100 protein-coding genes and 1 riboswitch (2 of these 101 only partly in view) are annotated in these 115,343 nt (G+C 68.1%); of the genes, 56 read left to right on the top strand and 44 right to left on the bottom strand.

The annotated features are described in order from the left end of the window. On the bottom strand, positions 1–1,389 hold the 5' portion of the coding sequence (locus ACLJOO_RS21335) for a cellulose binding domain-containing protein (protein WP_410788997.1). 153 nt of this gene lie to the left of the window's left edge; the window shows 1,389 of its 1,542 coding nt (coding positions 1–1,389); it begins with the start codon at positions 1,387–1,389; its stop codon lies beyond the left edge, outside the window. A 28-nt stretch (positions 1,390–1,417) separates the two neighbouring features. Further along, entirely contained in the window at positions 1,418–3,157 is a 1,740-nt protein-coding gene (locus tag ACLJOO_RS21340; protein WP_410788998.1) for a glycosyl hydrolase family 18 protein, read from the bottom strand. 202 nt (positions 3,158–3,359) lie between these two features. Between ACLJOO_RS21340 and ssd the strand changes: the two genes are divergently transcribed. The 9 genes from ssd (at position 3,360) to ACLJOO_RS21385 (ending at position 10,972) form a co-directional block, all read left to right on the top strand. Further along, positions 3,360–4,451 (top strand): septum site-determining protein Ssd, encoded by a 1,092-nt coding sequence (gene ssd / locus ACLJOO_RS21345; RefSeq protein WP_410788999.1) that lies wholly within the window; start codon positions 3,360–3,362, stop codon positions 4,449–4,451. Continuing rightward, on the top strand, positions 4,448–5,626 hold the full coding sequence (locus ACLJOO_RS21350) for a TadA family conjugal transfer-associated ATPase (protein WP_410789000.1): 1,179 nt from the start codon (positions 4,448–4,450) through the stop codon (positions 5,624–5,626). The genes ssd and ACLJOO_RS21350 overlap by 4 nt, the downstream gene beginning before the upstream one ends. Continuing rightward, the gene (locus ACLJOO_RS21355; protein ID WP_410789001.1) at positions 5,623–6,426 is read left to right on the top strand and encodes a type II secretion system F family protein; all 804 of its coding nucleotides are present in this window, start codon (positions 5,623–5,625) and stop codon (positions 6,424–6,426) included. The genes ACLJOO_RS21350 and ACLJOO_RS21355 overlap by 4 nt, the downstream gene beginning before the upstream one ends. 38 nt (positions 6,427–6,464) lie before the next feature. Beyond that, entirely contained in the window at positions 6,465–7,181 is a 717-nt protein-coding gene (locus ACLJOO_RS21360; protein ID WP_410789002.1) for a type II secretion system F family protein, read from the top strand. A gap of 575 nt (positions 7,182–7,756) precedes the next feature. Then, positions 7,757–8,128: a DUF4244 domain-containing protein gene (locus ACLJOO_RS21365; RefSeq protein WP_410789003.1), complete on the top strand. Its 372-nt coding sequence runs from the start codon at positions 7,757–7,759 to the stop codon at positions 8,126–8,128. A 111-nt stretch (positions 8,129–8,239) separates the two neighbouring features. Next, the gene (locus ACLJOO_RS21370; RefSeq protein WP_410789004.1) at positions 8,240–8,761 is read left to right on the top strand and encodes a TadE family type IV pilus minor pilin; all 522 of its coding nucleotides are present in this window, start codon (positions 8,240–8,242) and stop codon (positions 8,759–8,761) included. Continuing rightward, positions 8,758–9,144, top strand: coding sequence for a pilus assembly protein TadG-related protein (locus ACLJOO_RS21375; protein WP_410789005.1), 387 nt, complete (start codon positions 8,758–8,760; stop codon positions 9,142–9,144). Before ACLJOO_RS21370 ends, ACLJOO_RS21375 begins: the two co-directional genes overlap by 4 nt. A 186-nt stretch (positions 9,145–9,330) precedes the next feature. After that, positions 9,331–9,951 (top strand): response regulator, encoded by a 621-nt coding sequence (locus tag ACLJOO_RS21380; protein WP_410789006.1) that lies wholly within the window; start codon positions 9,331–9,333, stop codon positions 9,949–9,951. A gap of 544 nt (positions 9,952–10,495) precedes the next feature. Next, entirely contained in the window at positions 10,496–10,972 is a 477-nt protein-coding gene (locus tag ACLJOO_RS21385) for a cupin domain-containing protein (RefSeq protein WP_410789007.1), read from the top strand. A gap of 43 nt (positions 10,973–11,015) precedes the next feature. Here ACLJOO_RS21385 and ACLJOO_RS21390 read toward each other — a convergent pair whose 3' ends face one another. The 8 genes from ACLJOO_RS21390 to ACLJOO_RS21425 all read right to left on the bottom strand — a co-directional run bounded on the left by ACLJOO_RS21390 (position 11,016) and on the right by ACLJOO_RS21425 (position 20,871). After that, the gene (locus ACLJOO_RS21390) at positions 11,016–12,263 is read right to left on the bottom strand and encodes a CehA/McbA family metallohydrolase (RefSeq protein WP_410789008.1); all 1,248 of its coding nucleotides are present in this window, start codon (positions 12,261–12,263) and stop codon (positions 11,016–11,018) included. A 16-nt stretch (positions 12,264–12,279) separates the two neighbouring features. Continuing rightward, on the bottom strand, positions 12,280–13,380 hold the full coding sequence (locus ACLJOO_RS21395; RefSeq protein ID WP_410789009.1) for an ABC transporter ATP-binding protein: 1,101 nt from the start codon (positions 13,378–13,380) through the stop codon (positions 12,280–12,282). Further along, positions 13,380–14,201, bottom strand: a complete 822-nt coding sequence (locus tag ACLJOO_RS21400) for a carbohydrate ABC transporter permease (protein ID WP_410789010.1) — start codon at positions 14,199–14,201, stop codon at positions 13,380–13,382. The genes ACLJOO_RS21395 and ACLJOO_RS21400 overlap by 1 nt, the downstream gene beginning before the upstream one ends. Then, complete coding sequence (locus ACLJOO_RS21405) at positions 14,198–15,103, bottom strand: carbohydrate ABC transporter permease (RefSeq protein ID WP_410789011.1); 906 nt, start codon at positions 15,101–15,103, stop codon at positions 14,198–14,200. The genes ACLJOO_RS21400 and ACLJOO_RS21405 overlap by 4 nt, the downstream gene beginning before the upstream one ends. Further along, on the bottom strand, positions 15,103–16,530 hold the full coding sequence (locus tag ACLJOO_RS21410) for an extracellular solute-binding protein (protein WP_410789012.1): 1,428 nt from the start codon (positions 16,528–16,530) through the stop codon (positions 15,103–15,105). The genes ACLJOO_RS21405 and ACLJOO_RS21410 overlap by 1 nt, the downstream gene beginning before the upstream one ends. 531 nt (positions 16,531–17,061) lie before the next feature. Then, the gene (locus tag ACLJOO_RS21415; RefSeq protein ID WP_410789013.1) at positions 17,062–17,829 is read right to left on the bottom strand and encodes a hypothetical protein; all 768 of its coding nucleotides are present in this window, start codon (positions 17,827–17,829) and stop codon (positions 17,062–17,064) included. A gap of 322 nt (positions 17,830–18,151) precedes the next feature. Next, entirely contained in the window at positions 18,152–18,526 is a 375-nt protein-coding gene (locus ACLJOO_RS21420; protein ID WP_410789014.1) for a hypothetical protein, read from the bottom strand. A 35-nt stretch (positions 18,527–18,561) separates the two neighbouring features. Continuing rightward, positions 18,562–20,871 carry a DEAD/DEAH box helicase gene (locus tag ACLJOO_RS21425; protein ID WP_410789015.1) on the bottom strand — a complete coding sequence of 770 codons (2,310 nt, stop codon included), beginning with the start codon at positions 20,869–20,871 and terminating at the stop codon, positions 18,562–18,564. A gap of 191 nt (positions 20,872–21,062) precedes the next feature. Between ACLJOO_RS21425 and ACLJOO_RS21430 the strand changes: the two genes are divergently transcribed. The 7 genes from ACLJOO_RS21430 to ACLJOO_RS21460 all read left to right on the top strand — a co-directional run bounded on the left by ACLJOO_RS21430 (position 21,063) and on the right by ACLJOO_RS21460 (position 29,855). Continuing rightward, on the top strand, positions 21,063–21,392 hold the full coding sequence (locus ACLJOO_RS21430) for an STAS domain-containing protein (RefSeq protein ID WP_130387202.1): 330 nt from the start codon (positions 21,063–21,065) through the stop codon (positions 21,390–21,392). A 237-nt stretch (positions 21,393–21,629) separates the two neighbouring features. Beyond that, positions 21,630–23,933 carry a sodium-translocating pyrophosphatase gene (locus tag ACLJOO_RS21435; RefSeq protein ID WP_410789016.1) on the top strand — a complete coding sequence of 768 codons (2,304 nt, stop codon included), beginning with the start codon at positions 21,630–21,632 and terminating at the stop codon, positions 23,931–23,933. Between the two features lie 93 nt (positions 23,934–24,026). After that, positions 24,027–25,232 carry a DUF4142 domain-containing protein gene (locus tag ACLJOO_RS21440; protein ID WP_410789017.1) on the top strand — a complete coding sequence of 402 codons (1,206 nt, stop codon included), beginning with the start codon at positions 24,027–24,029 and terminating at the stop codon, positions 25,230–25,232. 280 nt (positions 25,233–25,512) lie between these two features. After that, a complete protein-coding gene (locus ACLJOO_RS21445) occupies positions 25,513–26,505 on the top strand; it encodes an ABC transporter ATP-binding protein (RefSeq protein ID WP_410789018.1) in 993 nt (330 codons plus the stop codon). A 1-nt stretch (position 26,506) separates the two neighbouring features. Continuing rightward, the gene (locus tag ACLJOO_RS21450) at positions 26,507–27,271 is read left to right on the top strand and encodes a hypothetical protein (RefSeq protein ID WP_410789020.1); all 765 of its coding nucleotides are present in this window, start codon (positions 26,507–26,509) and stop codon (positions 27,269–27,271) included. Between the two features lie 176 nt (positions 27,272–27,447). After that, on the top strand, positions 27,448–28,242 hold the full coding sequence (locus tag ACLJOO_RS21455; protein ID WP_410789022.1) for a DUF2785 domain-containing protein: 795 nt from the start codon (positions 27,448–27,450) through the stop codon (positions 28,240–28,242). 308 nt (positions 28,243–28,550) lie between these two features. Beyond that, the gene (locus ACLJOO_RS21460; RefSeq protein WP_410789946.1) at positions 28,551–29,855 is read left to right on the top strand and encodes a cytochrome P450; all 1,305 of its coding nucleotides are present in this window, start codon (positions 28,551–28,553) and stop codon (positions 29,853–29,855) included. A 9-nt stretch (positions 29,856–29,864) separates the two neighbouring features. Here the strand turns inward: ACLJOO_RS21460 and ACLJOO_RS21465 are convergent, their stop codons facing one another. Then, positions 29,865–30,668: a TIGR03619 family F420-dependent LLM class oxidoreductase gene (locus tag ACLJOO_RS21465; RefSeq protein WP_410789023.1), complete on the bottom strand. Its 804-nt coding sequence runs from the start codon at positions 30,666–30,668 to the stop codon at positions 29,865–29,867. A 205-nt stretch (positions 30,669–30,873) separates the two neighbouring features. On the opposite strand from ACLJOO_RS21465, the gene ACLJOO_RS21470 reads away from it, so the two are divergent. Continuing rightward, a complete protein-coding gene (locus ACLJOO_RS21470; RefSeq protein ID WP_410789024.1) occupies positions 30,874–32,430 on the top strand; it encodes a diguanylate cyclase domain-containing protein in 1,557 nt (518 codons plus the stop codon). 18 nt (positions 32,431–32,448) lie between these two features. Beyond that, positions 32,449–34,017, top strand: coding sequence for a diguanylate cyclase (locus ACLJOO_RS21475; protein WP_410789025.1), 1,569 nt, complete (start codon positions 32,449–32,451; stop codon positions 34,015–34,017). A 7-nt stretch (positions 34,018–34,024) separates the two neighbouring features. Here the strand turns inward: ACLJOO_RS21475 and ACLJOO_RS21480 are convergent, their stop codons facing one another. Together ACLJOO_RS21480 and ACLJOO_RS21485 are read right to left on the bottom strand one after the other, a co-directional pair. Next, entirely contained in the window at positions 34,025–35,467 is a 1,443-nt protein-coding gene (locus ACLJOO_RS21480) for a methyltransferase (protein ID WP_410789026.1), read from the bottom strand. A gap of 165 nt (positions 35,468–35,632) precedes the next feature. After that, positions 35,633–39,109 (bottom strand): NPCBM/NEW2 domain-containing protein, encoded by a 3,477-nt coding sequence (locus ACLJOO_RS21485; RefSeq protein ID WP_410789027.1) that lies wholly within the window; start codon positions 39,107–39,109, stop codon positions 35,633–35,635. Positions 39,110–39,424: 315 nt separating this feature from the next. Here ACLJOO_RS21485 and ACLJOO_RS21490 point away from each other — a divergent pair, with 315 nt between their 5' ends. The 4 genes from ACLJOO_RS21490 to ACLJOO_RS21505 all read left to right on the top strand — a co-directional run bounded on the left by ACLJOO_RS21490 (position 39,425) and on the right by ACLJOO_RS21505 (position 47,038). Continuing rightward, complete coding sequence (locus tag ACLJOO_RS21490) at positions 39,425–40,765, top strand: alpha/beta hydrolase family protein (protein WP_410789028.1); 1,341 nt, start codon at positions 39,425–39,427, stop codon at positions 40,763–40,765. Between the two features lie 305 nt (positions 40,766–41,070). Then, positions 41,071–43,755, top strand: a complete 2,685-nt coding sequence (gene topA / locus ACLJOO_RS21495; protein ID WP_410789030.1) for a type I DNA topoisomerase — start codon at positions 41,071–41,073, stop codon at positions 43,753–43,755. Position 43,756: 1 nt separating this feature from the next. Beyond that, a complete protein-coding gene (locus tag ACLJOO_RS21500) occupies positions 43,757–44,185 on the top strand; it encodes a Fur family transcriptional regulator (protein WP_410789032.1) in 429 nt (142 codons plus the stop codon). 84 nt (positions 44,186–44,269) lie between these two features. After that, positions 44,270–47,038: a glycoside hydrolase family 2 TIM barrel-domain containing protein gene (locus ACLJOO_RS21505; RefSeq protein WP_410789034.1), complete on the top strand. Its 2,769-nt coding sequence runs from the start codon at positions 44,270–44,272 to the stop codon at positions 47,036–47,038. Here ACLJOO_RS21505 and ACLJOO_RS21510 read toward each other — a convergent pair. Both ACLJOO_RS21510 and ACLJOO_RS21515 read right to left on the bottom strand, forming a co-directional pair. Then, the gene (locus ACLJOO_RS21510; protein WP_410789035.1) at positions 47,035–47,898 is read right to left on the bottom strand and encodes an LLM class F420-dependent oxidoreductase; all 864 of its coding nucleotides are present in this window, start codon (positions 47,896–47,898) and stop codon (positions 47,035–47,037) included. The genes ACLJOO_RS21505 and ACLJOO_RS21510 overlap by 4 nt on opposite strands. Before the next feature lie 69 nt (positions 47,899–47,967). Continuing rightward, the gene (locus ACLJOO_RS21515) at positions 47,968–49,380 is read right to left on the bottom strand and encodes a PLP-dependent aminotransferase family protein (protein WP_410789036.1); all 1,413 of its coding nucleotides are present in this window, start codon (positions 49,378–49,380) and stop codon (positions 47,968–47,970) included. 63 nt (positions 49,381–49,443) lie between these two features. Between ACLJOO_RS21515 and ACLJOO_RS21520 the strand changes: the two genes are divergently transcribed. The 7 genes from ACLJOO_RS21520 to ACLJOO_RS21550 all read left to right on the top strand — a co-directional run bounded on the left by ACLJOO_RS21520 (position 49,444) and on the right by ACLJOO_RS21550 (position 58,143). Continuing rightward, positions 49,444–50,535 carry a pyridoxal phosphate-dependent aminotransferase gene (locus ACLJOO_RS21520; RefSeq protein WP_410789037.1) on the top strand — a complete coding sequence of 364 codons (1,092 nt, stop codon included), beginning with the start codon at positions 49,444–49,446 and terminating at the stop codon, positions 50,533–50,535. Between the two features lie 9 nt (positions 50,536–50,544). Continuing rightward, positions 50,545–52,530, top strand: a complete 1,986-nt coding sequence (gene tmk, locus ACLJOO_RS21525; protein WP_410789038.1) for a dTMP kinase — start codon at positions 50,545–50,547, stop codon at positions 52,528–52,530. After that, positions 52,527–53,735 carry a DNA polymerase III subunit delta' gene (locus ACLJOO_RS21530; RefSeq protein WP_410789040.1) on the top strand — a complete coding sequence of 403 codons (1,209 nt, stop codon included), beginning with the start codon at positions 52,527–52,529 and terminating at the stop codon, positions 53,733–53,735. The genes tmk and ACLJOO_RS21530 overlap by 4 nt, the downstream gene beginning before the upstream one ends. Positions 53,736–53,873: 138 nt before the next feature. Further along, entirely contained in the window at positions 53,874–54,539 is a 666-nt protein-coding gene (locus ACLJOO_RS21535; RefSeq protein ID WP_410789042.1) for a DUF4190 domain-containing protein, read from the top strand. 28 nt (positions 54,540–54,567) lie between these two features. After that, positions 54,568–55,533, top strand: a complete 966-nt coding sequence (locus ACLJOO_RS21540) for a DUF4190 domain-containing protein (RefSeq protein ID WP_410789043.1) — start codon at positions 54,568–54,570, stop codon at positions 55,531–55,533. Positions 55,534–55,627: 94 nt separating this feature from the next. Further along, complete coding sequence (locus ACLJOO_RS21545) at positions 55,628–56,608, top strand: stage 0 sporulation family protein (protein ID WP_410789947.1); 981 nt, start codon at positions 55,628–55,630, stop codon at positions 56,606–56,608. Further along, positions 56,605–58,143, top strand: coding sequence for an alpha/beta hydrolase (locus tag ACLJOO_RS21550; RefSeq protein ID WP_410789044.1), 1,539 nt, complete (start codon positions 56,605–56,607; stop codon positions 58,141–58,143). Before ACLJOO_RS21545 ends, ACLJOO_RS21550 begins: the two co-directional genes overlap by 4 nt. Here ACLJOO_RS21550 and ACLJOO_RS21555 read toward each other — a convergent pair. Then, entirely contained in the window at positions 58,140–58,769 is a 630-nt protein-coding gene (locus ACLJOO_RS21555) for a hypothetical protein (protein ID WP_410789045.1), read from the bottom strand. The two genes, ACLJOO_RS21550 and ACLJOO_RS21555, sit on opposite strands and share 4 nt — an antisense overlap. A gap of 89 nt (positions 58,770–58,858) precedes the next feature. Here ACLJOO_RS21555 and ACLJOO_RS21560 point away from each other — a divergent pair, with 89 nt between their 5' ends. From ACLJOO_RS21560 to ACLJOO_RS21570, 3 genes are read left to right on the top strand one after another with little or no spacing between them, the layout of a single operon-like run. After that, positions 58,859–59,197, top strand: coding sequence for a sterol carrier family protein (locus ACLJOO_RS21560; RefSeq protein WP_410789948.1), 339 nt, complete (start codon positions 58,859–58,861; stop codon positions 59,195–59,197). 43 nt (positions 59,198–59,240) lie between these two features. Further along, entirely contained in the window at positions 59,241–60,527 is a 1,287-nt protein-coding gene (locus tag ACLJOO_RS21565; protein WP_410789046.1) for an MFS transporter, read from the top strand. Between the two features lie 13 nt (positions 60,528–60,540). Next, positions 60,541–61,515, top strand: a complete 975-nt coding sequence (locus ACLJOO_RS21570) for a hypothetical protein (protein WP_410789047.1) — start codon at positions 60,541–60,543, stop codon at positions 61,513–61,515. Here ACLJOO_RS21570 and ACLJOO_RS21575 read toward each other — a convergent pair. Then, complete coding sequence (locus tag ACLJOO_RS21575) at positions 61,503–62,111, bottom strand: TetR/AcrR family transcriptional regulator (RefSeq protein WP_410789049.1); 609 nt, start codon at positions 62,109–62,111, stop codon at positions 61,503–61,505. The two genes, ACLJOO_RS21570 and ACLJOO_RS21575, sit on opposite strands and share 13 nt — an antisense overlap. A 176-nt stretch (positions 62,112–62,287) precedes the next feature. On the opposite strand from ACLJOO_RS21575, the gene ACLJOO_RS21580 reads away from it, so the two are divergent. Next, the gene (locus tag ACLJOO_RS21580) at positions 62,288–64,315 is read left to right on the top strand and encodes an MMPL family transporter (RefSeq protein ID WP_410789050.1); all 2,028 of its coding nucleotides are present in this window, start codon (positions 62,288–62,290) and stop codon (positions 64,313–64,315) included. On the opposite strand, the gene ACLJOO_RS21585 is transcribed toward ACLJOO_RS21580, so the two are convergent. Next, positions 64,308–65,816, bottom strand: coding sequence for a PLP-dependent aminotransferase family protein (locus ACLJOO_RS21585; RefSeq protein ID WP_410789051.1), 1,509 nt, complete (start codon positions 65,814–65,816; stop codon positions 64,308–64,310). The two genes, ACLJOO_RS21580 and ACLJOO_RS21585, sit on opposite strands and share 8 nt — an antisense overlap. Before the next feature lie 28 nt (positions 65,817–65,844). Here ACLJOO_RS21585 and ACLJOO_RS21590 point away from each other — a divergent pair, with 28 nt between their 5' ends. Together ACLJOO_RS21590 and ACLJOO_RS21595 are read left to right on the top strand one after the other, a co-directional pair. Further along, positions 65,845–66,645 carry a methyltransferase gene (locus ACLJOO_RS21590; protein ID WP_410789052.1) on the top strand — a complete coding sequence of 267 codons (801 nt, stop codon included), beginning with the start codon at positions 65,845–65,847 and terminating at the stop codon, positions 66,643–66,645. Between the two features lie 50 nt (positions 66,646–66,695). After that, positions 66,696–68,189, top strand: a complete 1,494-nt coding sequence (locus ACLJOO_RS21595; RefSeq protein ID WP_410789053.1) for a CHAD domain-containing protein — start codon at positions 66,696–66,698, stop codon at positions 68,187–68,189. 114 nt (positions 68,190–68,303) lie between these two features. Here the strand turns inward: ACLJOO_RS21595 and ACLJOO_RS21600 are convergent, their stop codons facing one another. The 11 genes from ACLJOO_RS21600 to ACLJOO_RS21650 all read right to left on the bottom strand — a co-directional run bounded on the left by ACLJOO_RS21600 (position 68,304) and on the right by ACLJOO_RS21650 (position 79,260). Continuing rightward, positions 68,304–69,935: a cation acetate symporter gene (locus ACLJOO_RS21600; protein WP_410789949.1), complete on the bottom strand. Its 1,632-nt coding sequence runs from the start codon at positions 69,933–69,935 to the stop codon at positions 68,304–68,306. A gap of 11 nt (positions 69,936–69,946) precedes the next feature. Next, on the bottom strand, positions 69,947–70,279 hold the full coding sequence (locus tag ACLJOO_RS21605) for a DUF485 domain-containing protein (protein WP_410789054.1): 333 nt from the start codon (positions 70,277–70,279) through the stop codon (positions 69,947–69,949). Positions 70,280–70,466: 187 nt separating this feature from the next. Then, the gene (locus tag ACLJOO_RS21610; protein WP_410789055.1) at positions 70,467–71,969 is read right to left on the bottom strand and encodes a cation acetate symporter; all 1,503 of its coding nucleotides are present in this window, start codon (positions 71,967–71,969) and stop codon (positions 70,467–70,469) included. A gap of 37 nt (positions 71,970–72,006) precedes the next feature. After that, the gene (locus tag ACLJOO_RS21615) at positions 72,007–72,387 is read right to left on the bottom strand and encodes a hypothetical protein (protein WP_410789056.1); all 381 of its coding nucleotides are present in this window, start codon (positions 72,385–72,387) and stop codon (positions 72,007–72,009) included. Between the two features lies 1 nt (position 72,388). Next, entirely contained in the window at positions 72,389–73,132 is a 744-nt protein-coding gene (locus tag ACLJOO_RS21620; protein WP_410789057.1) for a LytR/AlgR family response regulator transcription factor, read from the bottom strand. 27 nt (positions 73,133–73,159) lie between these two features. Further along, positions 73,160–73,351 (bottom strand): hypothetical protein, encoded by a 192-nt coding sequence (locus ACLJOO_RS21625; RefSeq protein WP_410789058.1) that lies wholly within the window; start codon positions 73,349–73,351, stop codon positions 73,160–73,162. Positions 73,352–73,493: 142 nt separating this feature from the next. Continuing rightward, a complete protein-coding gene (gene fdhA / locus ACLJOO_RS21630) occupies positions 73,494–74,708 on the bottom strand; it encodes a formaldehyde dehydrogenase, glutathione-independent (RefSeq protein WP_410789059.1) in 1,215 nt (404 codons plus the stop codon). A gap of 210 nt (positions 74,709–74,918) precedes the next feature. Beyond that, positions 74,919–76,052, bottom strand: coding sequence for a histidine kinase (locus ACLJOO_RS21635; protein WP_410789060.1), 1,134 nt, complete (start codon positions 76,050–76,052; stop codon positions 74,919–74,921). 17 nt (positions 76,053–76,069) lie between these two features. After that, entirely contained in the window at positions 76,070–76,801 is a 732-nt protein-coding gene (locus ACLJOO_RS21640; RefSeq protein WP_410789061.1) for a metallophosphoesterase family protein, read from the bottom strand. A 55-nt stretch (positions 76,802–76,856) separates the two neighbouring features. Next, a complete protein-coding gene (locus ACLJOO_RS21645; RefSeq protein WP_410789062.1) occupies positions 76,857–78,065 on the bottom strand; it encodes a hypothetical protein in 1,209 nt (402 codons plus the stop codon). A 16-nt stretch (positions 78,066–78,081) separates the two neighbouring features. After that, positions 78,082–79,260: a hypothetical protein gene (locus ACLJOO_RS21650; RefSeq protein ID WP_410789063.1), complete on the bottom strand. Its 1,179-nt coding sequence runs from the start codon at positions 79,258–79,260 to the stop codon at positions 78,082–78,084. Positions 79,261–79,438: 178 nt separating this feature from the next. On the opposite strand from ACLJOO_RS21650, the gene ACLJOO_RS21655 reads away from it, so the two are divergent. Then, positions 79,439–80,848 (top strand): serine/threonine-protein kinase, encoded by a 1,410-nt coding sequence (locus ACLJOO_RS21655; RefSeq protein WP_410789064.1) that lies wholly within the window; start codon positions 79,439–79,441, stop codon positions 80,846–80,848. Here the strand turns inward: ACLJOO_RS21655 and ACLJOO_RS21660 are convergent. Then, positions 80,845–81,780 (bottom strand): hypothetical protein, encoded by a 936-nt coding sequence (locus ACLJOO_RS21660; protein ID WP_410789066.1) that lies wholly within the window; start codon positions 81,778–81,780, stop codon positions 80,845–80,847. The two genes, ACLJOO_RS21655 and ACLJOO_RS21660, sit on opposite strands and share 4 nt — an antisense overlap. 117 nt (positions 81,781–81,897) lie before the next feature. Here ACLJOO_RS21660 and ACLJOO_RS21665 point away from each other — a divergent pair, with 117 nt between their 5' ends. From ACLJOO_RS21665 to ACLJOO_RS21680, 4 genes are read left to right on the top strand one after another with little or no spacing between them, the layout of a single operon-like run. Continuing rightward, positions 81,898–83,232: a dipeptidase gene (locus tag ACLJOO_RS21665; RefSeq protein WP_410789067.1), complete on the top strand. Its 1,335-nt coding sequence runs from the start codon at positions 81,898–81,900 to the stop codon at positions 83,230–83,232. A 43-nt stretch (positions 83,233–83,275) separates the two neighbouring features. Continuing rightward, complete coding sequence (locus ACLJOO_RS21670; RefSeq protein WP_131293104.1) at positions 83,276–84,397, top strand: NAD(P) transhydrogenase subunit alpha; 1,122 nt, start codon at positions 83,276–83,278, stop codon at positions 84,395–84,397. Next, entirely contained in the window at positions 84,394–84,699 is a 306-nt protein-coding gene (locus ACLJOO_RS21675) for an NAD(P) transhydrogenase subunit alpha (protein ID WP_131293106.1), read from the top strand. Before ACLJOO_RS21670 ends, ACLJOO_RS21675 begins: the two co-directional genes overlap by 4 nt. Next, entirely contained in the window at positions 84,696–86,066 is a 1,371-nt protein-coding gene (locus ACLJOO_RS21680; RefSeq protein WP_410789068.1) for an NAD(P)(+) transhydrogenase (Re/Si-specific) subunit beta, read from the top strand. The genes ACLJOO_RS21675 and ACLJOO_RS21680 overlap by 4 nt, the downstream gene beginning before the upstream one ends. Positions 86,067–86,391: 325 nt before the next feature. Here ACLJOO_RS21680 and ACLJOO_RS21685 read toward each other — a convergent pair whose 3' ends face one another. Beyond that, entirely contained in the window at positions 86,392–87,378 is a 987-nt protein-coding gene (locus ACLJOO_RS21685; RefSeq protein WP_410789069.1) for a LuxR C-terminal-related transcriptional regulator, read from the bottom strand. 5 nt (positions 87,379–87,383) lie between these two features. Continuing rightward, positions 87,384–88,544: a helix-turn-helix transcriptional regulator gene (locus ACLJOO_RS21690; RefSeq protein ID WP_410789070.1), complete on the bottom strand. Its 1,161-nt coding sequence runs from the start codon at positions 88,542–88,544 to the stop codon at positions 87,384–87,386. A gap of 85 nt (positions 88,545–88,629) precedes the next feature. On the opposite strand from ACLJOO_RS21690, the gene purF reads away from it, so the two are divergent. Both purF and purM read left to right on the top strand, forming a co-directional pair. Beyond that, a complete protein-coding gene (purF, locus tag ACLJOO_RS21695) occupies positions 88,630–90,192 on the top strand; it encodes an amidophosphoribosyltransferase (RefSeq protein WP_133787636.1) in 1,563 nt (520 codons plus the stop codon). Between the two features lie 21 nt (positions 90,193–90,213). Next, positions 90,214–91,287: a phosphoribosylformylglycinamidine cyclo-ligase gene (gene purM / locus ACLJOO_RS21700; protein WP_410789072.1), complete on the top strand. Its 1,074-nt coding sequence runs from the start codon at positions 90,214–90,216 to the stop codon at positions 91,285–91,287. Between the two features lie 168 nt (positions 91,288–91,455). Here the strand turns inward: purM and ACLJOO_RS21705 are convergent, their stop codons facing one another. The 3 genes from ACLJOO_RS21705 to ACLJOO_RS21715 form a co-directional block, all read right to left on the bottom strand. Continuing rightward, a complete protein-coding gene (locus ACLJOO_RS21705; RefSeq protein WP_131293116.1) occupies positions 91,456–91,641 on the bottom strand; it encodes a DUF3073 domain-containing protein in 186 nt (61 codons plus the stop codon). 204 nt (positions 91,642–91,845) lie between these two features. Further along, the gene (locus ACLJOO_RS21710; protein ID WP_410789073.1) at positions 91,846–92,652 is read right to left on the bottom strand and encodes an ABC transporter permease; all 807 of its coding nucleotides are present in this window, start codon (positions 92,650–92,652) and stop codon (positions 91,846–91,848) included. Positions 92,653–92,679: 27 nt separating this feature from the next. Continuing rightward, a complete protein-coding gene (locus ACLJOO_RS21715; protein ID WP_410789074.1) occupies positions 92,680–93,579 on the bottom strand; it encodes an ABC transporter ATP-binding protein in 900 nt (299 codons plus the stop codon). 142 nt (positions 93,580–93,721) lie between these two features. On the opposite strand from ACLJOO_RS21715, the gene ACLJOO_RS21720 reads away from it, so the two are divergent. Beyond that, positions 93,722–94,957, top strand: coding sequence for a sensor histidine kinase (locus ACLJOO_RS21720; RefSeq protein ID WP_410789075.1), 1,236 nt, complete (start codon positions 93,722–93,724; stop codon positions 94,955–94,957). Then, the gene (locus ACLJOO_RS21725; RefSeq protein ID WP_410789076.1) at positions 94,954–95,610 is read left to right on the top strand and encodes a response regulator; all 657 of its coding nucleotides are present in this window, start codon (positions 94,954–94,956) and stop codon (positions 95,608–95,610) included. Before ACLJOO_RS21720 ends, ACLJOO_RS21725 begins: the two co-directional genes overlap by 4 nt. Positions 95,611–95,762: 152 nt before the next feature. Here ACLJOO_RS21725 and ACLJOO_RS21730 read toward each other — a convergent pair whose 3' ends face one another. Next, entirely contained in the window at positions 95,763–96,623 is an 861-nt protein-coding gene (locus tag ACLJOO_RS21730; protein ID WP_410789077.1) for a C40 family peptidase, read from the bottom strand. Continuing rightward, a riboswitch (cyclic di-AMP (ydaO/yuaA leader) is annotated at positions 96,623–96,814 on the bottom strand. Its footprint overlaps the gene before it by 1 nt. Positions 96,815–97,085: 271 nt before the next feature. Continuing rightward, a complete protein-coding gene (locus tag ACLJOO_RS21735) occupies positions 97,086–98,042 on the bottom strand; it encodes a pyridoxal-phosphate dependent enzyme (protein WP_410789078.1) in 957 nt (318 codons plus the stop codon). A gap of 101 nt (positions 98,043–98,143) precedes the next feature. Between ACLJOO_RS21735 and ACLJOO_RS21740 the strand changes: the two genes are divergently transcribed. Further along, entirely contained in the window at positions 98,144–98,506 is a 363-nt protein-coding gene (locus tag ACLJOO_RS21740) for a YciI family protein (protein ID WP_410789079.1), read from the top strand. Positions 98,507–98,587: 81 nt separating this feature from the next. Here the strand turns inward: ACLJOO_RS21740 and ACLJOO_RS21745 are convergent, their stop codons facing one another. Beyond that, a complete protein-coding gene (locus tag ACLJOO_RS21745; protein ID WP_130387097.1) occupies positions 98,588–98,773 on the bottom strand; it encodes a YegP family protein in 186 nt (61 codons plus the stop codon). 87 nt (positions 98,774–98,860) lie between these two features. Then, positions 98,861–99,526: a TetR/AcrR family transcriptional regulator gene (locus ACLJOO_RS21750; protein WP_410789080.1), complete on the bottom strand. Its 666-nt coding sequence runs from the start codon at positions 99,524–99,526 to the stop codon at positions 98,861–98,863. A 97-nt stretch (positions 99,527–99,623) separates the two neighbouring features. Here ACLJOO_RS21750 and ACLJOO_RS21755 point away from each other — a divergent pair, with 97 nt between their 5' ends. The 3 genes from ACLJOO_RS21755 (at position 99,624) to ACLJOO_RS21765 (ending at position 102,821) form a co-directional block, all read left to right on the top strand. Further along, positions 99,624–101,048, top strand: coding sequence for a DHA2 family efflux MFS transporter permease subunit (locus ACLJOO_RS21755; protein WP_410789081.1), 1,425 nt, complete (start codon positions 99,624–99,626; stop codon positions 101,046–101,048). Positions 101,049–101,175: 127 nt separating this feature from the next. Further along, complete coding sequence (locus tag ACLJOO_RS21760) at positions 101,176–102,225, top strand: serine hydrolase domain-containing protein (protein WP_410789082.1); 1,050 nt, start codon at positions 101,176–101,178, stop codon at positions 102,223–102,225. A 122-nt stretch (positions 102,226–102,347) separates the two neighbouring features. After that, entirely contained in the window at positions 102,348–102,821 is a 474-nt protein-coding gene (locus ACLJOO_RS21765; protein ID WP_410789083.1) for a GNAT family N-acetyltransferase, read from the top strand. Here ACLJOO_RS21765 and ACLJOO_RS21770 read toward each other — a convergent pair. Next, positions 102,774–103,964: a hypothetical protein gene (locus tag ACLJOO_RS21770; RefSeq protein WP_410789084.1), complete on the bottom strand. Its 1,191-nt coding sequence runs from the start codon at positions 103,962–103,964 to the stop codon at positions 102,774–102,776. The two genes, ACLJOO_RS21765 and ACLJOO_RS21770, sit on opposite strands and share 48 nt — an antisense overlap. Then, positions 103,961–105,088: a hypothetical protein gene (locus ACLJOO_RS21775; protein WP_410789085.1), complete on the bottom strand. Its 1,128-nt coding sequence runs from the start codon at positions 105,086–105,088 to the stop codon at positions 103,961–103,963. The genes ACLJOO_RS21770 and ACLJOO_RS21775 overlap by 4 nt, the downstream gene beginning before the upstream one ends. Before the next feature lie 324 nt (positions 105,089–105,412). Here ACLJOO_RS21775 and ACLJOO_RS21780 point away from each other — a divergent pair, with 324 nt between their 5' ends. The 6 genes from ACLJOO_RS21780 to ACLJOO_RS21805 all read left to right on the top strand — a co-directional run bounded on the left by ACLJOO_RS21780 (position 105,413) and on the right by ACLJOO_RS21805 (position 110,093). Then, complete coding sequence (locus ACLJOO_RS21780) at positions 105,413–106,186, top strand: hypothetical protein (protein WP_410789086.1); 774 nt, start codon at positions 105,413–105,415, stop codon at positions 106,184–106,186. 149 nt (positions 106,187–106,335) lie between these two features. Further along, the gene (locus ACLJOO_RS21785; RefSeq protein ID WP_410789087.1) at positions 106,336–107,616 is read left to right on the top strand and encodes a hypothetical protein; all 1,281 of its coding nucleotides are present in this window, start codon (positions 106,336–106,338) and stop codon (positions 107,614–107,616) included. Between the two features lie 95 nt (positions 107,617–107,711). Beyond that, positions 107,712–108,233 carry a hypothetical protein gene (locus ACLJOO_RS21790; protein ID WP_410789088.1) on the top strand — a complete coding sequence of 174 codons (522 nt, stop codon included), beginning with the start codon at positions 107,712–107,714 and terminating at the stop codon, positions 108,231–108,233. A 337-nt stretch (positions 108,234–108,570) separates the two neighbouring features. After that, positions 108,571–109,221, top strand: coding sequence for a hypothetical protein (locus ACLJOO_RS21795; protein WP_410789089.1), 651 nt, complete (start codon positions 108,571–108,573; stop codon positions 109,219–109,221). A gap of 27 nt (positions 109,222–109,248) precedes the next feature. Beyond that, the gene (locus tag ACLJOO_RS21800) at positions 109,249–109,554 is read left to right on the top strand and encodes a hypothetical protein (protein ID WP_410789090.1); all 306 of its coding nucleotides are present in this window, start codon (positions 109,249–109,251) and stop codon (positions 109,552–109,554) included. Between the two features lie 26 nt (positions 109,555–109,580). After that, the gene (locus ACLJOO_RS21805) at positions 109,581–110,093 is read left to right on the top strand and encodes a DinB family protein (protein WP_410789091.1); all 513 of its coding nucleotides are present in this window, start codon (positions 109,581–109,583) and stop codon (positions 110,091–110,093) included. 7 nt (positions 110,094–110,100) lie between these two features. On the opposite strand, the gene ACLJOO_RS21810 is transcribed toward ACLJOO_RS21805, so the two are convergent. Further along, positions 110,101–112,227: an MMPL family transporter gene (locus tag ACLJOO_RS21810; protein ID WP_410789092.1), complete on the bottom strand. Its 2,127-nt coding sequence runs from the start codon at positions 112,225–112,227 to the stop codon at positions 110,101–110,103. A 156-nt stretch (positions 112,228–112,383) separates the two neighbouring features. Between ACLJOO_RS21810 and ACLJOO_RS21815 the strand changes: the two genes are divergently transcribed. Together ACLJOO_RS21815 and ACLJOO_RS21820 are read left to right on the top strand one after the other, a co-directional pair. Further along, positions 112,384–113,532, top strand: a complete 1,149-nt coding sequence (locus tag ACLJOO_RS21815) for a sensor histidine kinase (RefSeq protein ID WP_410789093.1) — start codon at positions 112,384–112,386, stop codon at positions 113,530–113,532. Continuing rightward, complete coding sequence (locus tag ACLJOO_RS21820; protein ID WP_410789095.1) at positions 113,529–114,185, top strand: response regulator; 657 nt, start codon at positions 113,529–113,531, stop codon at positions 114,183–114,185. Before ACLJOO_RS21815 ends, ACLJOO_RS21820 begins: the two co-directional genes overlap by 4 nt. On the opposite strand, the gene ACLJOO_RS21825 is transcribed toward ACLJOO_RS21820, so the two are convergent. After that, positions 114,175–114,642, bottom strand: a complete 468-nt coding sequence (locus ACLJOO_RS21825; RefSeq protein WP_410789096.1) for a hypothetical protein — start codon at positions 114,640–114,642, stop codon at positions 114,175–114,177. The genes ACLJOO_RS21820 and ACLJOO_RS21825 overlap by 11 nt on opposite strands. A gap of 366 nt (positions 114,643–115,008) precedes the next feature. After that, on the bottom strand, positions 115,009–115,343 hold the 3' end of the coding sequence (locus ACLJOO_RS21830) for a VOC family protein (RefSeq protein ID WP_410789097.1). Its footprint extends 646 nt past the window's final position; only the last 335 of its 981 coding nucleotides appear in the window; its start codon lies beyond the right edge, outside the window; it ends in the stop codon at positions 115,009–115,011.

Raw genomic sequence — 115,343 nt, forward strand, 5'->3', positions numbered from 1 at the left:
GTTCTGCCAGGTCGCGGTCGTGGTCATCTCCTGCTGGTCGGACAGACCGTTCATACCGGAGATGCCCTGGTGCGCGTACGCCTCCGCGGTGGACCAGCCGAAGGTGGCCTTCAGCTTGTTGTTCAGGCCCTGGGACGCGCCGACCGTGTCGTTGTAGATGTTCGAGCTGCCGAAGTCGAACGGCATCAGCGTGAAGATGTCGATGTTCGCGCCGAGTTCCTTCGACCGGTCGATCAGCCGGTTGCCGTAGTACGTCGGACCCGTCGTCGACGTACCGAACGTGAGAATGGTCTGGATCCCCGGGTTGTTCTGCTTGACGATCTTCAGCGCGTTCAGGATCCGGTCCTGGACAGCCTCGTTCTCGAACTCGTCGGAGTTCTCGATGTCGATGTCGATCGCCTTCAGGCCGTAGGCGTTGATCACCTGCTGGTACGCACCGGCCAGCGCCTCGGGCGTGCTGCAGTTCGGTCCGAGCTTGTTACCGCTCCACCCGCCGATCGACGGCACGATGTCGCCGCCGGCCGCACGGATCTGGGCGATCGCGGTGGCGTCGGCGCTGCCCTGGAGCGGACGGCTGCCGTCCCAGGCCGGGTTGCAGCCACCGGACGACAGGATGAACGCCATGGTGAACCACTTGATACCGGTCGCGTTCATCACGGCCGTGGGGCTCGGCGGGTCACCCCAGCCCATGTAGAGGTACGGCGCGGCCTGCTTGGTGCCTGTGTTCCCGCCACCGGTGCCGGTCTTGACGGAGATGCTGCTGCTCTTGGCGCCCTCTCCGGCGCTGTTCGACCCACTCACCTGGTAGCTGTACGTCGTGTTGGCGGCGAGTCCGGAGTCCGTGTACGACGTACCGGTCGGGCTGCCGACCTTCGCGCCGTTCCGGTAGACGTTGTAGCTGGTCGCGCCGGACGCGGCCGACCACGTGAGGCTCACCGACGACGCGGACGACGTACCGGAGAGACCTGTGGGTGCACCGGGGACGGTGCCGCCACCGCCACCTGCGCACGAGCCGCCGTTCAAGCGGCACGCGGCGAGACCGGGGAAGTTGCCCGGGCTGCCGTTGAAGCCGAACGTGACAGTCGCGCCAGGAGCCAGCGGACCGGCCCAGCTCGGCGGTGTGAATGTGTGCGTCTGTCCGCTGCCGGTGTGGGTGGCGTCCCAGGTAGTGCTGACGGTGTAGCCGGACGGGAAGTCCAGCGCGACCGACCAGGTGCTCAGAGAGCTGGTGGTGCCGTTGGTGACGGTCACCTTGCCCTCGAAGCCGCTGCCCCAGTCGGACACTTTGGTGAAGCTGGCAGTGACACCTGCCGCGTTGGCTGCCTGTGCGGTCAACAGGGCGACAACCACGGCCGTGACGGCCGCTATCGCCAAGGTGATGCGTTTCATGATGCTCCGATCAGTGGGCGGTACGTGATCAGACCCGGCCCCAGAGTGCGGGGACGTTCGGCGGCTCCCAGCCGACCAGGGACGTGTGGCCCTGGATGCACTTGTAGGTGACGCCGTCGTAGCTCACGAGCGCACCGGTCGCGTACGCCGTGTTCGGGGCCCACGGGGTGGCCGTGCCGGGCGGAGTGGTCGGCGGCGTCGTCGGGGGAGTCGTGGGTGGTGTGGTGGGTGGTGTGGTGGGTGGTGTGGTCGGCGGCGTCGTGGGAGGCGTCGTCGGCGGAGTAGTGGGCGGGCCGCTGCAGCCGGCCGTGTCGGCGTTGACGGAGTCGACCACGTTGTTGAAGAGGGTGACTCCCGGGTCCAGCGCCTCGAGCGAGTACATCATCGCGCCGGCCAGCCCGTTGCAGTGCTGGTAGTCGGCCTTCGCCTTGATCGACTGGGCGTTGTCACCGGACCAGAACGTGCCCTTGCTGTAGAACCAGGACGACTTGGTGGCGTCGTCGAAGTGTGTGGCGGAAGGGTTGTCCACGAAGCCCGTGAGCTCCTTGTAGAACGAGACACCCGGCACGTTGCCGCTCAGCGCGTGTCCGTCGGCCGGTCCGGTCGCGGTCTGGTACTTACCGTTGTCGGTGGCCGGAACACCCTTCCATCCCCTGTAGTAGAAGGGATATCCAATCGTCAGCTTGTTCGCCGGGAACCCGCCCGGGATGCCGTACGCCGAGTCGCCGGTGGTCCACGCCTTCACCGCGGAGTCGACCGAGTACTTGCCCTGACCCGGCGGGATCGGGTTGCTCGGATCGTTCGGCGCCGTGTAGAGCGGGTCCTGGAAGTTCGTCGGCCCGGTGGCCTCCCAGCCGCCGTGCATGTCGTACGTCATCACGTTGTTGTAGTCGAGGTACTGCCCGATCTTGTCGGTCTCGATCGTGGCGATCTTGTCCTGGCCGGCCGGGGTCGCGGCGGTCAGGTAGTACTTCTTGCCGGTCTGGCCGCCGTACGCGTCCAGCTGGGCGCGGAACTCGGCCAGCAGCAACGTGAAGTTCTGCTTGTCGGCGGCGCTGTAGTGGTTGCCGACGTGACCGTTGGGCGAGCCCGGGTACTCCCAGTCGATGTCGACGCCGTCGAAGATGCCGGCCGCCGTACCGGGGCCGCCGAAGCCGTCGATCACCGGCAGGTCGCCCTTGAGGAACATGTTCACGCAGGAGCTGACGAAGGCCTTGCGCTTGGCGTCGGTCGAGGCGGCGTCGGAGAAGTACTTCGAGTACGTCCAGCCGCCGATCGAGATCAGGATCTTCAGGTTCGGCAGCTTCGCCTTCAGCTTCTTGAGCTGGTTGAAGTTGCCCTGGATCGGCTGGTTCCAGACATCGCCGACCCCGTCGACGCTGATGTCCGCGCCGTACGACTTGCCGTAGTCGGCGAACGCGTCCCCGGCGCCGTCACCGGCGTTCGGGTTGTTCTCGTCCTGCGACGCGGCCTTGTTGGCCATGAAGCAGGTGTGGTTGACCGGATCGATGTTGGCGAACGCGTAGTTCAGGAAGTCCAGCTTCGCGCCGGCTCCGGTGGTGATCAGGTTCTTGGGATAGAAGGCGTTGGCGTAGATCCCCCACTGGGTGAAGTACGCCGTCTTGACGCCGCCGCTGGTCGCCTGTGGCGCCGCGACGGCTGCGTTGGCCGTGGTGGCGTCCGAGCTCGCGAGAGAGACGCCGGCGGCGGTGATCAGGGCGGTGGCCGCGACGGTTGCCGTGGCGGCGAGCATGCGCAATCGACTCATCTGTTCCTCCGGAGCGATGGGGCGGAAGCGGTCCGGTGAAATTTAGTTAAAGACGCTTCGAAAGGAACCGTAACCGTTCCCGGCGGGTTGGTCGCGGGCTCGTCGTGGCGGGTTCCCGCTGCTGACGGAAACCCGACAACCCTTTGTCCACAGGGCTCCGGTCGCGTTCCCGGAAGCGGCCCGGCAACGGCATGTTCTTGGTATGGACACGAACTCACCAACCCCGTCGGTGCTGATGGCAACTACCAACGAAGCCCTGCTCGACGACCTGCTCCGGCTGGCCGCGGCCGCATCCGTCACGCCTCGCGTCGAGCACAGTTTGCTCAACCTGCGGCGCAACTGGCATGCCTGTTCACTGGTCGTCATCGGCCGCGACCTGGCCGAGCGGCTGGCGCGCGTTCAGCCCGCGCACCGGCCAGGAGTGGTCGTGGTCGGCTCGACCTCGGACGGCGACGATCTCTACCGGTGCGCCTTCGACGTCGGCGCCGACGCCGTCTGCCGACTGCCCGACGACGAGCCGCTGCTTGCCGGCAAGCTCGCGGATGCCCTGGACGGTGTCGACCGCTCCGCCGTCACGCTGGCGTTCGTCGGCGGCTGCGGGGGAGCGGGTTCGACCACGCTCGCCGCCGCGGTGGCCGTCCTCGGCAACCGGCGCGGGTTCCGCACGATGCTGATCGACGGCGACCCGCTCGGCGGCGGCATCGAGCTTGCCCTCGGCATCGAGCACGACCCCGGCGACCGCTGGCCCAAGCTGCTGAACGCGTCCGGCCGGGTCAGCGCCGCCGCCCTCCGCTCCGCACTACCTTCCGTCGACGGACTGTCCGTTCTGTCCTGGGACCAGTCCGACGTCACCGTCCTGCCGCCGGACACGATGAGCTCGGTGATCGGCGCCGCCCAACGCAGCACCGACCTGGTTGTCCTCGACCTACCGCGCCGCGCAGACCCTGCCGTCGAAGAGGGCTTCATCCGCTCCACGGCAACGCTCCTGGTCGTCCCTTGCGACGTCCGCTCCGTCGCAGCCGCCAAACGCCTCTCCGGCCCTCTCCGAGCAGTCGCCGGCGACCTCCGCGTGGTGGCCCGAGACTCCCGCCCCGGCCTGGCGCCCACCGACGTAGCCACCCACCTCTCCTTGCCCCTAGCAACAAAACTCGGCCACGACCGAACGCTCTCCACCGCCATGGACCAAGGTCACTTCCCCCTCAATGCCCGAAGCCCTGTAACCCGAACCGCCACCGCCCTCCTGGACCTCTTCCCTCCACCTCAGTTGAACCGCAGAACAGAGGCGCCCGCATGACCAACACCGTCGTACCTGCTGGTCTTCTCGACCGCGTCCGCGGCACCCTCGCTCTCACCGGCGCCGAGCCAACTCCAGTGCACGTAGCAGCAGCCCTCCGCGCCGATGGCACCATCTGCGGCGATGCCATGGTCCTCGCGGTCGTCACCGCCCTGCGCAGAGAAGCCCTAGGAGCCGGCCCACTCGACAGCCTGCTCGCCGAGCCCGGCGTCACCGACATCCTGGTCAACGGCCCCGACGAGGTCTACATCGACCGTGGCCGCGGCCTCGAGTTCGTCGCCATCCGCACCGGAGACGAACCGGCCATCCGCCGCCTGGCCACCCGCCTCGCCGCCGCAGCAGGCCGCCGCCTCGACGACTCCACCCCGTACGTCGACGTCCGCCTCTCCGACGGCACCCGCTTCCACGCCGTCCTGTCCCCGATCGCCGCCCCAGGAACCTGCCTGTCCCTCCGCGTCCCGTCCCGCAAGGTCTTCACCCTCGACGACCTGGTGTCCGCTGGCGCCCTCCCGCAAGCAGGAGCCGCGATTCTCCAAGACCTCCTGGACTCCCGCCTGGCGTTCCTCATCAGCGGCGGTACCGGCACCGGCAAGACAACCCTGCTCAATTCCCTGCTCTCATTGGCCAATCCCGCCGAACGCCTCGTCCTGGTGGAAGATGCCAACGAGCTCCGCCCCGATCACCCACACGTGGTCCGCCTGGAGGCCCGCCCACCCAACATCGAAGGCACCGGCGAGATCTCCCTCCGAGACCTGGTCCGCCAAGCCCTCCGCATGCGCCCCGACCGCCTGGTCGTAGGCGAAGTCCGAGGGCCAGAAGTAGTAGATCTCCTGACCGCTTTGAACACCGGTCACGAAGGCGGCTGCGGCACCATCCACGCCAACTCCGCCTCGGACGTACCCGCCCGCCTGGAAGCCCTGGGCGCCCTCGCAGGCCTGTCCCAAACCGCCGTCCACAGCCAAGCAGCCTCCGCCCTACACGCCGTCATCCACCTGACCCGAACCCCCACCGGCCACCGCCGAATCACCGAGATCCACACCCTCACCAAACCCCCGAACGGCCCTCTGATCACCCACCCCGCAGTCACCTTCCATCCCAACAACACCCTCACCCTCCACCCGCCATCCCGCCTCTTCACCGCCCCCGCTCAGGCAACCCCCGCAGGTGCCGCATGAACCCAGCCGTCCTCGCCGCCTTCCTAACTCTCCTCACCTGCACCTTCGCCCTCCCGCCCCGATCTGCAGGCCTCCACCGCCTGACTCCTGCCGCCCGCGCACAACGAACTCGCCACCACCTCAAATCCCCCCGCTCCCGAATCTGGCTCCTAGTCCCGCCAACCGCAGTAGCCACGGCCGTCCTCGGCACCCCAGCGCTCGTCACCGCCCTGGCAACAGCCGCCGTCCTGGCCCTGATCGCCCACCAACGAGCCCACCACCGACAACAGAAATCCATCGCAACCCGCCGCGCCAACATCATCGAAGCGCTCGACGTACTCTCCGCCGACCTCACCGCCGGCCGCCCGCCCATCACTGCCCTGGAAGGCGCCGCCTCGATCAGCCCCGACTTCGAACTACCCCACGCCGCAGCCAAACTCGGCGCCGACGTCCCCGCCGCGCTGACCCGAGCCGCCACCAAGCCCGGCGCAACCAGTCTCCGAGCCCTGGCCGCAGCCTGGCGCGTCACCGAAGAATCCGGAGCCGCCTTCGCCACCCTCACCGAACGCCTGGCGGACTACCTCCGAGCCAACGAAGCAATCCACCGCCAAACCGAATCCAGCCTCGCCGGCGCCCGCTCCACCGCCCGAATCCTCGCGATCCTCCCGGCCTTCGGCATAGCCCTCGGCTACCTCCTAGGAGCCCACCCCCTCACCTTCCTAACCACCACCCCACCCGGCTGGCTCTGCCTAGCCACAGGCCTAGCCCTAACCGCCACAGGCCTCCACTGGACCACCCAAATAGCCACCCCCCAAACCTGACCCCTCACCGCACGCGCCCGCACCCGACGAGACTTCGCATGCTCCACGCACTGACCGCAGCCATAGCGGTTGCCCTAAGCACCTACTTCCTCATCCCACCTCATCCCAACCTCCGCCGCCTCACCCCACCGCAACCTCGCGTCCGTAACCGGACCCCGCGCTCCCACCGTCTAGCCGCAACTGCCGCGACACTCGCCGCGCTCATCCTCATCGGCCTCCCCTGGGGCCTGATCCCAGCCGCGATCGCGTACTACTTCATCCCCCGAGCCCTCTCCCGCCTAGAACCAACCACCACCAAACAGCGCAACGCCCACATAGCCCGCGACCTCCCCCTGGCGATCGACCTCCTCACCGCATGCCTCCGAGCCGGCCGCCCACCCCAACACGCCCTGACCCTCGTAGCCGAAGCCCTCCCAGGACCACTAGCCGACGTCTTCACCAAGATCGCCCACCACCTGGCGTTAGGAGCCGACCCGACCACCGCCTGGGCCCACCTACACACCGAACCATCCTGCGCCCCAATGGCCCGAGCCATCACCCGCTCACTCCGCTCCGGAGCCCCACTCTCCAAAACCCTCGAACACCTCGCCGACGAAACCCGCCGAGCCCACCATCACACGGCCGACCAACAAGCCCGAGCCGCAGAATCCCGAGCCACCCTGCCACTAGGCCTGTGCTTCCTCCCCGCGTTCGTACTCCTCTCAATCGTCCCAACAATCGCCGACGCCCTAATCCCCTACCTCTTCCACCCCTAACCGCTCGAGGCCCGGCGGTGGAACTGGGTGGTGAACGCGTCGGCCGGCACGACCACTGGCTGCTTGTGTCACCAATCGCGGGTTGTGCAACCCGTGAGCGGTGCAACAACCCGCCGTCCGCACGAGACACGCCCCACGCGCCCCCAAACCGGCTCTTGTGACGTATGTGTGGGTCGGCTGGGTTGAATTGGGCGTCGCTGGGTGGCCGGTCTTCGGGCATTGGGCTGGATAACCCCTCGCGTACAGGGTTCTCCCGTCGCGTATCAGTAGAGAACCCACCTTTCGAGGGGATAACCGTTCTATGCCAGGCACGTGGTGGGGCGGGGCAAGAAGTCGTCGCTATATGCAACTTTGTTTCCCCACTCTTGGGGTTGGCGCGGATCGGGCAGGAGTTCTCCCCACTGACCTCCGTCCCGGGTCCCTGGCTGGGGCGGACGGTCACCCACACATCGGACAGAAGAGCTCCCAAAACCCTTATCCACAATCCAGAACTCCTTTGAAAAAAGGCGATCCAACAACGGCATGTTTACCGACAACCGCTCGCAGCGTCGCACCCCATCCCGCAGGAGGCCCAAATGCCCAAGGCAGCAGTAGCCACCAGCAACCATCTACTCCCCACCGAAGCCAAGGCCTCGTCGCACCCGGTCCCATACCCCAATAACCAACTGGAGGCTCACACCCCCGACACCAACCGCCCCCGCCGTACAGAAATCCGCCTCCTCCGCAGTACGGGGATCCGTCGCCTTTGTGGCAAGGGCATCGACCGCCTCCGCCACCGCGCAGAACGCGGAGCCGTAACCGCCGAGTACGCCATCATGATCGTCGGCGCCTGCGCGATAGGCGGCGTTCTGGTCGCCCTCCTCAGATCTCCTGCGATGCAGAACGCCCTCAAAGCGATCATCAACTACGGCCTCAAGATCGCCGGCGTAGAAGGCGTACACATCTGACGCCAACCCCCGAGGCCAGCAGATCAATCGACCCTCTCGAGCTGGCGACCCCCTCGATCCGGCGGCCGGTCGATGCCCCCTCCACGACCGGCCGCCACCCAAAGGACCCCCATGCCCCACCGCCCGAACTCGTCCGCCCCGCACACTCCAGCCACACAACCAACCACCGCAACCGGACCCGACCACGCAACCGGACCCAACCACTCGACCCGAGGCCATCACGCGACCCGACCCGACCATGCGACCCGACCTGACCATGCGACCCGAGGCGATCATGCGACCCGGGGTGAGCGGGGGGCTGTTACGGCTGAGATGGCTCTGGCGCTTCCGGTGTTGGTTTCTGTTTTGCTGTTGGGGATTTGGTCCATCGGTCTCGTCGTGTTGAACATCCGGTGCATCGATGCCGCCCGCGATGTAGCTCGGGCAGTTGCGCGTGGTGAGTCGCTGGATCAGGCGAAAGCGATCGGTCGCCGAACCGTTCCCACGGGCACGATCGTCATCAACCGCGAGGCATCAGACATCCAAGTGACAGTCACTGCCATTCCTGCCCACAAGCCACCCCTCCTCGCCTTCCTATCTCCCACAAGCCTCACAGCAACCGCCACCCTCCAAGCGGAACCGGACACGCCATGACCCGTACCGAACGAGGCAGCGCCACCCTCCACACCCTGTTCGCAGCCGTACTCCTCTTCACAGCCCTCACCGCAGCAATCCTCTGGTCAGCGATCTCCACCACCCGCCACAAACTCGCCGCAGCAGCAGACCTAACCGCACTAAGCGCCGCCCAATCCCTCAACACCATCCAGTCCCCAACCACCGCGCAGCCCTCAGATATCGCGCAGCCCTCAGGCACCGCGCCCTGTGTGACAGCCGCGCGGGTTGCTGTGGTTAACAAGGTGCGGCTCGCTGCGTGTGTTGTTGCTTCCGGCGCAGTGACTGTTGAGGTCTCGCTTGAGCTTGATCTGCGCGTGGCGCGGCCAACTCTGACCGCGGCGGCGCGGGCCGGACCGCTATGACGTCGCCTCGTCAACCACTCGTCGCGCGCTCGGTTCTGGTGTGATCGCGATCTGGTCGCAATCTGGTAGAGATGCCGCGTTGATGTGGACGACGTACGGGAGGGCGCTCCATGATCGGGAACCGAGTACAGCTCATCTTCCCGGACGTACTTCCCCGGCGCCCGGACGGTTACCTCGGAGGCTCGTTTGCCCAACCGGATTCGGCTGCTGCTGGTCGACGACCAGATCCTCAGCCGAGGCTTGCTTCGCAGCGGTCTGGAGCGTGAGCGCGATCTGGAGATCGTTGCCGAGCTCAACCGATCTGACGATGTCGTCGGTGCAGCCAAACGGCACCGTGCGAATGTCGCGCTGGTCGATGCGGGCGGCCCGGGCAGCGACAGCATCACCGTCACGACGAGGTTGCGTACGTCGATGCCGGAGTGCCGGGTCGTGATGCTCACGACGTACGGGCGGCCGGTGCACATGCGTCGCGGGCTCGATGCCGGAGCGAAAGGGTTCGCGTTGAAGGGCAGTCCGGCGCCGCAGTTGGCGGACGCGGTGCGGCGGGTGCATCTCGGTCTGCGCGTGGTCGACGCGAATCTCGCGGCCGAGAATCTCAGGTACTCCGAGACTCCGTTGAACGCGGACGAGACCGACACACTGCGCGCGGCGCGTGATGGTGGATCGGTTGCGGTGATGGCACAGGAGCTCGATGTGTCCGAGCGCGTCGTCCGTACCCGGCTGTGGTCGGCTATCGGTAAGACCGGTGCGCATACCCGTTCCGACGCCGTCGAGATTGCGGAGCGAAACGGCTGGCTTCTCGACTAGGTGCCGTCGCTGGTCTGCGGGGAGGGGCAGACTGGGGTGGTGGATGGTGGGCGGAGTCAGGTCGTCGTTGTCGATGCTGCGAACGTGGTTGGGTCACGGCCGGATGGGTGGTGGCGGGATCGGGTTGGCGCGGCTCGGCGATTGCTGACCAGGCTTGCGGCGTTGCAGGAGCGATTGCCTGACACGGATGTGGTCGTGGTGCTGGAGGGTGCTGCTTGCCGGGCGGTGTCGGGGGATGGTGCGCCTGAGACCGGTCGTGTTCGGGTGGTGCTGGCGCCGGGGTCCGGTGACGACACCATCGTGAGCGTGACTGCGGAGGTTGTTGCGCAGCCGCAGCATCCTGTCGTCACTGTGGTCACCGCAGATCGCGGGCTCCGGCAACGAGTAGAACCCGCCGGGGCCATCACGACCGGACCTCGCTGGCTCTTGGATCAACTCGACGCACTACCTGGCTAGCCGACGCACGACGCCGACGGTTCCTGGGCGCAAGCGAGCTTCCGGGTAGGGGGCGATCGGCCTACTCTGGTTCGGTAGGGGAGGCGCGATGTCCAAGTTCATGGGGGCCTTTGCCGTGCAGGCCGGTGAGGGTGCGAAGTACACGACGCCCACTTCCGGCTCGGTCATCGTCAAGGCTGATACCGGCCAGACGAACGGCTCGTTGACTGTGCTCGAGTTGTTGATACCGCCGAACGACGGTCCGCCGGCGCACACTCACCTGCGTGAGGACGAGGTGTGGTACGTCGTCGACGGGAAGTTCCGGTTCAAGGCGGGGGACGCGATGCTCCGGGCGTCGACTGGAGGTCTGGTGTTCGGGCCGCGTGGGGTACCGCATGCTTTCCAGAACGTCGGCGACGAGGTAGGGCGGTTGCTGGTGATCACTACGCCGTCGGGGCTCGAGCGGTTCTTCGAGCAATCCGATGAGCTGTCGCGGCCGGTGGATCCAGAGGAGCTCGCGGCCATCGGGCGCGCTACCTGGATCGAGTTCTCCGGCCCGCCACTCGCAATCTCCAACCCCCTCTAACATTCCCACTCACGCTGCCCCCAGGTTGCGGGGCGGATGCTGGTTAGGTGCAGGTGGATAGGAGCTCGCCGGTGTGGGTTATGAGGAGGTGGGGGCCAGGGGCGGCGGGGAGGTGAGCTCTGTCGGTGCGGACGGGGTGGCGAGTGCCGTCGGGAGAGATGACCAGCGTGTTGGGGGCGTCGAGGGCGATGAGTTCGTCGTCGGCTCGAACCAGGACTGGGGCGGTGTAGGACCAGGAGAGGGCGGTTCGGCCGGCGGCTAAGGCTTCGAGGGTGGCGGCGGGGAGTTCGGCGGGGCCTTCGGCGGACGCGTCTACGGCGATCCAGGTGGTGGGTGAGCCGGGCGGCGTGATGGAGGTTGGGTTGTGCCAGTCGCTGCCGCCGATCGGGGTGGTGCCTTCGAGACCCCAGGCCTCCCACCAGGCGATCGGCCCGCCCCACGTGTGGTCCAGCCAGGAGGAGTGCCAGATCTCGGCGAGCGGTGGGTGTTCAGGGAGCGGGTGGCGCCAGGAGCAGTCGCCGCCGAGCGGGTGGTTGATCGAGAGGAGACCACCGCGGCGAGCGACCTCCGTGACCCACGTGGCGGCGGGTTGGCGGAAGTCGATCGGGCCGATGGCGCCGAACGCGTTGGCGTGGCCGGTGTCGGTGGTGACTTCCTGGCCGGGGATGAGGCCGAGGCCGAAGCGTTTGCTGAGTAAGGGGAGCTCGGCGTGGTGGGAGACGGTGTTGTGGTCGGTGACGGCTAGTACGTCGAGGCCGGCCGACACACCGAGTGCGGCGAGGTTGGCGATCGGGGTCGAGCCGTCGGAGTGGAGCGAGTGGGCGTGGAAGTCGCCGGCGATCCACTTCAAGCCGGAGGATGCGGGGAGGGTACGGCGCGGTGGTCGCTGGGGTACTGCGATTGCGGCCGAGGCATCGGCGTACTCGGTGAGGCCGGGGATGGTGTCGACCGGGCCGGTGACTGCTTCGACGAGGAGCTCTACGCCTTCGACCGGTACTCGATGCAGGCCGAGGACGACCCACCAGGTGCCTGGCTCGAGTTCGCCGGGGACATAGCCGGGGGTGGCTGCGTCGGGCGTGATCGCGAAGGTTTGGCGGGCGCCGCCCGACCACCCGCGCCAACCCGCGGCGCCTTCGCAGCCGATGTCGATGACGGCGCCTTCGACCGGCGGGACGGTGAGGGTGACGAGCAGGCCGGGGCAGTCGGCCGGGATGTCGACGGGCAGTGCATGCCAGACCGACTCGGCGCGATCGTCGAGTGTCCAGCGCCGACGGTACGACGTGACAGCCATCAGGCGATCTCCCTGCTCACGAACGAGCTCCGGTGGTGCGGTCTGCGGACGTGAGGAGTTCGCCGGTGTCCTGGGTGTAGAGGAGGACTCGAGTGGCAGGGGCGGTCAGGACTACCGGGGTGCCGGGGGCGGGTTCGGTTTCCTCGGGGACGGTGACGCCGATGAGGGTGCCCCCGCAGTCGACGCTGACGAGGGACTGGGTGCCGAGGTTCTCGGCGACGACGACCTCGCCGCGGAGGGCGGGGCCGGCGACGTCTCCGGTCGACAAGGTCAGGTACTCGGGCCGGATGCCGACCGTGATCTCGGCGTCGGCCGGCGTCGAGACGGTTGTCGCAGGCAACGAACCGCCGGCTACGGATACAGTGCCGTCGCCCAAGACCTTGCCCGGGAGAAGGTTCATCGGGGTCGACCCGATGAAGTTCGCCACGAAGGTGTTGGCGGGACGCGCGAAGACCTCACGTGGGGAACCGAGCTGCCGGAGCTTGCCCGAGTCCATGACGGCGATGCGGTCGGCGAGCGCGAGGGCCTCGGCCTGGTCGTGGGTGACGAAGACCGTGGTGATGCCCAGGTCGCGCTGGAGCTTCTTCAGGAAGGTACGGGCCTCGAGGCGGAGCCGTGCGTCGAGGTTCGACAGCGGCTCGTCGAGCAGCAGGACCTTGCCTTCGGAGGCGATCGCGCGGGCGAGGGCGACACGTTGCTGCTGGCCGCCGGACAGTTGCCCGGGCTTGCGTTCCAGGAGTCCGTCCAAGGACAGTTCGCCGGCGGTACGAGAGGCGACGTCGGCGCGGGTGGCGGCAGCGACCCGGCGTACCTTCAAGGGATAGGTGATGTTCTCGGAGACGCTCATGTGGGGGAAGAGCGCGTAGTCCTGGAAGACCATGGCGACGCCGCGCTTGCCCGGCTCGGTGCGGGTCACGTCCGCCGCGTCGATGCGGACGGTGCCCTCGCTCGCGGTCTCCAGGCCGGCGATCGTCCGGAGCAGCGTCGTCTTGCCGCAGCCCGACGGGCCGAGGAGGGCGAAGAACTCGCCGTCGGCCACGTGCAGGTCCAGCCCGTCGACGGCGCGGACGCCGTTCGGGTAGACGGTTGCGAGGCCTTCGATGTCGATGCCCGCCATCAGCTCTTGATCCCTCCGTGGAAGCGGAACCCGTATCGCGAGTTCACCAGCAGGTACAGCACGACGACCGGGATCGAGAACAGCAGCGAGAACACCGGCAGCACCTGCAGGTTCACGCTGCCGCCTTCGTCGGTGAGGGTCTGCATCAGCACCGCACCGGGCTGCTTGTCGATCGACCGGATGAGCAGGAAGGGCACCAGGAAGTTGCCCCAGGAGTTGACGAACGCCCAGACCATGATGGTCGCCAGTCCGGGTCGTGCGACCGGGAGCACGACGTCGCGCAGGATCTGGCCGGTGGACGCGCCGAAGACCCGCGCCGACTCCTCGTAGGACTTGGGGACCGCGTCGACGAAGTCCTTCAGGATGAAGATCGCCGCCGGCAACAGCCCGCCGGTCATCACCAGCGCGACGCCGAACCGGGAGTCGATCAGCCCGAGCTGGAACATCATCACGAAGATCGGCACCATCGCCGCGGTTCCGGTGACGACCGAGGACAGCAGGAGCAACCCGTACAGCAGCGCGTCCCGGCCCGGGATCCGCACTCGCGACAACGCATAGGAAGCGAGCGCGGCAAAGGCAGTCACAGCGACCGCGGTCGTCACGCAGATCAGCAGCGAGTTGACCATCGAGTGCATCGCATACGGATGGTCGAGCGTTTTGCGGATGTTCTCCAGCGTCCAGTCCGGCCAGTGCACGCCGAGTCCAGGATTCCGATCGAACGGGGCCGATGCGATCCACAGCATGGGTACGGCGAAGAACAGCGTGACCGCGCAGATCAGGACGTAGAACCCGATCCGGCGGACGACGTACGCGGGCCTCATGAGCGCCTCCGGAGCAGCCGCAGGTACACGAGCGAGACCAGTAGGTTCGCGATCAGCAGCAGGAACGAGATCGCCGACGAGTACCCGAGCTCACCGCCCTGCAGCGCCACGTTGTAGATGTAGACCGGCACCGTCTCGGACTCGTGGTTCGGCCCGCCCTTGGTGAGCAGGAACGGCGAGAAGTCGTTCGCCGTCCACAGCGAGATCAGCAGCGTGTTGGTCAGCACATGCCCGCGGATGTGCGGGAACACGATGTCCCGCAGCGTCTGCCACCCCGACGCGCCGACCATCCGCGCCGACTCGAGCTGTGACGGCGGGACGGCCTGCAGCGCGGACGAGTAGAGCATCATCGAGAACGCCGTACCGCGCCACGTGTTGAACACCACGAGACACGCCATCGGGTAGTCGATGAGCCACGCGGTTCCCGGCGTACCCAGCAAAGCATTCAAAGTGCCGCCGTCGCGGTCGTAGAACGCGACCCACAGGTACGCGACCACGGTCGACGGCAGGATCCAGGCCAGCAGCGTGAAGGCCTCGACCGTACGGCGGACCACCGGGCGGGTACGGCGCAGAACCCACGCCAGCGTGAACCCGAGGACGTTCTGCCCGATGATCGCGGAGCCGAGCACGAACAGCAGCGTCAGCCACAACGCGTTGTGGAAGAGCGCGTCGTTCAGCGCCTTCGTGTAGTTCGACAACCCCACCATCGACGGCGACACGGCCTCGACGCCGGTCAACCGGTAGTTGGTGATGCCGATGTAGATGGTCCAGAGCGCGGGGAAGATCAGGAACGCGCCGATCAGCAGCATCGCGGGTGCGACGAAGCCGAGTGCGCGGCCGACCCCGAGGCCCGCGACGTCCCGCGCGGGGGCACGCCGCGCGGGTGCGGTAGCAGAAGTCATCAGTTACTGGTGACCTTGTCCTTGCCGCCGGCCGCGGTCTCGACGACCTTCTGGTACGCCGTGGCGGCGGCGTCGGTGCTCTTACCGCCGACCACGTCCGCGGTCGCCTGCTGCAGTGCCGCAGAGATCTTCGGGTACTCGGCGCGGCCCGGACGGTACTGCGTGATCGGCAGCACCTTCTCGGCGACGAAGCTCAGCATCGGGTCGCTCTTCAGCACCTCGCTGTTGACGTCCGACCGCTGCGTGATCTTGGCGGCGCCGGCCAGCGACTCCTTCACCATCTCCGCGGAGTTCATGAACTGCATGAACTCCCAGGCCTGCTGCGGGAACTTGGTGTTCGGGTTGATCACGGTCGCGCCGCCGCCGGACATCGAGACGAAGTCCTGACCCTTCACGCCCGCGCCCGGCTGCCGTGCCGGGATCAGTGCCCAGCCCACCGCGCTGTCCCGGTCGGCCATCTTCGCGACGCCGGCCTTGGGCTCGACGACACTGCGCCAGAAGTAGTCGCTCTCGAGCAGGATGCCGATCTTGTTCGCGGCGAACTCGGCGAACGACTTGTCCCGGCCCTTGGCCTCGCGCTGCAGCACCGGGTCACCGAGACCGGTCGAGTAGACCTGGTGGTAGAAGTCCAGGACTTGGCGCAGTTGCGCGGTGTTGCCCAGCCACTTGCCGTCGGAGTTCACCGTGGCGCCGGTGCCGACCAGCAGCGGCAGCACGCCCTGCATGGTGGTCGCCTCGCCCATCGCGGTGCCGGCGTTGATCTGGATCGGGGTCACGCCGGAGATCTTCTTGAGCGCCTGACCTGCGGAGATGATGTCGTCCCAGGACTTCGGCTGCCAGTCGGCGGGCAGTCCGGCCTGCTGGAACAGCTTCTTGTTGAAGTACAGGACCCGGCCGTCGGTGCCACCGGGTACGCCGTACCGCTGGCCGTTGTAGCTGCCGAGCGCCTGGACCGATTCCGGGATCTGCTTCCAGCCGTCCCAGCCGTCCACCTTCGCGGCGTCGCCGACGGTGTCGGTGAGCGGCTTGATGTAGTTGGCCTGGGCGAACTCGCCGACCCAGATGCCGTCGATCTGGAACAGGTCCGGTCCGGACTTGTTCGACAGGTCGAGGGAGAGCTTCTGCTTGTAGACCTCGTCGTCGGAGCCGTCGCCCTGGAACTTGACCGTGACGTCGACGCCCTTGCCCTTCTGCTCGGCGACGAACTTCGGGATCAGCACGTCCTCGATGAAGGTTGCCCCGGCGCTGCTCTTGCCGCCCTTGACCGAGTTCGACCCGAAGGTCAGCTCGACCTTCTTGGCGTCGGCGTTCCGGTTCGCGTCCTGGTCGCCGCTGCCGGAGTCGGACGAACCGAGGCATCCGGTGAGCAGGGCGAGGGCCGCGGCGCCGAGTACGCCGGCGGTGGTCAACCGCGAGAGTGATCGCATCAGGGCTCCTTGCAGAAGTGGTCCAGCAACAGTGCCGGTCAAACATTGGCACTCATCCGCGACTATGTGAAGACTTTTTTCCAACACCGAGGCGAACGTTGTCAGGTGCTGTAGGCAACCAACCGTGAACTGTCAAGTTCGGATCCCGCGTGATGCGTTGCGGAAGAGTTAAAGGATGCTCAAGGTTCTGCGACAACAGGTAATGGAGTAGATACAGAGGGTGATCAGCCGAGCTACTGTCTAGCCGTTCGGTTCAGCGGATCGGAGGTGAAAGACGTGACACTGCTCCATGGAGTCGCTTGCCTTGTCGACGACCTGCTCGGGCATTGCTGGTGCTGGTGGTGACCGTGGCCGCGCGGTGACGACACCGGGCTCCCGCTGACGCGCAAGCAGCGGGGCATCCCGGAACTCATCCCCGAGCACCGCCAGGCCCCACCACCAGAGACAACGCGAGAGACAAGGAGTGAAAAACGGCCGGCCCCGACGATGTCGGGGCCGGCCGTCCTCTCGTTGGCCAGTGTTCGAATCGACTCAGCTCTGCGCCAGCTGCATCATCTGCTTCGGCAGCGTCGTCATCTGCGCCGGGATCGGGAGCAGGCTGCCGATAGCTGACAACAGGCCGGCGGCCGCGCCCGCGATCGGCAGCGGCAGGGCCAGGCCCAGCGATGCCAGCAGCGCGTTCACGAGGGCCAGCACCGCGCCCAGGATGTCCAGGCTCGGCACCGGAAGACCGGCCCAGGCCTGGATCGGCGTGCCGGCAGCGCTCATCGTGCCGGTCGGTTGTGCCTGCTTGGCCTTCCCCTTGCCAAGCAGCGACGTCAGGGCGAGCCCACTGGCTTCGTTCACGAACGTGCCGGTGTCCTCGTCGTAGTTCCACTTCTGCCCGTCGCCGCTACGGCACGGCAGGACCAGCAGTGGAGCGGAAGCCGGCACCTTGGCCAGGTCCGCGCCGCTGTCCAGGCAGGCTCCGGTCGTCGCAAGGGCGCCACCGACGCTCTTGCTCATCGCGACCTGCAGCTGGCCGGACTCGGTGTAGATCCACTCCTGGGTCTTGCCTTCCTTGCCCGGGGCGCACGCCATCATGACCGCCATCGGGACCTTGTCGGCCGCGACGAACGTCAGGCAGTAGCGCGTGTCGGAGCGAGTGGCGATCTGTTGTGCCACACCCACCGATACGCCCGGGGTCTTCGAACCACTGGGTGCCGGGTTCGCGGCTTGGGCCGGTATCGCGGTGGCGATGGCCACGCTGACCGCGAGCACCACCACGCCGGTGCGGCTGAACAGCTTTCGGATGATCAAGACAACCTCCAGAGGTCGTGCCATCTCGTGGCGTCAGGTCGTCGGGACCCCGTGGCGCGAGCCGGGTATGCCGGCAGTGACTCAGCGCGACGTTGACGCCACAACCAGTAAGGCACAGGTGTGACCGAGGGGGTTATGCCGATCTCGTGAAACTTGATGCCAATGGCAACTAACTGCCACCCGAATGTCGTTGCGCAAGGCATCGATATCCGGTTGCCGGGTCGCCGTGCGACCACCGTGCGGAGGCTGTGAGATTTCTGAGATATTACAGCAATCCAAGGGATTTCGGATAGCTACTGATGCCGAGGGCAACGGTGTTTGATCAGTGGGGCTGGTGGGTTTCTTTGGGGTCCTCGACGGCCCGTTCCTCGATCTCCGGACGGTCGTCAGAGGTGGTGTCGGAAGTCACGGCCTCGTCGCGCTCAGCGGATACCTCTGGGACACCCTCGGTGACCTTGGCGCGCAGCTGGCGCATCTCCTTGCGGCGGCGCAGGTCGCGCCCGAGGCCCTTCTTCATCAGCCACAGCCCGACGACGAGGGCGGCGCCGGTGACCGCTCCGAGGAAGTAGATGGTCGGCACCGAGACGCCGAAGTCGACGCCGAAGACCTCCAGCTTGGTGGACGCGGTCGACGAGACCGAGACGCCCAGCCCGAACAACACGGCCAGCACGATCAGGACGATTCCGAGAACGGCCATGGCGACCCGCCTATCTGCCGGCGTACACCGGCCCTTCAGGCCTCACTGCTCAGTAGTGCGGAGAGCAGCGCCACCGCGCCGCTCTTGTCGAGTGGGTTGTTCTGGTTCCCACACTTGGGCGACTGTACGCACGACGGGCATCCGTCCGTGCATTCACAGTGTGCAATCGCCTCGCGTGTCGCCGTCAACCACTCGCGCGCTGCGGCGTACCCGTGTTCGGCGAAGCCGGCGCCACCGGGATGGCCGTCGTACACGAAAACCGTCAGTTGGCCGGTGTCGGCGTGGCGGGCGGTGGAGACGCCGCCGATGTCCCAGCGGTCGCAGGTGGCGAAGAGCGGGAGCAGGCCGATCGACGCGTGTTCGGCGGCGTGGGCCGCTCCCGGTACGTCGGCCAGCCCGAGCGCCTCGACAGCGGTGTCAGGCATGGTCCACCACACGGCCTTGGTCCGCAGGGTGCGCTCCGGCAGGTCGAGCGGCTGTTCGTCGAGTACGTCGCCGGTCGCGATCAGCTTGCGCTGGTACGAGATGACCTGGCTCGTCACCTGGACCCAGCCGCGCGACAATTCCGCCGTACCCCACGAGCACGTCTCCTCGGTCGCGAGGATGCTGATCTCGGTGACGTCCCGCGCGAAGGTCGTGTAGTCCGGAGAGGCCGGCTCGACGACCGCGGCGTGCTCCTCGAGGTCGAGCGAACGCACGAGATACGACTCGCCTGCATGGACGTAGACAGCACCCTCGTGGACCGACGCGTGGGCCGAGCCGCCGTCGACCGTGCCGAGCAATCGACCGGTCTGGTCCTCCACAATCTGCACTGTCTTCCCACCGGCCGACCGGATGTCGATGGCGTCGACGGCCCGCTCGCGGCGCGTCCAGAACCACCCGTGCGGCCGTTCGCGCAGCGCGCCTTGCCGCACCAGCTGTGCGATCACAGAAGACGTCGTCTCCCCGAAGACCTCGAAGTCGTCGGGAGTCAGCGGCAGCTCTTGGGCCGCGGCACACAGCTGAGGCCCGAGCACGTACGGGTTCTCCGGGTTGAACACAGTCGCCTCGACCGGGCGCCCGAAGATCGCAGCCGGATGCCGCACCAGGTAGGTGTCCAGCGGGTCGTCCCGTGCGATCAGCAGCGCCACCGCGTCCCCACCGGCTCGGCCTGCGCGCCCAGCCTGTTGCCAGAGCGACGCGCGCGTACCTGGCCAGCCAGAGAGCAGTACGGCGTCCAGCCCGGCAATGTCGATGCCCAGCTCGAGAGCGTTCGTTGCCGCGACGCCAGTGAGCTCACCGCTCTGCAGCATTCCCTCGAGCCGCCGACGCTCCTCCGGCAGGTAGCCGGCCCGGTACGCCGACACCTGGTCGATCAGCGTTGGGTCGACCTCAGCCAGGTTCTCCCGGGCCGTCATCGCGACTGACTCGGCTCCACGCCGCGATCGGACGAAGGCGACCGTACGGACACCTGTCACGACCAGATCGGTCAGGAGGTCCGCCACCTCGGCTGTCGCGGACCGACGTACCGGTGCGCCGTTCTCGCCGTGTAGAGAGGTCAGGGGCGGCTCCCACAGACCGAAAGCGATGCCCCCGCGTGGAGAGCCGTCCTCGACCACCTCCACCATCGGCAGCCCGGTCAAACGCTCGCCTGACACCGCTGGCTCGGCCACAGTCGCCGAGGCGCAGACGAAGATCGGATGGGCGCCGTACTGCGCGCACACCCGACGCAGGCGCCGCAGTACGCCGGCCACGTGCGCACCGAAGACGCCGCGGTAGTGGTGGCACTCATCAACCACGACGTACTGCAGGCAGCCCAGGAAGCGCGCCCAGCGTTGGTGGTTCGGCAGGACCGACCGGTGCAGCATGTCCGGGTTGCTGAGCACGTACGTCGCGTGGTCGCGCGCCCAGTCGCGCTCGGTCCGCTCCGAGTCGCCGTCCAGCGTCGTGGCCCGCAGACCGGGCACGGTGTACGCCGAGACCGCGCGGAGCTGATCGTGAGCGAGTGCCTTGGTCGGAGACAGGTACAAAACAGAGGCGGTACGGCGGTGTGGTGACGCTGCCTGGGCGGTGCTCAAGGTGGCAAAGGCCGGCAGCAGGTACCCGAGCGACTTGCCGGAGGCTGTCCCGGTCGCGACGACCACGTGTTTCCCGCCGTACGCCGCCTCGGCCGTCGCCACCTGATGAGTCCACGGCGCCGTGATGCCGGCGTCGCGCAGCTGGTCGAGGACCTCGGACGGGACCCAGCGCGGCCAAGCACATGTTTGTCCTACTCGCGGCGGCACCGACTCGACATGCGTCAGCCGGTCGTCACGACCGGCGGCCAGGCGCTTCAGGACGGCAGCCGCCTCACCACCTGCACGCATACCGGCACCCTAGGCCCTGCCACGGACAGTTGCTTGCTGAGGACCAGCTGAGAGATGCACGTTCGGATGCACGGCCTTTTTCCGGAGGGGAATCGACTTCGGGTGGGCGAGATGAAAGAGTTTTCGGCAACGGGTCTCACTCACGGTCCGTACATGGTTGAATGCAGCAGTTCACGGGATCGGAGGCCGAAGTGGATCTGTCGCTGACCGCGCGCGCCGAGGGCGGGCGCACCGTCATCGAGGTGGCGGGGGAGATCGACGTCTACACCGCACCGAAGCTCCGCGAGAAGATCGCCGCGCTCGTCGACGAAGGGGTCTACGACCTGGTCATCGACCTGGAACGCGTGGAGTTCCTGGACTCCACCGGCCTCGGCGTTCTCGTCGGCGGACTGAAACGGGTGCGCACCCACGACGGATCCCTGTCCCTGGTCTGTACCCAGGAACGGCTGCTCAAGATCTTCCGGATCACCGGCCTGACCAAGGTCTTCGACATCCACCCGGACGTCGCCTCGGCGATCTGACCAAGCGAAACGGTGTCCACATCACTACGTTCGGTGATCGTTCCGCCCAGGTTCCGGCACGGGACTTGCCGGGCCGGCCAGTTATGACGTAGACCACCCTGTCGTCAGGTCTGGTCGGGAACCCGTTAGAGTAACCCACCGCGCCAGGCCACTGGCGCTGTGTCGTATTTCCCCAACCCTTCGGTTGCGGCAGACGGGGGCCGTCAAGCCTGGATGGGTTGCCTACAAGGAGGACGGATGTCCGCGCTGCTTGCTGCACAAGCGGTGGATCTTTCGTCGAGCAACACCACACTGGTGATCGTCGTCGGGGTGATCGCGATTCTCGCGGTCGTCATCGCGATGGTCTTCCGGGGCCAGGTGCTTGCCGCGAACGATGGCACCGAGAACATGAAGACGATCGCCGCGGCGGTTCAGGAAGGCGCTTCGGCGTACCTGAACCGGCAGTTCCGGACATTGTCGATCTTCGCCGTGGTCGCGTTCCTGTTGCTGTTCCTGCTGCCGGCGCACACCGACGGCGGCAACGAGACCACGCTGAAGATCTTCCGCTCCGTGTTCTTCCTGGTCGGTGCGGGCTTCTCCGCCGCGATCGGCTACCTGGGGATGTGGCTCGCGACCCGCGCCAACGTCCGGGTCGCCGCCGCCGCGCGGGACGAGGGCCGCGAGCCGGCCATGCGGGTCGCGTTCCGCACCGGCGGCACCGTCGGCATGGCGACCGTGGGCTTCGGCCTGTTCGGCGCCGCGCTGGTCGTGCTGCTGTTCAAGGGTGACGCCCCGACGGTGCTCGAGGGCTTCGGCTTCGGCGCCGCGATGCTCGCGATGTTCATGCGGGTCGGCGGCGGTATCTTCACCAAGGCCGCCGACGTCGGCGCCGACCTGGTCGGCAAGGTCGAGCAGAACATCCCCGAGGACGACCCCCGCAACGCGGCGACCATCGCCGACAACGTGGGCGACAACGTCGGTGACTGCGCCGGTATGGCGGCCGACCTGTTCGAGTCGTACGCCGTGATGCTGGTGGCCTCGCTGATCCTGGGCAAGGCCGCGTTCGGCGAGCAGGGCCTGATCTTCCCGCTGATCGTGCCGGCCATCGGCGCGCTCACCGCGGTCCTCGGTGTCTTCCTGACCCGCCCGCGGACCGGCGAGAACGGTCTGCGCACCATCAACCGCGCGTTCTACATCTCCGCGGTCGTCTCCGGTGTGCTCTGTGCGGTGGCGGCGTTCGTCTATCTGCCGAGCAGCTTCAAGGACCTCACGGACGCGAGCGAGTCGATCGCCGCGACCGACGGCGACCCGCGGCTGATCGCGACGATCTCGGTGATCATCGGCATCGTGCTGGCGGCCGTCATCCTGGCGCTGACCGGTTACTTCACCGGCACCGAGGACAAGCCGGTCAAGGACGTCGGCAAGTCGTCGCTGACCGGTGCCGCGACCGTGATCCTGTCCGGTATCTCGGTCGGCTTCGAGTCCGCCGTCTACACCGCCGTGGTGATCGCGGCGGCCGTGTACGGCGCGTTCCTGGTGGGCGGGTCCGGTGTGGTCGCACTGTTCGCGATCGCGCTGGCCGGTTGCGGTCTGCTGACCACCGTCGGCGTCATCGTCGCGATGGACACCTTCGGCCCGGTCTCCGACAACGCGCAGGGCATCGCCGAGATGTCCGGTGACGTGGACGGCGAGGCGGCCCAGATCCTGACCGAGCTGGACGCCGTCGGCAACACCACGAAGGCCATCACCAAGGGCATCGCGATCGCGACCGCCGTACTGGCCGCGACCGCACTGTTCGGTTCGTACACCGACGCGATCCGCACCTCGCTGGCCGAGAACTACGCCAAGTTCGAGGCGGACTCCCTGGTGTTCAACCCGGGCACGCTGGTCGGTCTGATCCTCGGTTGCGCGGTCGTGTTCATGTTCTCCGGTCTCGCGATCAACGCCGTCGGCCGCGCCGCCGGTGCGGTCGTCTACGAGGTACGTCGCCAGTTCCGCGACATCCCCGGGATCATGGAGGGTACGGGCAAGCCGGAGTACGGCAAGGTGGTGGACATCTGCACCCGCGACTCGCTGCGGGAGCTGGCCACCCCGGGTCTGCTCGCGCTGACCGCTCCGATCGCCGTCGGCTTCGGTCTCGGCGCCCCGGCGCTGGCCGGCTACCTGGCCGGTGCGATCGGCTCCGGCACGCTGATGGCGGTCTTCCTGGCCAACTCCGGTGGTGCCTGGGACAACGCCAAGAAGCTGGTCGAGGACGGCAACCACGGCGGCAAGGGTTCGCCCGCGCACGAGGCCACCGTCATCGGTGACACCGTCGGCGACCCGTTCAAGGACACCGCCGGTCCGGCCATCAACCCGCTGATCAAGGTGATGAACCTGGTCTCGGTGCTGATCGCGCCGGCCGTCGTCGGGATGTCGTCGATCGGCGACGACACCAACACGCCGCTGCGGATCGTCATCGCGGTCGTCGCCGTGGTGATCCTGGCCGCGGCCGTGTACGTCTCGAAGCGCCGGGAGTCGGTCATCTCCGACACTCCGGCCGAGGTGAACGCCGCAGCCTGATCGCAGGAGCTGCCCGAAACGGCTCGCCGGTTCCGACCGGCGGGCCGTTTCGTTTGCCTGGACCCCGACGTCCCGCTCACTTACTGTCATCATGTGAGGATTGCCCGAGTGCCCGCGCTGCTGCTTCTCGTTGTGGCAGGCGTTCTGGCCATCGTGCAGCCGGCGAACGCGGCGACACCGCAACCGGATGTCGCCTATCTCAACACCGCTCACCAGCTCAACCTGACCATCATCGAGGCCGCCCAGACGGCGACGGCCAAGGGCCGAACCTCCTGCGTACGGCGGGTCGCCGCCCAGCTGGAACGGGACAACCGCAAGCTGTCCGCGCAGGAGCTCGACGTCGCCACACGACTCAGCATTCTGCTGCCGACGGCACCTTCGACGGCCCAGCGCCGCCAGCTCGACGTACTCGCGGCCAAGGCCGGGACAACGGCGTACGACGGCGCGTGGCTGGCCTTCCAGCGCCAGCTGCATCAGCAGTACCTGGCACTCGTAGAAGGTGAGCTGCCGATCAGCGCGTCGCCTGCGGTCGAGGCAGTGGCTGACGGCGCCAAGCCCGTGATCCAGATGCACCAGCGTGCGGTCACAGGTACCTGTCGCGTCGAAACCACCACTCCGGTGGTGCCTACGGGAGAGGGTGGCCAGCAGGCAGAGGCCAACCTGGCCCGCACCCGGGCCGCACTGATCCTGATGGGCATCGGTGCGGTGCTGATTCTGGTCGGCAAGTCGATCCCGCTGAAGCGGCGCCTCCTGGGGATCGCAGCCCTCGCAGCGGGTCTCGTGATGCTGTTCGGCGGACAGCCCAACAACACCGGGAAGGTCCCGGACGCGGGCAAGACGACCGCGGACCGCGAGGCCGCCGTACCGCCTGTCCGTTTGAAATTGCCCGGCGTACTGGAAGCGTCTGTGCAGCCGGTTGCGACCGGCGGCAACGGTCAGCTGCAGGTGCCGAAGTCGGCAGCGGACGTGGGCTGGTGGGCCGCGGGCGCGGCGCCAGGCTCCGATGGTGGCACCGTACTGCTTGCGGGGCATGTGGACACCGCCAAAGGGCGCGGAGTGTTCGCAGCGCTGTCCGGCGTACCGGTCGGCACCAGTGTCGCGGTGACAGGTGGGGACGGCGGCGAGCACTGGTACCGCATCGTTGCGCGCCGTACCTATAAGCAGGAGGCTTTGCCCGCCGACCTGTTCCACGGTGCGGTGAAGCCCCGGCTGGCGTTGGTGACCTGCACGGGTTCCTATGACCGTACGGCGCACCGCTACAGCGAGAACCTCGTGCTCTACGGCGTTCCGCTCGACTGAGTTTTGGTAGTTACTTCCACCAACGGCCGACCGAAGTACGTCGTACGTCGACTTTCGGCTGATGTGCTGAGCCGCGGCATGGGGGATCGTCGGGGTTGTGGTCAGGGGCATAACCGATAGCAGCCGCCCGCGCACCGGCGGCAGAATCAACCCACGGGTGGACACACCGGATCCGCCCGCGGTCCGATGCCCGGCCCCCCTCAGACCTCGATACTGATCTCATCACGACACAACCCGCCCGACTGGGGACAATTCACGCCACCGAACGAGGAGCACGGCGATGATCGAGGCAAAAGGCCTCACCAAGCGATACGGCGCAACAGTTGCCGTTGACAACCTGTCTTTCGAGGTGAAACCCGGCAGGGTGACCGGCTTCCTCGGCCCGAACGGGGCCGGCAAGTCCACCACCATGCGGATGATCCTCGGACTCGACACCCCGACGTCCGGCGAGGTCACCATCGACGGCCAGCGGTACCGCGACCTGCACCGGCCGCTGACCAAGGTCGGCGCGCTGCTGGACGCCAAGTGGGTGCACCCGAACCGCTCGGCGCGAGCCCATCTGATGTGGATGGCCGCGTCGAACAAGTTGCCGAAGTCATCGGTCGACAAGGCGCTCGACATGGTCGGCCTGACGTCGGTCGCGAACAAGCGGGCCGGCGCCTTCTCGCTGGGTATGTCGCAGCGGCTCGGCATCGCCGGCGCGTTGCTCGGCGACCCGGAGGTGCTGCTGTTCGACGAGCCGGTGAACGGTCTCGACCCGGAGGGCATCGTCTGGATCCGGACCTTCATGCACCGGCTGGCCGACGAGGGCCGCACCGTGCTGGTCTCCAGCCACCTGCTGTCCGAGATGGCGCTGACCGCCGAGGACCTGGTCGTCATCGGCCGCGGCAAGCTGATCGCGCAGAGCACCACGCAGGAGTTCGTCGACCGCGCCAGCGGTACGACGGTGAAGGTGCGGACCCCGCAGCTCGACCAGTTCGCCGGTGTGCTGAACGAGCAGCACCTCGCGACCCGGATCGAGGACGTCGAGGACCAGGGCAAGGTGCTGTTCGTCGAGGGCGACCTGACCACCGACCAGATCGGTGAGACGGCCGCCGCGCACGGCATCGTGCTGCACGAGCTGACGCTGCAGCGCGGTTCGCTGGAGCAGGCATTCATGCAGATGACCGGTGACTCGGTCGAGTACCACGCGCACGAGGAGATCGCCGCTGTGACCTCGCTCGACGCACCCGACGCCGCCGAGGTGGCCGCGGGTCCGAAGGAGGACAACTGACATGTCGGTGATCGCTGTCGAGCGGATCAAACTCTTCTCCACCCGGTCGCCGTGGTGGTGCATGATCGTCGCGGCCGTGCTGACCGTCGGGCTCGCGGCCTTGACGACCGGCTTCCTCAAGGGCGCCGAGGAGCAGCAGGCGACCATCTTCATCACCCAGCCCGGCGCGCAGCTCAGCCAGATGGTGATGATGGTGATGGCCGCGCTGGCCGTCACCACCGAGTACCGGTTCGGCACCATCCGGACCAGCTTCCAGGCCGTTCCGCAGCGCGCCGCGCTGCTGCTCGGCAAGACCGCCGTGGTCGCGTTCCTGGCCGGCATCATCGGCCTGATCGCGTCCTTCGGCGCCTGGGGGATCGGCAGCCTGTTCGCGAGCAACGCGGACCTGGCGATCAACACCGGTGCCGAGTGGCGGCTGCTAGCCGGCCAAGGCCTGGTGTTCTCGATCTCCGCGGTGTTCGCGGTGGCGGTCGGCATCCTGATCCGGCAGAGCGCCGGTGCGATCGCGATCCTGATTCTCTGGCCGCTGCTGGTCGAGAACCTGGTCAACCTGATCCCGAAGGTCGGCGACGACCTGGCCCGGTGGGCGCCGTTCGCGAACGGTAGTTCGTTCCTCAACCAGGGTCAGGACTTCGGTCTGGCCGGGGCGGGCGCCGGCGGTAGCGACTTCGCGCTCAGCCCGTGGTGGGCACTGCTGTACTTCGCCGGCTGGGCGGCCGCGCTGATGACCATCGCTCTGGTGTCGGCGAGCAAGCGCGACGCATAACAAGTCCACCCCGGTCGAGGTTGAGGGGCCCTGACCGGGGCGCGGGGCTCGGCCAGGCTGAGGGGTCCTGGTCGCGACGGCCCGTGGTGCATCCGGTCTCCGGATGGGCCACGGGCCGTTTCCCATGCTGATTCGGGGCTGGCCGGGTGGCCCGTCGACGGATTACGGTGCCGCGCATGACGGACTGGGCGCAGGTGCGTGAGGCAGGTTTCGCGGTTCCCGAAGGGCGGCCGCTGGGTGAGCTGGTGGCCGAGCTGGTCGGGATGCTGCGGTCCCCCGATCCCGTCGTACGGGACCGGCAGGCGTACTCCGTGCTCGCGACCTGGATCAGCCGCGGCGTGCTGTCGACGGACGAGCTGCGGGCGCTCGGCGACGAGATGGTGCCGCGGTTCACGGACCCGGAGATCCAGGCGCGGACGTTCGCGCCGTTGATCCTGGACGTGATCGTGACGAGCGGGGTCTTCGAACCCAGCTGGGTGGCGCCGTTCGAGCGCTGGTACGTCGCGGAGGAGGACCTCCGGGGGTACGACGAGAAGCTCGGCTGGCTGCATGCGGTGGCGCATGGCGGGGATCTGCTCGGGACGCTCGGGCAGCACACGGCGGTGGAGCCGGTACAAATGCTGCAGCTCGGGATCGGGCGGTTGCTGACGCCGACCCCGTACGTGCTGCGGGACATGGAGGACGACCGGCTCGGGTACGCGCTCGCGGCGACGCTGACGCGCGACGAGCTGACCGGCAGCGACGCGACCGACTGGCTGGACCCGGCGATCCGGCAGCTGGCGAACCCGCCGGCCGAAGGGATCACGCCCGAGGTGACGAACACGATCCGTACGCTGCGGGCGCTGTACGTGTTCGCCGACCACGGTCTGCGGGTCGGGGATGCGAAGAAACTCACACGGATTCCGCAGGCCGACCAGGTCAAGACCAAGCTCGCGGACGTGCTCCGGATCGTCACGCCGTACTATCTCTGAGCCTGAAGTGGTCGGCGGCAACTACCTGGTGGGGTAGGACGCATCCGACTTTCGTCTGGACTTTCCCTGAATCCTCCCCGAGGAACGGCATGTCGTAGTCCAGGGCGGAGTACAGGTGGTTTCAGGTGGCAGTGGAGGCTCGGTCCGTGACAAGGTCTCTGCTGGCACGCCATGGCCCCCTCCCATGGTGGTGTCAACGCCACTACCGAAGTAGTGCCAACACCATCAGATCTGGTCCCCGGCGAGGTTAGCTTTGAGTTACACAGCCGTTTGGGGGCAGCGGGTTTTAGAGAGGGCGCGTGGAAGTCATGGTTGCGACATACCTGAAGAGATGGGTCGGCAACCGCATTCTCAACAGGACCACCCGCAAGGGTGGCCTCGACCTGTCGAAAATGCGGATGTTCCCGCGCCAGGTCTCGATGCCGTTGCGCCGCGAGGGGCTCGATCCGGTCCCGGAGCTGGCCCAGGTGCGCGAGACCGAGCCGGTGCACAAACTGGCTCATCTGTTCGGGCTGAACGTCTTCGTCGTGAGCGGTCACGCCGAGGCGAAGGCCGTGCTCGCCGACAGCACGAACTTCAGCAACGACATCCGGCCGCTGGTCGGCTCGGACCCGAACAAGCCGTCGGAGGGCATCGGGGGTCTCGGGTTCACCGATCCGCCGGACCACACGCGGCTGCGGAAGCTGCTGACGCCCGAGTTCACCAAGCGCAAGCTGGCCCGGCTGGAGCCGGCGATCGAGAAGATCGTCAACGACCAGCTGGACCTGATGGAGGCCAAGGGCCCGGTCGCCGACATCGTCGCCGATTTCGCCTTCAACGTGCCGTTCCTGCTGATCGCGGACCTGCTCGGCGTCGAGGAGTCCGACCGTGATCGGTTCCGTGCGCTCGGACCGGCGCGGTTCGACCTGTCCGGTGGCGGCATCGGGGTGTTCGGGTCGGCGTCGGAGTCGCGGGACTTCCTGTTCGAGATCGTCCGGAAGCAGCGGGAGAACCCCGGCGACGGGCTGATCGGGTCGATCATCCGCGAGCAGGGTGACGACCTCGACGACATCGAGCTCGGCGGGCTGGCGGACGGGGTGTTCCTGGGCGGGTACGAGACGTCCGCGAGCATGCTGGCGCTCGGCACGCTGGTGCTGCTGCGCGACCCTTCGAACTTCGAGCGGATCCGCAACGAGCCCGGTGCGGTCGACGTGATCGTCGAGGAGCTCCTGCGGTACCTGACCGTGGTGCAGGTCGCGTTCCCGCGGTTCGCCCGGCACGACCAGGAGCTGTTCGGTCAGCAGGTGAAGAAGGGCGACCTCGTCGCGGTGTCGCTGTCCGGCGCGGATCGGGACAAGAAGGTCTTCGGCGCGGACGCCGAGGACTTCTACCCACGTCGTACGGTGTCGTCCGCGCACCTGGCATTCGGCCACGGCATGCACCGCTGCGTCGGCGCCGAGCTGGCCCGGATGGAGCTCCGCGCGGCCTTCACCGCCCTCGCGCACCGCTTCCCGGACCTGTCCCTCGCCGTTCCCGAGGAGCAACTCCGCTTCCGCGACTTCTCGATCGTGTACGGCGTCGAGACCCTTCCCGTCCGCCTACACGCAGCCGCCGCCGAACAGGTCGCCGGCTGAGCGGGTGGGTTAGGTCAGTTGGAAGCGTTTGGCGAACTGGGTTAGTTCGTCCAGGTCTGGCGTGGTGACGACCAGGCGGGTGACGCCTTGGGACTCGTAGGAGGCTGCGGCGTCTGGGGTCAGGTCGATGGAGGCCCAGCGGGTGTATTCGAGGTCGTCACGGGTTGACGTGGCCAGCTTCCACTGGGTTGCGCGTTCGGCTGGGGTTAGCGCACCGCCTGGGAAGTAGCCGTCGCCGCGGGTGCCTGCGCGGCGGGCTGCGGCGCGGCTGGAGCCGCCGATGTGGATCGGCAGTGGCGCCAGTGGATGCGGGAAGCTGCTCAGGTCCTCGAACTCGAAGAACTCGCCGGAGAAGCTGACGCGATCACCCGACCACAGCAGCCGCAGTACGTCGATCGCCTCGTCCGTACGTCGCCCGCGCGACGCGAAGTCCACACCCACTGCCCGAGCCTCGCCCGGCAAACTGCCCACGCCGACGGTCAGCAACCGCATCCGCCCCTTCGACAGCACGTCAAGCGTCGCCAACCGCTTCGCCAGCACCACCGGATGGTGGTACGGCAGCAACAGCACAGCTGTCCCGAGCAGGAGCCGTTCCGTAGACGCCGCCACGAACCCGAGCAGCTCGAGCGGATCGCCGTACGGCAGGTCGGTCGGCATCTCGTACCCGCCGAAACTGGCGCCGCGATACAGCGCCACGTGCTCCGGCACGTACAACCCCTCGAACCCGCACTCCTCGGCTCGCCGCGCGAACCTGACCAGGCGCTCCGGATCCATCCCGTACGCCGGCGTGCTGTAACTCACCGCGAATCTCACCACCGAACCGTAAAACCTTGTCCCTGGGGTCAACGCAAACGATTGAGTCATCCGTACGCCGAGTAGGTTTCTTGTGGCACTAGGTGGCCGATGGCCGGATCGGGTCGTGACAGAACCGGGGGCAGGTGGTCACAATGGGCGGTCCGGCCCGAGGTGCGGGTTGACGGAACAGGGAAGGGCCGTCGGCGGTATGGGGAATGGCGAGATGGCGGCGGACGATGCGCTGACCGTACGGATCGCCGCCGCGATGACCGCGGCGCAGTCGGGTGGGCATGCGACGGCGGCGGCGGAGATCGAGGCGATCCGGACCGAGCTCGGCGGCGTGCCGAGCTACCGGCTGGCGGCCGCGGAGTACGTCCGGGGCGTGACGGCGCACCATGCCAGCGATGCCGACGAGGCGTTGCGCGCGGTCGACGCGTGTATCGAGATCGCCCGCGCGATCGACGAACCGGGTTGGGAAGCGAACGCCCTGCCGATCCGCATCATCAACCTCGCCCGCAGCGGCCGCGGCGGTGACACGGTCAACGACCTGGTCGCCGCTGAAGCAGCCTTGAACCGCACCAGGGACGCCGGCCTGACCGCCTGGGCGCACACCGGCCTCGGCTACGCGTACGACGTCCTACGGCTTTTCGAACTGTGCATTCCGCATTACGAGCTCGCCACCCAGCTGGACGTCGATGTCTTCGAGTTGGCGGAGTCGCAGGCGATCGACCGGTTGAACCTCGCCGAGACGTACCTGCGCTGGGCGCACGAACTCGAACGCCTCGGCGATCCTTTGTATACAAGGGAGATCGAGGAGCGTCTGGCCTCCGCGGCGTACTGGGCACGCGAGGCTGAGCGGGTGGTGGTCGACGACGAGACCCAGGAGTTCTGGAAACTCAGCGCCCGGCTGTGGATCGCCGCCGCCGCGACCGCCGAGGACCCGGACCGGGCGGTCGCCGACCTGACCGAGATCCGTGACGAGATCAGCAAGCTGGGCGAGACCGAGCGGCTCGCGATCGCCGGTGCCTACCTGGCCAGAGCCCTGCAGGCGCAGGGGAAGTCCGAGGAGGCGAAAGCCGCGGCGGACCGGGCGGCCGACGACCTGCTTCCGTTGGCCGACCCATCGACCCACGTCCTGGTGCTGCAGACCCGTTCGGAGGTCGAGGCGGCCGACGGTACGGCGGGTGCCCAGGCGGGGCTGGCCTACGCGCGATCGGTCGCGCGGGGCTGGTGGAAGGAACGGCAGCGCGCGCTGAACGCCGTACGGCATGCGCTTGCCGCGCACGACCTGCCGGCCCGGCACGACGCCGAGTGGCACGCGGCGCGGCAGGATCCGCTGACCGGCGTGGGAAATCGCCGCGCTCTCGACGAGCGGCTGACCGCGGCCCGGGACTCCGGCCGGGCGGTGACGTTGCTGGCGATCGACGTGGACGACCTGAAACTCGTCAACGACACGTTCGGGCACGCCTGCGGGGACGAATTGCTGCAGGTTGTTGCAAATCTCCTGGTAGAACAGGCGCGAGCAACCGATGCCGTGATTCGATCGGGTGGCGACGAGTTCTTCGTGGTGCTCGATCAGCCCGACGCCAAGGGCGGCGCCCAGCTGGCCGAGCGGATCCGGATCGCCGTCGAGGCGATCGCTGCGACGACGGAGAAACCGTGGCTGCGCCGGCTCGGATTGAGCCTCGGGTACGCCGCGACCGCCGAAGGAATCGCCGTCGAGCAGTTGATCTCACAGGCGGATCGGCGCCTCTACAAGGAGAAACGCCGCAAGAAGTGACGAAAGTGGGGAGGTGTGGTGCGGGAGACGTCCGGGGTGACGACGCGGATCGCGGCGGCGATGACGCAGGCGCAGTCGGGCAGTCCGGCCGAGGCGGCGCTCGAGCTGAACGCGCTGCTCGCCGAGCTGGGCCAGGAGCCCACGCACGAACGGGCCGCTGCGGAGTACGTGCGAGCCGTCGCGGCGCATCACGCCACCGACTCGGTCGAAGCGCTCGACGCCGTCGACAGCTGTATCCGGGTCGCCCGCGCGATCGACGAGCCGGGCTGGGAGGCGAACGCGATCGCGCTCCGGATCGTCACCCTGATCCGGACCGGCGAGGGCGGTGACTCGGTCGCCGACCTGGTCGCCGCGGAGAACGCACTGTCTCGGACCCGCGACCTCGGGCTGGCCGGCTGGGCGCACACCGGCCTTGGCTACGCCTACGACCTGCTCCGGCTGTACGAACTGTGCATCCCGCACTTCGAGCTCGCCGCCGAGGGTGACCACGATCCGCTCGGCCTGCCCGAGGCGCCCGCGATCAACCGGCTGAACCTGGCCGAGTCGAACCTGCGCTGGGCCCACGAACTCGAGCGCCTCGGCGACACGTCGTACGACGAGGAGATCAAGGAACGCCGGCGCGCCGCGCACCGTTGGGCGGGCGAGGCGGTCGAGGTGATCCTCGCCGCCGACCTGCTCGGGTACTGGCCGATGGCCGGGCGGATGTGGCTCGCGGCGAGCAACGACGCCGCTGACGCGGGCGAGGCGGCCGTGGTCCTGAAAGACTGCCGGGATCAGCTGGCCAAGCTCGGTGATCTCGAGCTGGCGGCGATCGCGGGCGCTTATCTGGCCAAGGCGTACCTGGCGCGCGCCCGGATCGGTGAGGCGATGGACGCCGCGGACCGGGCGGCGAGTGACCTGCCGCCGACGTCGGATCCGCCCGTGGAGGCGCTGATCCGGCACACCGCCGTACAGATCAGTGCGGAGTCCGGGGACACTGGTGCGTCCTCCGGGCTGCAGTACGCGCGGGCGATCAGCCGCGGCTGGTGGGCGGAGCGGTTGCGCGGGCTGTACGCCGTACGCAGCGCGCTGGCCAACCACGAGCTCTCGATCCGGCACGATGCCGAGTGGCGGGCTGCGCGTGAGGATCCGCTGACCGGTGTGGGGAATCGGCGTGCGCTCGACGAGCGGATGTCGGTGGCGCAGGACTCCGGCCGCTCGATCGCGGTGGTCGCGATCGATGTGGACAACCTCAAGGTGATCAACGACAGCTACGGGCACGCCAGCGGCGACGAGGTGCTGCGGCGGGTCGGGACGCTGCTGACCGAGCAGTGCCGCGCGGAGGATGTCGTGGCGCGCGCGGGCGGGGACGAGTTCGTCGTCGTACTCGACAACCCGGACGAGCGCGGTGCGCCTGAGCTGGTCGAGCGGATCAAGTCCGCTGCGGATCGTGAGGCGGAGCGGGCAGAGGAGCCGTGGTTCGCGCTGCTGCGGTTGAGTGTGGGGCAGGCGAGCAGCACGGACGGTACGGCGGTTGCTGAGCTGCTGACTGAGGCGGATCGGCGCATGTACGCCGAGAAACGCCGACGCCGGCGCGATGCTCAGTAGTTGCTGATCAGTAGTCCAGGAAGCCTTCTACTACGAGGTTTCTGATCTGTGGGAGGTAGTCGGCGAGTACGTCGACCACTGGGCGGTCCATGAGGTCGGCCAGCGCGGCGAGGATCTGGCCGGTGCTCAGGTCGCCGTCGCACGCGCCGACGAAGCCTGCCATGACAGTGTCGACCTGCTCGGCTCTCCGCATGCCACGCTGCCGTCGGAGCACGATCGTGGCCGGGTCCTCGGCTCCTGGCTGTCCGGTGGCCTCCTGGATGACGTCGTCGGCCACGTGCAGGTGGAGCGCGGTGAGGTCGGCCGGGAGGCCTTCCAGGCGTTCGAAGCGGTGCAGGACGTGTGGGCCGATCGGGCGCTCGATCTCGTACGGCCAGGCCTCCGCGGTGAGGGAGCCTTCGACATTGTGCAGCGTGATCCAGCCCATGCCGATCGCCTCGACATTGTGCTCGTCGAGATAGCGCATCCATTCGTCGTACCTGGTGGTGTACTGCGGCGAGCCGTGCAGGCCGGCGTCACGGAGCCAGAGCTCGACGTACTCGGACGGGTCGAGTTGCTCGCGCTGCACTGCCCAGGCGGAGCGGTCGCCCGTCCAGGCGGCGATGCGGTCCTGCCAGTTCTCGCCGCGGACACAGGTCCAGTTGGCGAGCAGCTGACACCAGCCACCGTCGGTCAGGTGATCCGGCGCTTGCCTTATGAGCTGCTCGACGACACCGTCACCGACGTACTCCGTCTCGCGGTAGGTGAGATCGCCGCCGGGCGGAGAGATCACGTACGGCGGGTTGCTGACGATCAGGTCGAAACGCTCGCCACGGACGGGTTCGTACAGGCTGCCGTCGCGGAGATCGAGCTCGATGTGGTTGAGCGCCGCCGTCGCCTTGGCGAGCTGAAGGGCGCGCGGGTTGACGTCGGTCGCCGTCAGCTGGTTGACCCGATCCGTGAGATGGAGCGACTGGATACCGCACCCGGTGCCGATATCGAGCGCCCGCTCAGCCTTGATCGGGACGGTCAGGTGAATGAGGCTGAGGCTGGCCGGCGCGATGCCGAGCACATAATCGGATCGCATCGCCTCCCGCCGCCCGTCAAGCCCCGGCGTGAGGTCCGCCACCACCCACCAGTCCCGCTCATCCTCCGCAAACGGCCGGACATCGACCACCGCCCGAACCTCGCCCCCACTACGCTCAACGATGCCCAGAGCAACCAGATCAACCCCCGGAAACGCCTTGTTTACAGCGTTTTCCGGAACGTTCTGCTGGAGGAGGAACAACCGGATCATCGTGTCGAGCGCATCCCCCGACGCCGTACGACGGGCCGCCGCCGAGGTCTCGTTCCGCGCCAACGCCGCATTCGCCTGTACACCGAGCCGCTCGGCCACTCCGTCCGTGGTGTACCCCGCCCCGGCAAACGCCGTACGCAACCCCTCCACCACATGCCCCGTCAGTTCCCGCATGCGCACATCCTCCCACCCCGGGGCCCACTGAGCTGGAGGGTTGCCCCCTGAGATTCTCAATGGGCAACCCTCCAACTGGGGGGATGTCCCCTCAGTTGGAGGGTTGTGCCACCCGAGGGCGGGCGGGTGGCCGCGGCTCGGGTGGTGGGGTGGGTGGGCGGGTGGTTAGGGGTTGCAGGTGAGTTTGGGTTCGGCCCAGTCGGCGTGGTCGCTGGTGTTGCCGTCGCCGCCGTCGGTTACTTGGAGGGTCAGGGTTTGGGCGCCGGTGACGTCGACCGTGGTGGTGGCGGTTGGGGAAGTGCCGGTCAGCTGGTCTGATGTGTAGCGGGCGGTGCCGTCGGTGAGGACCTTGAAGGTGACCTTGCCGCGGTCTTCCATTTCGTCGTCGATGCCCAGTTTGCTGGTGAAGCTCGTGCAGTTGCCGCCGAGGCGGACGCTGACCGACGAGGGGGCGTGAGCGCCGAGCCCCTTCGCGTAGTGGACGCCGTCGAGCGTGATCGGTCCGCCGTCGCCGGCCGCGTCCTCGCCGTTGCTGTGGTCGCGTTCGACCGGGCCCCAACCGTTGGTGGAGTCAAGGAACTCGAGGTCGCTGACCCAGTTCTCCCCGGTAGGTGCCGGTGGCAACGGTTTGTCGGCGATCGTGGCCGCGAAGAAGCCCAGTCCGCCGCCCGGCAGCTTGATCGCCTTCACGGTCTTCCCGGGATCAAGCGGTACGGCGGTGTAGAACACCCGGTAGTCCGTCGTCGTATTGCTCAACCCGGCCGCCGTATACCGGCCCTTGACCGACATGGCCAGCTTGGCGCCACCCGTCGTCGGATCCTGACAGCACCAGTTCGGCAACTGGAACGTGCCCTCCGACGTCGATCCGTCGGTGTAGATGACCGTCACCGTCCCACGGGCGTTCAGACTCGCGCCGGCGCCTAGCAGTGCTAGATGCGATCCGGTCCCGGACACGAGGATCGGAGCCGACTGGTTCTTCACGAGGTTCGGCGTACCGGGCGCCCCGCTCGGCCACGTGAAGTCGGCGCCCTGCACGTTCACGGTCGCACCAGGCGTGTACCCGGCCGCCGCCAGCGCCTCACCGTTGAAGCTGTTGCCCGACCCGTCGAAGTTCCCTTGCTTGTACGTCGATGCGTCGCTGACCCCGACCACGTTCGCGGCCTGCGACACCGAGGCGTACGGCAACTGCGCCGTCCCCGTCGAGGTGTTCGTATAACTGTTGCCCTGAGCAACGTACGACGCCTTCAACGTCAACGTGAAGCTCGCGGGTTTCACGTCCGCGCCGGGCGTGACCTGCAGCTTGGTCGTCACGGTTCGGCCGGGATCCACCGACGCGAAGGTGTTTGCGCCGCTGACGCTCCACCCGGCCGGCACCTGGACATCGAGCCGTACGTTGCGCACCGTCGTAGTGGTGCCGTTGCGGAACGACGCGGTCACCTCGGTCGCCTGGCCCGGAGCGTTCCACAGCGAGGGCGTGGTGAGCTCAGGCGTCCCGAAGGTGTTCGTGACATCCGGTCCACCCACTGCGGATGTTCCGGACAGGACAACCACAGCGCTCCGGGAGGTCGGGATCGATGCGGTCTGCACACGGACGATGCCGTTGGCGTAGGTGAATGCAGCCGGGCGCCCGTCGATCGTGACGTTGCGCGGGGCGGAGCCGGTGTGGACGGTCAGCTCGTACGGGCGGGTCGCCGGCTTGCCGTCGTACGACCCGATGCTCGCGCCGATCTTGACGGTCACGTCGCCGCGGCCCTGCGTCGGTGCGTCGACCGCGAACGTCTGCGTCGCGGACTTCCCGGACCGGGTCACACGATCGTCCTCGTACATCGAGAACGACGACTTCCCGGACGGGTAGATGTCGACGGTCACCTGGTCGCCGAATCCTTGTTCGGCGGCGGTGTTGATCCCGGGCTTCCACATCGGCACGACCGCGCCTGCCTTTACGAACAGCGGCAGCGTGTCGAGCGGAGCGTGGTACCCGTTCACGGTCGTCGGGCCCTGGTACACACGGCCCGTCCAGTAGTCGATCCACCGGCCCGCGGGCAGGTAGATCCCGTTCTTCACCTCGTCCGCGCCGTACATCGGGGCGACCAGGAACTCCTTGCCGGCGAGGAATTCGTACTTGGTCGTGTCGTCCCACGTCTTCGGGTCGGTCGGGTACTCCAGCACCAGCGACCGGTTCAGCGGAGCGCCGGTCCGGTGGGCTTCGGCGGCGTACGTGTAGAAGTACGGCAGCAACCGCTCCCGCAGCTTCAGGTACTTGCGGTTGATCGAGGTGTACGGATCGCCGTACGCCCACGGCTGCTTGTACGCCGGCGTCGACCAGCCGGACATCGTCATGAACGCCGGGTTGAACACCTTCCACTGCATGTCCCGCACGTACGACGTCGCGGAGCCACCGAAGATCCCGTCCACATCGCCCGCGCTGTAGGCGATGCCGGAGTTGCCGGACCCGGTGATCGCCGGGATCTGCCACTTGATGGCGTCCAGCGAACCGCTGTGGTCACCGGTCCACTGCACTGCGCACCGCTGCGCGCCGGCCCAGCCCTCGACCATCCACGCGAACCCGCGGGCGTTGCTGTACTGCTCGATCCCGTCGTGCGCGGTGTCGCAGGCCGTCAGTGCGTACCGGTACCCCGGACCGACCCAGGCCACGTCGAGCTTTCGGACGCGGACACCGGCCTCGCCGACCTCGGCCGGCTGCCGGTCCAGGTTCGACTGCGTCCAGAGACCCATCTGGATGTTCCGCGCCCGCAGGTCGTCACCGGCCTGCTTCAGCGCCGGGATGTCCCGCTTGCCCCACCAGGTGCCGTCGACCTGCTCGGACTCGGTGTTGGCGGAGTAGCCGCAGCCGTAGTCGTCGTTGACGAGCATCCAGCCGCCTGGCATGTCCTCGTCCTTGAAGCGCTGCGCGACCTTGACCGCGTCCAGCGTCGTCACCTTGTCCGGGTTGACCTTCCAGTCGTTGCTGGGGTCCGGATCGGTCGCGTAGTGACCGCGGTTGTAGCAGTCCGAGTCGCCGTACTCGAGTCCGTAGATCGGCGGCATGAACGGCCGGCCGGTGAGCTCGGTGTAGCGGTCGAGCGAGGTCTTCAGGTCGCCGATGAAGTAGTACGCGTCGAACCGCGTTTCGTCGTGAGTAGTTGCAACGGGACTAGTGAAGTTGTAACTACCCGGGCTGAACGTGTTGCGGAGTACGCCGTACCCCGCGGTGCTCATGTAGTACGGCGAGGCGTTCGGGTTGCCGCCGTCCTCCCAGTTGAAGTCCCGCGAGATCTTGATCGTCTGGTCGCGGTGCGAGAAGCGGCCGTTCTGCATGCCGCCGCCGAAGAACTGCTCGTTCGCGCCGCGGCCGAGGGTCTGCGTGGTCGACGCGTCGGTCCAGGACAGCGGCGCTGCCTCGGACCACACCAGTTGGCCGTTCGAGCGGTAGACCGAGAACTTCAGCGGCTTCTTCTGCGCGCGGACCTCGATCTTGCCGGTCGTGAGCGAGTAGTAGGTGCCGCGGTCACGCCAGGTCGTCGACGGCGTCCCGTAGTCGGTCTTGGTGACGATGTTCGAGCCTTCACCGGTGTCGGCGGGGTCGGTGAAGTTCCCGTCCGGCGCCATCCACAGCCGGAAGACGTCGTCCTTCAGGAACACCACTCGCACCTTCGCCGCGCCGGCGCTGAGGGTGTACGCCGCTTCGTCGGCCGCGAACCCGGTGACGTCACCGAGCGTAGTGGCGGCGGCCTGCGCGGGAGCCGCGGTCTACACGAGTGCGCCCGCTAACAGAGCTAGGGCGACTACTGAACGTTTCATGCGGACAAAGATGCTCACGACTGCCTCACTTCACGCATCAATGAACAAGATGCGCACATTGAAGCTCACCGGCCGTGGATTGTCATCAGGTCAGCTTCATCAAGTTGAGACGGTGTCGCTATCACGGAGTGAAACTCCGCGATGACGATGAGTCGCATGACGAACAGGCGTCCCAGCAGCCCCAGCAGTCACGTCTTCACCAGGCGTCACGTCCTGTCGGCCGGTCTGCTGGCCGGACTGGCGGCGGCCACACCGGGACTGGCGCACGCCTCGCCGTTCGACCCTGACCGCCTTGGTGGGATCCGCCCGGCGGGTGATCCTGATTTCCACCCGGTGCGGTTCCGGCTGCCTCAGCCGACCGGGCGGAAGGCGCTCGGGACGACCGCGATCCATCTGATCGACCGGTCCCGCCCGGATCCGAGCATGCCGAGCGGGCAGCGGGAGCTGATGATCAGCCTCTGGTACCCGGCGGGCATGTTCGGAGCGGCGCCGTTCGCGAAATACATGCCGCCAAAGACGGCAGTCGAGGTGGACGACACGTGGACGGGTGAGTACGGACTCGCCCTGCCGAGCGGATCGTTCGACTTCGCGAACACCGAGACACATTCGCGCGTCGACGTACCTATGCAGCGGCTGCGGCATCCCGTCGTACTGTTCTCACCCGGCTACCAGTACAGCCGGTTCGTGAACACCGCGCAGGCGGAGGATCTGGCGAGCCGCGGGTACGTCGTGGTGACGATGGACCACTCGCACGAGACGCCCGTGGAGTTCCCCGGCGGGCGATTCCTACCGGGCCTGCCGGCCGCGGAGCCGGCTGATCCGGCGGAGATCCGGAAGGCGGTCGAGACCCGGACTGCGGACGCGCGGTTCGTCCTGGATCAGTTGGAACGGCTCGCCCGCGGCGAGAATGTCGATGCCGAGGGCAAGGATCTCCCCGGCGGGCTGGCGGAGGGGCTGGATCTGCGCAAGGTCGGCATGTTCGGGTTCGCGCTCGGTGGGTACACGACCGCGAACACGATGCTCGAGGACGAGCGGGTGCTGGCCGGGCTCGACCTGGACGGCACGTTGCAGGACGACCGGCTCAAGGGGCCGCTCGGTGAGGTCGCGGAGAAAGGGCTGGACCGGCCGTTCCTGCTGTTCGGCTCGGCCGAGACGCAACGGACCGATCCGGGCAAGGAGTACTACGACAAGTCATGGGCGAGTTTCTGGGAGGCGCAGCGCGGCGGGAAGCTGAACCTGACGCTGGCGAGCACCAAGCAGCGGGCCTTCACCGACTACCAGTTCATCTTTTCCCAGCTGTTCCACGAGATCTACGGCGAGGACCCGATCATCACGTCGGTGATGAAGGCGCTGGTGGGCAGCGCCAAGCCGGCGCGCAGCGTGCTCGCCCAGCGCGAGTACGTCGCTGCGTTCTTCGACCAGACGCTGCGCCGGCGCCCGTCTCTTCTGCTGCGCGGAGACTCGTCCAAATTCCCGGAGGTCCGGTTCGCACGCTGAGACGGCGTACTCTCGTTAGACGCCCCAGGGCAGTCTGTGGCAGTGTCGCGACTCGCGGTGACGGTGGGTTGTTCGCCACTTTCTGACAGCCTAAGGGGTGTGGAGGGGGCGGGACCGGTTACCGTGCGTTGAGAAAACGCGTTGCCGTCGGCCGTACCCTGTCCTCGGTGGGGTCGGTCTGTGCCCGGGGGAACAGACGACGGAGTAGGGGCGTTGTCGGCAGGACGAGAGTAGGGAGCGCAGTGGCAGGGGCAGCAGGGACGAAGACAGCCGCAGGCTCTACTGAATCGGTTGGTAGGCGTCTGGTGATCGTCGAGTCGCCGAAGAAGGCGCGGATGATCGCCGGTTTCTTGGGGTCCGGGTACGTGGTGGAGTCCAGCTTCGGCCACATCCGCGACCTGCCGAGCGGGGCGGACGAGATCCCCGCCAAGTACAAAGGCCTTCCGTGGGCCCGGCTCGGCGTGAACGTCGAGGACCACTTCGACCCGCTGTACGTCGTGCCCGCCGACAAGAAGGCCCAGATCCGCAAGCTCAAGGACCTGCTCAAGGGCGCCGACGAGCTCTTCCTGGCGACAGATGAGGACCGCGAGGGCGAGGCGATCGCCTGGCACCTGCTCGAGGAGCTGAAGCCGAAGGTCCCGGTCAAGCGGATGGTCTTCCACGAGATCACCCCGAAGGCGATCCAGGACGCGGTCGGTAACGCCCGGGACATCGACGAGGCGCTCGTCGACGCCCAGGAGGCGCGCCGGATCCTGGACCGGCTGTACGGGTACGAGGTCTCCCCGGTGCTGTGGAAGAAGGTCATGCCGAAGCTGTCGGCGGGCCGGGTGCAGTCGGTCGCGATCCGGATGGTGGTGGACCGCGAGCGCGAGCGGATCGCCTTCCGCAGCGCGTCGTACTGGGACCTCGACGCGACCCTCGACGCCGGTGAGAGCCGGACGCCGCGGCAGTTCGGTTCCCGCCTGGTCTCGGTGGACAGCAAGCGGGTGGCGCAGGGCCGCGACTTCAGTTCGATCGGTGAGCTCAAGGGCGCGAACACAGTTCATCTGAACGAGCAGACCGCGACCGCGCTGGCCGCCGCGCTGCGCGACTCGCAGTTCACCGTCCGGTCGATCGAGTCCAAGCCGTACACCCGCAAGCCGTACGCGCCGTTCCGGACCACCACGCTGCAGCAGGAGGCCGGCCGCAAGCTCGGCATGTCCGCGTCGCAGACCATGCAGGTCGCCCAGCGGCTCTACGAGAACGGCAACATCACCTATATGCGTACCGACAGCGTCACGCTGTCGGACACCGCGATCACCGCGGCCCGGGCCCAGGTCCGGGAGCTGTACGGCGCGTCGTACCTGCCGGACAAGCCGCGCGTCTACACCTCCAAGGTGAAGAACGCCCAGGAGGCGCACGAGGCGATCCGGCCGGCCGGTGAGGTCTTCCAGACTCCGGCTCAGACCGGTCTGAGCGGCGCCGAGTTCCGGCTCTACGAGCTGATCTGGATGCGGACGATCGCGTCCCAGATGAAGGACGCCGCCGGGAACAGCGTGTCGATCAAGATCGACGCGACCGCTTCCACCGGTGAGAAGTGCGAGTTCACGTCGTCCGGCCGGGTGATCACGTTCCACGGGTTCCTCAAGGCGTACGTCGAGGGTGCGGACGACCCGTCCGCGGGGACCGACGACCAGGAGACCCGGCTGCCGAACGTCGAGGAGGGCGACGTCCTGCCCGCCATCGAGGTGCTCGCCTCGGGGCACGAGACGAAGCCGCCGGCGCGGTTCACGGAAGCGACGCTGATCCGGGAGCTGGAAGAGCGTGAGATCGGGCGGCCGTCGACGTACGCCTCGATCATCGGCACGATCCAGGCCCGCAAGTACATCTACAAGAAGGGCCAGGCGCTGGTTCCGGCCTGGCTGGCGTTCGCGGTCGTCCGGCTGCTCGAGGAGCACTTCACCCGGCTGGTGGACTACGCGTTCACCGCGACGATGGAGGACGTGCTCGACGAGGTCGCGGCCGGCGACCTGCAGCGTGAGGGCGTGCTGTCCCGGTTCTACTTCGGCGACGACGACCTCGAGGGCCTGAAGTCGATGGTCACCGACCTGGGCGATATCGACGCCCGGGAGATGTCGACCTTCCCGGTCGGCGGGGACGACAGCGGGATCGTCGTCCGCGTCGGGCGGTACGGGCCGTACGTCGAGGACAAGGACGAGCGGCGCGCGAACGTGCCCGAGGACCTGCCGCCGGACGAGCTGACTGTCGACAAGGCCAAGGAACTGCTGGAGCAGCCGTCGGGTGTCGAGCACGAGCTCGGCAACGCACCGGACACCGGCCTGAAGGTGGTCGCGAAGGCCGGGCGGTTCGGGCCGTACGTGACGGAGGTGCTGCCGGAGGACGCGCCGAAGAGCGCGAAGCCGCGGACCGGGTCGCTGCTGAAGTCGATGACGCTGGAGTCGATCGGGCTCGACGACGCGATGAAGCTGCTGTCGCTGCCGCGCGTGGTCGGGAAGGACCCGGAGTCCGGTGACGAGATCACCGCGCAGAACGGGCGCTACGGGCCGTACCTGAAGAAGGGCACGGACTCGCGCTCGCTGTCGTCCGAGGAGCAGATGTTCGACATCACGCTCGAGGAGGCGCTGGCGATCTACGCCGAGCCGAAGCAGCGGGGCCGGCGGGCCGCCGCGCCGCCGCTGAAGGAGCTGGGCGAGGACCCGGAGTCCAAGAAGCCCGTGGTGGTTAAGGAGGGCCGCTTCGGTCCTTACGTCACCGATGGGGAGACGAACGCGACGCTCCGCAAGGACGACTCGGTGGATACCATCTCGCTGCTCCGGGCGGCCGAGCTGCTGGCGGAGAAGCGCGCCCGCGGCCCGGTGAAGCGTCCGGCGAAGAAGACGGCCGCCAAGAAGACCGCTGCGAAGAAGACGACTGCGGCGAAGAAGACGGCGGCCAAGAAGACCGCCGCCAAGAAGACGACAGCGAAGAAGTCGACGGCAAAGAAGTCCTGACATGACGAGTCCAGTCGAGGTCAGTGCGCAGCGGTTGCGGGAGCGGGGCGAGCGGGTCACGCCGGCGCGGCTCGCGGTGGTCGAGGTGCTGGCCGGCACCGAGGAGCACCTGAGCGCCGAGCAGATCGGTGAACGCGCCGAGCAGCTCCGCCCGGGCATCCACCGCGCCACCGTCTACCGGGCGCTCGACGCGCTGGGTGAGTTCGGTCTCGTCACGCATGTGCACCTGGGCCGGGCCGGTACGACGTACCACCTGGCCGGGGACCTCGCGCCGCGGCACCTGCATCTGCGCTGCTCCGAGTGCGGCACCGTGTACGACGCTCCTGGCGACGTCCTCGAGTCCGCCCGCAAGAAGCTCGCCCGCGAACTCGGCTTCCATCTCGCCCCCGAGCAGGTGGCCCTCGTCGGAGTCTGTAAGGACTGCCAGTAGCCGATCGGCCCGCTCCGGTCACGACTGTCCATATCTGTTCATCGGTGTGGATCCATGAAGTGAGTTGGCTTAGGGTCGACTCCTGTGACGGACTATGTCGAGGACTTTGCGTCGGGTTTGAACGTACTGGCGCCGCGGGCGTGGCTGGATGACGACTCCGGGCGGGTCGCGCTCAGCGGGGACTGGAGCTTCCGGCTGTCCCCGACCGTGGCGGACGCGCCGGACGACCTGAAGGACCCGGACACCTCCGGCTGGGACACCATCGCGGTGCCGGGCCACTGGCAGCTGAACGGGTACGGCGCGCCGGCGTACACGAACGTGGTCTACCCGTTCCCGCTCGAGCCGCCGTACGTGCCGACCGACAACCCGACCGGCGACTACGTCCGGACCGTGACGGTCCCGGCCGACTTCGAAGGCGCCCGGATCGTGCTCCGGTTCGAGGGCGTGGACTCGCGGTTCGCGGTCTACGTGAACGGCGAGCGGGTCGGCTGGTCGTCCGGCTCCCGGCTGGCGTCGGAGTTCGACGTCACCTCGTTGGTTGCTCCGGGCAAGGAAGCGCGGATCGCGGTGCGGGTGCATCAGTGGTCGACCGGTTCGTACGTCGAGGACCAGGACATGTGGTGGCTGTCCGGGATCTTCCGTGAGGTCAACCTGCTGGCGCTGCGTCCGGACGCGCCGACCGATGTCTTCGTCAAGGCCGCGTGGGACCACATCGACGGTGCGGGCACGCTGCTGGTCGAGTCCGACGTACCGGGCACGGTGTCGGTGCCTGAACTGGGCCTCGAGGTCGCGACGGGCGAGCATGTGCGCGTCGAGGGTGTGCAGCCCTGGAGCGCCGAGGTGCCGCGGCTGTACGACGCCGTACTGCGGAGTGCCGGCGGTGACGTGCGGCTGCGGATCGGGTTCCGGACTGTCGCGATCGTCGACGGGATCTTCACCGTCAACGGCAACCGGGTGCTGTTCAACGGCGTCAACCGGCACGAGTTCCACCCGGACCGGGGCCGCTCGCTGACCGAGCAGGACATGCTGGACGACGTACTGATCATGAAGCGGGCCGGGATCAACGCGGTCCGCACCAGCCACTACCCGCCGCACCCGCACTTCCTGGCGTTGTGCGATGCCTATGGCCTCTATGTGATCGACGAGTGCGATCTCGAGACGCACGGGTTCGGGTACGAGCCGCAGCCGCCGAAGCTGCCGAACCCGGTGATGGACGAGCGGTTCCGCGACGACATGGTGCTTCGGATGCGCCGGACCGTCGAGCGGGACAAGAACCACCCGTCGATCGTGCTCTGGTCGCTCGGCAACGAGTGCGGGATGGGCGACAACCTCAAGGCGATGTACGACCTGGTCAAGGAGCTCGACCCGTCGCGGCCGGTGCACTACGAGCGGGATCGGGACGCCGAGTTCGTCGACATCTACTCGAGCATGTACACCTCGCCCGAGGGCGTCGCGGAGATCGGCGAGGACACCTCGTCGTACCGGGGACTGCCGTTCATCCTGTGCGAGTACGGGCACGCGATGGGGAACGGGCCGGGCGGGCTGGTCGACTACCGCGAGATGTTCGAGAAGTACCCGCGTTGTCAGGGCGGGTTCATCTGGGAGTTCATCGACCACGGCCTGCGGACCACGATCGACGGTCGCGAGGTCTACGCGTACGGCGGGGACTTCGGGGAGACGATCCACGACGGGAACTTCGTCTGCGACGGGCTGGTGTTCCCGGACCGGACGCCTTCGCCCGGGATGCACGAATACATCAAGGTGATCGAGCCGCTGCGGATCGTTGCTGATGGCAATCGGGTGTCGATCACCAACCGCTACGAGGTGCTCGACACCAGCCACCTGAGCTTCAGCTACGTCGTCGAGACCGAGGGCTCACGTGTTGACACCGGGAGCCTGTCGGTTCCGGTGATCGCACCTGGCGAGACCGTGACGGTTGAGCTGCCGTCGGTGGATGCCTCGAAGCCCGAGACCTGGGTGACGGTGACCGCTTCTTTGGCCGAGGCGACGTCCTGGGGCGAGGCCGGCCACCGCATCGCCTGGGGCCAGATCCGTCTGGACGAGCCGGTCGCGGCCGAGGTTGTCGTGAGTGGTTCCCCGGCCTCGGGCGAGGCCGGGGTTGATGGGATCTCTGTCGCGGGTGTGACGAACGCTCGGTTGGATGTTTGGCGGGCGCCGATCGACAACGACGCGATCCCGGGTGTCGCGGCGGCCTGGCGCGAGGAAGGCTTGCATCGCGTGCAGCACCGGATCGTGTCGCAGGGTGAGCGCGACGGTGCCTGGGAGGTCGTCACCCGGACCGCGCCGCCGCAGTTGCAGTGGGGTCTGCGCAGCACGTGGCGTTGGACCGCTGCCGACGACGGCGTGGTGCTGGAGTTGAGCGTCGTACCGGAAGGGCTGTTTCCGGAGGTGCTGCCGCGGCTCGGCATCACGTTCGAGCTGCCGAAGGTGCAGCAGGTCGAGTGGTTCGGCACCGGCCCGGACGAGGCGTACGTCGACACCCGCGAGGCCGCCGCGGTCGGCAAGTACTCCGCCACGGTCGCCCAACTGCAGACGCCGTACGTCCGCCCCCAGGAGAACGGCCACCGCATCGACACCCGCTGGGCCACGCTCGACGGCCTGCGGATCGAGGCCGTCGACCAGCTCTTCGGCCTCACCGTCCGCGACTGGACATCGGCCGACCTGGAGAACGCGACCCACACCGCGTTCCTCACCCCGGGCGACACCACCCACGTCACCATCGACCTCGCCCAAACCGGCGTCGGCACCGCAGCCTGCGGCCCCAAACTCCCCGACCGCGACAAACTGAAGACGGCCCCCGCGAGCCTGAAGCTCCGCTTCATCGCCGGCTAGTCAAGCGCGTCCGCCAGCCGCCGGTAGCCCTCCCCGGGCAACCGGCGGCTGGTGCGGTTCGGAGCGTCGGTCTGCCAGGTCAGGAGCTGGACGGCGACGTGGTCCGCTCCGGCGTCGTGGTGCTCCTTGACGCGGGCCCGGACCGTTTCCAGGTCCCCCCAGGCGACTGTCGCGTCGACCAGACGGTCGCTGCCGCCGTGCGCGAAGTCGTCGTCGGTGAAGCCGAGCCGCCGTAGGTTGGTCGTATACCCGCGCTTGCTCAGGTAGAAGTCCAACGCCTGCCGTGCGATGGCCCGTGCCGTCGACGGATCCGATTCGAGGACCACCTTCTGCTCCGGAGCCAGCACCGGCCCGTCGCCGAGCGCCGTACGGGCGATGGCCGTGTGCTCGGGTGTGATCAGGAACGAATGGGCGCCGCGACTCCTCGCCGCCGCCAGCGCCAGCATGCGCGGCCCGACCGCGGCCAGTATGCGTCTGCCGACAGGCACGTCGGCCGCGTCCAGCCGGTCGAGGTACGACGTCAGCTCGCGAAACGGCGACTGCGACCATTGCTGTGCCTCCCGGGGACCGTTGCCGAGACCGAGCACGAGCCGGCCCGGATGCTGCTTCTCCATCCGGTGGTACGCCTCGGTGACGTCCGGGGCCGCGTGCACCCAGATGTTCACGATCCCGGTCGCGATGGTGAGCTCCTCGGTCGCCTGGAGCGCCGTCGCCGCCAGCTCGAGCATGTTCGGCCCGTTCCCGACCCAGACGGTCCCGAACCCGAGCTCCTCCAGTTCGGCCACAGCGTCCCGCAGCCCGTCTCCCTCCTGCGTCCACAGCGTCGAAGGAGCCCAGATCCCGACTGCGCCAAGTCTCATGCCCGCGACGCTAGGCGTCACCACCACCCCGGTCAGCACCCACTTGTGAGCAAGTGGCCGCAGAACTAGCTAGATCGCGATGGCTGGGCGGGGGTGTACTCGGTCGGTTGGTGGGTGGTAGGCGGACCAGGCGCGGGTTAGGCGGTGGACGGCTTCGGTGAGGTCGGCTGGGTGGGCGCGGAAGTGGAGGCGGATGTAGGCGTCGCTGGCGGCGGTGACGTCGAGGCCGGAGCCGGGGAGGATTGCTAGGCCGTGGCGGAGGGCTGTTTGGGCGAAGGAGGTGCCGTCGCCGTGTGGGAGGCGGGCCCAGAGGCACTGGCCGCCGGAGACGGTTGGGATTTGCCAGGTGGGCAGCGCCTCGGTGAGCAGAGCGTGTAGGTGGTCGTGGCGGGTCTTGAGGGTTTGGTGCAGGGCTGGGCCGTCCAGGAGCGGTAGCAGGTGTACTGCGGCCAGCTGGGTCGGGACGTTGCCGCCAAGGTCGTGGACTGCGCGGAGGCGGGCCAGGCGATTGATCAGCGGCGGCGCGGCGCGGATCCAGCCGATGCGCAGGCCGCCCCAGATGCTCTTGCTGAGTGAGCCGATCGAGATGACGGAGTCGCTGTACGCCGCCATCGGCGTGGGCAATGCCTCGCCGGGGAACCTGAGGTCGGCCGGCACCTCGTCCTCGATCACCGGGATGCCTGCGCCGGCCACGCGCTGACGGGCGAGCGCGGACATCACCGAGCCGGTCGGGTTCTGGTACGTCGGGATGACGTAGGCGATCGCCGGCCGCCGCTCCCGGATCGCCGCGTCGAGCCCCTCGAGTCCCACCGGCAGACCGCGCAGTACGGCGCCCTCCTCCCGGAACACCTCCAGCGCGCCCGGGTACGTCGGTGCCTCGACGAGCACCTGGTCCCCGGGCGACACGAGGGCATGCGCCAGCAGCGAGAGCGCCTGCTGACCACCGTTCGTCACGAGGATCTGTTCGAACGCGGTCGGTACGCCGCGCGCCGTGTAGCGGTCCGCCAGTGCCTCGCGGAGCGCCGGGTAGCCGTATGGGTAGTAGCCGATGTCGTCGGTGACGCGGGCGAGCTCCGGCGCGATCTTGGCGAACGCCTCCGCCAACTGCGGCGGCGGATCGCCAGGTGCGGCACAGATCGCCAGCAGTACGTCGTCGTCCCGGGCCTCCAGCGAGTCCAGGAAGATCGGGTCGACCGGAGCGTCCTCGACCTGACTGTTGCGAGGTATGCCGGCCACGCGTGTCCCGCTGCCCTGCTTCCGGGTGATGCGCCCTTCGGCCCGGAGCAGGTCGTAGGCGGCGACCACCGTCGTACGGCCGACTGCCAACGCGCCGGCCAGCGCGCGGTCCGGTGGAAGCAGTACGCCCGGCGGTAGCTCGCCATCGTCGATCAGGTGCCGCAGGCGGGCCGCGAGCAGCACGTACAGCGGGCCGCGGCCGGACGACCAGCGGCCCAACCGGTCAACCACCTCGATTGGTCTCATCTGCGAACCAATTCTGCCGGATTGGCTCTCCATCGGCCAGCGCGAGTCCAGAACGATGGCGGTATGCCGACCTTTCCGAGAAACCCGATCATCTCCCTGACCGCCGAGCAGCCACGGTACGAACTGGGCGAGAGCTACGGCCCGGACCTCCGGCTCGCCGACCTGCTCACGCCCGAGCTGGACGACCTCGAACTCGGCTACGGCACGGCTGCCGGTGACGTGAGACTCCGTACGGCGATCGCGGACCGGCACGGCGTACGGCCCGAGGACGTGGTCGTCACTGTCGGCGGGATGCACGGGATCTTCCTGCTCGCCTACCTGCTGGAGGGTGAGGTGGTGACGACCGCGCCGCAGTTCCCGATGACGCGCAGCGCGTTCGACACGGTCGGTGCGTCGGTGCGAGTCGTTCCGCTGACCTTCGACGAGGGGTACCGGCTCACTGCGGACGCGGTGCGTGCGCAGCTCACGTCGGAGACCAGGCTGGTCAGTTTGGCCACGCCGCAGAACCCGTCCGGTGTGGCCGTATCTCCGGAGACTCTGCGCGAGATCGTCGACGCGATGAGTGAGATCTGTCCGGACGCGTACCTGATGGTGGACGAGACCTACCGGATCGCGGCGTACGGCGACGATCCGGTCGCGGACACGGCGCTCCGGCTCGGGCCGAAGCTGGTGTCTGTCGCGTCGCTCTCGAAGTGCCATGGGGCGGCCGGGTTGCGGATCGGGTGGGTGATCAGCACCGACGCCGGCCTGGTCGAGCAGTTGACGACGGCGAAGTTCAGCACGGTGGTCTCCGCGTCCACGGTCACGGAGGCGCTGGCGATTCGCGTGTTCGAGCAGGAGGACGAGATCCTCGCCGTACGACGGCCTTGGCTGGAGCAGAACCTGCTGATCACGCAGGACTGGGTCAACGCGAACGGTGAGCTGGTCGAGTGGGTTCGGCCGGATGCCGGGGCGTTGTGCGTGATCCGGCTCAAGCCGGCGGTGGATCTCGAGCGGTTCCGGCGTACGGCGGCGGAGGCCGGTGTCCGGCTGGCCGACGGGGACTGGTTCGGGGACGAGCCGCGGGTGTTCCGCCTCGGGTTCGGGTTCCTGCCCGCGGGTGAGTTGAAGGCCGCACTGGATGCGCTGGGCGAGGCTGTCCACGCTGCCCACTAGGCTTGCGGTGTGCCGGAGGTTTATGACCCGTTGACCGATCCTGCACCGGCGCACGATGTGCGGGCGGTGTTGCGGATCCGGGCGTTCCGGCGGCTGTGGATCGCGTTCGGGCTGTCGAGCCTCGGCGACTGGATCGGCCTGCTGGCGCTGACCGCGATGGCGAAGTCGTTCGCCGGTGACGACTACCAGGCGGCCAACTTCGCGATCGGCGGCGTGCTGTTCCTGCGCGTGCTGCCCGCGCTGGTGATGGGCCCGGTGGCGGGCTGGATCGCGGACCGGCTGGACCGGCGCTGGACGATGATCGTCGGCGACCTGATCCGGGCCGCGTTCTTCGTCAGCATCCCGATCGTCGGCACGCTGACCTGGGTGCTGGTGGCGACCGTGCTGATCGAGATCGTCAGCCTGATCTGGGGTCCGGCCAAGGACGCCAGCGTGCCCAACCTGGTGCCCCGGCACCGGCTCGAGGCGGCCAACCAGCTCAGCCTGATCACGACGTACGGGACCGCTCTGCCGGCCGCGGTCATCTTCACAGCGATCACCCTGGTGTCGCGCTGGGCCGGCGACTTCGCCATCGACCTGGCCGTGTACGTGAACGCCGCGACCTTCGTCATCTCGGCGTTCGCGATCGTGTCGGTCGCCGAGATCGGCCGCGCGATTCACGAGCACGAGGACCATCCGACGCTGTGGCGGACCGTGGTCGAGGGCTGGTCCTACGTCACCGGCACGCCGGTGGTTCGCGGTCTCGTGATCGGGATCTCCGGCGCGTTCGCGGCCGGTGCGGTCGTGATCGGCCTCGGCCGCACGTACGTCGAAGGGCTGGGCGCGGGCGATCCCGGGTACGGCGTGTTGTTCGGCGCCGTGTTCGGCGGCCTCGCGCTCGGTATGGGGTTCGCGCCGCGGATCTTCTCCGGGTTGTCCCGGCGCCGGCTGTTCGCGGCCGGGCTGGTCGGGTCGGGGATCTGCCTGGCCGGGCTGGCGTTGATCCAGCAGATCGAGATCGCCACGATGATCGCGATCCTGCTCGGGTTCTGCGCCGGCGGCTCATGGGTCTCGGGGTACACGTTGCTCGGTCTCGAAGTGCCGGACGCCGTGCGTGGGCGGACGTTCGCGTTCGTGCAGTCCGCCGTCCGGACGGTGCTCGCGATCACGCTGGCGATCGCGCCGTTCGCCGCCGGCGCGATCGGCCGGCACACGTGGACGATCGGCGGCCGTTCGGCGACGTACAACGGCGCTTCGATGACGATGGTCGCGGCGGCGGTCCTGGCCGGGGTGATCGGTCTGCTGGCCTGGCGGCAGATGGACGACCGGCCGGGGGTTCCGTTCTGGCGCGACGTACGGCGCAGTTTCGGCAAGACGCGTGGCGACTATCCGACGACCGGCCTGTTCATCGCGCTCGAGGGCGGTGAGGGCGCCGGCAAGTCGACGCAGTCAGCGCTGCTGGTGAAATGGCTGGAGGAGCAGGGCCAGCAGGTGCTGCTGACCCGCGAGCCCGGTGCGACCGAGCTCGGCAAGACGCTCCGCCAGATCGTCCTCGACCCGGCGACCGGCGACATCTCGCACCGCGCCGAGGCGCTGCTGTACGCCGCAGACAAGGCCGAGCACGTCGACTCGGTGATCAAGCCCGCGCTGAAGTCGGGCGCGGTCGTGATCACCGATCGGTACGTCGACTCCGCGCTGGCGTACCAGGGATCCGGGCGGGACCTGGACCTGACCGACGTCGAACGGGTGAATCGTTGGGCCACCAACGATCTCCGCCCGAACCTCACGATCCTGCTGGACCTGCCGCCGACGAGCGGCCTCGGCCGGTTCAAGGAGCGGGACCGGATCGAGGCGCAGTCCGACGCCTTCCACGAGCGGGTGCGGAACGCGTTCCTCGAGCTGGCCGCCGCCGAGCCCCAGCACTACCTGGTCCTCGACGCGACCCAGGACCGCGAGGACATCGCGCAACAGATCCGCGCCCGGCTCCAACCGATGCTTCCCAAGGTGGGCCTATGAGTGTCTGGGACGACCTGGTCGGGCAGGAGCCCGCGGTCGCCGTACTGCGCAAGGCCGTCGACGGCGCCGCTGCGGTACTGCGCGGCGAGAGGGGCCCTGCGGTCGCCGGGATGACGCACGCGTGGCTGATCACCGGGCCGCCCGGCTCCGGCCGGTCGAACGCGGGTCGGGCGTTCGCGGCCGCGCTGCAGTGCGCGAACAACGGCTGCGGCGAGTGCAACGAATGCCGTACGGCGCTCAGCGGCGCGCACCCGGACGTGTCACTGATCCGCACCGAACTGTTGTCGATCCGGGTCAGCGAGGTCCGCGAGCTGGTCCGCCGGGCCGCGATGAGCCCGACGCAGGGCCGCTGGCAGGTGATGGTCGTCGAGGACGCGGACCGGCTCACCGAGCAGGCCGCGGACGCGTTGCTGAAAAGCATCGAGGAGCCGTCGCCGCGGACCGTCTGGGTGTTGTGCGCGCCGACGGTCGAGGACGTCGTACCGACGATTCGTTCGCGCTGCCGGCTGCTGGTGCTGCGGACGCCGCCGGTCGCCGCGGTCGCGGAGATGCTGAGCCGGACCCTCGACGTCGGCCAGGATCTGGCCTGGTTCGCGGCGCGGGCCGCGCAGGGGCACATCGGCCGGGCGCGGGCGCTGGCCCGCGACGAGGCGGTGCGCGAGCGGCGCAACAAGGTGCTCGAGGTGCCGTTCGCGCTGCGTGATCTCGGGGCCTGCCTGAAGGCCGCGCAGCGACTGGTCGAGGCGGCCAAGGAAGAGGCCAAGGCCAGCGCGGAGAAGGTCGACGAGAAGGAGCGGGCCGCGCTCGAACAGGCGCTCGGCGTCGGCACGAAGGGCGCCCGGCCGCGCGAGGCGAACGCGGCGCTGAAAGAGCTCGAGGACCAGCAGAAGGCCCGCGCGAAGCGCTGGGAACGCGACGTTCTGGATCGTTCGCTGGTCGACCTGATGGCGCTCTACCGCGATGTACTCGTGATGCAGACCGGGTCCGGCAGCGAGCTGATCAACGCCGAGCTGCAGCGCAACATCGAGCAGCTCGGGAGCCGGACGACACCCGAGCAGACGGTCCGCCGGATCGACGCGATCGCGATGTGCCGGGAGGCGATCGAGGCGAACGTGGCGCCGCTGGTCGCGCTCGAGGCGATGACGGTCGGGCTGTTCGAGGGCCGCAGCGACGGCTTCACGATCCCGCGGCGCCCGCAGCGCTAAGAGGGGCGTCTGAGTCGTTCATCACGCCACGTCCGATAACTGGGCAGAACGTGTAACACCGAGACCAGCGGGTCCGATGACTGGGTGACTGGGCGGAGTAGACCGCTCAGCCCTCACCTTGCCGCGAAACGGACGCAAATGACCCAGCCGCCCTCCCCGATCCAGCCCGCGCGGCCATCGCTGCCGTCGGCTGAGTCCTGGTTGGAGGGCGTCCCGACGCCGAAGGGCCGGCAGAACGGGTACGCCGTCGCCGCGTTCGCGACCAGCCTGCCCGGGCTGGTGCCGATCGCGGTCGTGCTGGCCGTCGTCGCGCTGCGGCGCATCAAGCGCGCCGGCGGGCACGGGAAACGGCTCGCGTACGGCGCTCTGGCGGTGTCGCTGTGCTGGGTGATCGCGATCGGTGTCGCTGTCACGCTCAACCTGATCGGCGAGCACCGGCGGGGCATCGGCAAGACCGTGTCGATCTCGCAGGTGGAGGTCGGCCGCTGCTTCGACGCGGACCTGGAAGCCTCGACGCTGCGGCTGGTACGGATCGCCGACTGCGCCGCGGCGCATACCGGGGAGGCATACGCCAAGGTGCAGGCCGCGCTCGTCGGGTTGTCGACCGCGCAGACCGGGACCGTCGCGACGCAGCAGTGCGCCGGCGCGTTCGTCGAGTTCGTGGGGACGCCGTACGAGCGGTCCGAGCTCGACATGTACTACGTCGTACTGGAAGACCGCGCGGTTGCTGACGGCAACGTCCTGTGTCTGGTCGGCATGCCAGGGACCCATCTGACAGGTACGATGCGCGGATCACAGCGGTAATGCCCGCGGGGGATTCAGTGGGGGTAGCGTGACTCAGCCACCGTACGGCCCGGAGCCGGAACGACCACAGGACCGGCCACAGGACAGTCCGCGGGATCCGACGCGTCCGTTCCCGACGTACGGGCGGCCGGAACAGCCGCAGGCGCCTGGTGCGCAGGGTGGTGCGCCGTGGGCTGCGCCTGGGCAGCCGACGTACGGGTCGCAGCAGTCGCCGTACGGGCAGGCCCCGGGCGGTCAGCCACCGGGCGGTCAGCCGTACGGGCAGGGATATGGGCCGGGGCAGTATCCGTCGGCGTACGGGCAGGCGCCGGGGCCGTACGGGTACGGCTATGGGTACGGCGGTTACGGGTACAGCGGTTCGGGTGGGACGAACGGGCTGGCCACCGCGGCGCTCGTGACCGGGCTCGGCGGGTTCGTCATCGGGGTGTCCGCGCCGGTGGCGATCGGGCTCGGTATTGCGGCGCTGGTACAGATCAAGCGGAGCCAGCAAGAGGGCAAAGGGATGGCGATCGCCGGACTGGTGATGGGATCCCTGGTGACGATCGGCTACGCACTGCTGATCGTCCTCGTGATCGCGCTCGGTTCGTCCGACGACAACTACAGCGCACCGGATCCGGTGTCGTCATCGAGCTCGGGTCCGACCACGTACGTCGACGATCTGACGGTCGGGGAGTGCTTCGACGAGGGCAGCGAAGAGGACGAGGTCGTCCGGCAGCCGTGCCCGGACGCGCATGACGGCGAGGTCGTTGCGATCCCGACGCTCCCTGGTACGAAGTACCCGGGTGACAGCGCCATCAACAAGGCGGCCGACCGTGCCTGCGCCCCCGCGTTCGGCACGTATGTGGGGAAGGCTCGTGACCAGTCCGAGCTGTACCTGGACTGGTGGACGCCGAGCAAGGAGGCCTGGGAGGACGGCGATCACCGGGTTCTGTGTGCCGCGTTCGGGCCTGATGACGACAAACTCACTGGCAGCGTGAAAAACAGTCACCGGTAGGGGCGTGACCGGCGCGCCGGGGACGGTGGACAGGTTATTTCCTGTGTAGCGCGACCACTTCCTGTGCAACGCCCCGTACTCTGACGGCGTGGGCATGGTGATGGCGGTGTCGTTCGAGCGGTACGGGCGGCTTTACTACCTTGATCCGGGTGAGTTTCGGCCTCGGGTGGGGGAGAAAGTGCTGGTACCTACTGACGACGGCCCTGAGGTGGCGGAGTGTGTTTGGGCGCCGCAGTATGTGACTGAGGACGTCGGCGGGCTGCCGCTGTGTGCGGGGATCGCGACCGCGACGGACCTGGACCGGGACGAGCAGAACCGGCAGCGGCGGGCGGATGCGCGGGTGATCGCCAAGCGGACGATCCGCGAGCACGACCTGCCGATGAAGGTGGTCGGGATCGATTTCGTCGACCGGCGGCCGGATATCGACCAACTCGTGATCGTGTACTTCTCGGCGCCGCACCGGGTCGATTTCCGTGAGCTCGTCCGGGATCTGGCGCGGGCGCTGCGGGCGCGGATCGAGCTGCGGCAGGTCGGCGCTCGTGACGAGGCGCGGTTGCAGGGCGGTATCGGGCCGTGCGGGCGGGACCTGTGCTGCGCGACGTTCCTGAAGGACTTCGAGCCGGTCAGCGTGCGGATGGCGAAGGACCAGGACCTGCCGCTGAACCCGCTGAAGATCTCCGGCGCCTGCGGTCGCCTGATGTGCTGCCTGAAGTACGAGCACCCGCTCTACCAGGAGTTCAACGCGAAGGCTCCGGCGCTCGGGACCGCGGTGGAGACCCCCGCGGGTGATGGAGTGGTGGTCGGGCACAACGTCCCGAGCGACACCGTCGTCGTTCGGCTGGCGGCGAGTGGCCGGCGCTGCGCGTGCAGCCGGGCGGACGTCTGCTCGCCGCGGCAGCAGTACGAGGCCTCCGGTACGACGACACCGGACGCGGCACCCGTCGTACCGGAGACGAGTGCACCGGAGACGAGTGCACAGCCCGAACCGCCGGAGCCGACCGAGGAGCGGCGGGCCCGGAAACCACGCCGGCGGCGCCGCCTGCACCACGACGACGAGGGAGAAACCGCGCAGTGAGATTCCGCAGGTCGACCGTACTGGTGGCAACTCTGGCGGTGCTCGCGAGCGGATGTGGAGTAGCGAGTCGCGCGCAGGACGCCGACAGCGGTACGGCGCCCGGCGTCGGCAGCAACCCGCCCAGCGGACCGGTGGGCCCGATCCCGGCCGGGCTGGAGAAGTTCTACCAGCAGCAGCCGGACTGGGAGCGCTGCGGCTCCAATCAGCAGTGCGCGACCATCGAGGTCCCGCTCGACTACACCAAGCCGACCGGGCAGACCATCGAGCTGCGCGCCCGGAAGGTGCTCGCCAAGGACCGCGGCGGCCGGATCGGCACGCTGTTCATCAACCCGGGCGGTCCCGGCGCCTCCGGTCAGGACTTCGCCGCACAGGCGCCGATGCTGTTCGGTTCGTCGCTGCTGCGGAAGTTCGACATCATCGGCTGGGACCCGCGCGGCGTCGGCGAATCCACCCCGGTGAAGTGCCTGGACACGGCGCAGCTGGACGCGATGATCGCCGCCGACGGGAGCCCGGACACGCCCGCCGAGGTCGCCGACGTCGACAAGCAGTCCAAGGCCTTCGCGGCCGGCTGCAAGCAGCGCTCCGGCGAGCTCCTCCCGCATGTGAACACGAAGGACGCCGCCCGCGACATCGACGTACTGCGAGGCATCGTCGGGGACTCCCAGCTCTACTACCTGGGCATGTCGTACGGTACCTACCTCGGTGCGACGTACGCCGAGCTGTTCCCGAAGAACGTCGGCCGGCTGGTGCTGGACGGCGCCGTCGACCCGTCGATCTCGTCCCAGCAGATGGGGATGGCGCAGGCGAAGGGCTTCGACAAGGCGCTGGACGCGTTCGCGGAGGACTGTGCGCAGCGCTCCTGCAAGCTCGGCAGCAGCAAGAACGAGGTGCTGGCCAAGGTCGACAAGCTGATCAAGGACAGCGACGCGCATCCGCTGCCGGGTGACGGGCAGCGCCAGGTCACGCAGGCACTGGTCATCCTCGGCCTGGTCTACCCGCTGTACCTGAAGGAGTTCTGGCCGCGGCTCGAGGACGCCGTCGTCGACGGGCTCGCCGGGAACGGCGCGCGGCTGCTCGCGATGGCGGACGAGTACACCGACCGCAAGCCGTCCGGGTACTCCGACAACGCGAACGAGGTCCAGATCGCGGTCAACTGTTCCGACCGGCCGGACGTCACCTCGATCGCGCAGCTCCAGGCGGAGGTGCCGGAGTTCAAGGCCGCCTCACCGCGGTTCGGGGAGTTCCTCGCCTGGTCGTCGGCGTCCTGCGTGAACTGGCCGGTGAAGCCGACCGACAAGCCGCACCAGATCAAGGCGGCCGGCTCGAAGCCGATCATGGTCCTCGGTACGACGCGCGACCCGGCCACGCCGTACGAGTGGGCGGTCGGCCTGGCGCATCAGCTCGAGAACGGCGTCCTCGTCACCCGCGACGGCGACGGCCACACGGCGTACCTTTCGGGCAACGCGTGCGTGAAGAACGTCGTGGAGAGCTACCTGGTGCAAGGCAACACCCCCGCCGCCGACATCAAGTGTTAGTTGGGGCGGGTGTCGTTCGGGTCGACCGGGAGTTTCAGGGTGTCGGTGGCCTGCTGGAGGACCGCGCGCAGGCCGGCCTCGTCCTGCGGGCGGCCGCCGACGGTGATCTCGACCGCTGACGTCTTGCCGTCGTCGAGCGAGACCCAGCGCGACAGACCCATCCGGGGACCGCGGGCCTTGTCGACGTACGTGTAGATCAGCGTGCCGTTGTCGCGGCTGAGCACCTTCAGGCCGCTCTCGTCGATGCTGCGCTCACGGTTCGCGACCAGCTGGTCCGGGGTCTGCTTGCTGCCCCGGGTGTCGAACCGGATCTGCCAGACACCGGTCGAGTCGACGAACTTCGGGCGGGTCCCGCTCTGGGCGCTCTTCCACCCGGCCGGGACCTCGGACGACACCGGGTCGTCGTCGGTGCCGAAGTTCTGGACGACGTACTGCAGTCCGTCGGCCTGCAGCCCGTCCCCACGGCTCGGGGTGCTGGTCGGCGACGGACTCACGATCCCCACCGGCGTGTCGTGGGCGGTGAACGGATTGCCACCGTTCACGGCGACGACTGTGCCGAAAACGGCTACACCGACGGTCATTCCCGCCAGCGTCATCAGCAGCGCCTGGTGCCTGGGCGTGAGCATCCCGACCTCGCTTCCCTCTCTCCCGCCTGATTATCGCCGACGAGAGGGGCGTCACCGCAAACTGCCGCGTACGCTGGCACGTCGTGGAGATGTCCGACCCCGCGTTCCGGCAGGCCTTGCAACGCTACGACGACGGTACGGCGGAACGCGCCGACCTGAAACTGCTCACCAAGGAACTGTTGCAACGCCTGGTCGCGAAGGCGCCGGGTCACGCGGTCGAGGTACGCATTCCGCCGTACGGCGCGGTGCAGTGCATCGAGGGCCCGCGACACACCCGCGGTACTCCCGGCGCGGTCATCGAGATGCCGCCGGACCTGTGGATCGACGTGGCCCTCGGCCGCACCACCTGGCCCGACGCCCGGATGACCGGCAAACTCCGCGCCAGCGGCGAACGCACCGACCTGTCCGCGCTGCTACCCCTGAGCTGAAAACAGGTTCGTCGGGTCCGGTCGGGCCTGTCACTATGTCCCGGTGGCATCAAGTCTGAGCGCGCGGCTGGCCCGGTTGCGCGTCGATCTGACTCCGTGGCGTGGTTCCCGCGATTTCCGCATCCTGCTGGTCGCCGGGTCGGTGTTCTTCCTCGGCGGCATGGTCGGGTACGTCGCCCTGCCGTACCAGCTCTATCAACTCACCGGATCGAACTTCGCGGTCGGCGCGATGGGCCTGGTGACGATCGTCCCGCTGGTCGTGTTCGGCCTGTACGGCGGTGCGCTCGCCGACCACGTCGAACGCCGCACCCTGCTCGTCGCCACCGGCCTCGCGCAGGTCGTGATCTCCGCGCTGATGGTCGCCAACACGCTCCTCCCGAACCCGCAGGTCTGGCTGATCTACGTCTGCGGCGCTTTGAACGCGATCGCCACCTCGCTGCAGCGGCCTTCGCGGGAAGCGCTCCTTCCGCGGGTGGTGAAGCACGAGGAGATCCCGGCCGCGGTCGCGCTGAGCTCCCTGACCTCGCAGATCGGCCAGCTCGCCGGCCCGGCGGTGGGCGGTGTCCTGGTCGGTTCGGTCGGCGTTACCTGGGCGTTCTCGGTCGAGTTGGCCGGCATCGTGTTCGCGACGCTGCTCTACGCCCGGCTCGGTTCGTACCGTGCCGGCGAGCACTCGACGGCGCCGAGCCTGCGGGCGATCGGCGGCGGAATCGTCTACGCGTTCCGGCGCAAGGACCTGCTGGCGACGTACCTGGTCGACATGGTCGGGATGTTCCTGGCGATGCCGATCGTGCTGTTCCCGGCGTTCGCGACGGACATCCTGAAGGAACCGAAGCTGCTCGGCCTGCTGTACAGCGCGGAGGCGATCGGGGCGATGTGCGCCAGCCTGACCAGCGGCTGGGCCAAACACGTCCACCACCAGGGCCGGGCGGTGGTGCTGGCCACGATCGGCTGGGGCGCCGCGGTCGGGATCGCCGGGCTGGCGCCGAACATCTGGTTCGCGATCGCGTTCTTCGCGGTGGCGGGCGCGGCCGACATGGTGTCGGTGCTGTTCCGTTCGGTGATCTGGAACCAGACGATCCCCGACGAGATGCGCGGCCGGCTGGCCGGGATCGAGATGCTCGGCTACTCGCTCGGCCCGCTCGGCGGTCAGGCCCGCTCCGGGCTGGTCGCCGACCTCACCACGGTCCGGACCTCGATCGTCAGCGGCGGTGTGCTGTGCGTCGCCGGCGTCATCGCCACGTCCGCCTGGTTGCGCGAGTTCTGGCGGTACGACGCCCGTACTGACGAACACGCGGTCCGCGAAAGGGAGCTCCGGACCGCGGGTTAAGGTTCGGGTCATCATGCGTATCCGTCGGGTAGTGACCGCCTCCGCGCTGACCGTCGTACTACTCGCGGGCTGTAGTGGCCCGGCGGACGAGAAGTCGCCGAGTGTGCCGCCGCTGGTGCCGATGAGCACACCACCGAGCTCGGAGACCCCGTCGCCGACGCCTTCGGTGACGCCGTCCGAGACGGCCAAGGCCGCGGACACGCTGTGCGTGCGGATGGACCCCACCTTGGTGCAGACGACGCTCGCGGTGCCGGTTGCGAACATCCAGCCCAAGGCGCCGCCGCCCGAGTTCGACATCCCGACGTACGACGTGTGTCAGTTCGCGCTCAGCACCAGCCCTAACGGACCGGTGCTGCGGGTCGGGGTGTCGGTGCTTCCGGCGACTCCGGCGATGCTGGCGGCGACTCAGAAGGCGTACGCCGCGCATCCGCGCGAGCCGGCCAAGCCCGTCAAGATCGGTCAGGGTGGGTACGGCACGAGCCAGTTCCTGGTGTTCCTGCTGGGCGGCAAGATGTACAAGCTCTCGGGGCCGCAGGCGACCCTCGCGAAGTACGTCGCACTCGGCCAGGAGGTCGTACGGCAGGCTCCCGGGCTGCCGGACGCCGATCGGCTGATCACGCGCCCCGATTGTGACCGCGGTACGGCGGCGGCCGAGAAGGTGCTGGGTGTACCGGCGATGGCTCGGCGCGACGGTCAGACCCTCGTCGGCGACCTGGTCTGCGGCTGGGTGACCTCGACGGGCGTGCTCTCGACCTCGGCACGCCGGGAGCCGGACGCCAAGGCCCTGATGGCCCCGATCCGCAAGGCCGCCACCTCGCAGTCGATCCCGCTCGGCGACGAGGGGTACGTCGACACCGCCACCGGCCGGACGACGATCCGCGTCGGCGACGACAAGATCGTCGACCTGGTCCCGCTCCCCGCCCGCAAGATCAACCCGGACCTGATGACCCAGTTCGCCCTCGCGATGGTCCCGCGCTACACCCGCTGATCGAGCGGGGTGAGGTAGCCGACCAGGGCCTGGTTGAGTTCGGTGATCCAGCGTTCGCGGTCGGTGGCGGGAGTGGAGACGATGGCGCCGAGCAGGGCGGCGAAGATCTGGGTGGCGACGGCCGCGGTGGTTTCGAGACGGTCCGCCGGCAGGTGGGGGTAGCGGGCGGCCAGGACCTCAGCGACGCGGCCGGTGACGGCCTTCTGAAGCGCGCGGGTCGGGGCGGTCAGCTTGTCCGGTAGGTCGCCGCTGCCGAACAGGGCCTTGAATCCTGGGTTCTCCAGGTTGACCTCGACCATCGGGCGGATCATCCGGTCGACCAGTTCGGGCAGCGGGAGTTGCGCCGTACCCGGGTCGAAGGCCTTCTGGTGTGCGGCGGCCAGTTCGCTGCGGTAGCGCTCCGCGAGCGCCTCGGCGAGGGCCTCCTTGTTCGCGAAGAACTGGTACAGCGTGCCCGGTGAGACGCCGGCCTGCTGGGCGATCGCGTTGGTGGTCGCCTTCGCGTACCCGGCCTCGGCGAACACCACCGCGGCCGCGTCCAGCAGCTGCACCATCCGCCGCTGCCCGCGCGCCTGGCGTCGCGGCTCCTCGGGCATGACGCGTCCTTCCGTTGACAAACACGAGTAAATGCTCGTATTTTCTGTATGCGAGCAACTGCTCGTGTTTCGTCATCCTACCCCCGCTCACCCGGAGGTCCGCCATGCCCGAAACCACCCCACTCAACCCGCTTAAACCTCCCGGTCCCGGTTTGCTCGAGCGGCTTGGTCGGCTGGTGGTTCGGCGCCGGCGTGTTGTCGCGTTCCTCTCGCTCGTCCTGACGGCGCTCGTGCTCGCGGTCGCGGCCGGTGCGCTGAACGCCCTCTCGCTGTCCCGGATCGCCGATCCGGCCGCGGAGTCGGATCGTGCCCGCCGGGTGCTCGCCGACCAGTTCCGAACCGGCCCGCCCAACCTCGCGTTCCTCGTGACGGCGGAGGCGGGCACCGTCGACGATCCCGCCGTACGCGCCGCTGGTGTTGGTCTGACCAACGAAATCGCCGGACAATCGAGAGTCGCCGAAGCGGCGTCGTACTGGTCCCGGGACGACAGCCCCGCCTTGCGGAGCAGGGATTCCCGGCAGGCGCTGATCCTCGTCCACGTGCCAGGCGAGGTGAATGAGGCGCGACAGCGGGTCGGCGAGCTCGCCGCGCAGTACGCCGGATCGCGCGACGGGATCACCGTACAGTCGGGCGGTCAGGACGAAGTGTTCCGCGAGATCGGGGCCCAGGCCCGCGCGGACTTCCTGCGCGCCGAGCTGGTCGTGATCCCGATGGTGCTCGGGTTGCTGATCGTCATCTATCGCAGAGTCTCGCCGGCCCTGCTGACGCTGGGGGTCGGGATCTTCGCGGTCGGCGGCGCGCTGGCCGGGCTGCGGGTGATCGCGGCGTTCACCGAGGTCTCGACGTTCGCCGCCAACCTCGCACTGGTGATGGGACTGGCGCTCGGTGTCGACTACTGCCTGTTCGTGATCGCGAGGTTCCGCGAGGAGCTCGCGGCCGGCGCCGAGGTCGACGACGCCGTGGTGACCGCGGTGCGCACGGCCGGGCGAACCGTCTTCTTCAGCGGCCTGACGGTCGCGGTCTCACTGCTGGCACTGCTGCTGTTCCCCCTGTCGTTCCTCCGGTCCTTCGGGTACGCCGGTTTTCTCGTTGTCCTGTCCGCGCTGATCGGCGCGCTCGTCATCCTCCCGGCGGCGCTGGCGCTCCTCGGCCGCCGGGCGGTCCGTCCCGTGTCGACCGGTTCCGGCTCCGGCCGCTGGGCAGCACTGGCGACCGCGGTGATGCGCCGCCCGGCACTCATCGGCGGCGCCGTCCTCGCGCTCATCCTGTTGCTCTCGTCACCCGCCTTGGGTCTGCGCCTCGGCCTGCCGGACGCCCGGATCCTCCCGGCGGAAGCGAGCAGCCGGATCATGGCGGACCAAGTGCGCCAGAACTTCGGCCAGGAGGAGTCCGATGCGCTGTACGTCGTGATGCCCGAGACGCCCGATCCGGCGCGGCTGACGCCGTACGCGAAGACCCTCGGTCAGCTCGACGGGGTGGCGCAGGTCGACACCTACGTCCGCAACGGCGGGGCGTACCTGACGGTCATCCCGACCGACGAGGTGCTCGAGGGAGACGTCGGGCAGTTCGTGGAACAGGTCCGTGCGGCTGAGGCGCCGTACCCGGCGATGATCGGTGGTTCGCCGGCCGAGATGTCGGATTGGCGGGCGGCACTCACCGAACGCATCCCGCTGGTGCTCGGGCTGATCCTGCTGCTCAGTGTGCTCGTCCTGTACGTCGCGACCGGCAGCGTGCTGCTGCCGTTGAAGGCGACCGTGCTGAACCTGCTCAGTCTCGCGGTGATGTTCGGCGTCATGGTGTGGGTGTTCCAGCACGGCAACCTGTCCGGAGTACTCGGATTCACCGCGACCGGCGTACTGGAGGCGAGTATGCCGACCCTCATGTTCTGCATCGTGTACGGACTGTCGATGGACTACGAGGTGTTCATCGTGTCGCGGATCCGGGAGGAGTACCTGCGGACCGGGGATACCGAGCAGGCGGTGGCGACCGGGCTGCAGCGATCGGCGCCGTTGGTCACGACCGCGGCCGCCGTGCTCGCGCTGTCGTTCGCGGTCTATGCGACCGGCGGGGTCGTCTACCTGAAGATGATCGGGGTCGGGATGGCCGTCGCGGTGCTCGTGGACGCGACGGCGATCCGGGGCGTGCTGTTGCCCGCGTTCATGAAGCTCGCCGGGCGGGCGAACTGGTGGAGTCCGATCAGCTGACCTTCGCGATCGTGGCGATGGCCTCGGTGATCTCGGTGGGGGTGCGGGCGGCGTAGCCGAGGACGAGGCCGGGGGCGTGCGGGAGTTGGCAGTGCCACGAGAGGGGATGGGTTTTCACGCCTGCTTCCAGGGCGGCTGCGGCCAGGGCGATGTCGTCTCCATCGTTGAAGGTGACGGTGAGATGCAGGCCGGCGGCTGCTCCGTGGATGGTTGCGGTGGGCAAGTGGTTGCGGATGGCGGTGACCATTGCGTCGCGGCGGGTGCGGTGCCGGCGGCGGAGGAAGCGGAGCTGGCGCTCGAGTTCGCCGGACTCCATCAGCGAGGCGAGGGTGAGCTGCGGGAGGCCGGCGTTGCCGAGGTCCGCGAGGCGCTTGCGGGCGATCAGTTCTTCCTTGTATTGCGGGGGTGCGAGCATCCAGCCGATCCGTAGCGCCGGGGCGAGCAGCTTGGACACGCTGCCGGCGTAGATGACCTGGTCGGGCAGCATCGCGCGGAGTGCCGGGACCGGCGGCCGGTCGTACCGGTGCTCGGCGTCGTAGTCGTCCTCGATGACCAGTCCGCCGTCCTTCGCCCACTGGATCAGTTCGCGACGACGTTCGCCGTCCAGTACGACGCCGGTCGGGAAGTGGTGCGCCGGTGTCACCATCACCGCCCTAGCGCCGGAGTTCCGCAGTACGTCGACCTGCAGCCCGCGATCGTCGACGGGGATCGGCGGGGTCCGCATGCCCCAGTTCTGCAGGTGCTGCCGGGAACCGAGCGAGCCGGGATCCTCGACCGCGATCTCGTGGATGCCGTGCCGGTCGAGCATCTGGGCCACGAGCCCGATCGCCTGGGCCACGCCGGCAACGATGATCAGGTCGTCCGGGTCCGCAGTGATCCCGCGGTACTGCGCCAGCCAGGCCGCGACCGCGCGTCGCAACGTCGGCGTACCCGCGGGGTCGCCGTACCCGAACTCCGCCGACTCCAGGTCCCCGAGCACCGCTCGCTCCGCGCGCAGCCAGGCGCTCCGCGGAAACGCCGCCAAGTCCGGCACCCCTGGCGTCAGATCGATCCGCGCCGGGGCCGCCCGCAGATTGTCGAAGATCTCGTCGTTCAGGTCTGGATAACGACAGGAGGTAGTCCCCGGTTTCTCCTCTTCTGGAGGAGCGCTAGGCGGGCGAAGAGGTGTGCGTAGACGACTACGTCCTGTCGTTCGGGCGGCGCCGATCGGCGCGGCGACGACGATGGTCCCGCGGCGACCGTGGGTGGAGACGTGGCCGTCTTCCGTCAGACGCTGGTACGACTCGGTGACCACGCCCCGGGAGAGGCCGAGGTCTGTGGCGAGGGTGCGGGTCGCGGGGAGGCGGGTGCCGACCGGGAGGTGACCGGTGGAGATCGCCGTCCGCAAACGGTCGGTGAGCCAGTCCGCGAGACCGCCGGGCGGTGCTTCGGCCGGGTCGAGCTGGAGGAAGTCCGCTCCGCCAATGGACCTGCCACTTATCGCCGGATTGGACCTGTTCACAGGACCATTGTGGCGCGACCTTGGAGGTATGGGAACCGACTACGTCCACGGCTACACCCCGGCGGAGACCCGCCGGCTGTCCGACCAGGCCGGCACGCTCGCCGACCTGCTGCACGGCGGCACCACCTATGCACCCGGCAGTCGCGTGCTGGAGGCCGGCTGCGGAGTGGGAGCGCAGACCGTTCAACTGGTCACGCGAAGCCCCGGCATCGACCTGGTCTCGATCGACATCTCCGAAGCATCGCTCGCCCAGGCCAAAGCCCGGGTCGCCGAACAGGCGCCGGACGCGACGGTCGACTGGCGGCACGCGGACCTCCACGACCTGTCCGGCGAGAAGTTCGACCACGTCTTCGTCTGCTTCGTCCTCGAGCACCTCCCTGACCCTGCCGCCGCGCTCACCGGACTCCGGGACCTCCTCAATCCCGGTGGCACCATCACGGTGATCGAAGGCGACCACGAGTCGGCCTTCTTCCACCCGCGCAGCGCACAGGCCCAAGCCGTCATCGACTGCCTCGTCGACCTGCAGGCTTCGGCGGGCGGCGACTCGCTGATCGGCCGTCGGCTCCAGCCGTTGCTCGAGCAGGCCGGGTACGACGACGTACAGGTCGGGCCACGCACCGTGTACGCCGACCAGAGCCTCCCGCAGCTCGTCGACGGCTTCACCCGCAAGACCTTCATCGCGATGGTCGAGTCCGTCCGCGACCGCGCGATCGCCGCCGGGATGCGGACCGAGGCCGAGTGGGCCGCGGGCATCCGCGACCTCGAGAAGTCCACCAGGCCCGGCGGCACCTTCCACTACACGTTCTTCAAAGGAGTGGGCAGGAGATGATGGTCGCCGATCTCAGGGCTTGTTCATGAACACCTGGTAAACAATGGGGTATGGCCCCCACCGAGCAGCTCGAGATCGAGACGAAGTACGACGTCGACGCGAGCGCGGCCCTGCCGGCGCTGCACGACTTGCCCGGGGTCGCGAGTGTCGCGCAGCCGGTCGAGCTCGACCTGGAGGCGGTGTACTACGACACCGCCGGCCTCGACCTGGCCGCTCACAAGGTGACGCTTCGCCGACGGACCGGTGGCGAGGACGACGGGTGGCACGTGAAGTTCCCGGGCTCGTCCGGTGGCCGGCTCGAGGTTCGGCATCCGCTCGGCCGGTCGGTGCGCAACGTGCCGATCGCGGTCGTCCGTACGGTCCGCGTGCATGTCCGCGACCAGCAGTTGGCGCCGGTCGTGACGCTGCAGACGCGACGGATCGTCCATCGGTTGCTCGATGCGGATGGCGGTGTCCTCGCGGAGCTTGCCGACGACCACGTGACCGCGACGGTCGCGGGCGGCGAGCCGGAGAGTTGGCGGGAGTGGGAGGTCGAGCTGGTCGACGGCGACAACCTGCTGCTCGAGGACGCGGGTGAGTTGCTCAAGGGCGCGGGTGCGCGTCCGGCGAGCGGTCCGAGCAAGCTGGCGCGGGCGCTCGGCGATCGCGTTCCGGCGTACGACTCCTTTGTCCTTCCGAAGAAGCCGCGGACGTCGGACGTGTTCCGCGCGTACGCCGGCGCGCAGGTGCAGGCGATCCGCGAACGGGACCCCGAGGTACGCCGGGACGTCCCGGACTCGATCCACAAATTCCGGGTCGCGACGCGGCGGTTGCGCTCGGCGCTGGCGACGTACCGCCCGGTGATCGATCGCGAGGCCGGCGACGTGCTGCGGGCCGAGTTGAAGTGGCTGGCCGGTGAGCTCGGGGCTGCCCGGGATGCTGAGGTGCAGCGTGAGCACTTCGCGGCGGAGGTTGCGGAGCAGCCGGTCGAGCTGGTGATGGGACGGGTCGCGGGACGGATCGACGATCACCTGCGGCGGGTCTATCGCGATGGGCGCGCGGGAGCGCTGGCCGCGTTGGAGAGTCCGCGGTACTTCCGGCTGCTGGATGCTTTGGACGAACTGATCGCGAAGCCGCCTGTGACGGGCGACGACCGGAAGGCGAGCAAGCAGATCGGCGAGCTGCTCGAACACGACTACCGGCGGATGCGCAAGGCGGTACGGCGTTCGCAACAGGCCGAGACCGTGGCGGAGCAGGACCACGAGCTGCACGAGGTACGAAAGTCGTCGAAGCGACTGCGGTACGCCGCGGAGTCCGCCGTACCCGTCCTCGCCGACGAAGCCGCGGACCTGGCCGCTCGCGCCGAGCAGGTCCAGGAGATCCTCGGCGAACACCAGGACTCGGTCGTCTCCCGCGAACTCCTCCACCACCTGGCCCTGGAGGTCTACGCCGAAGGCGGCAACCCCTTCACCTACGGCCGCCTCCACGCCACCGAAGAAGCCCGAGGCAACGCCTCCCGCGAAGCCTTCTACAAACTCTGGCCCACCCTCAAATTCCACCTGTAATACCCCCCGGACGTGCAAGACGGACCCGGGAGGGGACCGGGTCCGTCTTGTGGGGCGGGGGTGGGGCTGCCAGGCAGGTCCGCGTCGGTTCCGCAGGGCCTGCCTGACAGGTCTTTAGTGCTGCACCGCCTTCTCGGCGCCCGCGCCGGTGAGGGAGCGGACCTCCATTTCGGCGAAGCGGTCGACGTCGACCTGTTCCTTGCTGGTGATCGTGCCGAGCCAGCCGAGCAGGAACGCCAGCGGGATCGAGACGATGCCGGGGTTGTCCAGCGGGAACCAGTGGAAGTCGATGCCGGTGTCGGTGATCATCGACAGGCTCGCGCCGGTCTTCTTGTCGACCTTGCCGGAGACGACCGGGCTGAAGATGATCAGGATGATCGTCGAGGCCAGACCGCCGTAGATGCTCCACAGTGCGCCGCGGGTGTTGAAGCGCCGCCAGAACAGCGAGTACAGGATCGTCGGCAGGTTCGCACTCGCCGCGACCGCGAACGCCAGAGCCACCAGGAACGCGATGTTCTGACCGTTGGCGAAGATGCCGCCGACGATCGCGACGATGCCGATCACGACCGCGGTGTACCGCGCCACCCGGACCTCGCCGTCGCCGCTGATCTGGCCCTTCTTGATGATCTGCCCGTAGATGTCGTGTGCGAACGACGTACTCGCGGTGATCGTCAGACCGGCGACCACGGCCAGGATCGTCGCGAACGCGACCGCCGAGATCACGCCGAGCAGCACCTCACCACCGAGCTCGAAGGCGAGCAGCGGAGCGGCCGAGTTCGCCTTGCCGGGCGCGGCCTTGATGCGGTCCGGTCCGACGATCGCGGCAGCGCCGTACCCGAGGACCAGCGTGAACAGGTAGAAGATGCCGATGATCCAGATCGCCCAGCTGACACTGCGCCGTGCCTCCTTCGAGTCCGGCACCGTGTAGAACCGCATCAGCACGTGCGGCAGGCCGGCGGTGCCGAGCACCAGGGCGAGCGCGAGCGAGATGAAGTCCAGCTTGGTGACACCGGTGACGCCGTACTGGAGACCCGGGCTGAGCAGCTTCTCGCCGGCTGCCGGGCTCTTGTCGACGGCCGCACCGAGCAGGCCGGACAGGTTGAAGGTGTACTTCGCCAGCACCCAGATCGTCATGATTCCGGCACCGATGACCAGCAGCACGGCCTTGACGATCTGCACCCAGGTGGTGCCCTTCATGCCGCCGACCAGGACGTAGGTGATCATCAGGATCCCGACGACCGCGATCACGATGCTCTGCCCGGCCCGGTGACTCACCCCGAGCAGCAGAGCGACCAGACCCCCGGCGCCTGCCATCTGCGCCAGCAGGTAGAAGAAGCAGACGCCGAGGGTCGAGATCGCGGCCGCCATCCGGACCGGCCGCTGCTTGAGCCGGAACGACAGTACGTCGGCCATCGTGAAGCGGCCGGTGTTCCGGAGCAGCTCGGCGACCAGCAGCAAGGCGACCAGCCATGCCACCAGGAAGCCGATGGAGTACAGGAAGCCGTCGTACCCGTTCAGCGCGATCGCGCCGGCGATGCCGAGGAACGACGCGGCGGACAGGTAGTCGCCGGCGATCGCGATGCCGTTCTGCGGGCCGGTGAACGAGCGACCGCCGGCGTAGAAGTCGGCCGCGGTCTTGTTGTTGCGCGACGCCCGGAAGACGATCGCCAGCGTGGCCAGCACGAACAGCGCGAAGATCACGATGTTGACGGTCGGGTTACCGATATCCGTTGCCATCGGCAACATGAGCGGGGCGGTCACTGCGGTTCTCCCTCGATCTGGTGGCGCAGCTTCTCGGCGTCCGGGTCGATCCGGCGGTCCGCCCAGCGGACGTAGATCATCGTGATCGCGAACGTCGACACGAACTGCCCGAGGCCGAACAGCAGGGCCACGGTGATGTTGCCGCCGACCTTGTGCGACATGAAGCCGTGCGCGTAGTCGGCGAGCAGGACGTAGACGAAGTACCAGACCAGGAACAGCGCGGTCATCGGGAACACGAAGCGCCGGAACCGGCGACGCAGCTCGGAGAAGTCCGGTGACATCTGGACATCCTGGTACGTCGTCAGGTCGCCATCGCGCGTATCACTCATCGCGTGGACCTCCAGAGAGGGATCGAGCCGGGCGGATTGAGGCCGGCGAGGTTGCTGCGTCGTACTGTGGCCTGGGTCACGGGGGTCCCGACAGCACCGGCGCGCACCGGTCGCTCAGCGGAGCACACCAGTCGTTCGGTGGATCACTCAACTGCGGTGAGCGGTAGGAATCGCGCGACGAACGGTGTCACCGGGACGGTAGGCCTCGGTCCACATCGACGGCCTCAGGAGTATGCAGCCGGACCATACTGCGCGCTGTCCCGGCCGGGATGCGGTCCGGAGTGAGCTTCGAGACCACGATGACGGTGAGGAACGCGAGTGGCATCGTCCAGGCGGCCGGCTGGCCGACGAGCGCTCGTGGCCAACCGCCCTGGGGCGCGCCGGACACGTTCACGAGGGCGGCCGCGCTGGCCGCGATCCCGCCGACGATCAGGCCGGCCGCGGCGCCGGTCGTCGACATTCGCCGCCACCAGATCCCCAGCACCAGCAGGGGACAGAACGTCGACGCGGCCAACGCGAACGCGAGTCCCACGGTGTCGGCGAGGCTCAGCGCCCCGGTCACCGTGAACGCCAAGTACGGCACGATCATCGCGATCAGCGCCGCGATCCGGAAGCTGTTCACCGCGACGTAGTCACCACTGGTCCAGCGGTGCAACCGGCTCCGCAACAGGTCCTGGTCGATCACCCCGGCGATCGCGACAGTCAGCCCCGACGACGTCGACAGGAACGCCGCGAACGCCCCGGCCGCGACCAGTGCACCGAGCAGATCCCCTGTAGTACCAGGGAAAACTCGCCCGGGCAGCTCGAGTACGACGGTGTCTCCGCCCGCACCCACCAGGTCGGGCGCGAACATCCGCCCGAGTACGGCGTACATCGGTGGGAAGAGGTAGAACAGTCCGAGCAGTGCCAGTACGACGACCGTGGTACGCCGGGCCGCGCGGCCGTCGGGGTTCGTGTAGAAGCGGACCAGGACGTGCGGGAGCCCCATCGTCCCGAAACAAAGGGCCAGGAGCAACGAATAGGTCGCGTACAACGGGTGGTCGCGACTACCCGCGCGGGACAGCGGCTCGGCCCATTCGCCGGCCGCGCCGTGCAACGCGTCGAGGACGCCGACGGGCTGGTGCCAGACGAGCAGGATGACGAAGATCGGCGTCGCGAGCGCGGTCAGCTTGAGCCAGTACTGGAAGGCCTGCACGAACGTGATCGACCGCATCCCGCCGGCGGCCACGTTGATCACCACGATCACCGCGACGATCATCGCGCCCACCTGCGGCGGGGCGCCCGTGACGGTCTGGACGGCGAGGCCGGCGCCATGCAGTTGCGGCAGGAGGTAGAGCGTCCCGATACCGACAACGAGTCCGGCGCAGATCCGTCGTACGAGGGGGGACTCGAAGCGGGTCTCGGCGAAGTCGGGCAGCGTGTACGCACCGGACCGGCGCAGGGGAGCGGCGACCAGGACCAGCAGCATCAGGTAGCCGACGGTGTAGCCGACCGAGAACCACAGCATGTCGGCGCCGTTTACCAGCACCAGCCCGGCGACACCTAGGAACGACGCTGCGGACAGGTACTCGCCGCTGATCGCCGACGCGTTCCAGCGGGGGCTGACCGCGCGGCTGGCGACGTAGAAGTCGCTGGTGGTCCGCGAGATCCGCAGGCCGAACAGCCCGATCCCGATCGTTGCCAAGACCACCAAGCCGATAGCAGTCAGGCTGAGTGCCGGTGACACGCTATTGCCGCCCCACGAACTCGGTGAACTCTGTCTCGATCCGCTCCGCGTTCCGGACGTAGATGCGAGCGGCGACGTACACCACGGGGTAGATCAGGATGCCGAGGATCACCCACGGCAGCGGGAGGCCCAATACTGACAGCGTGCGGGTCGGCGGGACCAGCCAGAAGAGCAGCGGGATGCTGCCGAGCACGAGCACCACACTGCCGATGACGGCCAGCGTGAGCCGTAGCTGGGACTGGATCAGCGACTGCATGTAGACCTGGCCGAGACGGGTCTGCTCATCGATCTCGCGCGTACCGGTGGGCATGATCGGGCGCCGGGCCGCGCTGGTTCGCGGGCTGGTGACGCGGACCCTGCGTGGTCCTTCGGGCGTACTCATGTCATCTCAGGGACGTCGAACGGACCAGGAGGTCGCGGAGCTCGCGCGTGTGCCGCCGACTGACCGGGAGCCAGTCGTCACCGACGCGGACCGCACAGCGGCCGCCGTCCACGCGCATCTCGTCCACGTGCTGCAGAGCGACCAGGGTGCTCCGGTGGATCCGGGTGAAGCCTGCGTCCCGCCAGCGTTCTTCCAGTGTGCTGAGCGGGATGCGGACCAGGTGCGAGTTCTGGCCGGTGTGCAGGCGGGCGTAGTCGCCCTGTGCTTCGACGTACCGGACCGTGGAGCGCTGGACGAATCTGGTGACGCCGGCGAGCTCCACCGCGATCACCTCGTCGTCGGTCTCGTCTGGTGACGGCAGCGCGGGCGGCGCTCCTTGGGTGACCACGCGCTGGATCGCCTGGGACAGGCGTTCCGGCCGGACCGGTTTCATCACGTAGTCGGTGGCCTCCAGCTCGAACGCTGCCACCGCGTGCTCGTCGTACGCCGTGACGAAGACGATCTGCGGGCGGCTGGCGAACTTGGACAGCACCTTGGCCAGGTCGATGCCGTCCAGCCCGGGCATCTTGATGTCGCAGAACACCACGTCCAGGTCGCTGGCCTGCAGGATCTTCAGCGCGTCCGGTCCGTTGGTGGCCCTCCGGATCTCGCCGATCCGGGGGTCCTGCTCCAGCAGGTACACCAGTTCGGCCAGGGCGGGCCCCTCGTCGTCCGCCACCAGCGCGCGCAGGGGAGAGTCGGCCATGGCGTCACACTACGGTGACGCGTGGACTCAGGACAGCAGGTGCGGAGCGTGGTCGGGCCGATGTTCCCAGCGGAGTCGACTCGAGCCGAAGCCGGCGGCATGGACGCCGTCGTGGCCGAGCGGGCGCCGGCAGTAGTAGTACGGCGAGTAGAGGTCTCGGCAGGAGTCCAGGTATGGCGTGTAGGCGAACTCGAGGTCCAGCCGACTGTCACTGCTCATGAGGGTCGCTCTCGTGACGGATTACCTTTCCCTGCAGTATGGCCAGCGAGTTGTTGCCGATATGTTTCGCCGCGGTCACGAGTCTGCGCACGCCACAGTGACGGGAGCCGGGCCGTGGCCCTGCTCCCGTCGGTCTGCCCGGCTACTTGATCAGTCCGTGCGGGTCGAGCACGTACTTGCGTGCCGCGCCGTGATCGAACTCGCGGTAGCCCTCTGGCGCCTGGTCCAGCGGAATGACCGTGGCGTTCACGTTCTTCGCGATCTGCGTCCGGTCGTGCAGGATCGCCTGCATCAGCTGGCGGTTGTACCGCATGACGGGGCACTGACCGGTCGTGAACGCCAGCGACTTGGCCCATCCCAGGCCGAGCCGAAGCGACAGCGAACCGATCTTGGCGGCCTCGTCGGCCGCGCCGGGATCCCCGGTCACGTAGAGGCCCGGGATGCCGACCGCACCACCGGCCCGGGTGACGTCCATGACCGTGTTCAGTACAGTCGCCGGACGCTCCTGCCTGGCGTCCGAACCGTGACCGTGCGCCTCGAACCCGACCGCATCGACGGCCGCGTCGACCTCCGGCTCACCGAGGATCCGCTCGATCTGGTCCCTCGGCTCGCCCTCGGAGACGTCGATCGTCTCGCAGCCGAAGCTGCGGGCCTGTTCGAGCCGCTCCTTCTGCAGGTCGGCCACAATGACGACCGCCGCGCCGAGCAGGAACGCCGACGTCGCCGCCGCCAGACCGACCGGTCCGGCCCCGGCGATGTAGACGGTCGACCCGGGCCCGACGCCGGCGGTGACCGCGCCGTGGAACCCGGTCGGGAAGATGTCCGCGAGCATTGCCAGGTCACGGATCTTCTCGAGCGCCTGGTCCCGGTCCGGGAACTTCAGCAGGTTCCAGTCGGCGTACGGCACCAGCGCGTACTCCGCCTGGCCGCCGACCCAGCCGCCCATGTCGACATACCCGTACGCCGAACCCGGCCGGTCCGGGTTCACGTTCAGGCAGACGCCGGTCTTGCCCTCCTTGCAGTTGACACACCGCCCGCAGGCGATGTTGAACGGGACCGATACCAGGTCGCCGACCTTGATGAACTCGACGTCCCGGCCGACCTCGGCGACCTCACCGGTGATCTCGTGGCCGAGTGCGAGTCCAGGCGGTGCCGTCGTCCGGCCGCGGACCATGTGCTGGTCGCTGCCGCAGATGTTGCTGGCGAGCACCTTGAGGATCGCCCCGTGCGGGATCTGACGTCCCACGTTGGCCGGGTTGACTCCCGGTCCGTCCTTGAGCTCCAGGGTCGGGTAGTCGATCGTCTCGACCGCCACGTCGCCTGGGCCTTTGTAAATCACTGCCCTGTTGCCCGGCACGAGCGAATGCTCCTTCCAGGAGGCTCCACCGCAGATCGCCATGGAGCCGCGCGATTCCGCTACTGCGGGCCGCGACCGCCCAGAGAAGGCGGTCCAGTCGTCGCCTGCCCCGCCCAGGTGAATCCCGATCCACCGGCGAGGCTCCCCGCGGATGCGCAGGCCAACGCCATCAGGGATTACTTCCGACGCTAGTCCGCCGCGCAAGCACCGTCAACGCGAGACGGCGTGCACTCCTGAGGAGTATTTGGGGATCCGGAACGTCACCTTGGTTCCGGCGTCCACTGCGGTCTCCACGACCAGGCCGTACGTGTCGCCGTACACCTGCCGGAGCCGGGCGTCGACGTTGCCGAGGCCCACCGAGTCGCTGCCGGACTCGCCGGACAGGGCCGCCCGGATCACCTCCGGGTCGCTGCCGGCGCCGTCGTCCTCGACGCTGATCTCCGCCTCGTTGATCTGGTCGCGCGCGCGGATCGTGATGTTGCCGACCCCCGTCGTACCCTCCAGGCCGTGGCGTACGGCGTTCTCCACCAGGGGCTGGACGACCAGGAACGGGATGACCACCGGCAGCACCTCAGGAGCGATCTGCAGCGACACCTTGAGCCTGTCGCCGAAGCGGGCCTGCTCCAGTACCAGGTAGCGCTCCACGTTGCGCAGCTCGTCCGCCAGCGTGGTGAACTCGCCGCCACGCCGCAGGGCGTAGCGGGAGAAGTCAGCAAACTCCAGGAGCAGCTCACGCGCCCGCTCGGGGTCAGTGCGTACGAACGACGCTATGGCGGCTAGAGCGTTGTAAATGAAGTGCGGGCTGATCTGTGCGCGTAGTGCGCGCAGCTCCGCCTCCATGGCACGGGTGCGCTCCTTGTTGAGCTCTGCGAGCTCTACCTGACCAGAGACCCACCTGGCGACCTCCTCGGTCGCTCTGACGAGTGCTGCGGAGGTGTTGTTGCTGTACGCGACCAGTACGGCGACCACGCGCTCCTCGGTGACGATCGGCGTGACGACCGCCGTACGGATCGGGCATTGCGGGTCGCCGCACGCTACGTCATGCGCGCCGAGTACCGCCGTACGGCCGGAGCGGAGTGTCGGTGCGGCGAGGTCCTTGGCGTCGCGGCGGTGGTTGCTCTCGTACGGTCCGCCTACGCCGTCCCACGCCAGTACGCCGGAGGAGTCGCAGATCGCGATGGCCGCCGTACCCAGGAGGTCTCTCAGATGGCGGCTGGCCTTGCCGGCGGCGGCAGGTGTCAGGCCCTCACGCAGGTGCGGGCTGGCCAACGAGGCGGTATGCAGGGTCGCATACGTCGCCTTGTCGGCCGGAGTCCCGAAATGCTTCCGCCGTCGCGCGAACACCCCCTGACGGTAACCGCTCAGCCCTCCGCGCGCGGCCTGAACGCCTCCAGCGCCTCCGTGTCGGAGTAGTTGTGCAGCAGGTACTCCGCGACCCAGTCAGTACGACCCGGGTACGTCGACTCGCTCTCGATCCGGGCTGCAGCTTCGGTCGCGTCAAGCGGTGCACGCCGCAGTTGTACGCCGTCCTCGGTCAGGAGCGCCCAGCTCGGACCGGGAGCGCCGTACGGCATCCCCACGCTGCCGGCGTTCACCACCAGCCGCCGATCGACCTGCCGGGCGAACGGCATGTGCGTATGCCCGCAGACGACGGTCCTGACCTCATCTGGCAGCCCCGTGAACACCTCCGCCCACCGGGAGATCGGGCTGTCCACCAGCACCATCTCCTCGTCGTCGCGCGGAGTGGCGTGACAGAACAGCACGTCCCCGATCGTCACGGTCGTAGGCAGTCCGGCCAGCAGCTCAACCTGGTCCGGCCGCAACTGTGCTGCAGCCCAAGGACTCACCGCATCCGGCGGCTCGCCGTCGTACGTCCCCCGAGCCATCTCCACAAGCTCCCGGTCCGCGTTACCGCGCACCCACACCACCCGCTCGCCCAGCCCTGTAAGCACATCCAACGTCTCCACGGGCTGCGGCCCACTCGCGATGTCCCCAGCTAGCACGATCAGCTCGGCCTGCTGTGCATCTGCCAGCACCGCCTCCAGCGCAGGCAGCACGCCATGAATGTCAGCCAGAACGGCAACCGTCGTCATAGCCGCAGTCTGCCGCGTAGACCCTTGTAGTGAAGGGATATCTGCTCAGAGCAGATCACCGGGCGAAATCGATCTGCTTGGCGGTGACGATCCCGGTCGCGCGTTCGCACGCTGCGGTGGCGAGGGAACAACGCACGACTGTGCTCTTCGTGTTCGGATCCTGACCGCCGCCGGCCACCACCGCGACCATCAGCAGATCCTGCTCGTCCTCTGCGACGGCCTCGTAGAAACAGCCACTCCACTGGTGCTGTACGGCGCCGGTCCGCGAGTCCAGCGCGGTAATGATGTTGCTGCAGTAGCTGTCGCCGTACGCCGGTGTACCGATCGCAACGGCGCCATCGGGGGTGAAGCCGGTGACCCGGTAGTCGCAGGTCTTGAATCGCTTCTTGCCGGTGGCGATCTCGATGACTGTGGAGCAGCCGTCGCCGCTGCTGTTCGCAGGCAGTGCAGACGCCAGGCGGCCGTCCTGCGAGACAGCCATCGCGTCTCCGGCGACTGTCTTCACCAGTACGGCCTTTGCTGCGCCCGGCGTCCAGGCGTACAGCTTCAACGTCGTCTCGGCGCCCTTGACGGAAGCTTTGTAGTAGATCGTGTCCTTCGTGTAGGCGAGCACATAGATGCTCTGGACATCCGGGAGCTCCAGGGACTTCTCCGAGGCGCCGTCGTCCGCGTAGAGCGTCGCGCCGTACGTCTGCTGTCCGACGACCACTGCTGGGGTGGTCGCGTACGCCACGGCCGATTGGTCCGCCGTCCCAGCCAGCGTCATGACATGCGGCGTACGGCGAACCACTGCGCCGGTGGAGCTGACCTTGAGCAAGTCGCCGCCGGAGGTCGTCGCGAGCACGCTGGTGCCCAGGCGGGCGACCTCCATGAGGCTGCCGCTGCTAGGGACCTTCAGCTCCTTCCCGGCGCCGAGCACCGTGCGGTCGAAGCGATAGGCCAGCTGCGGATCCCGGCCCTGCGTCAGCTTGGCGGCCTCGAGAGCAACCGGACCGGAGGGGATCTGGGGTGTCGTCGACGCAGACCTCGGCGTGCGCGACGGCTTGGGTGTCGGCGTCTGGATGGGCACTACGACCGGGGTCGTGCTGAGCACCGGGGCCGGCGTGGGTGACGGAGTAGGGCTCGGGGCGCCGCCTAGTGGTGCGGCGATGGTTGAGGACGCTGGCTTGGGGCCCTGGCGGTAGGCGAGGCCTCCGCCGGCGGCGACAGCAGCCACAGCGGTGATCGCCACAACGGCGATCAGACGGCCAATGCCGTGTCGCATCGGCGGAGTCGTCACGTCAGGCGCCGATCAGCAGCTGGCCCTTGGCGAGCGGAGTGGCGAGCTCGCAGGCGCCGGTGGAGATGGTGCAGCGGACGATCGATGCCGGAGTCTCGTCGCCGTCGTCGGCCAGCAGTAGTACGTGCTGGTCGTCCTCGGGGACCGCCTGCCGGAACACACCGGACCATTCGTGCAGCAGGGTGCCGTTCTTCGCGTCCAGAACCACGGCGATCCCGTCGCCGTACCCGTCCTGGTACTTCGACCCGGCGATGACGGTGGCACCGTCCGGCGTGAAGCCGGTGATCATGTAGTCGCAGGTGCGCCACAGCCGCTTGCCGGCCGGCACCGTGAGGAGGCTGCTGCAGCTGCTCTGGTCCGACAGTGTGGTCAGCGAACCCGCCGTACTCGCACTGGACACAGCCAGTGCGTTCGGGATGCTCTTGAGTACGGCGGCCTTCGACTCGCCGGGCGTCCACTCGTACAACGTCGACGGCCCGTCCTGTGTGGTGGAGGCGTCGAAGTAGATCTTGCCGTCGACGTAGGCCTCCAGCGTGGTGTTCCAGATGTCCGGAACGATGATCTTCTGGACGCCGCCCTGTCCCTCGGCCTGCTCGGCGTAGATGGTCGCACCGGCGGTCTCCTCACCGGTGTCCTTCCGCTTCGTGCCGGCGTACGCCGCGGCGTTGCCGTCGTCTGTGGTGACGATCTGGGTGACGTCCGGCGTCCGACGGGTGACGTTGCCCTCGCTGTCCAGGGTCAGCATCTCGTTGCCGAAGCCCTTGGTGACCACCGCGAGCGCCGACCCGCCGACGCGGGCGACCTCCTGGATGTCCGTGGTGCCGGGGACCTTCACGTCCTCGCCGGCTCCGCCGCGGATGGTCCGGCCGCTCAGATAGGTGATCTGCGGTGTCCGGCCCGGGTTGAGCTTCTTGAGGTCGATCTTGGTCTTGACGGGGCCGGACGGCGTGCTCGCCGGGGTCGACGGCTTGGAGGAGGGCGTCCCGGTCGGCTTCGACGTGTTGGTGGTGCTCTTCGTCGGGGTGCTCGCCACCGGCGACGGGGAGCTGGACAGGGGAGCCGCGTCGGCTTCCGCGTTGGCCTGCGGGCCTTGGCGCCAGGCGAGGGCTCCGCCGCCCGTGACGGCGGCGACGGCAACAGCTGCGACGAGGGCGACCAGGCGGCCGTTCTGCACTCGCATCGGCGATCTCCTCAAACAATTCACGGTCAGGTCATGGTCAGGTCACGGTTACGGACCGTGCGGCGGACCACGGCCGGGCGGGAGATCAGCATCCCGCTGTCGTAGATGGGACGCCGGAAAATACCGCTTTGTTCACTCCAGCGAACGGGTCGCAGAACGGATCGAGCATAATTACGTCATGGACCAGCCACCGCGGATCGGCCGGTACTCCCTGGTCCGCCGGGTGGGTGCCGGGGGTTTCGCGACCGTTTGGCTGGCTCGCGACGAGCAGCTGGACGCCGAGGTCGCGGTCAAGATCCTGTCCGAGAACTGGGTCGAGGACGAGGACGTCCGCCGCCGGTTCCTGGCCGAGGGCCGGTTCCTGCGCAAGGTCGACTCGCTGTACGTCGTCGGCGTGCACGACATCGGCGAGGCCGACGACGGCCGCCCGTTCATGGTCCTCACCTACGCCGACGGCGGCACGCTCGCGGACCGGATCAAGGCCGGCCCGCTCGAGTTCGGCGAGGCGGTCCGGATCATCACGCAGGTCGGCCGCGGCCTGAAGCACCTGCACGCGCGCGGCGTCCTGCACCGGGACGTGAAACCGGCCAACGTCCTGTTCCGCACCGATCCGAACGGCGACCGCGCGATGCTGTCCGACCTCGGGCTGGGCAAGTCGCTCGCCGAGGTCTCCCGGATCACGATGCCCGGCGGCACCCCGGCGTACGTCGCTCCCGAACAGGTGATGGGTGAACGGCTGGACCACCGCGCCGACCTGTACTCGCTCGGTGCGGTCGCGTACGCCGCCTTCACCGGCCAGGCGCCGCATGGTGTCGCGAGCCTCGGTGCGGTGATGCAGATCGAGGCGCCACCGCCCTCGATGACCACACTGCGCGAAGACGTGACGGATGCGGTCGACGTCGTCGTACGGCGTGCTCTCGAGCCGGACCGGGACAAGCGCTGGCCGGACCTCGACAGCTTCCTCAACGCACTACGCGAGGCGCATACCACGGGCAAGATCCCGGCAGGGCTGGTGCCGGCCGCAGAGATGCCCACACCGAGCCCCACGACCGCTCCGGTCGACCAGGCCACCGCTTTGGCCAGTGCGAGCCAGTCAACCGTCGGAGCGAAGCCCCACCGTCGTAGGCGGGCAGGTGTCGTCACAGCACTCGCTGCGGTGGTGCTGGCAGCAGGTGGTGGGTACGGCGGCTACCAGTACGTCTTGACCCGGCCGGTGACGGTGGAGAACCGGGGGCTGTCTGTAAAGGTCCCGCGCCAGTGGGGCGAGCAGGCGACCGCTGACATGTCGCTGGTGGTCAGCACGGACACCTCAACGTGGCGGACCAACCCGGAGACCGAAGGCGTCTACGTAGGCCTGGTGAACGCCACTCAACTGCCGACGAGTGCCTCAGCTCCGCCTGGGTGCAGCGCAGCTGACCCGGAGACGTCTGGAAATGTCGTCACCTTCAGGTACAGCTGCAACAACGTGCCAACCGTGCTGGAACAGTACAAGAAGGTGAACGACACGACTCTCCTCTGGGTCCAGGTGCGCGACGACAACGCGAAGAGTCGGCAGGCAGTAGTGGACTCGGCGAAGTACGCGCCCTAAGGCACCAGGGACGTCAGGGACGAGATGGTTGCCTTGTGCATGCGGGGGATGACGTTGAGGGTGGCGGGATCCGATGCGTACAAGTACGAGCCGGACTCGTAGACCAGGTACGCGGTGCCGTTGTACTCCGTGATGCCCTCGGTCATGCTCGGGGCGCGGAAGCAGCTCAGCGCCGCCGCGTCCAGATCCTTCTGACCGCGCTTCACCACGTAGAGGTTGCTGCGGTTCCCACGCCCGTACGACGTGCTGTAGATGAAGTGGTTGGCGGTGACCGTCAGCCCCTGCGTCTTCGTTGGGACCTCCCAGGCGCCGGCCAGCGTGGTCAACGTGCCGTCGTCCGCGATCTTGTACTCGTACATGGTCCCGCGGCCCGTCTCGTTGAACGTCCCGGAGAACAGCGAGTCCCCGTAGCTCCCGATGAACGACGACCCGGCCACGTCCCGCGCCGTACCGACCTGCGCGAGGTACGGCGTACCGGCGGCCTTCAACGCGTCGCGCAACTCCGTCAGCCGGTACTTGCGGATGCTGCTGCCCTGGCCGGCCACGAACGCCCAGCCCTTGCTCACGGTGATCCCGCCGACGTGGGACTCGGCGATCGCGACCACGCCGACCGTCGAGCCGGTGGACGGGTCGATGCCGTAGATCTGCGAGTCGGCGCCCTCGCGGTACGCCGCGATCAGGATCAGGTTCTTGCCGGAGCCGTCCCAGTTGTACCAGGTGCCGGCGCCTTGCGGGGTGTGCGTGGTGAGGTTGGGGATACTCGCGCTGTTGCTGAACCGGGCGTCGTACTTGTAGGACGCCGACGGTCCGTCGTAGAACGTCGAGCCGCCGCTGGTCGAGGTGTCACAACTGATCGCGGCCTGCGCGGGCAGAGTGCTTGTGAGGGCGGCGGCGGTGGTGAGGATGGCGGTCGAGATGGCAAGAAAGCGCATGGTGACCTCCGGAGGTTGGGCGGAAACCTACGAGATTTTCAGAGTAAATCGGCAATGAGTAACGCGCGAGGGTTCACCGGGCGTCGGCTCCGCGAACGGACGCCGTACGGTTGTCGCATGAGCGATCTGTCAGCGGCGATCGACCGCGTTCTGCCCAGCGTCCGTGCCGACCTCGAGGACCTCATCCGGATCCCGTCGGTCAGTTACGAACCGGCCCGTGCGGCCGACGTCCAGCGATCCGCGGAAGCGACCGCGGCGTTGTTCGAGGCCGAAGGCTTCACGGTGAAGATCGTCCGGGCCGGTGAGGGCGCGCCCGCGGTCATCGCGAAGAAGGCCGCGCCGGCCGGCAAGCCGACGGTGCTGCTCTACGCGCACCACGACGTCCAGCCGACCGGACCGGTCGAGCAGTGGACGTCGGACCCGTTCGAGCCGACCGAGCGCGGCGACCGGCTGTACGGGCGGGGCGCGGCCGACGACAAGGCCGGGATCGCCGCGCACCTGGCCGCCGTACGGGCCTTCGGCAACGATCTGCCGGTCGGCGTGACGGTGTTCGTCGAAGGCGAGGAGGAGATCGGCTCGCCGACCCTGCTGCAGTTGCTGGACGAGTACTCCGACGAGCTCGCCGCCGACGCGATCGTGATCGCGGACTCGGGCAACTGGGATGTCGGCCGGCCGGCGCTGACGGTATCGCTGCGCGGCCTGGTCGAAGCGTACGTCGAGGTGCGGACGCTGGATCATGCGGTCCATTCCGGTTTGTTCGGCGGCCCGATCCCGGACGCACTGTCGACGTTGTGCCGGCTGCTCGCGACGCTGCACGACGACAAGGGCGACGTTGCGGTGGACGGACTGCACGCCTCCCGGGCGGCCGATGTCGAGTACCCGGAGGACCGGCTGCGGGCCGAGTCGAGCGTGCTGGATTCCGTCCGGCTGACCGGATCGGGTTCGCTGGTCGACCGGTTGTGGACCCGGCCGGCGATCGCCGTACTGGGGATCGACGCGCCGTCCGTGGCGGAGGCGAGCAACACGCTGGTGCCGGTCGCGCGGGCCAAGGTGAGCCTGCGGGTCGCGCCGGGCGACGACGCGATCAAAGCGAGCGCGGCGCTGAAGACGCACCTCGAGAACCACGCGCCGTGGGGTGCGCAGGTCACCGTCACCGAGGGGCAGAACGGTCAGCCGTGCAGCGTCAACGCCCGCGGCGCCGGGTACGAAGCGGCCCGGTCCGCGTTCAAGACCGCGTGGGGTGTCGAGCCGATCGACATGGGGATGGGCGGGTCGATCCCGTTCATCGCGGAGTTCCAGCAGACCTTCCCGCAGGCCTCGATCCTGGTCACCGGCGTGGAAGATCCGGACACCCGCGCCCACGGCATCGACGAGGGCCTGCACCTCGCGGAGTTCACCAAGGTCTGCCTCGCCGAGGCTCTTCTGCTGCAGAACCTCGCAAACCAGTCGTGACCGGGCTTTTCGGCGACCCAGTGTTTGGCATAGGTTTCGGCGAGTGAAGATCGCAGTCGTACGGGAGACCAGACCGGCGGAGCGCCGGGTCGCGCTGGTGCCGGAACAAGTCGCGAAACTGATCGAGCTCGGTTACGAGGTCGCGGTCGAGCCGGCCGCCGGTGAACGCGCGCTGTTCTCCGACGACCAGTACCGGGATGCCGGCGCCGAAGTGGCCTGGGGCGCCGACCACGCCGCGACCATCGTGGCGTCGGTGCAGCCGCTCGAACGTGAGCGCCTGCAACGGTTGCACGCCGGTACGGCGTTGATGTCGTTCCTGCCGACGAACCCGCCAGACGTGGTCCGGACCGCAACCCGGGCCAAGCTGACCGTGTTCGCGATGGAGCTGATCCCGCGGATCTCCCGGGCCCAGTCGATGGACGCCCTGTCGTCGCAGGCACTCGTCGCCGGGTACCGGGCCGCGATCGTCGCCGCCGAACGGCTGCCGCGATTCTTCCCGCTGAACATGACCGCGGCCGGCACCGTCCCGCCGGCCCAGGTCCTCGTCCTCGGCGCCGGCGTGGCCGGTCTGCAGGCGATCGCCACCGCGAAACGCCTCGGAGCGGTGGTCAAGGCGTACGACGTACGTACTGCCGCCGCGGAGGAGATCGCGTCGATGGGCGCCGTACCGATCGAGCTCGAACTCGGCACGCTCGACGGACCCGGTGGATACGCCCGCGAGATGACCCCGGAACGCGCGCAGCTCCAGCGTGAACTGCTCACGCCGTACGTCGCCGCCGCGGACGCCCTCATCACGACAGCCGCCGTACCGGGCCGGACCGCGCCGATGCTGGTGACGCGGCAGATGGTCGAGCAGATGAAGCCTGGTTCGGTCGTGGTGGACCTGGCGTCCGAGCAGGGCGGCAACGTCGAAGGATCCGTCGCCGGGACCGAGCTGACGATCGGCGACGCACTGGTCTGGGGCGGGGCGAACGTGCCGTCGCAGATGGCCGGGCCCGCCTCGCGGCTCTACGGTCAGAACATCGCGAACCTGATCCGGTTGATGACCCGGAACGCCGCCTTCGATCCCGACTTCGACGACGAGATCGTCCGCGGCTGCTGCGTCACCCACGACGGCGCCGTACTCCACGAGCCCACCCGAGAGCTTTTGAAGGGCCAGGCATGACGGAATCCATCGCGTTGCTGACGATCTTCGTACTCGCGGCGTTCGTCGGGGTCGAGGTGATCAGCAAGGTCTCCTCGACACTGCACACCCCGCTGATGTCGGGGGCGAACGCCATTCACGGCGTCATCCTGGTCGGCGCCATCATCGTCACCGGCGCGGCCGACTCCGCGATCGTGGTGATCGTCGGGCTGCTGGCCGTCGTACTGGCGACGGTCAACATGGTCGGCGGGTTCGTGGTCACCGACCGGATGCTGGAGATGTTCAAAGGCCCGGGGGCTCGCAAGAAGGAGCTGCACAAGTGATCCCCACCTGGGCCCAGATCGGCTATCTGGTCTCCGCGGTCTGCTTCATCGTCGCGCTGAAGGCGCTGTCGTCGCCGCGGAGCGCGCGGACCGGTAACCTGATCGGCGCCGCCGGAGCTGTCCTCGCGGTGATCATCACGTTCGCGGCGTACAAACCCGACCACCTGGTGCCGATCCTGATCGCGCTGGCGATCGGCACCGTCGGCGGTGTGATCGGGTCGCGGCGGGTGCAGATGACCCAGATGCCGCAACTCGTTGCCTTGTTCAACGGTGTCGGCGGTGGCGCGGCTGCGCTGGTCGCCCTGCTCGAGGTCGGCGACGTACCCGCCGACGCGACTGTCTCGGCGATCGCCACGGCGTTCACGATCCTGGTCGGCGCGATCAGCTTCTCCGGCTCGGTGGTGACGTTCGCCAAGCTGCAGGAGCTGATGACGACCCGTCCGGTGACCTTCCCGGGTCTGCCCGTGCTCTTCGTCGCCTCGCTGCTGGGCGGCATCGCGCTCGCGGTCTGGCTCGTGTCTGATCCGCGGGTGTGGGTCGGCGTACTGCTCTGCCTCATCGGTCTCGCGATCGGCGTGATGCTGGTGCTGCCGGTGGGCGGTGCCGACGTACCGATCGTGATCTCGTTGCTGAACGCCTTCACCGGTCTCACCGTGGCCGCGGGCGGTTACGTCCTCGGGAACACGCTGCTGCTGGTCGCGGGCACGCTCGTCGGCGCCGCCGGTACGTTGCTGACCAAGCTGATGGCGGACGCGATGGGACGGTCCGTCTTCAACATCCTGTTCGGTGCGGTCCGCGGCGGATCGACGCTGGGTGCCGGTACGGCGTCCGACCGGCCGGTGATCTCGGGCGGTCCGGAGGACGTCGCGATCCTGCTCGGGTACGCGAACAAGGTCATCGTCGTGCCCGGGTACGGTCTCGCCGTCGCGCAGGCGCAGCACACGCTCCGCGACCTCGTCGAGGAACTGCAGAGCCGCGGGGTCAAGGTCGACTACGCCATCCACCCCGTCGCCGGCCGCATGCCCGGCCACATGAACGTGCTGCTCGCCGAGGCCCAGGTCCCGTACGAGCAGCTGCGCGAGATGGACGACATCAACGGCGACTTCAAGACGACGGACGTCGTCCTGGTCGTCGGCGCCAACGACGTGGTCAACCCGGCCGCCCGCAACACGCCGTCGGCCCCCATCTACGGCATGCCGATCCTGAACGCCGACGAGGCCCAGCGAGTCATCTTCCTCAAACGCTCCATGCGCCCCGGCTTCGCAGGCATCGAGAACGAACTCCTCTACGACCCCCGAACCACGCTCCTGTTCGGCGACGCCCGAGACTCCCTCACCAAACTCCTCGCGGCCCTGAAAACGGTCTAGCCCCGCACCAATTGCAACGGCCGTCGGCACCCGCTGAAGCGGCGTGCCGACGGCCGCACTGTTTTCCGGTAACTATTCAGCACCTGGTGGCAGAAAGTTTCCGCAAAGCGGCCCCGGAAGCAGGTGGCCGCCCCCGGCCAACGACCTCCCCCGGCCAACGACCTCCCCCGGCCAGTGCCGACCGTTGCCCGCGCAGCGTGCGCTCTGTTTGACTCTCGTACCGAGAGGCCGGGCGGCGCACCCATTCCTCTCGCCCTTCCCGCCCCACAGAGGAGAACACTGTGCCCTGCCTTGCCAAGCCCCTTTCCCGCTCCTGGGACTGGGGCTAATCCACCCACCCCCGCTGCGCCGCCCGAACCCCCAGTTCAAACCGCCCCGAAGCCCCCACCTGCTCACTGAGCTTCGCCGCCATCCTCCGAACAGTCCGCATAGAAACCCCAAGCTTCCTAGCCACCTGCTCGTCGGTTGCTCCCTGGACAAGGAACCGCAGGAACTCAGACTCCTGGCTACTGATCCCGCCCTCTCTGGCCCGCTGTTGATCCTCGAAGGGGTTCACGCCGCGCGTCCAGTAGCTGAGGAACAGCTCCCGCGCCATCCGTACGACGGCCCGACTGTGATGCACGACAGCCCCAACGGAGCTGTCGTCCGGGTCGATCCCCAGTACAGCTGCGTCGCCATCGAATATGACAAGTCTGAAAGGTGTCGAGGGTGTGACACGAACCTTTCCGCCAAGCTCGAAGAGCAGCTGTGCGAGGTCGCGCCCGCCTGGTTTCCTGAGCAACGTCTCCGGATAGACATATCGAATCTCGACACCGCGCTCAAGGGTCGGACGATCAGGATGATTGTCCGGGTCCATTGCCGTTGACGACTCGGCGCTGAGCAGTCCCCATATAGTTTCTCTCGGCTGGAACAGCTGCATTCGCTGATTGGCCCGCTCGCGGCCCTCCAGGATTTCGACATCCCGGGTCGACTTCTGCACGACGAAATTCGCGTAGTCCGAGATGAATTTCCCGGCCATGTCTTGGTCGGCCCGGAGAGCTTGCGCCAAGCCGTCGATCTCTTGTTGTCGGCGACCGCTCATGCGTTCGAACGCGATGGCTGGATCCACGGCATATTCCCAGCCTTCGATCCAGCCCGGCACGAGAAGGTCCAACTCGCGCAGCGTTTCCAGTGCGCGTTCAGCATCGGCGGAGCTCAGGTTGAGCCGATCGGCAAGGTCCTGCCGACGTGCACTCTGAGTCAGGTCCGGTTCCTGCAGCAGCGCGCGGTAGACCGCGAGCAGTTCGTCCGTGAGTCCGAGCGAACCGAACAACGTCGTCAGACCCAGCCGCGCTTTGCAGCAGCCACGCCGAGTTCGAAGCGGCTCGCGGCGTCGAGGCGTTCGGAGAGGTTGGCGGTGATGCGGCGGGCCGTGCGGAGGGAGATGCCTAGGAGGCGAGCTACCTGCTCGTCCTTAGCTCCGCCGGCGAGCAGACGCAGTACCTCAGCCTCGTGAGGTGTGAGCGGCGTCTCGTCGTCGCGGTCGCCGGGTTCGAACATCTCGGATGCTCGGGACCAATAGGCGTCGAACAACGCCAAGGCCACGGAGACGACGGCAGGTGTGCGGTGGATCACCGCACCGGCGGTCGGATTCTCGGGGTCCATCGGCATGACCGCGATCTCCTGGTCGAAGACGAGAAGTCGCATGGGCAGCGTCGGTGTCACCCGGACCTCGCCGCCGAGCCGGTGCATCGTCGAGACGTACTCCAGCGCCTGTTTCGAAGCAGTCATGCTCTGGAGGTAGAGGGTTCGCAGCTTGATTCCGCGCTCGAGCAGCTCGAAGTCGGGCGACTTGAGGGATTGCGGGATCGATTCGTCGAAGTGCGCCGGCACCAGACCCCAGAAGGTGTCCTTTGCCTTCAGCGCGAGCTCCTCGATCCGGCGAGATGCGTTTGCGCGGCCCTTGAGCACCTCGACATCCCCACTGCTCCGGGATGTCAGCAGTTCGTTGTACTGCTCGGCGATCACCTCGGCGGAGGCTTCGGCTTCTTTCAGCTCGCCGAGTGCCTTGTTCAACTCGGTCCTGCGCCGTTCGGCCAGGCCGGTCAGCCCGACACGGGGGTGAACCGCGTGCTCACCTTCCGGGTTCGTCCAGGTCGGGACCAGGAGCTCGAGGCTTCGGAGCGTGGCCATGCGTTCCAGGACGTCGTTCGTTGAGTGATCCAGTAGCGCGGCAATCTGCTCGGGCGTACTGTCTGGGTGGCTGAGAAGGGCGTGATAGACCGCGAAAGTGGCTTCGTCCACCCCCAGCGGCTCCAGCACGATCTTTCTCCTCCAGAAACTTGTCGGAACCGACCATATACAGAGTGCGTCGACAATGAGCACCCAATGGCGGTTCGGATTCTTTCTGAAGGGACGATACGTGATCAGGAAGCTGCTGACAGTAGTTTGTTTTGGCGCACTTGTGATGACTGCCGCGCCGTTGACCGCGTCTGCCACCGGCGCCAGCCCGGCTTGCAACGTGCTCGCTGTCTGCTGGTAGACGCTGGTCGGTCGCCGTCGTCGCGTCCCGTAGACTGCTGGTGTGGCTCGTGGCGATGGTCGGCTTACTCATGAACTCGACCCGCAGGATCTGGGTCCGCAGGACGCTTGTGGCGTCTTCGGGGTCTGGGCGCCGGGGGAAGAGGTTGCCAAACTCACCTACTTTGGGCTCTATGCCTTGCAGCACCGGGGGCAGGAGTCGGCCGGGATCGCGGTCAGTAACGGGAGCCAGATTCTCGTTTACAAGGACATGGGGCTGGTCAGCCAGGCTTTCGACGAGGCGACCCTCGCGAGCCTGCGAGGACATATCGCGATCGGCCACTGCCGGTACTCGACGACCGGGTCCAGTGTCTGGGCCAACGCGCAACCGACGTTCCGGTCTACCGCGACCGGGTCGATCGCGCTCGGTCACAACGGCAACCTGACCAACACCAGTGAGCTTGCGGCCAGCCTGAACGGCGAAGGTGATCTCGATCTCGGCCTCGACGCCGACGTCGACCACGCGAAGGCGAACGCCAAGCACGGTGCGTCGAGTGACACCGACATCCTCACCTCGATGCTCGCCGGGTACCCGGACCTCACCATCGAGCAGGCGGCCGCGAAGATCCTCCCGAAGGTCAAGGGCGCGTTCAGCCTGGTCTTCATGGACGAGAACACGCTGTACGGCGCCCGCGACCCGCAGGGCATCCGCCCGCTGGTGCTCGGCCGGCTGGAGCGCGGCTGGGTGATCGCCAGCGAGACCGCCGCCCTGGACATCGTCGGCGCGAGCTTCATCCGCGAGGTCGAGCCGGGGGAGATCGTCGCGATCGACGCCGAAGGTCTCCGCTCGACCAAGTTCGCCGAGCCGGACCCGAAGGGCTGCCTGTTCGAGTTCGTCTACCTGGCCCGCCCGGACACCCAGATCTCCGGCCAGCGGATCCACTCGACGAGGGTCGAGATCGGCCGCCGGCTGGCGCGCGAGCACCCCGCCGACGCCGACCTCGTGATCGCCACGCCGGAGTCCGGCGTACCGGGCGCGATCGGGTACGCCGAAGAGTCCGGCATCCCGTACGGGGCGGGCCTGGTCAAGAACGCGTACGTCGGCCGCACGTTCATCCAGCCGAGTCAGACGATCCGCCAGCTCGGTATCCGCCTGAAGCTGAACCCGCTGCGCGAGGTGATCGAGGGCAAGCGCCTGGTTGTGGTGGACGACACGATCGTCCGCGGCAACACCCAGCGCGCCGTCATCCGGATGCTCCGCGAGGCCGGTGCGAAGGAGATCCACGTCCGGATCACCGCGCCGCCGGTCAAGTGGCCGTGCTTCTACGGCATCGACTTCGCCAGCCGCGCCGAGCTGATCGCGAACGGCCTGAACACCGAGGAGATCTGCCGCTCGCTCGGCGCCGACTCGCTCGGCTACATCAGCCTGGATGTCCTGGTCGAAGCCACCACCGTGCCGAAGGAGCGACTCTGCCGGGCCTGCTTCGACGGGGTCTACCCGGTCGCGCTGCCGGACCCGGAGCACCTCGGCAAGCACCTGCTCGAGCTGCCGGTGGCCACCGATGTCGACGGCCTGGCCACGGTCTCCGGTGGCGCCGGTGCCGCCGACGCGCTCAGCCGCCCGTAGTACTTCTAGGGAGAACAGAACGTGAGTCAAGGCGCGAGTTACGCCGCTGCCGGGGTCGACATCGAGGCCGGTGACCGGGCCGTCGAGCTGATGAAGGAGTGGGTGGCGAAGGCGACCCGCCCCGAGGTGGTCGGCGGGCTCGGCGGATTCGCCGGGTTGTTCGACGCGACCGCGCTGACGTCGTACCGGCGGCCGCTGCTGGCGACGTCGACGGACGGGATCGGGACCAAGGTCGCGATCGCGCAGCAGCTGGACAAGCACGACACGATCGGGTTCGACCTGGTCGGGATGGTCGTCGACGACCTGGTGGTGTGCGGCGCGGAGCCGTTGTTCATGACCGACTACATCTGCACCGGCAAGGTGGTGCCGGAGACGATCGCGCAGATCGTGAAGGGCATCGCGGAGGCGTGTGTCGAGGCCGGTACGGCGCTCGTCGGCGGCGAGACCGCGGAGCACCCGGGGCTGCTGGAGCCGGACGAGTACGACGTGGCGGGTGCGGCGACCGGTGTGGTCGAGGCGGACGAGGTGCTCGGCGCGGAGCGGGTGCGCGAAGGGGACGTCGTACTGGCGATGGCGTCGTCGGGACTGCACTCGAACGGGTACAGCTTGGTGCGGCACGTGTTCTTCGACCGCGCGAAGTGGCAGCTGGACCGGGTGGTTCCCGAGCTGGGTACGACGCTCGGTGAGGTGCTGCTGACGCCGACGCGCGTGTACGCCAAGCACTGCCTGGAGCTGATCCAGGAGCTCAACGGCGACGACGAGAAGCCGCTGCACGCGATGTCGCACATCACCGGCGGCGGGTTCGCCGCGAACCTGGCGCGGGTGATCCCGGACGAGCTGTCCGTGCGGATCGACCGCTCGACGTGGACGCCGGCGCCGATCTTCGGGCTCGTCGGACTCCTCGGCGACGTCGCGCTGCCCGAGCTCGAGAAGACCCTGAACATGGGCGCCGGCATGGTCGCCGTACTGGACCCGTCGTCGGCAGACGCCGCGATCCAGGCGCTGGCGGCCCGCGACATCCCCGCCTGGGTGTGCGGCGAAGTCACCGCAACCCCGAGCGGCACGGTCACCCTCGAAGGCACCTACGCCAAGTAGGTCAGCTCACCACCTGCGAGCGGTTCCGCAGCCCAGCCGTCCGACGCCTCGGGCGGCTGGATCGCTGATCCCGTCACAGGTGGTGCTGGTGTGATGGAACACGTCGGCACACGGTGAACTGCCCGTCACCCCGAGGGGCACCGAGCAGCTCAGCCGGGCTGATGTTGCTTACCGACGGGGGTGGTAGTCGTCGGCGTCGTCACCGTCGCCGTCGTTGTCACCATTTGCAGAACGGTCGCCACCCTGGTCACCGGACAGCTCTCGCTTGAGCTGGTCCAAGTCGGTGTCCCAGGTGCGGTACTTCAGGTCGCGTGCGACCTTCGTCTGCTTGGCCTTTGCACGGCCGCGCCCCATAGCGTCGACCCCCTCGCACAAGTCAACCGGGTACGCTGCGTGGCGCCCACGGATCAGTCGTCAGTAATCGTGGTTCAAGGATACCCGGAGCAGCGGATCGACACACGCACCGCCCCCTGGCCGAAGCCCGGAGAGGTCCGATCACCGCGTCGGCGGGGCGGGCCGGTCCCCTCAAACCAGCCCGCCCCGCCGCCTCCGCCCCCGTTACTTGACCTCGCGACGTGAGCTTGCCCACAGTCCGAGGACGGTCGGAAGAACGATCCAGACCCCCACCGAGACGAGCGTCTCGGGCACCATCCCGTGCAGATCACGCTCCGCGATCCGGCCGAGCGCGCCGAACACGTCCAGCCAGTTCGCGTTGTCCTTGAACAGCGCCGGCCCGGCCAGCGCCCAGGCGGTCGGCGCGATGAAGAACGCCAGGAGCGCGACCGCGGTCTGCGGGATGACGGCACCGAACGCGGCGCCCATCACGACGTTCAGCGCCACGGTCAGGTAGGCCCCGGCGAGCTGCCCACCGAGTCCGGCGTACGACGCCGCGTGGTCGGTGATCCCACCCGCGAGCGCGGTGCTGGCGAGCGCCAGCGCGACGACGACGGTCATCACGACCACGCTCAGCACGACCGCCGAGACGAACTTGGCCAGCTGCACCCGGACCCGGCGCGGCGACAGCGTGAACGTGGTCAGCGCGGTCCGCTGGGTCCACTCCGACGTCATCGCCATGATGCCGATCACCGGCAGCAACAGCATCGCGCCGGTGGATGCGGCGCCGAGGAACCCGTCGAAACCGGCGGCGCCCTTCGGCAGGTGAGTCATCTGCCAGGTCAACGCGGCGATCGCGAGCACCACGATCGCGGCGATCAGAACCCGGCCGCTGCGGGTGTTGACGGACTTGCGGAGCTCGATGGTGACGAGCTTCAGGAAGGACTGACCGCGCGCGGGCGGCAGGCTGGTCGCCACCTCGCTGCGGTGCTTGGCGGTTGTCGCAGGTGCGACGTCGGTCACGGTGGTCATGAAGGTCTCCAGGAAGATTCGGGGTGATCAGGCGGCAGCGGCGACGGGCTGTGACGGTTGGGCGGTCAGCTGGAAGAACAGGTCCTCCAGGCCGGCGCCGTCGCTCTGGCGGAGTTCGAGAAGGATCTGACCGGCAGCTGCGGCGGCCCGCCCGACCTGCTCGGCGGTGGCGTCGACGCGGAGCGCGCCGTCGTGCAGCGGCTCGAGGTTCAGGCCGGCCGCGGTCAGGGCTTCGTTCAGGCCGATCGGGTCGAGGCCGCGGACGAGCGTGCCGGAACCGGCCAGCAGCTCCTCCAGCGAGCCGTTGGCGACGATCCGGCCGCCGCCGATGACGACCAGCCGGTCGACGGTCGCCTGCACCTCGCCCAGCAGGTGGCTGGACAGGATCACCGTGCCGCCGCGGGACGCGAAGTCCTGCAGCAGTCCGCGCATCCAGCGGATGCCTTCCGGGTCCATCCCGTTCGCGGGCTCGTCGAGGATCAGTACGGCAGGATCGCCGAGCAGCGCGCTGGCGATACCGAGCCGCTGCCGCATACCGAGCGAGTACTGACCGACGCGGCGCTTCGCGGCGTGGCCGAGTCCGACCGCCTCGAGCATCTCGTCGGCGCGCGCCTTCGGCACACCGAGCAGGCTCGCGTTCAGCAGCAGCGTCTCGCGGCCGGTGCGGCCCGGGTGCTGCGCGGCGGCGTCCAGCATGACCCCGACGACACGGCCCGGGTTCGGCAGGTCGGCGTACCGCTTGCCGGTGATGGTGGCGGTGCCGGAGGTCGGCGGCGTCAGCCCGGTGAGCATCCGCAGCGTGGTGGACTTGCCGGCGCCGTTCGGGCCGAGGAAGCCGGTGATGCTGCCGGGCTGAACGGTGAACGACACGTCCTGGACAGCCGTGGTGCTGCCGTAGCGCTTGGTCAGGTTCTCGACGGTGATCATGACATCGAGTCAACCGTCACCGACCCCGGTCGCACATCGGACGAGCGGCTGCCGTGACCCCCTACGAAAGTCGCCCGATCGGCTCGGGAACCCACCCGGAAGGGGGACGTGATCGCGTCGACGGTCGAACTACAGTGACGGAATGCGACGGTTGCGGAGGTGGTACGCCTGGTGGGTCAGGCATGCCCCGCGCTTGCGCGACTTCCTCTACGTCGCCTTCAGCCTGCTGACGATCGTCCTGCAGGCTGCGTCCGGCCCCGGCTGGAACCCCAAGGACTGGTACGTGCTGGGCGCCGGCGTCGTCGCCTCGGTCGCACTGCTCTGGCGTCGGCGGTTCCCGGTGACGGTGACCGCGATCGCCGTCGTCGCGATGCTGACCGGGGGCCTCTTCGTCCCGATGGGACTCGCCCTGCTGACGCTGTCGATCCGCCGCAGGGACCTCGCCCTCGTCGTCCTGAGCCTGGCCGCGTACGCCGCCTACCTCGCGAACACCGTGAGCAGCGGCGGCGCGTTCTGGGTCACGGTGTTCACGGCCCCGTTCCTGGTCGGGACCTGGGTCGCGATCGGTGCGTACATCGGGGCGCGGCGCGACCTGATGGCGTCGCTGCGGGACCGCGCCGAGCGTGCCGAGGCCGAACGCGAACTGCGCAGCGAGCAGGCCCGCCTGGGCGAGCGTGCCCGGATCGCGCAGGAGATGCACGACGTCCTCGCGCACAAGGTCTCGCTGATCGCGTTGCACGCGGGCGGTCTCGAGGTGAACCCGTCCGTCGGCCCGGACAAGGTCGAGGGCTCGGCCAAGTTGATCCGGGAGACCGCGCGGCAGGCGATGGAGGATCTCCGCGAGGTCCTCGGCGTACTGCGGTCCGACATCAGCGTCGACGGCGCGGACCTGACACCCGTCCCGAAGGCCTCGGACCTGGAGAGGCTCATCATGGCCTCGCGCGACGCCGGCGTGGCCGTGGGGTACGACGTCTCGCTGCCGGACGACGTACCGGTGTCTGTTGGGCGGACTGTTTATCGCCTGGTGCAGGAGTCGCTGACCAATGTGCACAAGCATGCGCGGGGCGCCGCGACCGACGTACAGGTCCATGGCGCACGGGGTGAAGGCGTGACGGTCAGGGTGACGAACGTCCGGCCGGTGGCGGCTGGTTCACTGCTGCCTGGTGCCGGTGCCGGCCTGGTCGGTCTGCGGGAGCGGGTGCAGTTGGTCGGCGGCCGGCTCTGGACCGGGCCGACGACGGAGGGCGGCTGGCGGGTGGAAGCCTGGCTGCCCTGGACCGACGGCCGCGAGCAGGTATCGGACCAGGTCGAGGCCCTGCACGGAGAAGCGGCGCTGCGCGGAGACGCGGTATCGCACGGAGACGAAGGAGAGCGATGACGCGGCTGCTGATCGTGGACGACGAGGCGCTGGTGCGGGCCGGGCTGAAGATGATCCTCGAGTCCGACGAGGAGCTCGAGGTCGTCGCCGAGGCCGACGACGGCGCGGACGCAGCGCGGATGGTGAAGGAGCACCGGCCGGACGTCGTCCTGATGGACATCCGGATGCCGCGGCTGGACGGGCTGGCCGCCACCCGGGAGGTGCAGGCGCTGCCGGATCCGCCGAAGATCGTCGTACTGACGACGTTCGACCTCGACGACTACGTGTTCCGGGCGTTGCAGGCCGGGGCCAGCGGGTTCCTGCTCAAGGACACGCCGCCGCGGGAGCTGGTGCAGGCGATCAAGGTGGTGGCGGCCGGGGACGCGATGCTGTCGCCGGCGGTGACCCGGCGGCTGATCGGGCACTTCGCCGGGGATCCACGCGCCGACCGGAAGCGGGCCGCGCAGGTGCGGATCAACAAGCTGACCGAGCGCGAGCGGGAGGTGCTGGTCGCGGTCGGCCGCGGCCTGCAGAACGCCGACATCGGCCGAAAGCTCTTCATGAGCGAGGCCACGGTCAAGGCCCACGTCTCCCGAGCCCTGGTGAAGCTGGACGCGACCAACCGCGTCCAGGTAGCGATCCTGGCCTACGAGGCCGGCCTCCTCGACGACTGAACCAGTTGCACGGCAAAAGGAAACCGGCCCGATCCGTCGGAGGGGTGGGGGCGACGGTTCGGGCCGGTTTCGGAAGTCAGCGTTCCTGGGGGGATAGGACGCTGACGACCGGCGGCGTCCAATGGGGGGAAAGGACGCCGGCCGGTCAGGACTCAGACGCGGCCGAAGGCCACGCTGCTGGTCCAGATCTTCGCCTTCGCGACCGGGCGACCCGGCCTCGAGGAGTGCCACAGCATGTTGCCGCCGGCGTAGATGCCGACGTGGTACACACCGCCGCCACCGTTGCGGAAGAACACGAGGTCGCCCGGCTTGGCGGCCTTGCGGCTGATGTGCTTGGTCGCGCTGTACTGCGCGCGCGACGTACGCGGCAGCTTCTTGCCGGCCTTCTTGTACACGTAGCCGGTGTAGCCGGAGCAGTCGAAACCGCGGGTCGTCGTGCCGCCGTAGCGGTACGGCGTGCCCTTGAGCTTGGCCGCCTCGCGGAGCACCTTGGCGCGGAACGTGGTAGTGCCGCTGCTGGCGCCGTACTTGCCGTAGAGCACCTTGTGCTTGGCGGCCCAGGTCAGCCGGCCCCAGGTCTTCTTGTCCATGTAGCCGGTGGCCTTCAGACCCCAGGAGGTCTGGAACTTCTTCAGCACCCGCACGGTGCTGCTGCCGAAGTAGCCGTCCGGACCCAGGTGCAGGGCCTTCTGGACGTACTTCACGGTCGGGCCGCGGTCGCGGAACCGGAGCAGCGGCTTGCTCGGGATGCTCCAGTACCCACGCGGCGTCGTCGTCGCAGTGGCGGAGGTGGTCGCCGCGGAGGCAGCAGGGGTGGTGGTGACGGTGAGGGCCGCTCCACCGCCCACCGCGAGGCCGACCGTCAGGACGGCGGCGGCGGCCCGGGGAGTCCCCGGACGGCTGGTGGACCTACGGTGCTTCGCCAGTGTCCGGCCGGTAGGCCGGTTCGTACTGGACTCAGCGGTCTGGCTGACGGCGCGCAGAAGCGACGTCCGTCGGGCAGTGACGGGCATGGTTGTCTCCCGACGCCTGTGAAGTTAGCTGTCGGGTTCGGGCTGGGATTCATAGCCCGGTCCGCTCCCGCGGACTTCACCCCAGGGTCTCGGCCACTCACGGTCGAGACCCAACTTCATGGGTCCCCCACCCCTGCCATGTCATTCGAGGGGAGCACATGGGCCCTGGCAGGGCTCGGCGTTGACCCGTGTGCAGTTCGTGTTGTTTACCGAACCGCCGACGACTGTATAACAGAACGATCACGACGCAAACCCTCAGATCCACAGAGTCGCTCCCAAAAGCCCCTGAGGGGGCACCTGACGGGTCAGCGAGCCATGGTGAACACCAGGTGTCCTGAGCGCGTCTGAGCGGGGCTGAGGCGGTAAATGAGAGCTTCGATGTGGCCTCGGTCACATTCCATGGTGGCTTTCTGTGACAACGCGCACAGAGGGTGGTCAGGGCACCCTAAAGTTCTTGCGTTTTCAGCTATTTCCAAGCGGCTCGTGGAAGCGCTCCAGCCCCACGTTCCCGCCTGACAGCACCACTCCGACGCGCTCCGGAACCCCGTGGATCCGTCCGGCCAGCAACGCGGCCAGCGCGCTCGCCCCGCTCGGCTCCAGCACGATCTTCAGCCGCTCGAACGCGAAGGCCATCGCGTCCAGGATCTCCGCGTCGCTGACCAGCTCGAACGACTCCACCAGCCGCTGGTTCACCGCGAAGGTGAGCTCGCCCGGCGTCGAGATCGCCTGCCCGTCCGCGATCGTCCGCGGGATGGCGATCTCCACCCGCTCGCCCGCCGCCAGCGACCGGGCGTGGTCGTCACCCGCGGCCGGCTCGACGCCGATCATCCGGATCCCGGGCGACATCATGGTCGCCGCGGTCGCGCAACCGGCCATCAGCCCGCCGCCGCCGACCGGGACGAGCAGTGCGCCGAGGTGCCCGACCTCCTCGATCAACTCGAGCGCCACCGTCCCCTGCCCGGCCATCACGTCGTAGTGGTCGTACGGCGGAATCAACGTCCGCCCGCGCTCGGTGGCCAACTCCTGAGCCAGCGCGGTCCGGTCCTGCGTGTAGCGGTCGTACGTCACCACCTCAGCGCCGTACCCACGGGTCGCGGCCAGCTTCGTCGGAGGCGAGTCCTCCGGCATCAGGTTCACCGCCGTCGTCCCAGCGAGTCGTGCCGCCAGCGCGACGGCCTGCGCGTGATTTCCCGACGAGTACGCCGCCACGCCGGCCGCGAGCTGCTCCGGGGTGAGACGGCTGATCGCGTTGTACGCCCCGCGGAACTTGAAGGCGCCGATCCGCTGGAAGTTCTCCGCCTTGAGGAACACCTGCGCCCCGACGCGCTCGTCGAGCGTCCGCGACGTGAGGACCGGCGTACGGTGTGCGACACCCTTCAGGCGCTCTGCGGCGGCCTGGACATCTGTGAGACTCAGCACGATCTGACGTTATCCGTGAGCGATGTCAAAGTGCGGCGGCTCGCTCCGTACTGATGGATGAGAGGCGCCCACCACCGGGGGCCGCGTGTGAAGGAGACATCGTGAAGTACCTACTGGTCCTGAACATCAACCCCGACGTGCTCGACGCGCTGACCGAGGAGGAGCAGCAGGCCATCGGCAGCGGGCACCAGAAGTTCATGGACACGATCAAGGCGTCGGGTGAGTTCCACAGCACGGTCGCGCTGCAGCAGCCGGCCGACTCCGCGGTGGTCAAGGTCCGCGACGGGCTCCCGGCCGTGACCGACGGGCCGTTCGTGGAGTCGAAGGAGTTCCTCGGCGGCTACTACCTGGTCGACGTGGCGTCCCGGGAACGCGCCTGCGAGCTGGCCGCGCTGATCCCGGACGCGGGCATCGAGGGGCTCGGCGTCGAGGTCCGCGGGGTCGTGTTCGCGGACGGTCTCTGAGACGAACGAAGGAGGGTTTCTCCACGGGATCGTGGAGAAACCCTCCTTGTTTTACGCGGTTTACAGAGTTGTGCAGCGGTTTCAGTCGGTTTGGTCGTCGACCTTCGCGTCGGCCGCGTTCTTCTTGATCGACTCGATGCCGTTCTCGGCCGCGGCCTTGGTTGTGTAGCTCTCGCTGCTGGTCGCGATCACCTCGCCGTTGCCGGCCTTCAGACGAAACCGGAACTCGCCGGACTTGTCCTTGTACAGCTCGAACTTCCCCGCCATCGGTGTACCTCCATAGAGAGTGGTATCGCTCCGTTTCGGAGCGTAGTCCTCTCCGGCCGCTCGTGCCGCGCGCACACGCCTTAGGTCCTAGCTTCTGGCGACACCGCGGATGCCGGCGACGACGAGTTCGAGGCCGAGGGTGTAGTACCGGTCCCGGGATGACGGGCAGATCAGCGCGCTTGCGGCGGAGGTGATCAGCGGGTAGCGCTCGGGTGACAGGGCTCCGAGTGAGGCGCGCTTCCGCCGCAGCGACGCCTCGCGGGCCTCCGGGTCGCTCACCTCGCGGACGATCGGGTCGGTCGTGACCAGCGCGATCAATGAGCAGATCGACTGCCGGCCGACCTCGGCCGCGTCGTCGGTGGAGAATCCGCCCTCGATCAGCAGTCCCAGCGCCCGCTCGGCCAGCGCGAGTCCGGGATCGGCGACCAGGATCCGGGACAGTGTCAGATCCGCCAGTCGCGGGTGCGCGCGCAGCGCGGTGACGAACGCGCCCAGCAGCGCCTGTAGCTGCACGTCCCACGGCTCGTCGGTCGGCTCAGGGAGTACGACGTCCGCGAGCAAGCGGTCCCCCAGTGCCGCCAGCAGGTCGTCCTTGTCCTTGAAGTGCCGGTACAGCGCCATCGGCGTGACGTCGTGCTGCGCGGCCAGCTTCCGGAACGAGACCGCGGCCGGTCCCTCGTCGTCGGCGATGGTCAGCGCGGTGTCGACGACCTTCTCCGGGTCGAGGCGGCGGGAGGTCTCTTTGGTGATCACGTTGACAAGTCTACACCGTACACCTACTGTCTACTCCGTAAGCTTACGCCGTATACATACGGTGTAGACAAACTCTGTTACCGAATGAGGTACGGCGATGCGACGCAGTCCTTGGGCCACCCTGGCGGTGCTTGCTCTCGCGCAGTTCATCGTGGTGCTGGACGTGACGATCGTGAACGTCGCGCTGCCCCACATCCAGGCGGACCTGAACTTCTCCGCCGACTCCCTGCAGTGGGTGATCAACGCGTACACGCTGCTCTTCGGCGGCTTCCTGCTGCTCGGCGGGCGGATGGCCGACTTGCTCGGCCCGCGCCGGGTGTTCACCGGCGGTCTGCTGCTGTTCGGTGTCACCTCGCTGGTCGCGGGGCTGTCGAACTCGCCCGAGTTCCTGATCGGGGCGCGGGCCGTCCAGGGTCTCGGCGGCGCGCTGCTGTCGCCGGCCGCGCTGGCGATCCTGACCATGACCTTCGCCCACGGGCGCGAACGCAACATCGCGATGGGCGTCTGGGGCGGTCTGGCCGGCCTCGGCGGCACACTCGGTGTCGTCGCAGGCGGCGTACTCGTCGACTCCTTGAGCTGGCAGTGGGTGTTCTTCGTCAACGTGCCGATCGTGATCGCACTGATCGCGCTGATCCCGGTGTTCGTCCCCGACGTACGGCACGCAACGGGTCGCCGTACCTTCGACACGCTCGGGGCGGTGCTCGCCACGACCGGCTTGATGGCAGTCGTGTACGGCGTGGTGCGGTCGGAGCCGTCCGGATGGGGATCGTTCGAGGTCGTCGGCGTACTGACCGCGGGTGTTGTGCTGCTGGCGGCGTTCGTCCTGGTCGAGACCCGGTCGGCCGCCCCGCTCGTCCCGATGAGGTTGTTCCGGTCGCGGGCGTTGAGCGTGTCGGGCGCGTCGCTCGCGTTGAACGGCGCCGGCTTCCTGTCGATGTTCTTCCTGACTGCTATCTACCTGCAGCAGGTTCGCGGGGACAGTGCGCTGGATGCCGGCATCCACTTCCTGCCGATGGGCGGCGCGGCGATCGTCGGCGCGGTCCTCGCGTCGCAACTGGTGCAGCGGTTCGGGACGCGGACGGTTCAGCTCGCGGGTGCGGTGCTCAGTGTTGTCGGGCTGCTTCTGCTGTCGCAGGCGGACGCCACCGGTAGCTACAGCTCGCAGTTGCTTCCCGGTCTGATCGTCTTCGGATTCGGCATCATCGGCGTCGGCGTACCCGGTCAGATCAACGCGGTCTCCGAGGTCCGTCCCGCTGAGGCCGGTGCCGCGTCGGGTGTCGTCAACGCGATGTACCAGGTGGGCGGCGCGCTGGGGCTGGCGATCGTCACCACGCTCTCCATCACCCACACCACCAACGAGCTCACACACGGCGCGACTCAGTTCCAGGCGCTCCAGTCCGGGTACGAGCGCGGCTTGCTCGCGGCTGCTGTGTTTGCCGTCGCCAACGTCCTGCTGACCTTCGCCACACCGCAGCTCCAGCCCACGCCGGAGCAGCTCGCCGAGGCCACCGCCGCCGCATAAGTTGCCTGCAGCAACGTCCGGTCCGATCTCCGGGGCGACCGCGGGGTGACTCAGGGCTGATCCCCGATGTTTGTGCTGTCCGGTGCCGGGAGGGTTGACGGCATCGGACACGCAAGAGGAGATCAGGATGTTGGTGGCGCTGGTGACGGCTGCGGTTGTGGGATTGGGGTCGGGGGTCCCCTCGCCTTTGCAGAAGGGGCTCGACGGGGTGGTGGGCATCGGGGCGCTGGCTGAGGTGCGGGACGGTGGGGCGGTTTGGCGGGGGAGCAGTGGGGTTGCGGAACTCGGCAGTTCGCGGAAGGTTCCGGTGGCGGGGCGGTTCCGGATCGGGAGTATCACGAAGACGTTCGTTGCCACCGTCGTACTGCAACTCGTTGCCGAAAAGCGGATTCGCCTCGAGGACTCTGTAGAACGGTGGTTGCCGGGTGTCGTGCCGAACGGCGCGAACATCACGGTGCGCCAATTGCTCAACCACACCAGCGGTTTGTACGACTTCAAGGACACGTTGCCGATGCCGCCGAGCGCGGAGTTCTACGCGCTGCGCTACCGCACGTGGACCGCATCCGATCAGATCGAGCGAGCGCTCGCAAATCCGCCGGTGTTCGACAAGCCCGGCTCGCGGTACGACTACTCCAACACCAATTACCTGCTCCTCGGCGAGATCATCAAGAAGGCGACCGGCCGAACGTACGCCGAGCAGATCGAGCGCCGACTGATCCGCCCGCTCGGGCTGCACGGTACGTCGCTTCCCGGTACGTCGCCGTACATCAAGGGACCGCACCCGCACGGGTACATCCCGAAGGACGGCGCACAACTCGACTTCACCGAGATGAACCCGACGCTGTTCGGTGCCAGTGGCGACATGATCTCCACGACGCGCGACCTGAACCGCTTCTTCGCCGCCCTGCTCGGCGGGCGTCTGCTCCCGGCCCGGCTGCTCGACGCGATGAAGACGCCAGGGACCGCGGACGGGAAGTACGGCCTGGGGCTGTCGTGGCACGACACCGCGTGCAAGGTCCGGGTGTACGGCAACGACGGCGACGCCCTCGCGTACCAGGCCTACTCGTTCTCCACGGAGGACACCCGGCGGCAGGTCACCGTTGCCGTGACTCCGCACCTCCCGGACAACCCGGACAAGTCCGTCGACGCCTTCGTGGACCAGGCCATCTGTCGCTGAAACCGGTCACCGGATGTGACATTGTCCGCTCGGCGGTTTGGTGCTCTGCGGTTTGGTGATGGGGAGAAACGGCGACACTGGTATGGATGCCTTGTTGCCATCTCCCGAAGGGGTCCGGGACCTTGGAACTCGCCATACTCGGTGCCGACGACTGGCCGATCGCCCGGGAGGTCCGCCTCCGGGCCCTGAAGGACTCGCCGTCGGCGTACATCGCCGACTACGAGGACGAGCTGACCGTCGGTGCGGCCGGCTGGCGGGAGCGCTTCACCCGGACGCGATGGGTCGTCGCCCGCGACGAGTCCCGGATCATCGGCCTCGCGAGCTCGGTCCGCGTCCCCGGCCGCCCGACGTACGAACGCCACATCGAGTCCGTCTGGGTCGACCCCCGCTACCGCCGCAACGGCGTCCTCCGAGCCGTCCTCGGCGAACTGGGCGCGGCCGAGCCCGAGGTCACCGAATGGCGAGTATGGGTCCTGGACACGAACACAGTCGCACGCCAGGTCTACGACCGCCTCGGCTTCAACCCGACAGGAGAACGCCAACTCCTGTCAGACGGCTCCGGCCGGCGCGAGATACGACTGCGAGCTGTCCGATAGTCCGTATCCGCACAGCGTCCAGTCCGAAAGTTCGAGCTCGGCCAGTGCATCCCGGTTGTTGAGCTTCGACGGGAAGTTACTCAGCATCAGCTGCCAGCTCCGCTCGTCCTCCTGCCAGCTGTCGATGAAGTTGACGCAGAGGTCGGGGGTGATCGTTTCGGCCCACTCGTTCGCCGTGCGCAGCGAATTCTTGATGTCGTCGTACTCGGAATGGTCGAGCCACTTCTCGACACGTTCGAGCTCTTCAGCCGTCTGCTGGATCGTCTCCAGCCGAGCCTCTTTGAACTCCTCCCAGAGCCGGGGCTTGAGCGCATCCGCCAAGTGTTCGTCGACGCTGCCGCGCCCATGGAAGGCAAGGTAAAGGCCCTCGGCGAGCAGGTCGCCGAACTCTTCGCGGGCGGCCCGTTGCGGATCCGCGAACGGCTCGTAGCTCTGCTGGCTGACCTTGCCGATATTCGGCAACCGGCGCCGTGCCGCATGCCGGGCGAAGAAGAACCAGTCCTCGTTGTAGATGTCGGCGAAGAAGGACTGGTCGGGATGTTGCAGGTTGACGCCCAGGGCGGCTCCGCTGACGAACACGTCCTGTTTGAACCCAACCCGCCGGCGTGCGTGGCAGACCACCGAGTTGTCCGGGTACTTCCAGCTTCGCAACGATGCGACCGGATAGTTGTCGAGGTAACCGGACAGCCGGCTGACGTCTTGTGTGTTGAAGCCGTACAGGTCGTCGTCGAGGAACAGGATCTTGTTCCACCCGCGCAGCCGGCCGAGCAGCAGACCGATGTTGCGCTTGGCGCTGAGATCGCTGGACCGGCCGGCCGAGGCGATCTGGAACTCCTCGGCAGACGTCAGCGGCTTCATGCAGCGTGGCTGGTAGCCGTCCACCTGGATGACCAGCGCCTGGGCGCCGAAGGTCTTCTCGACCCGTCCGACGACCTGCGCGAGCCGTGCCTGCCGGCTGCACAGGATGACGAGCGGGACGCCTACCTCGACGGACAGGTTGATCACAGGTTGGAGTGCGGATGCCGGCCGTGCGGTCGGCACCACGATCGCGTCCAACGGGGTTTTCGCCCCACCCACGAGCGGGACGGAGGCATCCAGAAGCAGCCGGGCATGGGACTGGGCTTGGGTGATCCGGCGATTCATTTGTCGTCCTCAGGAGACCACTCGAAGAGGCGGTTCTCCGCGATTTCCAGGTCGGGGGTCACGGATTCGCCGTTGACCACCGGGACCCGCATCAGGAGGCCGAAGACGCCGTTCGGGAACCTCTCGGCCAGATAGGCCTCGTTGCGTTCGCGGACAGCGTCGTCGGTCAGCATCCGGACCGCGCCGAGCACGCCCCTGCTGTAGACCCCGTTGCAGATCGTGATGGTGCGGCTGTGATTGAAGGGATTAGGCAGCCTCGCGAACAGGGCGACATCCTCCACCAGCTCACGGGGGGTTTCGTCGCGCCACGCGTCCTGGGCCTGCTCAGCCTCGAGCTCTTCCTGCGACGGCGCCTCGTCCTCGGGGACGGGTTCCTTGCTCTCCTCCCAGATCGGCCGGTACTCCTGACCGTCGCGGGAGCGGAAGATCTCGCCGTCGGCCAGATCGGGCACCGACATCTGCCGGATCGGCAGGTTGTCGAGGACCCGCAGCAGCCGGCTGGTGACCCGGTTCCAGGCGATACCGCCGATCAGGATGAGGTGGCCGGACAGGTGGTCCGCGCTCACCTCCGTCGGCAGGCGGTGCCGTACGCGGAGCTCCGGGTTGGAGGCGCGGACGTGACCCCACATCTCGATCAGTGCGTCGAGATCGGCGTACTTGTAGAGCTTGGTGTGGTTCGGGTTCTTCTCGTCCGCGAGCGAGGAACGTCCCAGCTCGGGCACCTCCGGGCAGATCAGCGTGATCCGGCCGGACTCGAAGTCGAAGGTGTACGAGCTGCTCGACGTCGGCGAGCCCGCCTGCTGGTGGCGTACGTCCTCCCGCAGCATGCTGAGCTCGCGCTGCAGTGCGTTGAAGCGGTCGCGTTCGGCTCCGGTCAGGTCCTGCTCGCGCGGCAGCCGTTCGGGTACTTCGGACATCGCGAAGAGCAGCGCGTACGAGCGCAGCCGCTCTTCCGGGGGAAGTTTCGGGTTGGTCTGCGACTCCCACGAGCTGATCGTCGCCACCGCGACGCGGAACTCGCCGGTGGTAAATCGGCGCGACAGGTCCTTCTGAGTCAGCCGCTCGGATTCCCGGAGGTCCCGAAGTCGCCTGGCGAGTCGTACGGCCTCTGGAGAAGGGGCCACTCTCACTCCCGTAAATGGTCGACCAACTTGCGGGTGCGGCGGATCGGCTGATCCTACACCTCGCTCTACCCGACTTCACCGAGCCCTGCTGTACTGCGCACCGCCGGGGGTCACCCGGCCGTCCTGCTGTCCTAGGGAGGAGGGCTCTGTTATACGGATCGGATCGCCATTGCTCCTGACAAACTGGCGATTGACCGCAGTTACACCGTGGATCTACCGTAATACTGAAGTCGACCTGAAGCCAACTGAAACCACGCGACGCGCGGAGAGAGGAGTTCCCGAGGAGCCGGACGGGGTGTTCGTACCAACCTGAGCAGGTGCCCGATGCGCAGATCATCAGCCTCACCGGCGATCGCGGCAGGCGATCTCGAGGCGATCGGCGCATTGGAGTCGGGGAACTGGCGAATCGCGCTGCGGATGCTCGGTGCGGGCCGCGTCGCGGACGCGTTTCTCGGGACGAATCTGCGGACCGTTGCGCGGGCGATGGCGTTCCGCGCGGCCGGTGAGCACGGGCGGGCCTGGGAGACGCTGGGGATCGCGGCGGCAGGTATCGCTCGCCACCAGCCAGGCGTACCGGTCGTGACCACTGACGTCGTACGGCTGGCGCTGCCGCCGGAGCATGCGGGCCCCGCCTTCCGGACCGTCCGGTTGATCTGGCGGGAGCAGAGCGAACTCAGCAACCTGCGTAGCTTGGCCGCGGACCGTCCGAGTGGGATGCCTCAGGACCGACACATTCTGGTACTGGCGTTCGTCGAGTACCTGTCCTGGCTGGAGCTCGATCTCGACACCAGCCTGACCGAACTGGCAACCGACGAGGGCAGGCCGCTGGTCGGTCAGCAGCTCAGCGAGCTGCGGGATCGGCGCCGGGAAGGGTTCCTGCGCAGCGCGACCGACCTGCGACAGCTGCCGCTGCCGCGGGCGGGCACGATGACGAAGACAGTCTGGGGCCGGGCCGGCGGGTACCACGGTTTGCGCCGGCTGGCCCTGTTGGAACTGGCGGAGCGGCCGGAGCCGCCATGGACCGATTCACCCGCGCCGGCGAGCTGCCCGGCGCGTACCGGTGCGCGGATGGCGTGGATGCTGGCGCAGGCCGCCTGAGCGGCGCTCTTTACCTGGCCTTTACCAGGCGGAACTTGGGTCATAACCTTTGGAGATCGTCTCCATCCGATGGTGCGCTGTTCGAGATCGTTGACTTCGACAACGATGGCGGGCGCCGACCGGCCGCGCGTGAAGGAGGGTTCGACCTGATGTTGACCCTCCGGACTGCCCCCGGGATCCTCGGGCGGCCCGACGTACGGCTCACGAGCTCGACGCCGGCCGACCTGGTGCGGACGACGGAACTGGCGCCTGGGGTCGCTGTCGAGATCGATCTCGCCGACCCGTCGCGCTGGCATGCGATCGACGTACGGCGCTGGACCGCGGCGGACCGGGATCTGCTCGAGGCGCTGCTCGGGCCGCCCGCGGTACGGGAGGTGACCGGGCTGCTCGCGTCGGGTGATGCGAAGGTCGGCGTACCGCTCGAGGTCGCGCCGGCCACGGTCTGGCGGCGGCTCGCGGTCATCGATGCGTTGAACTGGTGGTTGCAGCTGCCCTTGAATCAGGGGCTGCTGGATGCGGAGCGCGCGATTGTCCGCGCTCGCGCTGCGACGTCACTCCGGTCGGGTGCGCTCCGGCGTACCTTTGTCGATCGTGCCGTCGTCCTCGCTCGCCGATCGGCCGACGAGGTCAGTGTCTATCTGAACGGGCTCGCCGGGGCATCGTTGCCCAGGGCCCTCTTTTCGGGGTTGTCCCGATTGGCAGGCGGGTATGCGTCGTTGGCGCGTGAGGTCGACGGGCCGGACGCGGTGCTGGCCGCGGTACAGACCGCATGGGAGCGCGTCTCCCTGGCGCCTTTGAAGTCAGCGGCGTCGGTCGGGGTGCTCCCGGCGCTGGCAAGTTCTGGAGTTGACCCGCGACAAGTACGTGCTCGCATCGTCGGTAGCGACGTACAACTGGTCCCAACAGGTACGGCGGTGCGCGTGGTTGTGCCCGCTTTCGTGCCGCTGCCGTCGCCTGTCGTCGCCGATCGGCTGATGGTGCGCCTCGTCGACCGTCGCTCCGGTGAGGCTCAGATGCCGACACTGCTGACGCTGGACACGAGCGCTGCCGGAATGCCTGTGTTCACTGAGGTTGTGCCGCTACGGGGCGCGTCGGTTGAAGACCTGCGCGCGGAGGTTTTCGACGCCGACAGTGTGGAGCCGGCTGCGTCCGACACCGACCTGCGGCGCGCTCAGCTCGTTCTGAGCGAGTGGCGACGTGCGGCGGCGGAGTCGCGGCTGTCACGCAGTCTGCGCGCCCGCAACCGCCGGCTCGTTCGCCTCCTCGATGCACTCGCTCCCACCACCGGACCGCTCTTCCAGGGCGGTCCTGCTCGCTCAGACATCTCTGACCTCGTCAACGGCAGCAGCAATCACCCGTGGTTCAGCACCACGGCTGCGGCCGGGGGTCCCTTGGTGGCCGAGTTGGCCGCCGCGTACGACGACCACTGACCAGGCGGTGCCGTCGCGGCATCGATGTTCGCCCTGTGTGCGCAGGTCATCGCGTAATGGATTGCGCGACCGATCGACCTCCCGAGGAGCGAGCCATGACCGTCGTCTCTCGAGCCACCAGCCGCCGCACCCGCCCCGGCAACAACCGCCGTACCCGCAACACTCCCCGCGCAGGCCGCGGACCGACCCGCGGCCGGGCCCGCAGTACCAGGCGCTATCTGGTGCCGGCACTGCTCTCACGCACCTCAGACCGCGCAGTGGTCCGCAAGCGGGCCGACGTACGCGCCGCGATCGTCCTGTGGATCCTGATGGCCTCCGACCTGGCCACGGTGATCTGGATGTACACGCTGGGCGAGTGGCTGGACCACGCCTCCAAGTTCACCGCCACCGCAACCCTAGGCGGCCACCACTACATCGTCCTGGCCACAGCCGCCGTAGCCTTCACCACCCTGGCCGCCGTAGCCATACTCTCCGACGGCTTCACCAAAACCACCCGCCCGCTGACCATTGTCAGAACCGCCGCCTGCCTCCTCTCTCTAACAGCCCTGACCGGCCTGGTGGCCCTACTCCTAGCTGCCCTCGTGACCCGCCTGTTGGTAGGCCCACTCCGCCCCTGATGGCCGCAACGATTTGCCGTGCCCACCGCGTCCTCTAGATATGAGGCCCTTCATTCCTGCGTTTCTACTTGCTGCCCTGACTCTGTCGGCGTGTGGGAACGAGGCAGCGTCGACCCCTACCGCAAGCAGTGCAACCCCTGCCTCCCAGACGCCTAGAGACGCGGTTGGGGCTCAGATCCCGTCAGGCCCTGCGACTCCGGCTTTTCTCGACCGGGCCCGCGCTGTCGCACAAGCCGTCCGGGCCGCAGGGATCCCGAACCGTCCGGAAGGGATCTTCCTGTACTCGTCCCGGACGCCGGGTCTGGGCTTCGACACGACCGAGCAGAAGGTTGCGTGGATGGCCGGGTACGTCGCCATCGCGCAGGGCGTAAAACTCGGATCAGGCGGCACCACCAGCATCGATTTCGCCGACGGACCGAGCGTCTCGGTGAACGTCCTCGATCCCCGGCCCGCGCTGACTGCGGCGATCGGAGCGACGTACGACAACTGCGGACACATGGCACTGCCCGCATCGAAGTGCAAACTCACGATCACCGGCGGCTCCCTGAAAACAGCCGACGTGGACACGAGCGCCGGCCGCGCGACCGTGCCTGTGTGGTCCTTCACCGCGAAGGGCCTGTCGAGACCGATCGTCGCCTTGGCCGTTTCCCCAACGGTTCTCAAGCCTCTGCCCGAGCCCGCCTCACTGCCAGGCCTCGCCAAGCCGGACGGCGACCTCCTCACAGTCGGGAGACTGACCCGAGCCGACGACAAGACGCTCACCTTCAACCTCCACCACGGGAAATGTGACCCCGACCTTCGAGCCCATGCCGTCGAGTTCGAGGACATGGTGATCATCGGCGGAAGCCACGCTCCATTCGGGGGCGGCTGCGTAGCCGTAGGCCTCAGCACCCCAGCCACCATCACCCTCACCAGCCCTCTCGGCGACAAACCCATCATCACCGCCGACACAGGCACCAGACTCATCGTCTACCCCCACCTCAGGTAGACAATCCAACGGACTTACAGTGCGGGCGTGATCGCACGAGTTGTGGCCGACGAAGCCGGCCTCTGGATAACTGAGTCCGGGAGGACGTACGGGTTCTCGTGGCCGGAGATCGCGGGGGCCAGCATCTACGCGTTGGATGTCCCGCCCAACGATGAGCGCGTACTGACTGTCGAGATCGATCACGTCAGCGGCGAATCTCTGACTATCACCGACGCCTTCCAAGGGTTCACCGAAACCGTCGCCGCCCTCGCAGCACGCAGTGGGGCTATGGTGCCCGACCTGGCGGCACTGACTCCCGCTGACAGCCTCGTTGAGATCCGGCTGGCAGATTAATACGTCCGCGCGGGTACGGTCTGTGGATGGGATTCACCTCGCCCGTGGAGCGGGCCATGCCGAATCGTCTGGCTGACGAGCGCGACGCGCTGACCCAACAGCTCGACTTCCACCGCGCCACCCTGCTTCGCAAGCTGGAAGGGCTCGATGACGAGCCGCTGCGCCGACCGATGACGGCCTCCGGACTCAGCCTGCTGGGGTTGGTGAAACACCTGGCCGAAACGGAGCATGGCTGGTTCCTCAAGATCTACGGAGGGCTGCCCGAGCCAGATCTGTTCTCGACCGACGGTGACGCAGATGCGGACTTTCGGATCGGTCCCGATGAGACGGCCGACGTCGTGGTCGGGCAATACCTACGGACCTGCGAGCGGGCCCGGGCCGTCGTGGCCGCCGGCGCCCTCGACGACGTGGTCACCACGCCGTCGGGAGCGGAGGCCAACCTGCGGGCGATCCTGGTCCACATGATCCAGGAAACCGCCCGCCACAACGGCCACGCCGACATCATCCGAGAGGAAATCGACGGCACAACAGGCCACTGAAGCCGCTTTACTCGGAAACACTCGCCGATCGGGCAGGCTCGCGCTCGGAGATGGTGATCCGGGCCGGTCGCCGGTTGAACCAGGCTGGTGTCCACCAGTTTGCGTCGCCCAGTAGCTTCATCAGGGCCGGTACGAGAACGAGTCGCACGATCGTCGCATCGATGAGGACGGCGGTGGCCAGACCGAGGCCGAACATCTTGGCTGTTGGGTCGTCGGCGAGGGAGAAGCTGACGAAGACCGCGATCATGATCAGCGCCGCCGAGGTGATCACGCGGCCGGTGGTGGTGATGCCGTGGATGGTCGACGCGGTGTTGTCACGGGTCCGGACGTACTCCTCGCGGATCCGGGAGAGCAGGAAGACCTCGTAGTCCATCGAGAGCCCGAACACCACGGCGAACATGAACATCGGGATGAACGGCAGGATCGGAAGGGTCGACTCCAGCCCGATCAGGTCCGCACCCCAGCCCCACTGGAAGATCATCACCACGACGCCGAACGACGCGCCGATGCTGAGCAGGTTCATCAGCGCGGCCTTGAGCGGTACGACGACCGACCGGAACACCACGGTGAGCAGTACGACGGACAACAGGATCACGGCGCCGATGAACCACGGCAGCCGATCGTTGACCTTCGCCCCCACATCCGCGAGGGTCGCCGTCTGACCACCGACATGAGCCTTCGCCGGACTGTCCCGCAGTACCGAAGGAAAGACTTCCCCACGTAGCCGCTTGACCGTCGTCATCGTCGCGTCGTCCTGCGGTCCGGTCGTCGGTACGGCGATCAACGTCGCGACGCCCGCATTCACCTGAGGAGGTGCGACGGATGCGATGCCGCGATCGGCCCGGACGGCGTTGAACAGGGGTTGTACGACGCTCGGATCGCGCGAGATGTCGACGGCGATCACCAGCGGACCGTTGCTACCGGCACCGAATCCCGCGGCAACCAGGTCGTACGCCCGGCGCTCGGTGCGCTGTGCGGGAAGCGCGCCGTCATCGGGCGTGCCGACGCGGAGCGCGAGCACGGGTGCAGCCAGCGCAAGCAGGAGGACGGTGGCGCCGACGGCGTACGCGACGGCGTGCTTGGACACATGCCCTGCCCACCGCTGCCAACCCGAACCAGGAGACGACCGCACCCGACGTACCCGAAGCCGGTTGATCCAGTGCCCGGCGAGACCCAGGAACGCGGGCAGCAGAGTGATGGAGGCGAGCACCATGGTCAGCACGATCAGCGAGATGGCGATCCCGCCGGCGGTCATGAACGGTACGCCGGCCACCACCAGCCCGAGAATCGCGATCACCACTGTGCCGCCGGCGAAGAGCACAGCCCGTCCCGCCGTGGCGACCGCACGCCCGACCGACTCCTCGACCGACATCCCGCTGGCCAGGTACTCGCGGTGCCGGGTGACGATGATCAACGCGTAGTCGATGCCCACGCCGAGGCCGATCATGCTGCCGAGCACGGGGGCCCAACTGGGCAGATCGACGATGTACGTGACCAGGGACAGCGAGCTGATCGCCAGCGCGAGGCCGAACACAGCCATCCCGATCGGAAGTCCCATCGCGATGATCGACCCGAACGCGAGCAGCAGGATGACCATCGCAGCGATCAGCCCGACCGCCTCGCCGAGACCGGCCTGCGCTTCCTCGAACGCGTAGAAGAGATCCCCGCCCAGCTCGATCCGCAGCGGCGAGTCGACCGCCGCCAGGGTCTTGAGCTGCTCGAGGTCGCTCGGCTCCAGTTCGTCCAGCACCGGGTACTGAAGCCGGATCAGCCCGACGCGGCCGTCAGGCGAGATGACGGGATCGTCGGCCTCCAGTACGTGCGGCAACGACGCCGCCGTCGACTGAATCCGCGTCAGAGCGGTCCGCAGGTCAGGCGAGTTGAGCGTCGACGTCGAGTCGAGCGGAGTCACGACCACCTTCGCGGTCAGCCCGGCCTGATCCGCTCCCGCGGCCGACAGCAGGTCGGTCGCGTACTGCGAATCCACGCCAGGCGCTCCGAACGATTCCTCGAGTTTCTTGCCGAAGGCGCCGGATGCGGCGACCACGAGCGCCGCGACCACCAGCCACGCCCCGATCACCACCCAGGGCCGACGTGCGGCGTACCGGCCCAGTCTGTACAGAGTCGACCTCATAATGAGTCCCTTTCACTGAGAGCTGGACTCATGGTGTGGTCGAGCAGGCGGCCGCCACCTCGGGCGATGGGCCGGACTTCCCTCGGCCGAACAGCTGGGTCGCGTCCCGTACTTTGAGCCGATCCGCTCGGCGCCTGGAGTCCCTACTCTGTGGGCATGTGGAGAAACGCCATCCGCTCGCTGCTGGCCGAGCCGCGAGCACCCGAGCCGCCCAGGCGGGTGTGGCGTGACTGGGTGCTCGTCGCCGGCCTGCTGACGGCGGTCGTTCTCGAAGGCGTACTCCGCGAGGACGTCGTCTGGAGGCCTGCCGCGCTCGTGGTCGCCGTCGCAGTCGCATGCGCTCTGCTGTGGCGTCGTACCCGCCCGTTGGCTGTGGTGGCCGCCGTGTTCGGCGCCCTGATCCTGATCAACCTCGTCACCCTGATCAGTGGAGAAGCGACCTTCGGGCTCTACTCGATGATCTGCGTGGTGTTGCTGCCGTACTCACTCGTTCGCTGGGGATCCGGCCGCGAGATCCTCATCGGCATGGCGTTCGTCCTGGTGGCGCTGGTGCTGGGAATCGCGAGTGATTTCACCGGGTACGGCGAGGCCGCCGCCGGCAGCATGTTCCTGCTGTTCCCGGCGACGCTCGGGGCCGCGTTCCGCTATCGGTGGACCGCCCGGAACCGCCAACTGGGCCAGGTGCGACTCCGGGAGCGCGAGCTGTTGGCCCGGGAGCTGCACGACACGGTCGCTCATCACGTCTCGGCAATCGTCATCCGGGCCCAGGCCGGCCGAGCCGTCGCGGCCACCCGCCCGGAAGCCGCGGTCGACGCGCTCGCCATCATCGAGGCGGAGGGCACGCGAACCCTGGAGGAGATGCGGGCGATGGTCGGCGTACTGCGCGATGACGGTAAGGCGGCGCTCGCCCCACAACCGGGAGTGGCCGACCTCGAGCGGCTCGCCCGCAGCGTCGGGGACCGGCCGCGGGTCGAGGTCGAGATGTCGGGCGACCTCGACGACCTCGGACCAGCGGTCGGCGCAGCGATCTATCGCATCGCGCAGGAGTCGATCACGAACGCCGTACGGCATGCCCGGCAGGCAACGCGCATCGACGTCCGGCTGACGTCGTACGACGACTCCGTCCGGCTGACCGTCCGCGACAACGGGGAAGCGACCTCGAGGAACCCGGGTGGCTACGGCCTGGTGGGGATGACCGAGCGCGCGACGCTGCTCGGCGGCACGCTCGCGGCGGGCCCTGATCCGGACCGGGGCTGGTCAGTTGACGTCGTGCTTCCTCTTCCGCGATCGGCTTCCGGCCGATGACGATCCGGGTACTCGTCGCCGACGACCAAGACCTCGTCCGGACCGGACTCGCGATGATCCTCGACGCCCAGCCCGGTATCGAGGTGGTCGGTCAGGCGGCCGACGGTCTGGAAGCAGTCGAGTTCGCCCGCCGGTTGCGGCCCGACGTGTGCCTGTTCGACATCAGGATGCCCGGGCTGGACGGAATCGCGGCAACCCGCGAACTCGCCGGACCCGGCGTCGACGACCCACTGGCGATCGTGGTGATCACCACCTTCGATCTCGACGAGTACGTGTACGGCGCGTTGAAGGCCGGCGCGCGTGGATTCCTGCTGAAGGACGCCGGCCCCGACCTTCTGGTCCAGGCGATCCAGGCCGCCGCCAACGGTGACGCACTGATCGCGCCGAAGATCACCGCACGACTGCTGGCCACGTTCTCCGAACCCCCGAGCACCCGCACACCAGTCCAGCCCGTAGATCCGCTCACCACCCGCGAGGAACAGGTCCTTCTCGCCGCAGCCACCGGCCACACCAACGCCGAAATCGCCACAGAGCTACACATCAGCCTCAGCACCGTAAAGACCCACCTAACCAGCGTGATGGCCAAGATCAGCGCCCGAAACCGAGTAGAAATAGCCATCTGGGCCTACGAAACCGGCCGCATCAAGCCCTAGCCCAGAGCCTTTCCACCTTCTGAACCTGACTCTCCAAGTCGAGTCCGTCCACCTGAATACGGTGGTCAGCGGCCGGCGGGCTCGCTACATCGGCCTCGTGAAGCATCTGGAACTCATCATCACTCAGCCAGACCTTGCGCGATGTCGCACGCCGAAGCGCCTCCGAAAAGCTGACCGTCAGGTGCACAATCAGGCACCCGGGCAGCTCCCGCCTGTACAAGTCGCAGGTCTCTGGCGTGAGCACATCAGCGACGACGACTTCAATGCCCATCGCCACGAAATTCCTCGCGAGGCTGCACGCGTTCGTCACGCCAAGCCGTTGCTGCTCCCGCCCTGCCTCTCCCTCCCACGGCGCAGCAGCCCCCGCGACAACCAGCTGCCGCACATCATCCACATCGACAAACGCACACCGCGGCCGGCCTTCCGCAAGAGCCCGCCCCGTCACACTCTTCCCCACCGCAGGCCCACCCGTGAGAACCAACCCCCGACGAGCCACAACTCAGCCAACCATCGCGGATACACGAAGCGCAACGAGGCTGGTGGGTCGAGTCGTGGCGAATGGCTGGTGCTTGCAACCGCGAGTCGTGGATCGAGGTCGCCGGGTACGGCGTGTCTCCCGCCGAATCCCACGACTCGACGGACAGCTCGACAGGTAGAGCACCGGTGAGACGCCGTACGCGCGGACGCGATCACGCTCAGGTGCACTACCCAGCCACCGAACACCTCCTGTCGAGATGCACGTCGCTGGCGCGCACACCGGCAACGAAGAACGAGAGTGATGGTTGCGGTACGGCGGTGCCTCCTGAAGACCGTTGCCGTTGGTTCACTCACCCTTGTAGCAAAGGCAGAACGGATGGCCGGCGGGGTCGGCGTACACCGGGCAGCTGCCGCCCTGCGGCGGTAGCCGTGTCCCTCCAAGCTCGAGGGTGAGGCGTTCCTTCTCGGCCCGGTCGTCGACGCCGATGTCGAAGTGCATCTGTGGCGGGTAGTCGGGGTCGGGCCAACGTGGTGGCTGATAGTCGGGGACGCGCTGCAAAGCGAGCATCGGCAGCCGGTCGTCGTCACGGGCGATCACGATCCGGTCGGGTGAGTCTTCGACCGTACGGGGCATTTCCAGTACGCCGGCCCAGAACCGGGCCAGCGGTAGTGGATCGGCGC

Source organism: Kribbella sp. C-35, assembly GCF_046549195.1.
GTDB lineage: Bacteria > Actinomycetota > Actinomycetes > Propionibacteriales > Kribbellaceae > Kribbella.

What these genes read in the sequence shown, in the direction of transcription:
- ACLJOO_RS21450 (WP_410789020.1), top strand. Translation starts at nt 26,507, where the DNA reads ATGTCGGTGATCGCTGTCGAGCGGATCAAACTCTTCTCCACCCGGTCG.
- ACLJOO_RS21655 (WP_410789064.1), top strand. Translation starts at nt 79,439, where the DNA reads ATGGACCAGCCACCGCGGATCGGCCGGTACTCCCTGGTCCGCCGGGTG.
- ACLJOO_RS21560 (WP_410789948.1), top strand. Translation starts at nt 58,859, where the DNA reads ATGTCCGACCCCGCGTTCCGGCAGGCCTTGCAACGCTACGACGACGGT.
- ACLJOO_RS21400 (WP_410789010.1), bottom strand. Translation starts at nt 14,201, where the DNA reads ATGAGGCCCGCGTACGTCGTCCGCCGGATCGGGTTCTACGTCCTGATC.
- ACLJOO_RS21770 (WP_410789084.1), bottom strand. Translation starts at nt 103,964, where the DNA reads ATGAATCGCCGGATCACCCAAGCCCAGTCCCATGCCCGGCTGCTTCTG.
- ACLJOO_RS21410 (WP_410789012.1), bottom strand. Translation starts at nt 16,530, where the DNA reads ATGCGATCACTCTCGCGGTTGACCACCGCCGGCGTACTCGGCGCCGCG.
- ACLJOO_RS21615 (WP_410789056.1), bottom strand. Translation starts at nt 72,387, where the DNA reads ATGAGTACGCCCGAAGGACCACGCAGGGTCCGCGTCACCAGCCCGCGA.
- ACLJOO_RS21470 (WP_410789024.1), top strand. Translation starts at nt 30,874, where the DNA reads ATGGCGGCGGACGATGCGCTGACCGTACGGATCGCCGCCGCGATGACC.
- ACLJOO_RS21820 (WP_410789095.1), top strand. Translation starts at nt 113,529, where the DNA reads ATGACGATCCGGGTACTCGTCGCCGACGACCAAGACCTCGTCCGGACC.
- ACLJOO_RS21390 (WP_410789008.1), bottom strand. Translation starts at nt 12,263, where the DNA reads ATGGCTGTCACGTCGTACCGTCGGCGCTGGACACTCGACGATCGCGCC.
- ACLJOO_RS21815 (WP_410789093.1), top strand. Translation starts at nt 112,384, where the DNA reads ATGTGGAGAAACGCCATCCGCTCGCTGCTGGCCGAGCCGCGAGCACCC.
- ACLJOO_RS21590 (WP_410789052.1), top strand. Translation starts at nt 65,845, where the DNA reads ATGGGAACCGACTACGTCCACGGCTACACCCCGGCGGAGACCCGCCGG.
- ACLJOO_RS21350 (WP_410789000.1), top strand. Translation starts at nt 4,448, where the DNA reads ATGACCAACACCGTCGTACCTGCTGGTCTTCTCGACCGCGTCCGCGGC.
- ACLJOO_RS21365 (WP_410789003.1), top strand. Translation starts at nt 7,757, where the DNA reads ATGCCCAAGGCAGCAGTAGCCACCAGCAACCATCTACTCCCCACCGAA.
- ssd (WP_410788999.1), top strand. Translation starts at nt 3,360, where the DNA reads ATGGACACGAACTCACCAACCCCGTCGGTGCTGATGGCAACTACCAAC.
- ACLJOO_RS21605 (WP_410789054.1), bottom strand. Translation starts at nt 70,279, where the DNA reads ATGAGTGATACGCGCGATGGCGACCTGACGACGTACCAGGATGTCCAG.
- ACLJOO_RS21425 (WP_410789015.1), bottom strand. Translation starts at nt 20,871, where the DNA reads ATGCGTGCAGGTGGTGAGGCGGCTGCCGTCCTGAAGCGCCTGGCCGCC.
- ACLJOO_RS21650 (WP_410789063.1), bottom strand. Translation starts at nt 79,260, where the DNA reads ATGCGAGTGCAGAACGGCCGCCTGGTCGCCCTCGTCGCAGCTGTTGCC.
- ACLJOO_RS21445 (WP_410789018.1), top strand. Translation starts at nt 25,513, where the DNA reads ATGATCGAGGCAAAAGGCCTCACCAAGCGATACGGCGCAACAGTTGCC.
- ACLJOO_RS21805 (WP_410789091.1), top strand. Translation starts at nt 109,581, where the DNA reads ATGGGATTCACCTCGCCCGTGGAGCGGGCCATGCCGAATCGTCTGGCT.
- ACLJOO_RS21790 (WP_410789088.1), top strand. Translation starts at nt 107,712, where the DNA reads ATGACCGTCGTCTCTCGAGCCACCAGCCGCCGCACCCGCCCCGGCAAC.
- ACLJOO_RS21780 (WP_410789086.1), top strand. Translation starts at nt 105,413, where the DNA reads ATGCGCAGATCATCAGCCTCACCGGCGATCGCGGCAGGCGATCTCGAG.
- ACLJOO_RS21715 (WP_410789074.1), bottom strand. Translation starts at nt 93,579, where the DNA reads ATGATCACCGTCGAGAACCTGACCAAGCGCTACGGCAGCACCACGGCT.
- ACLJOO_RS21660 (WP_410789066.1), bottom strand. Translation starts at nt 81,780, where the DNA reads ATGCGCTTTCTTGCCATCTCGACCGCCATCCTCACCACCGCCGCCGCC.
- ACLJOO_RS21595 (WP_410789053.1), top strand. Translation starts at nt 66,696, where the DNA reads ATGGCCCCCACCGAGCAGCTCGAGATCGAGACGAAGTACGACGTCGAC.
- ACLJOO_RS21570 (WP_410789047.1), top strand. Translation starts at nt 60,541, where the DNA reads ATGCGTATCCGTCGGGTAGTGACCGCCTCCGCGCTGACCGTCGTACTA.
- ACLJOO_RS21530 (WP_410789040.1), top strand. Translation starts at nt 52,527, where the DNA reads ATGAGTGTCTGGGACGACCTGGTCGGGCAGGAGCCCGCGGTCGCCGTA.
- ACLJOO_RS21705 (WP_131293116.1), bottom strand. Translation starts at nt 91,641, where the DNA reads ATGGGGCGCGGCCGTGCAAAGGCCAAGCAGACGAAGGTCGCACGCGAC.
- ACLJOO_RS21460 (WP_410789946.1), top strand. Translation starts at nt 28,551, where the DNA reads ATGGTTGCGACATACCTGAAGAGATGGGTCGGCAACCGCATTCTCAAC.
- ACLJOO_RS21795 (WP_410789089.1), top strand. Translation starts at nt 108,571, where the DNA reads ATGGCCGGGTACGTCGCCATCGCGCAGGGCGTAAAACTCGGATCAGGC.
- ACLJOO_RS21535 (WP_410789042.1), top strand. Translation starts at nt 53,874, where the DNA reads ATGACCCAGCCGCCCTCCCCGATCCAGCCCGCGCGGCCATCGCTGCCG.
- ACLJOO_RS21480 (WP_410789026.1), bottom strand. Translation starts at nt 35,467, where the DNA reads ATGCGGGAACTGACGGGGCATGTGGTGGAGGGGTTGCGTACGGCGTTT.
- ACLJOO_RS21405 (WP_410789011.1), bottom strand. Translation starts at nt 15,103, where the DNA reads ATGACTTCTGCTACCGCACCCGCGCGGCGTGCCCCCGCGCGGGACGTC.
- ACLJOO_RS21760 (WP_410789082.1), top strand. Translation starts at nt 101,176, where the DNA reads ATGTTGGTGGCGCTGGTGACGGCTGCGGTTGTGGGATTGGGGTCGGGG.
- ACLJOO_RS21490 (WP_410789028.1), top strand. Translation starts at nt 39,425, where the DNA reads ATGACGAACAGGCGTCCCAGCAGCCCCAGCAGTCACGTCTTCACCAGG.
- ACLJOO_RS21515 (WP_410789036.1), bottom strand. Translation starts at nt 49,380, where the DNA reads ATGAGACCAATCGAGGTGGTTGACCGGTTGGGCCGCTGGTCGTCCGGC.
- ACLJOO_RS21755 (WP_410789081.1), top strand. Translation starts at nt 99,624, where the DNA reads ATGCGACGCAGTCCTTGGGCCACCCTGGCGGTGCTTGCTCTCGCGCAG.
- ACLJOO_RS21395 (WP_410789009.1), bottom strand. Translation starts at nt 13,380, where the DNA reads ATGGCGGGCATCGACATCGAAGGCCTCGCAACCGTCTACCCGAACGGC.
- ACLJOO_RS21555 (WP_410789045.1), bottom strand. Translation starts at nt 58,769, where the DNA reads ATGCTCACGCCCAGGCACCAGGCGCTGCTGATGACGCTGGCGGGAATG.
- ACLJOO_RS21675 (WP_131293106.1), top strand. Translation starts at nt 84,394, where the DNA reads ATGACGGAATCCATCGCGTTGCTGACGATCTTCGTACTCGCGGCGTTC.
- ACLJOO_RS21500 (WP_410789032.1), top strand. Translation starts at nt 43,757, where the DNA reads ATGACGAGTCCAGTCGAGGTCAGTGCGCAGCGGTTGCGGGAGCGGGGC.
- ACLJOO_RS21645 (WP_410789062.1), bottom strand. Translation starts at nt 78,065, where the DNA reads ATGCGACACGGCATTGGCCGTCTGATCGCCGTTGTGGCGATCACCGCT.
- ACLJOO_RS21435 (WP_410789016.1), top strand. Translation starts at nt 21,630, where the DNA reads ATGTCCGCGCTGCTTGCTGCACAAGCGGTGGATCTTTCGTCGAGCAAC.
- ACLJOO_RS21665 (WP_410789067.1), top strand. Translation starts at nt 81,898, where the DNA reads ATGAGCGATCTGTCAGCGGCGATCGACCGCGTTCTGCCCAGCGTCCGT.
- ACLJOO_RS21370 (WP_410789004.1), top strand. Translation starts at nt 8,240, where the DNA reads ATGCCCCACCGCCCGAACTCGTCCGCCCCGCACACTCCAGCCACACAA.
- ACLJOO_RS21510 (WP_410789035.1), bottom strand. Translation starts at nt 47,898, where the DNA reads ATGAGACTTGGCGCAGTCGGGATCTGGGCTCCTTCGACGCTGTGGACG.
- ACLJOO_RS21355 (WP_410789001.1), top strand. Translation starts at nt 5,623, where the DNA reads ATGAACCCAGCCGTCCTCGCCGCCTTCCTAACTCTCCTCACCTGCACC.
- ACLJOO_RS21730 (WP_410789077.1), bottom strand. Translation starts at nt 96,623, where the DNA reads ATGCCCGTCACTGCCCGACGGACGTCGCTTCTGCGCGCCGTCAGCCAG.
- ACLJOO_RS21720 (WP_410789075.1), top strand. Translation starts at nt 93,722, where the DNA reads ATGCGACGGTTGCGGAGGTGGTACGCCTGGTGGGTCAGGCATGCCCCG.
- ACLJOO_RS21360 (WP_410789002.1), top strand. Translation starts at nt 6,465, where the DNA reads ATGCTCCACGCACTGACCGCAGCCATAGCGGTTGCCCTAAGCACCTAC.
- ACLJOO_RS21725 (WP_410789076.1), top strand. Translation starts at nt 94,954, where the DNA reads ATGACGCGGCTGCTGATCGTGGACGACGAGGCGCTGGTGCGGGCCGGG.
- ACLJOO_RS21385 (WP_410789007.1), top strand. Translation starts at nt 10,496, where the DNA reads ATGTCCAAGTTCATGGGGGCCTTTGCCGTGCAGGCCGGTGAGGGTGCG.
- ACLJOO_RS21745 (WP_130387097.1), bottom strand. Translation starts at nt 98,773, where the DNA reads ATGGCGGGGAAGTTCGAGCTGTACAAGGACAAGTCCGGCGAGTTCCGG.
- ACLJOO_RS21810 (WP_410789092.1), bottom strand. Translation starts at nt 112,227, where the DNA reads ATGAGGTCGACTCTGTACAGACTGGGCCGGTACGCCGCACGTCGGCCC.
- ACLJOO_RS21785 (WP_410789087.1), top strand. Translation starts at nt 106,336, where the DNA reads ATGTTGACCCTCCGGACTGCCCCCGGGATCCTCGGGCGGCCCGACGTA.
- ACLJOO_RS21545 (WP_410789947.1), top strand. Translation starts at nt 55,628, where the DNA reads ATGGTGATGGCGGTGTCGTTCGAGCGGTACGGGCGGCTTTACTACCTT.
- ACLJOO_RS21420 (WP_410789014.1), bottom strand. Translation starts at nt 18,526, where the DNA reads ATGGCCGTTCTCGGAATCGTCCTGATCGTGCTGGCCGTGTTGTTCGGG.
- ACLJOO_RS21640 (WP_410789061.1), bottom strand. Translation starts at nt 76,801, where the DNA reads ATGACGACGGTTGCCGTTCTGGCTGACATTCATGGCGTGCTGCCTGCG.
- ACLJOO_RS21455 (WP_410789022.1), top strand. Translation starts at nt 27,448, where the DNA reads ATGACGGACTGGGCGCAGGTGCGTGAGGCAGGTTTCGCGGTTCCCGAA.
- ACLJOO_RS21620 (WP_410789057.1), bottom strand. Translation starts at nt 73,132, where the DNA reads ATGGCCGACTCTCCCCTGCGCGCGCTGGTGGCGGACGACGAGGGGCCC.
- ACLJOO_RS21625 (WP_410789058.1), bottom strand. Translation starts at nt 73,351, where the DNA reads ATGAGCAGTGACAGTCGGCTGGACCTCGAGTTCGCCTACACGCCATAC.
- ACLJOO_RS21340 (WP_410788998.1), bottom strand. Translation starts at nt 3,157, where the DNA reads ATGAGTCGATTGCGCATGCTCGCCGCCACGGCAACCGTCGCGGCCACC.
- ACLJOO_RS21575 (WP_410789049.1), bottom strand. Translation starts at nt 62,111, where the DNA reads ATGCCCGAGGAGCCGCGACGCCAGGCGCGCGGGCAGCGGCGGATGGTG.
- ACLJOO_RS21520 (WP_410789037.1), top strand. Translation starts at nt 49,444, where the DNA reads ATGCCGACCTTTCCGAGAAACCCGATCATCTCCCTGACCGCCGAGCAG.
- ACLJOO_RS21600 (WP_410789949.1), bottom strand. Translation starts at nt 69,935, where the DNA reads ATGTTGCCGATGGCAACGGATATCGGTAACCCGACCGTCAACATCGTG.
- ACLJOO_RS21375 (WP_410789005.1), top strand. Translation starts at nt 8,758, where the DNA reads ATGACCCGTACCGAACGAGGCAGCGCCACCCTCCACACCCTGTTCGCA.
- ACLJOO_RS21710 (WP_410789073.1), bottom strand. Translation starts at nt 92,652, where the DNA reads ATGACCACCGTGACCGACGTCGCACCTGCGACAACCGCCAAGCACCGC.